Here is an 85,822-nt window from a genome sequence, read left to right on the forward strand (position 1 = left end):
GCGGAGGGACTTCGGGCCCTGGCGGTGCTGCTCAGCCCGTTCATGCCGCAGGCCACCGAGAAGCTCTGGGAGGCGCTGGGGGTCCCCGCGCGCCTCGACGATCAGCCGTTGCGCGACGCCGGCCGGTGGGGGCAGCTCACGGCCGGGACCGCCGTCAACGCGCTCGCGCCGCTGTTCCCGCGCGTCGAGCAGCCTGCGTGAACCGCGCGATGAGCGACCCGAGCCAGTACACGCGCCAGCGGGAGAAGAGCGCCCGCGACCTCACCTACCCGGCACCGCCGGAGCCGTTGCCGTTTCCGGTGTACGACAACCACGCGCACCTGGAGATCGAGGACGGCGAGCAGCCGCTGAACCTGGGCGAGCAGCTCAGCCGCGCCGCCGCCGTCGGCGTTGCCGGGGTCGTCCAAGCCGGTGGCGACATCGACTCCAGCCGCTGGTCGGCGTGGGCGGCGTCGCAGCACCCGCGGGTGCTGGCGGCGGTGGCCATCCACCCCAACGAGGCCCCCGCCTACCGCGCGGCCGGCCGGCTCGACGAGGCGATCGCCGTGATCGACGATCTGGCGACGCAGCCGCGGGTGCGCGCGATCGGTGAGACCGGATTGGACTTCTTCCGCACCGGCACTGAGGGCATCCCGGCCCAGGTGGAGAGCTTCGAGGCGCACATCGCGCTCGCGAAAAAGCACGGCATCGCGATGCAGATCCACGACCGCGACGCGCACGACGACGTGCTGGCGACCCTGCAGCGTGTCGGCGCCCCCGACCGCACCGTGTTCCATTGCTTCTCCGGCGACGCCGACATGGCGCGCATCGCCGCCGACCGCGGGTACTGGTTGAGCTTCGCAGGCAACGTCACGTTCAAAAACGCCCAGAACCTGCGTGATGCGCTCGCCGTGACCCCGCGCGAGCGCATCCTGGTCGAGACGGATGCCCCGTTCCTCACGCCGGTTCCGCACCGCGGCAGGCCGAACGCGCCGTACCTGGTGCCGGTGACGGTGCGATTCATGGCAGCCGAGCTCGGCGTCGATCTAGCGGAGATGTGCGCGCAGCTGGCCGCCAACACCGTCGAGGCCTACGGGCGGTTCGAGGACTGAGGCCATGCCCGTGACGCTGCTGGGTGCCGCCGAGATCCGCGCACTCGCCGCCGACCTCGATGTGACCCCGACCAAGAAGCTCGGTCAGAACTTCGTGGTCGATGCCAACACGGTCCGCAAGATCGTGCAGGCCGCGACGGTCACGGCATCCGACCGGGTCGTCGAAGTCGGGCCCGGGCTCGGGTCGCTCACGCTCGCGATCCTCGAGACCGGAGCGTCCGTGACGGCGGTGGAGATCGATCACCGGTTGGCGGCACGGCTGCCGGCCACGGCCGAGCTGCACGGCGTGCCGCCGGGCGCGCTGACCGTGGTGGATGCCGATGCGCTTCGGGTGCGGACGATCCCCGGCGACCCGAAAGTCCTGGTGGCGAATCTGCCCTACAACGTCAGCGTCCCGGTGCTGTTGCACTTTCTGGAGACGTTTCCGGGGATCGAACGCGGCGTCGTGATGGTGCAGGCCGAGGTGGGGGAGCGGCTCGCCGCCGCGCCGGGGTCGAAGACCTACGGCTCACCCAGCGCGAAGGCGGCCTGGTACGGGCCGTGGCGACTGACGGGGACGGTGTCGCGGCAGGTGTTCTGGCCGGTGCCGAACGTCGACAGCGTGCTGGTCGGGTTCAGCCGTGACCGGCAGCCGCGCGGGTCGGAGCAGGAGCGGCGCCGGACCTTCGCGGTGATCGATGCCGCGTTCGGTCAACGGCGCAAGATGCTGCGTCAGGCTTTGTCGGGGCTGCTGGGCGGCTCGGCGGCGTCGGCGTCGGTGGTGCTGGAGTCCGCGGGCGTGTCGCCGACCGCGCGCGGTGAACAGCTGTCGATCGACGACTTCCAGGGCATCGCGAAGGCTGCGCCGACTAGCCTGGGACGATGACCGACGACGATCGTTTCCCGCCCACGCGCGGTGGCGACCTGCACCAGCCGTACACCGCCTCCGAGAGCCGGTACCGGGGGATGTCCTTCCGCCAGGTCGGATCGTCCGGTCTCTATCTGCCGCCGATCTCGCTGGGGCTGTGGTGGAACTTCGGCGACAACATCCCCTTCGACAATCAGCGGGCTTTGCTGCGGCACGCGTTCGACCGCGGCATCTGTCACTTCGACCTCGCCAACAACTACGGTCCGCCGTTCGGGTCCGCCGAGACCAACTTCGGCCGCATGATGCGGGAGGACCTGCACCCGTATCGGGACGAGCTCATCGTCTCGTCGAAGGCGGGATGGGAGATGTGGCCCGGGCCATACGGGACGCAGGGGTCGCGCAAACACCTCATCGCCAGCGCGGAGCAGTCGCTGCGGCGGATGAACCTCGACTACGTCGACATCTTCTACTCTCATCGCGTCGACGACGTCACCCCGATCGAAGAGACCGTCGCCGCCCTCGACACCCTGGTGCGTCAGGGCAAGGCCCTCTACGTGGGAGTCTCGTCCTACAGCGCGTCGCGCACCGCCGCCGCCGCCGCCGCGGCGCGGTCGCTGGGCACGCCGCTGGTGATCCACCAGCCCGCGTACTCGATCCTGAATCGCTGGGTGGAGGATGGTCTGGCCGATGTGCTGCGCCAGACCGGTCTCGGTGCCATCGCGTTCACGCCGCTGGCGCAGGGACTGCTCACCGACAAGTACCTCGCCGACGGCACCGCGCAGCGTGCGCAGCAGCGCTCCTCGCTGGCCGGGCAGGTGATCGGCGAGTCGGGGCTCGCCGCGCTGCGGAGCCTGAACGCGATCGCGGCGGAGCGGGGCCAGTCGCTCGCGCAGCTGGCGCTGCAGTGGGTGCTGCGCGGCCCTCTCGTGGCCTCGGCGTTGGTCGGCGCGTCCCGCGTGAAACAGATCGACGAGAACCTCGGCGCGCTGGACGGCCCGGCGTTCGACGCCGACGAACTCGAGCGCATCGACGCGGTCTCCGGCAGCATCGACGTCGACATCTGGGCGGACTCGTCGACACTGTGAGCACACCGGCATCCGCGGACCGGGTCGTCGTGCAGGCTCCCGGCAAACTCAACCTGTTCTTCGCGGTCGGGGCGGCACAACCGGACGGCTACCACGATGTGGCCTCGGTGTATCAGGCCGTGTCGGTATTCGAGGAAGTGACGGCAACGCCCGCCGATGAGGTCACCATCTCGGTGAGCGGTTCGGTCGACGTGGACACGGTGCCGCTCGACGACCGGAACCTCGCGGTCCGTGCCGTGCGGCTGCTCGCTCGCGAGACCGGGTATCGCGGCGGGGCGCGTCTGCACGTCGACAAGCACGTTCCCGTCGCCGGCGGCATGGGGGGCGGTTCGGCGGATGCCGCCGCGGCGCTCGTGGCCTGCGATGCGCTGTGGGGTACCGGAGTGCCGTCCGCGCGACTGCACGAACTGGCGGCGCGGCTCGGAGCCGACGTTCCCTTTGCCCTGCACGGGGGAACCGCGATCGGCACGGGACGCGGCGACCGGCTCAGCCCGGCGCTGGCGCACGGGCGGTTCGACTGGGTGCTGGCGTTCGACGACGGAGGACTGTCGACACCGGTCGTGTATGCGGAGTTGGACCGATTGCGCGCCCAGAGTCAGCTCGACATCGCGCCGAAGCGGCACGCGCCCGAGGTGGATCACGGCGTGCTGCGCGCGTTGCGGCTCGGCGATGCCGAAGCGCTCGCCCGCGTCGTGGGCAACGACCTGCAACAGGCGGCCTGCGCGCTGCATCCCGCCCTGGCGACGCTCCTGGACGCCGGCGTCGCGTACGGGGCGCTGGCCGGGCTGGTGTCGGGGTCGGGCCCGACGGTCGCGTTCCTGGTGCCCGATGCGGACGCCGGCGCGGCGCTGGCGGGCCGGCTCACCGCCGACGGCCGTCAGGCGCGCCACGTGCACGGCCCGGTGCGCGGTGCGCGGGTGATCTCCGCGTAGGGTCGCCGCCGGCGCGGTGTGGACAACTCCGGCACTCTCCGCGCGAGGGCCGGTAGGGTGGCGGTGGGGACCAGGCGTCGAGGAGGGGGCGGATGACCGGGGAGATCAAGCTCACCGAAGAGGTGCGCGGAACGCTGGAGGCCCTGCTGAGGTACGAACCGACACCTCTGGCAGCGGAGCAGGCGATGGAGACGGTCGGTGTCGCGGTCGAATCCGCGCAAGATTATCACTACGCGATGAAACGCGTCGGAGAGAACTACGTCCTGGGCATCGCCGAGCTGCGCAACGGCCTGCTCGTGGGGTGCGAGGCGGCGCTCAAAGCCGTCGACGACTTCGAACAGCACGAGGACGAGATCATCGGCATGCTGTCCGCACTGGAGCAGAGCATCGGAGACGATCCGTACGCCGGGATGCGTGAGGCGCACACGCCGCAGGCGGGCGGCGACTCGAGCGGAGGTTAGCCAGGTTGTCGGCAGGGGGTCGGTGGCGTCGGCGGGCATGCGGCGTGGTGGCATCGGGCGCGATCGTGCTCGGCGGCGGGGTCCCCGCCGCGTCGGGCTTGGCCGCCGACGTGGTGCCGGCCGACGTGCGCGGGCAGCTGCTGTGGTACGCGGGCGACGGCTGGGGCCGGTTCGATGAGCTGCAGGCCCAGGGCGCCGACGGCGAGGGGATCACGATTGCGGTGATCGACACCGCCATCAACCTCGATGTCCCGGAACTGGCGGGTGCCGACATCGAGGTGATGGGCAACTATTGCGCCGACGAGGTGACGGGGAAGGCGCACGACGCGGTCAGCGACGACCTCGCGCTCGCCGAACACGGGACCAACGCCGTCTCGATGCTCGTGGGCAACGGTACGGCCGGTGACGGCGGGCTCGGGACGCGCGGCATCGCCCCGGCGGCGAAGGTGCTGTTCTACGCGATCGGCGGCGCACCCGACCAGGGCGGCGACTGCGGTGTTTTCGACCCCCGCACCGGGGAGGCGTACGCCGACGGGACGCTGATCGACGACGAGGGTGTTCCCGAGATCGTCTCGTCGCCGTTCCAGTTGGCGGCGATGCATGCGATCGAGGACGGCGCGGCCGTCATCAGCGCCTCCTTCAGCACCGGCGCCGTCGGCTGGGACGCGGTGATGATCCGCGCTCTGCGGGCAGGGGTGATCGTCGTCGGGGCCACCTCCAACCCCAGCGACGTGACGGACCTGAGCTCCGGCGATGCCCCGGCGAGCATGAACGGCGCCGTCGCGGTCGCGGGGCTGACACCGGAGGGGACCGAGTACTCGCACAGCGTCGAGATCCTCGACGACGAGTCCCGGACCGTGCTCGGCGGCGGCTCTCCGAACCTGGCGGGAGTGGCACCCGCGACGGAGATCCTTCTGCCGGCATCCGCACGCACCGGCACGTGGGGTCCCAGTGCCGGTGCCGGCACCTCGTGGGCGACTCCGTTGGTCGCGGGATCTCTCGCCCTGGTCCGGCAGAAGTTCCCCGAGGCGACGGCCAACCAGGCGCTGCAGGCGATGGTGCGCACGACGGGCGACTCGGAGGGTGAACTGGTGTGGTCATCGCGGCTGTGGGGGTACGGCGTGATCCGGCCGCACGCCATGCTCGCTACGGATCCGACCGGGTATCCCGACGAGAACCCGCTGTTCGTGTCAGATGTGGAGACCGATCCGCGATGTCTGCGCGACGGTGAGTTGATTCACAACCAATACGGGGTCGACTGTGCGTGGAGTCCGTACGGTCCGACACAGGAAGAGGTCACGCCGCCGCAAGGCACACCCGCCGCGGCGCCGCCGCAGGCGACCGGCACGATCGATCTGGCCGGTCCGTTGCTGATCGGCGGGGTCGTGATGCTGGTGGTGGTCGTCGTCGTGATCGTCGTGGTCGCGATCGTCGTCCGCACGAACCAGCGCAGAGAGAGGGAATCCGGATGAACGATGCCGAAGCAGAACTGACCGAGCTCGCCTCCCGTCACGACTGGGCGTTGGCCAACATGGGCACCATGCTGCAGGTGACTCATGACTACACCGACCGGCTCACCGCCGTGATCGGGGCACTGGAGAGCGAGTGGAGCGGCCGGACCGCCGATGCCGTCGTCACCTATTTCCGCCACATGCGTTCCCAATTCGAGGGTCTGCGCGGGTATCTCAACGACGTCAGCCTCGCCATCGGCGGGGTGAGCGAGTTGCTGTGCGTCGCCGGCGACGCGAACAGCGTTCGCGCGGCCGAGGCGCAGGCCCGCCTGGACGCCTTGCCGAGCAGCATCGTCCCCTCGGGTGTGACCGATGCCATCGACAACGGCCTGTCGATCTCGATCGGCGGGGTCACGATCGCGAGCAACGAGCAACTCGCCGAGTTCAGCGACATGCTCGGTTCGCAGCGGAAAGAGGCCGCCGAGAAAGCGCTCCACGAAGTGCGGGGGCTGATCGCGGGCGCCGCGCAGAGCCTCGCCTCCTTGCACTGGAGCGGAGATGTCGTGGACACCACCGGGCTCATGGCCGGCGCTGCCATCGGCGCCGCGCTGGGCAAGATCGCCCGAGTCCCGGGGCTGGACGAGGACGCTAGTACCGTGAGCCCGGCCGGACCCGCCGGGACGGCGGAGACATCCACCGCCGGGGCCTCGTTCGGTTCGGGTGCGCACCTGACGACGTCGCCGGTGGCGGCGGACGGTGTGCCCGCGGGGACGGACGCGACCGGTGGCGCGGGGTTCGCCGCACCCGAGCTGCCGCCGGCGACGGGCGTTGGCGGTGCGGACGACAGCGTCCTGCAGGTCGACAGCAGCCTCGACGGCGTCGCCGGCCGGGCTCCGGGATCGGGCGTGTTCGGCGGCGCCGCGCCGCTGGCGGGCCCCTCGGGGCCGAACGCGACGCTCAGCGGCATCGGCGGCGGCGGTCTCGGCGCGACCGGACTCGCCATCGGTTCGCGATTGGCTTCCGGCGGCGCCGGTTCCGCATTCGGCATCGGTGCGCGTGGTGCGGCGTCGGGTGTTGTGGGTGCGGGCGGTGTGGGTGGTTCGGGGTCGTCTCGTGCCGGTGTGTCGGGTGTTCGTGGTGCGGGGGGTCGTGCGTCGGCGTCGGGTGTGTCGGGGGCGTCTCGTGGTGTGGGCGGTGTCGGTGCGCGTGGTGCGGTGCCGGGTGTTGTGGGTGCGGGTGGTGTGGGTGGTTCGGGGTCGTCTCGTGCCGGTGTATCGGGTGTTCGTGGCGCGGGCGGCGCAGGTGGTGCCGGCTCGTCCACGCCGGGGGCCGCAGGTCGGTCGGGGTCGGGCCGTCCGGGAGCGACCGCGATGGGCGGAGCCGCGGGCGCGAGCGGCGATCGCAAACGGGCCGGTTCTCGCGGATTCGCTCACGCCGCCGTCCCGGAGTTCGACGATGATGACATGGGGCTGCCCGCCGCCGCCTCCCGGGCAGGGCGGCGCGAGGAGTCAGGCGCGGACTGAACGCCGCCGCAGGATCGCGATCAGCCCGAGCACCGTGACGACGCCCGCCGCGCCGACGGCGACAGCGGTCACGGCCGACCTGCCGTCGGCCTCAACCGTGGTCGCGGACACCGTCGTGACGGGCGGCTCGAACGCGGCTTCACTGGTGTCGGCGAACGGACTCGCGGGGCCACGGGTGCTGCGGTCCGGGCGGAGGTCGAGCGCGGCCGCGGGCCGGATGACACCCCATCCCAAAGTGTCGGTCCGCGCGTCGGGGTTGGATCGCTGCGCCGAGGCCTTCAGTCGGTACGCCCAGCCGGCCGGGCCCTCCGCGGGGAAGGCCTCCGCCAGCAGGGCGGCGGCACCGGCGACGTAGCCGGTTGCAAAACTCGAGGACGGGGCGTCCGCGGCGTACACGCAGTCACCGCCTCCGGTCGACGTGGTGAGCACGTCCTGCCCCGGTGCCGCGACATCGACGTGCGCGCCGTGGATCGAGTCGTCCGTCGCGACGCCGTTCACGTCCACCGCCGTCACCCCCAGCGCCGCCGGATAGCCGGCCGGAAAGCGCGGCGAGTCGGCCGCGTTCGAGGCCGTGCTGCGGTTGCCCGCGCTGGCGACCACGAGCGCTCCGTGCTCGGTCGCGTACGCGGTGGCGGCCCGCAGCGAGGGCGCATCGGTCTCGTCGCTGAGTGCGACCGCGATCACCTGCGCGCCCGCATCGGTGGCCAGCCTGATGCCCTGGGCGACGCGTCCGGCCTGCGGCCCCCACCCGGCGTCGACGCTCTGCTGATCCTCGCCGCGGAATACGCGCACCGACAGGATGTGCGCCCGCGGTGCGACACCGACCACGCCGGACCGGTCCGACGGGCGCGCCGCGATGATCCCGGCGATCGCCGTGCCGTGGCCGTGCGGGTCGCTGAGTCCGTCGCGGCGTTCGCCGTCATCGATCAGCGATGTGCTGCCCGGCGCGATCGTGTATCGCAACTGGGCGCGGGTGGCGTCGACTCCCGAGTCGACGACCGCGACGGTGACCGGGATCCGCGGACCGGTGTACCGTTCCCCGGCCGGCATTCCCATCGCCGCGAGCGCGGGCGGGGGGCCGGCCACCTCCGCGTACACTCCGGGCGCGCACACCGGTGGGGGCGCGGATGCTGCCGCGGGCGCGGTGGCCGTCAGGCCCGCGCCCAGCATCCCGAGCAACGCCGCGCCGACGACGGCACATCCGCGTCTCATAGCGTGCTGCCTGGGGTCGATCCGGCCGCGTCGGGGGTCAATTCGGGGCCCGCGGGCAGCAGCATCAACCACTCCGGCGGTACCACGGTGACGTCGTCGGGGGAGTACCCGAGGTGTGCGACGCCGGCATCTACCTCGCCGGGCACCGCGAACGCCGTCCCCGATCCGTCGATCAGGGTGAGGGTACCGGCCCTCCCGCCGCGCACCAGTGCGCCGCCGTCCTCGGGCATGGTGATCCGGATCGCCCCGTCGGTGTTCTCGACGTCCGGCTCGTCGCGCGCCGCGGCGAGCACGGTGGTCTGCTCGGACCGGTCGCCGGTGAGGCGAGCGCACGGGGACCGCAGATCCTCGAGCGGGGTGAGCGGCTCGCGCGGCCATGTCGTGCGCCCCAGGGCACTCCTCGTGGCCAGGTCCGCGATGTCGGCGGGACTCAACTCGACCGTCTCACCCAGTTCGCCCGCGCCGGTACCGAGCAGGTACAACCGGTGGGCCAGCGGCGACAGCGGCGCCAGCGCACCGTCGGCGGTCAGCACGTATCGCTCGTCCTCGGGGCTGCCGGCCACGTGCACGATCGTTCCGGTCGGCAGATCGAGGTCGGCGAGGGAGCTCTTCGTGTTCATCAGACGCAGCGGAACCAGGTCGTCACCACGACGGAACAGCGAGAGCCACTCACCTCGTACCGTGAAGCGCTCCGCGGCGTCGAGGCCGAGCGCGCGCAGCACCGCGGTGGGATTGTCGCCGGGGACGCGATAGCTGACGCCGCCGGAGATCACGAACGTCTCCCCGTCACGCACCACGACGACGCCGGTGCCCTCCGGCGCGCTGCGACCGGCCGCGCCCCCCAGCGTCACGTCGGTTCCTGTCGCCGAACTGCACGCGCGCCACCGCTCGCCGTCGAGGTTGGCCGGCGCCGGCAGGGTGTCGGGTGCCCCCAGGATGCCGATGGTGCCACCGACGGGCACGCCATCCAGCGACGACTGGTTCACGCTGATGATCTGGAACTCTCCCTCGGGGATCACCATGCGCGCGCTGGTCGCGTTGATGACCGGGTAGAGCGTTCCCTCGATGCTGACGTAGCGGGCGCCGGTGTCCTTCGCGACGATGAGGTGATTGTTCTCCCACCCGCCCGGCAGCCCCGGTTGCAGCAGCCCCGTGAACACTCCCGCCAGCACGACCATCGCCGTCAGCGCCACCCCCGCGATCACCGCGCGCAGCGGCCGCGCCGGCTGCAACTCCTTGCCCCCTGGGGCGCCGCCGAGAAACGCCGACAGCAGACGGCCACGGCTGAAGCCCTGCGCCTCGATGAGGTCCTTTTTCGTCGCCACGGGCTACGCGATCCCCGCGGTGAGCGCCGCCAACGGCAGCAGCAGCGCGAGGATCACCACTTCCAGGGTGTCGCCCGCGGCGCTCAGCCACATCCGGACGCGGTCGCTCAGCAGGGTGAGGCCGGTCACCAGCGCGGTGGCGATGACCAGCACCGTGAGCAGGACGGGGGCGTCGTGCGGACGGACAAGGATCGCTGTGAGCGTGCTCGCCGCGATGATGGCGGTGCCGCCGGCCAGGAGTACCACGACCGAGGCGCGGCGCGCCGACTGCCGGGACTGGAACATGAGCACGGTGCCGCACCCGAGGGTGAGGAGCGTCCCCGTCCAGCCCGCGGCGGCCACGACCGGGGTTGCCACGAGAACCGCCAGGGCGAACGCGACGCGCAGCGTCGCCAGCAGCCGGTGTGCGGCGTCGACGCGGGCGGCGACGTTCTCGGCATCCACCGGTGGTGGCGGATCGAACATCTCGGCTTCGCTGCTCGGCATGATCGCGCGAATACGCGTGCTGCCCAGGGTCAGCCAGGGGAGGGCGCCCGCGCCCAGGCCGCACACAGCGACCATGATGGCGTAGGGGACGACCGGATCCAGGCCCGTCATCCCCACGATGCCGGCGGACAACGCCAGCACCACACCGAGTGCCACCGGCAGCACCAGCACCTCCACCGGCCGGGTCGCCACCAGGAGGGCGGCGCCACCGGCGAGGGCGAGCCCGGTGCCGGTGGCCGCGAGAGCGAACCCCCACAGCGGCTGGTCACGGGCGAGAAGGTAGCCGGTCAGTCCGCCGAACCCGGCCGCGGCCATGCCGAACGCGATGCCGGCGTCGTGCTGCCGCAGCCGGCAGAGCGTCGCGGTGACGGCCAGGAGCACGAGCGCACCGATGCCGCTGACCACGAGGGGTACGGGGCCGGCGCCCGGTTGAGACGCGAGCAGGACCGCGCACAGCGCCAGCAGGGTGAGACTGACCGCGGTGGCGGTGCGGGTCGCTTCGGCGGCGCCCCACGAACCGGTTCCCGCGGAGGTGGCATCGATCACGGCCTCGACGACGTCGTCATAGCGCTTGGGCGCTGACACGAGATGCCCGCGGGTGAGGGTGAGCACCTGGCCGGGCTCGATCCCCTGAGCGGCCGCGCCCTGTGCCGGATCGAGCTCCGTGCCGTCGGCGCGGGTCAGCCGGTAGCCGCCGTGGACCAGGGAGGCATCGAGCACGCCCAGGCCGCGTGCCGCGCCCGGCAGCACTTCGACCAGAGGCAGCCGGTCGGGGATCGCGATATCGATCCGCCGGTCGGCGTGCACGAGCGACAGTCGCAGCAACGCGCTCGAATCCGTGACGCCCGAGGACACAGAGCTTCCTTCCCCATGGGTTGCGCGGAACCCCCTCAGGTCCGCGGGCCGTATCGGCCTCCCACCGCCGAGTCTAATGCGCTCGCCCGCGGGGCGCCCGGAGCGTGGCCCTAGGCTGTGGGGGTGGTCTCCTCTTCCACCGTGTTGCGCCGGATCGCGTTCGACATCGCCGGCCGCCGTCACGATGTCGTCGTGCCGACCGGCGATCGGCTGGGCAGCGCGCTGAGCGCGACGGGGGTGCGCCTCACGGCGGCCGACCGTGTGCTGACCCCCGACGGTCAGGTCGTCTCCCCGCAGACGCCGGCGGCCGACCTGCGCGAGGGCGGGCTCTACGTCATCGCGCGTGACGGCGACCGGCGGGCCATGCGGCGGGCCGCCACCGGACCACGAGCCGCGGCGCGCTCGCTGCACTGGGCACTGGGCGCTTTCGGGCTCGCCGCCGCGATGGTCGCCGTTGCTCAGGTCGCATCGCAGGCACCGACGCTCGCGGTCGCCGCCGCGGCGATCGCGGTCACCCTCGGCGGGGCGATTCTGGGCGTGGCGGCCCGGACACCGGCGACGCGCGCCGTCGCGCTGCCGGTCCAGGTGATCGCCGGCGGGGTTGCGCTGCTGGCGCTGCTGGCCGCCCCGCTGCAGTGGCAGGTCGGCGAGCTCGTCGTCGTCGTGGGGGCCATCGCCGTCGTCGGGCTGCGCGCCGCCCCCAGCATGATCGTCGCCGTCGACCCGGGCTACTACATCGACTACGCCAGGTTCATCGATCTGCGGTGGACCGTGCGCGGCCGGGTCCCCGAGGCCATCGTCGACGTCGACAACACCCGGGTGGCCCGCCGCATGTCGGCCGCCGCGACGACGCTGACGACATCGGTGGTCCTGCTCTCCCTGCTTGCGGCGGCGGGTATCGCGGCCGCTGCTCAGCCGCTGGCCACGGGCACGGTCGTGGAGCGCGTCTGCGCCGGAGCGACCGTCGTGTTCGGCGTTCTCGGTCTCGTCCTGACCTCGCGACGCACCGTTGCACCGGTACTGCGTCACCCGCCGCGCATCGCGGCGGCGGTCGGCCTGGTGCTGCTTGCCGCGCTGGTCGGCCCGGTCGCTCCGGGGGTGCTGGTGTCGGTGACGGCCTCGGTCCTGCTGATCGTCGCGCTCATCGTGGCGATCGCGCTGCCGGCGATCTCTCGGGGGGAGCGCTCGCTGGGCTGGTCGCGCGCCGCTGACATCGTCGACTCCCTCGCGATCGCCCTTGTCCTCCCGGCGGGCCTGATCGCCGCCGGAACCTGGGATCTGCTCCGGGGGGTGTGGGCGGGATGAGCCGGCGCGAACCACAGTCCGCCGCCGCCCCGGCGATCTCCGATGACCGTTCCTGGGCGCGCCCGGCGCCGACGACCGTGCGTCTGGCGGCCTACTCCATCGATGCGGTCGCGGTCGCCCTGGTGGCCATGACCGTGGCGCTGATCACGCGCAGCGGCACGCTCACCGGCATCGCGGTGATGGAGGTGGTCGTCATCCTCACGCTGCTGGAGGCGCGCACCGGGATCACCGTAGGCAACCTGGTTCTCCGGCTGCGCACCACCCGCGACGACGCGCCGGCCTCGCTGGGAGCGGCCCGCGGCGCGTTGCGTGGGCTCGTGCAGTTGGGCGGCAGTGCCGTGGGCCTCGTGGGTGGCTGGGCGGTTGTGGCCACCGGTGCCGCCGACCCGGCGGGGCTGAGTCGGAGCTGGGCCGATCGGGTCGGCCGGGCGCTCGTGGTGACGGTGCCGCCGTCGGACGCCGACCTCGGCCAGCACGCGCCTTCGGTCGCCCCCGTCGAGGACTGACCGTCCGATCCGGGCGCCGCGCGTGCCTGTGGATGACTTCGGCGCGATCGTGCGCGGGTGGGTTACCATGTGCGACGTGCCGGGAATTCGGACTCGGCATGAGCACGAGGGGGGCTCGTTGGGGGCTCACTTCCCATCGAAACGAGGGGATCATCGCACATGGCTAACACTATTTCCGCCGAGGAGGGTGCGCTCGCTCACGGGCAGAAGGCCGTCAGTGAGGCGAAAGCCGGTATCGACCAGCAGACCAAGAAGGTGCGTGTCGACATCGAGCAGCTGAGCAGTTTCTGGACGGGCGCCGCTGCGGCATCGTTCACGCAGCTGATGCAGCAGTGGGACAGCGAGACCACCAAGCTCAACAACGTCCTGGTGGAGTTGGAGTCCGCGCTGCACGGCACCGAGCAGGACCAGGCCGCCACGGAGCAGGAGCACCAGCAGTCCATCGTGGGCCTGAACTCCATGATGTCCGGCAACTGAGCGAACCGATCGACGACTAGGAATAGGTGCACACATGCAGTCAATGTCCGTCCAGACCTCGCAGGTCAGCGCTCTGTCCCAGCAGATCCGCCAGGGTGCGCAGGGCATCCGCGGTCAGCTCGAACAGCTGGAGAGCGAAGTGAAGACCCTCCGCGCCTCGTGGAACGGTGAAGCGCAGGCCTCGTACGACCTCGCTCAGAAGAAGTGGACGCAGTCGCTTGCCCAGATGCAGGCGCTGCTGGAGAACATCGCCGCCAAGACCGAGCAAATCGCACAGAACTACAACGCGAGCGACGCGCGCAACGCGGGTCGTTTCGGCTGAACCGCCGACGGATGCCGCCCTCGTCGTGAGGGTGGCATCCGTTGTTCGCGCTGCGGGGGCGCGCCGCAGACGTGGCCCCCCGCGGGCATGACGATGACGCCCGATGAGTAGTCGACTCTCACCTCCACGCGTGCCGTCCGGGACGATCGAGTTGCAGGCACCGCCTGAACTGGAAGCCTCCGACGGCGGCAGCAGTATGCTCACTTCCGCCTTGCCGATGCTCGGCAGCGTGGGGGCGATCATCATGGTGTCGGTGAGCAACGCGGGCCCGACCGGCTGGCTCACCGGCGGGATGTTCCTCATCTCCGCGCTCGGTTTCGTCTTCGTCAACGGCTGGCGCCAGCGTGCGCAGCGGCAGGCGTCGTTGTTGCGTTCCCGCCGGGAGTATCTCGCGTACCTCACCGAGTTGCGGGCCTCTGTGCGCACCGCGGCACAGGCGCAGCGGCGCGAACGAAACTGGCGCTACCCGGCACCGGAAACCCTCGCGTTCCTCGTCGAGGACGGCACCCGTGTGTGGGAGCGCGACGCGGACTCCTCTGACCATCTGACCATCCGTCTCGGGGTGAGCGACCAGCCGCTGTGCGTGTCCCTGCAGGCGCCTGACCTGCCGCCGTTGGCGGAGGTCGATCCGGTGTCGACGACGGCGGCGCACCGGTTCATCCTCACCCACGAGACCCAGTCGGCCATCCCCACCTACCTGCGACTGTCGCGGTTCGCCCGCGTGGAGGCGATCGGCGACGACGTCGACGACATCCGTGCGCTCGTGCGCAGCATGCTCACCCACTTGGCAGCGCTGCAGAGCCCCGACGACGTGCTCATCGTCGTGGCGGCAGGCGAGGACGTCCTGCCGCAATGGGAGTGGGCGAAGTGGCTGCCGCACGTGCAGTCGCCCCGGTTGCGCGACGACCTTGGTGCCGCGCGCATGATCGGCTCCGATCATGACACGCTCCTGCGGATGCTCCCGGGTGAGGTGCGGGAGCGCGGGCGGTTCACCGCCGATGCTCCGCTTCAGGCGCCTCACGTGGTGATCGTCGTCGACGGCGCGCGGGTGACGCCCTCCGATCCGGTGTTCGCCGGCGGACTTCAGGGCGTGACGGTCATCGACATCCCGCACAGCTGGGACGACAACAGCGACCCGTCGGTCGCGCGGATCTACGTCGACGACGCGGTCGCGGAGGTCGCCGAGGGGGCCACCGCGGCACTGGCGGTCACCCCTGACCGGCAGAGCATCGTCGAGGCGGAGGCCGTGGCGCGACGCCTCGCCCCCTTCGCCGTGGGAGGTGCCGACGGTGAATCCGCTGCCCGGACGGGCAGACGGCAACGCGACCTGCTCGACCTGCTCGACCTGTCGGATGTCCGGGAGCTGGACGTCGCTTCGTCCTGGCACTACCGGCCGGAGCGGGACCGGCTGCGCGTACCGATCGGCCAGGACGCCCAGGGTGCGCCGCTCGTGCTCGATCTGAAGGAGGCCGCCTCTCAAGGAATGGGACCGCACGGGCTGATCATCGGGGCAACCGGTTCCGGCAAGTCGGAGGTGCTGCGCACCCTCGTGCTGTCGCTGGCGCTCACGCACTCCCCGGAGCAACTGAACTTCGTGCTCGTCGATTTCAAGGGCGGGGCCACGTTTGCCGGCATGGCCGACATGCCGCACGTGTCGGCCATCATCACGAACCTGAGCGAGGAGGTCAGTCTCGTCGATCGCATGCGCGACGCTCTGCAGGGCGAGATGGTGCGTCGGCAGGAACTGCTCCGTCGCGCAGGCAACTTCGTCAACGTCGCCGAGTACGAGAAGGCACGAAGGGCCGGCCGCGACGACCTCGCGCCGCTGCCGGCGCTGCTGATCGTCGCCGACGAGTTCTCCGAGTTGTTGGCGGCCAAACCCGACTTCATCGAGTCGTTCGTCGCCATCGGTCGGCTGGGGCGGTCGCTGCACATCCACCTTCTGCTGTCCTCGCAACGCCTGGAGGAGTCGCGCCTGCGAGGACTGGACACGCACCTGTCGTATCGCATCGGCCTGCGCACGTTCTCGGCGGCCGAGTCGCGCGCGGTGATCGGTGTGCCCGACGCCTACTACCTCCCTCAGGAGCCCGGCGGTGCGCTGCTGAAGGTGGGCAGCGACGAGGTCCTCACTCAGTTCCGTGCGGCCTACGTGTCGGGGCCGCCGCCGCGCCGCGTGGCCGCGCCCGCCACCCGGACCGAGACCACGGCGCGCGTCGCCGTCTTCACAGCGGCGCCGCACGACCTGATCGATGCGGATGCCGTCGCTGAGACCGCCGACGACGAACGCCGGGAGGCGGATGCGGCCACCGCCGCGGCCGAGCGGCGAAGCTCGTTCGAGATCGCCGTCGCGGCCATGGCGGGCCTGGGCCCTGCGGCACATCAGGTGTGGCTGCCGCCGCTGGAGATCCCCGACACCTTGGACCGGCTGCTGGGAGAGCTCGTCACCACCGACGAGCGCGGGCTGCACGCTCCGTCGTGGCGCGAGCGGGGGCGCCTGACGGTGCCGATCGGAATCGTCGATGTGCCCCTGGAGCAGCGCCGCAAGACCTGGGTCCTCGACCTGGCCGGGGCGCAGGGCCACGTCGCGGTCGTCGGCGGGCCGCTGTCAGGCAAGAGCACCGTGGCGCGCGCGATCGTGGCGGCGTTGGCGCTGACGCACACTCCGCGGGAGGTTCAGTTCTTCGTCATCGACTTCGGGGGTTCGTTCACGAGTCTTCGTGACCTGCCTCACCTGGCGGGCGTGGCCACACGCGGCGAGCCCGAGGTGCTCCGGCGCACGGTCGCGGAGATCAACGCACTGCTCAACGCCCGCGAGGCGTTCTTCCGCCGTCACGGCATCGATTCGATCGACACCTACCGGGCGCGGCGGGAGCAGGGTGTGGCCGACGACGGCTACGGTGACATCTTCCTGGTCGTCGACGGCTGGGAGATCATCCGTGCCGATCACGAGGCACTGGAGGCGATCATCCAACAGGTCGCGGCGCGCGGGCTGAGCCTCGGGGTGCACGTCGTGCTGACCGCCAACCGCTGGCTCACCTTCCGCCCGGCGCTGAAGGACCTCCTCGGCGCGAAGGTGGAGCTGCGCCTCGGTGACCCGGCCGACTCCGAGATCGGGCGCAGGGCGGCCGCCAACGTCATCAGGGTCACCGGCCGCGGACTCGAGTCGACGGGGCTGCATGCCCTCACGGCGCTGCCGCGGATCGATGCGCAGCCGGAGGCGGCCACGCTGGCGGCCGGCACCGAGGACCTCGTCGCGCGCGTGAACGCCGCGTGGACGCACGAACCCGGACCGAAGCTGCGGCTGTTGCCCGACATGCTGCCGTTGGCGCAGCTGCAGGCGCATCCCGACGCCCGCCGGGAACAGCTCCTGCTGGGTCTGGACGAAGACGCGCTGGCGCCCGTCGGGATCGACCCGGCCACCGAACCCCACCTCTACCTGTACGGCGATTCCGGCGCGGGCAAGTCGTCTCTGCTCCGTGGGTTGATGCACGAGATCACGCGCCGCTACGAACCCGGGGCGGCGCGCATCTTCATGGTCGATTACCGTCGTGCTCACCTCGGCGAGATCCCCCAGGAGTACCTGGGGGCCTACCTGACGACCGCCGAACAGACCGTCGGGGCCGCGCAACAGCTGGCGGAGTTCTTCCGTGACCGGCTGCCCGGACCGGACGTGACGCCGGAACAGCTCCGACGGCGGAGCTGGTGGAGCGGGGCCGAGGGCTTCATCCTGATCGACGACTACGACCTGGTGGCGACCCCGCACGGCAACCCGGTCGCCGTCCTCGCGCCATTGCTCGCGCAGGCCGGAGACCTCGGCCTCCACGTCATCGTGACTCGTCGCCTCGGGGGCGCCTCACGCGCGGCGTACGACCCGATCCTGCAGGCCATGACAGATCTCGGCGTCACCGGCGTTCTGCTCAGCGGCAGTCCGGAAGAGGGACAGTTGATCGGCAAGGTGAAGGCGGTGCCGAGCCGGCCCGGTCGCGCTCAGGTCGTCTCCCGTGCGCGCGGCGCGCAGGTCGTGCAGCTCGCCTACGTCCCGCTGACAGACGGCGAGACCTGACCGGGCGGATCCCACCGAGACCCGGGGCGGCTGGGGCGGACTTTACTGCCGTTCGGATTTCGTGGTACCGAATCACCATGAGCCTTCTTCATCTATCCATCAGCGCCGACACGCCGGAAGAGGTGGCGGCCTTTCTCGCTCACGTGATGGGCGGCGTCGCCCTGCCCTTTCCGCCGTTTCCCGACTGCTGGATCGCCTTCGCGGAACAAGACGACGGCACCGCAATTGAGGTCTACCCGACAACACATGTGCTCGAAGCCGGGCCGGATCAACTGGCCTGTGAGATCAGGGACCGTGATGCAGGACCCCCCTTCGCTCATGTGGCCGTCTGCGCGAGACTGAAGCGCTCGAAGATTGTGGATCTTGCCGAAGAACGGGGTTGGCTGGCACGTATTTGCAATCGTGGTCCGTGTGAATGCGTCGAAGTCTGGCTCGAAAATCGACTGTTGGTCGAGTTCCTCGATGCGCAAATGCAGCGCGACTATCGTGCGGGAATGACGGCCGAGAATTGGGCCGCGATGTTCGGTCTCGCTCGGTAGGTCTGGGCTCGCAGCCGACCTTCGGGCCGGCTCCGGGTGACGGCCTAGACTGGATCGCATGACGCCGCGACGCCGTGTGACCCGCCCCTGATGGCGCACCTGCTCGGCGCGGAGGCGCTTCACCTCGAGTACCCGACCAAGGTCGTGTTCGACAGTGTCTCCCTCGGCATCGACGAGGGGGACCGCATCGGCGTGGTGGGCCGCAACGGTGACGGGAAGTCGAGCCTGTTGCGGATGCTCGCCGGGATCCAGCAGCCCGATGGCGGTCGTGTCACGGTGCGCGGCGGGGTCCGTGTGGGGGTGCTGGATCAGGCCGACGACCTCGACGATGACGTGACGATCCGTCACGCGGTGGTCGGCGACGAGCCGGAGCACGTGTGGGCGGGTGACGCGCGCATCCGCGACGTGATCGCCGGGCTGCTCGGCGATCTCGACTTCGACACCCCGGTGCGGGACCTGTCCGGCGGGCAGCGGCGGCGGGTGTCGCTAGCGGCGCTGCTGGTGGGGGAGGACGATGTCCTCTTCCTGGACGAGCCGACCAACCACCTGGACGTCGAGGCCATCGCGTGGTTGGCGGCGCACCTGAGAACGCGGTGGGCGCCCGGATCCGGGGGTCTGCTGGTCGTCACCCACGACCGCTGGTTCCTCGACGAGGTCTGCACCATGACCTGGGAGGTGCACGACCGAATCGTCGAGCCTTTCGAGGGCGGCTACGCGGCCTACATCCTGCAGCGGGTGGAGCGTGACCGTCAGGCGGCGGCGATCGAATCGCGGCGGCGAAACCTCGCCCGGAAGGAACTGGCGTGGCTGCGCCGCGGCGCCCCGGCCCGGACGTCCAAACCGAAGTTCCGCATCGACGCGGCCAACCAGTTGATCGAGGATGTGCCCGAGATCCGGGATGCGCTCGCCCTGCAGTCCCTGGCGATCTCCCGCCTCGGGAAGGACGTCGTCGACCTGCTCGATGCGGGGGTCGCCTACGACGGGTCACCCGTGCTGAGCGACGTGGAGTGGCGGCTGGCGCCCGGCGAACGCACCGGCATCCTCGGGGTCAACGGTGCCGGCAAGTCGACGCTCCTGGGCCTGGTCTCCGGGGAGGTGGCCCCCACAGCGGGCCGCGTCAGGCGCGGGAAGACGGTGCAGGTGGCCACGCTCACGCAGCGCCTGGACGAGCTCGAGGAGCACCTCGACGACCCGGTGCGGGTCGTGATCGGGCGGTTGCGGAGCACGTACACGTTCGGATCGGGGTCGAAGGCGCAGGAGCTGACACCGGGGCAGTTGCTGGAGCGGATGGGTTTCGCGAGCGCCCAGCTGTCCACGCCGGTCAAGGACCTCTCCGGCGGGCAGAAACGGCGGCTGCAGCTGCTGCTCATCCTGCTGCAGCAGCCCAACGTGCTGATCCTCGACGAGCCGACCAACGACCTCGACACCGACATGCTCGCGGCCATGGAGGATCTGCTCGATTCTTGGCCGGGGACGCTCGTGGTCGTCAGCCATGACCGTTACTTCCTGGAACGGGTGACCGACCAGCAGTACGCGATCTTCGACGGGCGCCTGCGGCACCTGCCCGGCGGAATCGATGAGTACCTGCGGCTGCGTGAGCAGCAGCGTGCGCACACTCCACCGGCGGCGGCGTCGGGCGGTTCGGCGCCCGGGTTGAGTGGCGCGGACCTGCGTGCCGCGCAGAAGGAACGGGCATCCGTGGAGCGGCGCCTGCAGAAGCTCCAGCAGGAGACGGCGGCGCGACGCGACAGCCTCGCCGAGCACGACCAGTCCGACTACGTGGGCCTGGGGCAGGAGATGGAGCGCATCACCGCTCTCGAGGCGGACACTCGTGACCTCGAGGACCGCTGGTACGAGCTCAGCGAGCTGATCGAGGCCGCCGGCACCGGGTGATCGGCCATCGACCCGCGCGGCGTCAGTCGGCGAGTGTCGCGACGGCGGCTGCGACGTCGTTCAGAACGAGCGGGTCGTGGGTGCTCGGTGCGCCGGGAACGTACTGCAGCCGGTCGATCCGCGCGTTCGAGAGCCGGTACGCTCCGTGTGCCCGGTGGAGGTCCCCGTCGACGGGGCCGCCGAAGTCGTAGCCGACGCTGATTCCGGTGAAGGGGGCCATCCCCAGCATCATCGGCACCGTGGCGTCCAGGCCGGCCACCCGCTCGCCGTCCACGGTGAGCTCGACCCGCCAGCGCAGCCCCTCGACCTCGTCGAAGCGAAGGATGATGCGGTGACTGCCCTCTGCGAGCCGCGGGCCTCGAGCCCGGTGCATGTCGCCATAGGCGTTGTAGGAGATCAGCGGCGCACCGTCGTCGATCGCGAGCAGGTACCCGCCGCCCTGGTCGCCGTGGGCCACGATGACGCCCTGTGCTCCCGCGTCCAGTGTGAGGTCCGCCTCGATCAGGAACGACTTCAGGTGCGTGTACATCGATGATCGCCAGCGCTCGAGGGCCGGGCGAAACGGGAGCAGCCGCATGGGCCGGGTGAACTGGAGATCGGTGTCGGGGCGGTTGAGGTGAAGCCTGCCGTTGTCGTCCAGGGGGAACACGGTGTTGTGCCACGCGGACGCGCGCCAGGCCCGGGCCATCGTCGCCACGCGCTCCGGGTGCTGTGCCGCCAGGTCGTTCACTTCGGTGGGGTCGGCGGTCAGCTCGTACAGTTCCCAGGTGCCGCCGGCCGCGCCCGCCGCGGGGGTGGGGGCGACCGGCGACACCAGCTTCCACCCGTCCGCCACGTATGCCCGTCGCCCGACGCACTCGAAGTACTGGGACTCCCGGCCGTCCGCGGCCGGATCCCGGAGGATGTCGGCGACGCTGCTGCCGTCGACCTCGGCGGACTCCCGGCCCGCACGCCGTGACAGCGGTGGGACGCCGGTGAGCTCCAGGATCGTCGGTGACAGGTCGGAGACGAAGACGAACTGGTCCCGCGGCCCCTTCTTCGCTGCGGGCATGCGCGGCCACGACACCACCAGGGGCGCGTGCACTCCGCCTTCGTAGGTCGTGGCCTTGAAGGACCGGAACGGCGTGTTCGAGACCCTCGCCCACCCGGCGGGGTACTGCGCGAACATCGTCGGCCCGCCGATGTCGGTCGGTTCGCGCGGCACGTCGCGGACCCAGTCGTCCGGGAGCGCCGTCAGCTGGGCGAACTGAGCGAAGTAGCTGCGCGTGCCGCTGGGCCCGCCTTCGGCCGTGCCGCCGTTGTCGCTCGCGACGACGAAGATCGTGTTGTCGGCCTCGCCGCGGGATGCTAGATCGGCGAGGATCGTCCCGACACTGCGGTCGATCTCCACGACGGCGGCGGCGTACGCCTCCATGTGGCAGGCGAACAGGCGGCGTTCGTCGTCGGTCAGCGTGTCCCAGTCCGGGATGCGGTCCGCGTCCGCCAGGTGCTCCGGCGGCAGCTGCGCGTGCGGCGGGACGACCCCCGTCCGCCGCTGCCGCGCGAACCGCTCGTCGCGCAGCCGGTTCCAGCCCGCCTCGTAGCGGCCGCGCTGCTTCTCGATGTCCTCGTGCTGGGCCTGGATGGGGCCGTGCACCGACGTGTGCGCGTAGTACAGGAAGAAGGGCTTGGCGGGGTCGTTCGCGCGGAGGTCGTGGATCATGCCCAGCGCTTCGCGGGTCATCTCGTCGGTGAGGAAATAGCCCTCGGGGTAGGACTCCACGGCCACCGGCGAGTTGTCCCGGATGAGCCGGTGCGGGTGGTGGAGCGAGGTGAACCCGTCCATCGCGCCGAAGTACCGATCGAATCCACGCTGCAGCGGCCACGACGACTTGTCGGCGCCGTCGTGCAGGTCCTGCTCGCGGGTCAGGTGCCACTTGCCCACCATGAACGTGGCATAGCCGCCCGCGCGCAGCGACTCCGCCAGGGTCGGCGCATTCTCTGGGATCTCGCACGCGTACCCCGGAAAACCGGGGTCGGTGTGGGAGACGAACCCGAATCCGGCGCGGTGCGGGTTCAACCCGGTCAGCAGCGCCGCGCGGGCCGGCGAGCACATCGGCGCGGTGCGGTAGTTGGTGAACGTCCAGCCGTCGCGGGCGAGCGCGTCGATGTGGGGCGTCGGGATCTCGCTCCCGTACGGACCGAGGTCGCTGAACCCGAGGTCATCGACCAGCATCACGACCACGTTGGGTGCACCCGGCGGTGCCGGCGTGCGTGCCCGCCACGCCGGCACCGACTCCGAGAAGAACTCGGACGCGGTGCCCGAGAACGTCTCGTAGCCGCGCGGCTCGATCGGGTCCACCGGTTAGCCCGCCTTGCGAATGAGCTCGAGGATCTCGGTCCGCCAGTGGGCGAACTGGGGGAGCGAGCGCGTCGTGATCTGGTCGCGTGCCTCGCCGAAGTCGATCGGGATGATCTCGGTGACCTTCGCCGGGCGCTCGCCCAGCACCACGACGCGGTCGGAGAGGTAGACCGCTTCATCGATGTCGTGCGTCACGATGACGATCGTCATGCCGAACTGGTCCCGGATCCGCAGGCACAGATCCTCCAGCTCGAACCGGGTCTGCGCATCCACCGAAGCGAACGGCTCATCCATGATCAGCACTTCCGGACGGTAGGCGATCGCACGCGCGATCGCGACCCGCTGCTGCATGCCGCCGGACAGCTGCCAGGGATACTTGTTCTCGTTTCCGCTCAGGCCCACCGCGGCGATCGCCGAGGCGACGCGTTCCTCGCGTTCGGCGGAGGGCAGGTGCAGGTGCTTCAGCGGCAGTCGCACGTTCTTCGCGACCGTGAGCCAGGCCATCAGCGACTTGGTGTACTCCTGGAACACCAGCGCCATCTCGCGCGGCGGCCCGTCGATCTCGACGCCGTCGAGCTCGGCCGAACCGGAGGAGATGCTCTGCAGGCCGGTGAGGCACTTCAGCAGGGTGGTCTTGCCGATCCCGGAGGGGCCGACGATGCATACGACCTCGCCCGCCGCGACGTCGAAGGTGAGGTCGGCGATGACGGGCACGCCGCCGCTCTTGGTCTCGTAGGTCTTCGCGAGGTGCCGCACGCTCAGGCGCGGGGTCGCTTCCATCGTGGAGGTCATGGTCATCCGTTCTTCTGTTGTTGCTGCGACGCGATGTACCAGCGGAGGGTGACGCGCCGGAACACGGTGAATACGGCCGTGGTGGCGTACCCGAGAACACCGAGGGTGAGCACACCGGCCCACATCCCGACGTTGTCGAACGAGTCCTTGGCGAGCAGGGTCCTCGCCCCGAGTCCGTTGGACGAGCCGAGCATCTCGCTCGCGATCATCACGACGAAGGCCGTGATCAGGCTCACCTGCATTCCGGACAGGATCCGCGGACTGGCGGCCGGGAGCACGATCGAGACGACCCGCGACAACCCGCTGATCCCATACACCCTGCTCACCATCCCCATCGTCGGCTCGATGCCGCGCACGCCGTCGATGGTCGAGATCAGAATCGGGAAGAACGCGGAGATCGTGATCGTGATGACGCGCGTCTCGTTGCCGAACCCGATCAGCGAGACGAAGATGGGCACGAGTGCCACCGGCGGGATCGCGCGGAAGAATTGCACCGTGGGCTCGATGAGCCACGCCAGCGGCCGAACCAGGCCGAAGGCGATGCCGATGACGATGCCGAGCACCGAGGCGAGCACGAACGACAGCGCCAAGTTGCCCATCGACGAGCCCACGTCGGTCCAGTACGCGGCGGTCTGTGCGTCCAGCCAGAGTCGCTCGACGATCTTCCGCAGGGGCGGGAAGAAGGCGTTCGTGGACGTGTCCGAGGCCACCCACCACAACGCGATGAGGAGGACGGGCACCACGATCTCCGCGCCGATGAGCACCCATTTCGGCAGGCCTGAGCGACGCTGTCTCCGGGCCAGCTTCACGCGGACCGGCAGGGACGAGGTCAGCGACATCACGCCGCCTCCTTCCGGTATTGGGGGTGCCAGTAGAGGAGCTTCTGCTCGCCGTACTGGCTCAACCACTGGAAGATCAGCCCGAGCACCCCGAGCACGATCACGTAGGCGAACAGCACGTCCTGCCGGCCGCTGACCTGCGCCAGGAAGATGCTCTTGCCGAGCCCTGGGCTGCCGCCGAGGAGGCCCGCCACCACGGCGATGACGAGGGACACCGGAGCGGACACGCGGATGGCGGTGCCGATGTAGGGGAGGGCGCTGGGCAGCACGATCCGCCCCAGCACCTCACCCCGCCGCATCCCGTAGGAGCGTCCGGTGTCGCGCAGCACCGGCTCGGTGTCGAACACGCCGGCCGAGGTCTGCACCGCGATGGCCACGAAGCTGCCGATGAAGATGAGGAAGATCCCCATGGCCATGGTCGGTCCCATCACCAGCACGGTGATCGGCAGGACCACGATCGGCGGGATCGGCTTCAAGAACTCCAGCGGTACACGGGTGGCGTGCATCGCGAGCGGCGACACGCCGATGCCGATACCGAGAACGATCCCGACGGCGGTCGCCAGTGCGAGGCCGATGATCGCCATGACCACGGTGTCGGCGGTCGCCTGCCACAGTTGGGCCGTCCCGATCAGCCCGCCCAGCGCGGCGAACGACTCCGTGACGGAGGGCAACGGTGCGGCGGCCATCGGCCCGACGGTCGCTGCGAGCTGCCATACCGACAGCGACAGCAGCACACCGACGACACCGATCGCGTACTTCAGTGTGGGTGAGTTCGTCATGGGGTTCTCCCTCGCGACGTCACTTCGTCCAGATCACGCCGTCGGTCGGGGCGGGGGCGTCGAGGTAGCCGAGCTGCACGAGGGACTCGTTCGGGCGGTCGAGGTCTTCCTGCGTCACCTCGGTCGGCCAGAACGGCACGTTCATGTCGGCGACGGTCAGGTTGGATTCGTTGAAGTCGAGTCCGGCCTGGATCGCCTCCTCGGGGTGTTCGTTGGCCCACTCGCTCGCCTTGTTCGCCGCGCGCTGGAAGCGCTCGTAGAGGTCGGGGTCGGCGGCGATCTGTTGCTTCCCCGCGACCCAGAGGCCGATTGCACCAGCGCCGAAGAACTCGATCGCCGGTGAGGCGATCCGGGCGGCCCCGGCCGCTTCGGCCTCGTCGGTGAACGGCGACACCAGTCCGGCGGCATCCACCGTCCCGCTTTCGAGGGCGGCGACGGCCGAGGTGAAGTCGAGGACGACCCAGTTCACGCCGCTCGTCGTGTCGATGCCCGCGTCGTCCAGCAGCGCCGCGATGGTGACTTCGAGCTGCGCGTTGCGGGCGGGTACCGACACCGTCTTGCCCGCGAGGTCGGTCACCTCGGTGATGTCGCTGCCGACGGCCGCGTAGAGTCCGGTGTCGTCGACGACCGTGACGCCCGGTTCGATCTCCATGTTGGGGGGGAACCCGTCGGCGGCGGCCACGACCTGGATCTCGACGCCCTGCGAGAGGGCGTTCAGCAACGGGATGCTGGGGGAGTACGACACGTCGAGCTGGCCGGACTGGGCGGCGGCCATCCCGGCGGGTGGGTTGGCGATGGTCGTCGTCTCCACCTCGAGGCCCTCGTCGGCGAAGAAGCCCTGTTCGATCCCGCCCAGGATGGATCCGTAGGAGATGATGCCGACCGTCCCGACGGTGATCTTCTGCAGGCCCTCGCCGCCCCCGGTGGGCGCGCCGCCGGCGTCGTCGGAGCCGGAGCATCCGGCCAGGATGAGTGCGGCTGCCGAGACCGCTGCGACGGCGCCGAATACACGGTTGGATCTGTTCACGTCTGACTCCTTCGTCTGATCACCCCGGTGAATCACCCGGCGCGGGGAGCGCCGTCGGTTTTTCTCCAACTGGTAAAAGTAGGTTACTCTCCAACCGGTCAAAATAAATATCGAGTCGGTAACAAACGTCGATCGACGGGCTTCGCGCGCCCCCTCGGGCCGCGGAGGGGACAAGCTGGGAGGGAAACCGTTGTTGGGAGCACCGTGCCGAAAATCGTCGACCACGACGCGCGCCGCGTTCACATCGTCGAAGCAGTGATGAGCGTCGTCGCCCGCGAGGGGTTCGAGCACGCGACGATGCGCAAGGTCGCCGCCGAGGCGGGCTTTGCCCATGGTGCGATCGCGTACTACTTCCCCGACAAGCGGAGCATGCTGACGGCCGCGTTCCAGACCGTCTTCGAAGAGTCCAACGACCGTGTCGCCGAGCGGACGCGCGGGCGTCGCGGGCTGGACGCCGTCGCGCACCTGTGCGCCGCGCTGCTGCCCCGCCACTCCGACGGCCCGACGGGCGAACGTATCGTGCTCGCCTTCTGGGCGCTCGCCGCCGAGGACACCGAGCTGCAGGAACTGCACCGCCGCTATCAGATCGGTCGCCGGGACCAGATCCAGCGTCACATCCAGGAGGCGGTCGACGACGGTGAGGTCGACGCGGCACTGGACATCCTCGCCGCGGTGAACCAGATCGCCGCCTTCAACGCAGGCTGGCAGATGATCGGCACGCTGCTGCCGGAGCGGGCCGGCACCGCTGAGATCCGCCGGAGCATCGCCGAGATGGTCGGACGATTCCGGCTGCCCCGGCCGCCGGAGCGCTGACGCCCACCCGCGCACAATGTGAAGTTTCTCGACAATGTAAGCGCAGAACTTCGCTCTTTATCGGTGTGTGGCGTCGTGTCAGTGTGGGAGCGTCGGGAACGTGGCGGGCGGTGGTGCCCAGCATCCTCCGAGATCTCGGGAGCGACCCCGCTCCGCGGCGATCGCGCGCGCCCGCGCGCCCCGACGGAGCGAAGGAGACTGCATGACCACGACGAGCGAGCTGACCACGATCCCGGTGTCCGAACTCACCGAGCGCATCGCGAAGATCCGTGAGCGGATGCGGGAACGCGGCATCGAGGTCATCCTGGTCGCCGGGCTCCAGGACATCTTCAACCGGGGTCACGTGCGCTACATCTCGAACATGGGTGCCGGTGGGATGATCGTGCTTCCGCTGGAGGGCAACCTTACCCACTTCATCCACCCGGCGCTGGCACGCTCGCCCAAGCTCGACAAGAACGGGCCGATCCGCGAGTTCATCGACGTGTACCCGTTCGGTGATGGCGCCTACGGGCTGAAGAACGACTCGGTGGGGCTGATCCGGAAGATGGGCGTCACCGGAAAAATCGGATACGCCGGCGGGAACGCCATCGGCGTCGCCGTCTTCCAGGAGATGCTCGACGCCTTCGGGCCCGAGCGCATCGAGGACACGAGTGACATCTTCTGGTCGCTGCGAGCGATCAAGAGCGACAACGAGATCGCGCTGATGCGTCGCTCGGCTGCGATCGCCGACGACTGCTACGACGTCTTGCGTGAGATCGTCCGGCCGGGAGTCACCGACTACACCGTGTACGCGGCGGCCAAACAGTACCTCTTCGAGCACCGCTCGCCATACTCGCTGGAAGTGATCGACGCCGACGGCTCGTTCATGAACTTCGATCGCTATCCCACCGGCGATGTGCTGGAGGCGGGCGGAACGCTGTTCATGGAGGTGACGCCGGCGTTCGGCGGCTACTACGCCCAACTGCCCTTCGCGATGCCGGTGACTGAACTCACCCCCGTCATGAAGCGGCTCGGGGCGGCGTGGGCGGAGGGATACGCGCTGGGCGAGTCCATGTTGAAGCCCGGAACGCTCGTCTCCGACGTGTCGAAGGCACTGCGCAAGCGCATCGCCGAGCACGGCGGCATGAACCCGTTCTCCCACGGTCACGCGATCGGTCTGGACGTCGCTGACGGCTGGGTGCTCGGGGACAACACCGACATCGCGCTCGAACCGGGGATGACGCTCGTGATGCACCCGGCCTCGCTCACCGAGATCGGCCGAGAGGGCTTCACCGCCGGATACACCTACGTCATCACCGAGGACGGCGCCGAGCGGCTCAGCCGCCACGACTTCTCCTACGGCTGGTAACCGACAAGGCGGCGGGGAGGGGCGAATGCCCCTCCCCGCCGCCTTGTCGGTCGTTCAGTCGTTCAGATTGACGGCGACCGCCTTGACCTCGGTGTAGGCCTCCAGGCCTTCGCGGCCGTTCTCCTTGCCCCAGCCGGACTGCTTGAAGCCGCCGAACGGCATGTTCGGGTCGATGCCGATCGCCGAGTTGACCCGCACGTTCCCCGCCTTGATGCGCCGCGTCATCCGCAGTGCCCGAGTGACGTCGCGCGTCCACACCGACGACGAGAGCCCGTACACGGTGTCGTTCGCCCGCGCGGCCAGCTCATCGACGGTCACGTCGTCGTCGAAGGTCTGGGTGACCAGGACCGTGCCGAAGATCTCCTCCCGAACCACCGTCATGTCGGGGCGGGTGTCCGTCAGGATCGTCGGCTCGATGAAGAAGCCGGATCGGGACAGCACCCCGCCACCGGCGACGAGGTCGGCTCCCTCCGACCGGCCGCTCTCGATATAGCCGAGCACGCGCTCGCGCTGGCGCTCGGAGATGAGCGGGCCGATGACGCTGCCGGGTTCGAGCCCGCCGCCGACCGGGATCGTGCGGGCCTTCTCGGCGATGCCGGCGATGACCTCGTCGGCCACGTCGGAGTGGACGAACAGACGCGACCCGGCGGCGCACACCTGCCCGGTGTTGCCGAAGATGCTCATCGCCGCCCCGTCGATCGCGCGGTCGAGGTCGGCATCTTTGAAGATGAACACCGGCGACTTACCGCCCAGCTCCAGGGTGACCCGTTTCAGGTTCCCCGCCGCGGAGGCGAGCAGCCGTTTGCCGACAGCCGTCGATCCGGTGAACGCGATCTTGTCGACGAGCGGATGGTCGGCCAGGGCCTGACCGGCGATGTTGCCCAGTCCCGGCACGATGTTGACGACGCCCGGTGGGAAGCCGGCTTCGGCGACGAGTTCGGCCAGCCGCAGGGCCGTCAGCGGCGTCAACTCGGCGGGTTTGAGTACGACGGTGCACCCGGCCGCGAGGGCCGGGGCCAGCTTCGAGGCCGCCATCACGAACGGGCTGTTCCACGGGATGATGAGTCCGGCCACGCCGATCGGCTCTCGCGCGGTGAAGGTGTGCCACTCGCCCGGGAGTGAGACGTTGCGTGTCTCTCCGTTGATCTTCGTGGCCCATCCGGCGTAGTACCGGAAGGTCTCGGCGGCCCCTCCCACCTCGAAGCCCCGCGCCATCGGGAGCGGCTTGCCGGTGTTGAGCGACTCGATCATCGCGATCTCATCGCCGTTGGCCTCGATGAGGTCTGCGAGTCGCCACAGCAGCTTGCCGCGCTGGTTCGCCGGCATCGTCGGCCACGGGCCTTCGTCGAAGGCGCGTCGGGCGGCGCGTACGGCGCGGTCGATGTCGCTCGCGTCCGCCGCGGCCGCCGCGGCGAGTGTTTCACCGCTGGATGGGTCGATGATGGTCAGCTCCTCGGCGGCGCCCGGGACGAACTCGCCGTCGATGAACAGGTGCAGCGGCTGGGCCAAAAAGCCCGGTCGCTCGGAAACCGTCTGGGACATCCGTGTCCTCTCTTGGGGTGTGGTGTGTGGTCAGTCGTCGAAGACGATGACGGAGCGGGCGACGGAGCCTCGCTGAAGGTCGGCGTACGCGTCGTTCACGTCGTCCAGCGAGATCGTTCGCCCGACGAGATCGTCGAGGTTGAACCGTCCTTGCAGGTACAGGTCGGCGTATCGGGGGAGGTCCACCTTCGGGTTGGTCGACCCCATTGCGACACCGCGCATGGCCTTCTGGTCGAAGAAGTACGTGAACGGCAGTTCGAAGACGGTGCCGGGCTTTTGCACCCCGATGATGAACGTCGTCCCGCCGACGGCCAGCATGTCCATGCACGTGATCGCGGCGTTCTTGGTGCCGGTGACCTCGAACGTGTATGTGACCCCGACACCGCCGGTGATCTCTGACACCGCCGCGACGGGGTCGACCTCGGCGGCATTGATGACGTCCGTGGCTCCGAACCGGCGGGCCAGTTCGAGCTTGTCGTCTGCGAGGTCGATGGCGATCACCCGCTGGGCCCCGGCGATGGCCGCGCCCTGGATCGTGTTGAGCCCGACGCCGCCGCACCCCATGACGGCGACGGAGTCGCCGCGGCGCACGTCCGCCGAGTTCAAGGCGGCGCCCGCCCCGGTCGCGACGCCGCACCCGAGCAGCGCGGCGCGGTCGAACGGCAGGTCGTCCGGGATGGGGATGAGGTTGTTCTGGTGGACGATCACCTGTTCGGCGAATCCGCCCACCCCGAGGAAGGCCTGCACCCGTTCGGTGCCGTCGGTCAGGCGCGAGGGCTGGTCCGGGGAGCGACGGATCGCCATCGGGTTGCTGCACCGGAATGTCTGACCGCGCCGACAGTTCGCACACTCGCCGCACCAGGTCTCCGAGCAGACGGCGATGCGATCGCCCACGGCGAAGCCGTCGACCGCGTCGCCGACGGCGTCGATTACCCCGGCGACCTCGTGTCCCATGACCATCGGCAGCGGAAACCCGAGGTCGTTGGTCGAGACCGTGAGGTCCGAGTGGCACAGGCCCGAGGCGCGAACCCGCACGCGAACTTCTTTTCCGGTCGGTTCGTCCACCGTCAGGTCGGTGAGCTGCAGAGGTTCGCCGATCGCCTTCAGGACGGCTGCGCGCATGGGTCCCCGGACCTTTCTGGGCGCGCGACGGTTGCGCTACCCGGTCGAGACTCCTCGCGAGTCGTTGTCGCTGGCCAGGAGCCGCGAGCCAGACTACTGTCAAGTCGAGCGTTCCGAAACCCATTCAATTGTCAGCATTTTTGACAATATAACGATCGCTCGCGGTGTCGTCGACGAAGGGAGCACAGGGTGGCAAGGGCAGCGGTAGTGAACCAGCTGGACGGGATATTCTCCGTGGAGGACCTCTCGCCCGGCGAACCTCGGGGTCGGGAGGTCCTAGTCGAGGTCAAGGCGGCCGGATTGTGTCACTCGGACATGAACGTCGCCACCATCGACCGCGGCCGGACCCTGCCGCTCATCGCCGGTCACGAGATGGCCGGGGTCGTGCGGGCCGTGGGCGCGGAGGTGCGCAATCTCCGGGTCGGTGACCACGTCGTCGGGACCGAAGTGCGGCTGTGCGGCGAGTGCGAGGAGTGTGTCGCGGGTGCGCCGTTCCGGTGTCTGGCGCCGGAATCGCTGGAGCGCGGTGCCGACGAGCCGCCGCGGTTCACCCGGGGCGGCGACCGCGTGGCGACGCTCGGGATCTCAGCGTTCGCCGAGGTGTCGATCGCGCACGAGAACCAGCTGGTGCGCATTCCCCGGGAGGTGCCGTTTCCGCAGGCGTCCATCATCAGTTGTGCCGTCAGCACCGGCGTGGGTGCGGTGCTCAACGCCGCGCGCGTGCGGCCCGGCGAGACCGTCGCGGTGATCGGGCTCGGTGGCGTCGGGCTGAACATCGTGCAGGGGGCGAGGCTGGCGGGCGCGGAGCGGATCATCGGTGTGGACGTCTCGGCGGACAAGCTCGACTTCGCGCGCCGCTTCGGCGCCACCGACGTCGTGGATGCGCAGAGCGAAGACGTCGTGGAGCGGGTGCGGGAACTCAGCGGTCGCGGTGTGCATCACGCCTTCGAGTGCAGCGGCGCGCGCGCCCCGTTGGACCAGGCGCTGCTGCTTCCCCGCAAGGGCGGGACGACGTACCTGATTGGCATCCCGCGGGACCCGAGACCGCTGGAGATCCAGCCGCTGCCGACGTTGATCGGGGCCCAACGCTCGGTGACCGGGGTGTACATGGGCTCAACCGACCCCCGCCGGGACATCCCGCTGCTGTGCGAGTTCTACCTGCAGGGGCGCCTGAACCTGGACGACTTGGTCGCGCGGGAGATCGACATCTGCCAGATCAACGAGGCCTACGCCGATCAGGCGGCGGGTGCCCTGGCCCGCACGGTCATCACATCGTTCGGATCGGACAGCTTATAGTCAAATTTGCTGAAACAATACGCGCAAAAGTAGATATTCTCTGATGTCTTGACGGATGCCAGGCTGGGGACGGCCGGCCGTCGCACCGCACGACCCGTCGCACCCACAGGGGAGGAACAGAGCCGTGAACATGAGCAGGCGTGTCGCCGAACACCTCGTCGCAACCGGATACGACGAGCTCCCGCCCGAGGCCGTGGCCCGCGCGAAGACGCGGTTGCTCGACGCCGTCGGCAACATCGTCGCCGGGCAGCGGGCGCGGGGCAACGACGCGTTTGCGACGCTCGTCACCGGATGGGGCGGCACCCCGGAGGCAACGGTGTTCTTGCGCGACGCCCGCATCCCCGCTCACAACGCCGCGATGGTCAACGCGCTGATGATGCGCTCGTACGACTTCGAGTCGGTGGGTGCGGAGGCCGCCGGCGAGCGCGCCAAGGCCGCCCACATCGGCGGGACGACGATCCCGGTGGCGCTCGCGGTAGGGGAACGTCAGGCAGCGACCGGGCGTGACGTGCTGGCCGCGCTCATCCTCGGTGATGACGTGGCGTCGCGGCTGGCGGTGGCATCCGGGTTCCACACGGCATCCGGCGGCGACAACACCGGGACCGTGAACGCCCTGGGCGCGGTCGCGATCAGCGGCAAGCTGCAGGGTTTCGGCGTCGACGAGTTCAGCAACGGCATGGGGATCGCGTTGAACCAGGTCTCCGGCACCGTCGCGAACCTCTTCGACCTCGCCGACTCGTTCAAGCTGCCGCAAGCCAACTCGGCGCGCAACGGGATCTTCTCCGCCGATCTGGCCAAGGCGGGTTTCACCGGTCCGATCGACCCGATCGCCGGCCGGTTCGGTTTCTTCGACCTCTACAGCCCCGCACCCGACGCCGAGAAGCTCGTGAGCGGGCTGGGCGCCGAGTACAACGCCGACATGATCATCAAGCCCTGGTCCTCGTGCCGCGCGGCGCACCCGTCCCTGGATGCCGCGGTGCGACTGGCCGACCTCCACGACCTCGACCCCGCGGCGGTCGCCGCCGTGCGGGTGCACGTCAACCCGGTCACCAAGGCGGGTTTCACCGGGCAGGACTTCGTCCCCGACCGCAACCCCGAGGTCGCCGGCATGTTCAGCATCCGGTACAACGTGGCGGTGGGCCTCGTGCATCGCGAACTGCGCCCCGAGCACCTGCAGCCCGACGTCATGGGGTCGGCACCGGTGCAGGCGCTCCTGGAGCGGATCGACATCGTCGACTCCCTGCCGCGGACCGAGTACCAGACCGCGGAGGTGGAGGTCGACTTCGCCGACGGGCGTACCGTGCGCGTGCGCACGGACGCGCCGCGCGGCGACATCTATCGGGCGCCGCTGACGGAGGCGGAAGTGCGCGAGAAGTTCGATCGCAACATGGCGTTCGGCGGCGGACTGGATGCGGCCCTGGCCGCCGACGTGGCCGATCTCATCGCGGATTTCGACGGCGTGGCCGACGTGCGCCAGCTCACCGCTCTGCTCGCGCAGCGGCGTGCGGGATAGAAGCAGGTAGAGTCGGGTCGCACCGTGAAGACGCGCCCGGCAGAACGGGGATCGATGGAACTCAAGCGCAACCCGCACATCACCCTCCGGCAGCTCTGGCATTTCGTCGCCGCCGCCGAGGCGGGGACGATGAGCGAGGCGGCTCGTCAACTGCACATGGCGCCGTCGGCGATCTCGATGTCCATCATGGAGTTGGAGCGCGTGGTCGGAGCCCAGCTCTGCGTGAAACGCAAGTCGAAGGGCATCACGCTCACGCCCGCCGGTCGCGCGGCCTTTCTGCAAGCCAGCCAGATTCTCGACATGGCCGGCGAGATGGTGTATGTCCCGCACGGCGACCGCGCCCAAGTGCGTGGGCCGCTCAGCGTCGGCTGCTATTCGCCGTTGGCGCCGCGCATCGTTCCGCAGATGTTCGCGATCTTCGAGGAGCGTTTCCCGCTCGTGGAGGTGCAGTTCGTCGAGGGGTATCACGACGACCTGCAGGCCAAGGTGCTGGAAGGATCGCTCGACCTGGCGTTCCTGTTCAACCTCGACGTTCTCCCCGGGCTGGAGTCCCTGCCCCTCCTGAAGGTCGAACCCCACGTGCTGCTGGCGGAGTCCAGCCCGCTGTTGGCCAAGGATGCCGTCACGGTCGCCGATCTGGCCGACCAGGCCATGTTGTTCTTCGACGCCGAGCCGCTGTACGGTCGGGTCCTCGAGCTGTTCCGCGATGGCGGGGTCACGCCGAAGGTGCGTCACCGCACCCGCAGCTACGCGACGTTGCGCTCGCTCATCGGGCGCGATCTGGGAGCGGCGGTCGTCTACGACAATCCCATGCTCGACCGCTCGTACGAGGGACGCAGGGTGTTGTCGCGTCCGGTGTCGACCGCGCATGACTTCAGCGCCCACATCGCGATCATGCGCTCGCGCAGCATCCGCCTGCACGCGCGGGCCCACGCGTGGATCGAGTCGGCCGTCGAAGTCTTCGCCGACCGACCCGCCACGCCGGTGCCCCCTGCGCCGTGAGTCCCGGTCAGACCGCCGGGCGGTCCAGCCCGAGGTTGTCGCGCAGGGTGGGTCCGAGGTAATCGGCGTGGAAGTAGCCGCGGTCCTGGAGCTCCGGCACCAGGGTCTGGCAGATGATCTGGAACCCGCCCGGGTAATACGGTGCGTTGACGTTGAAGCCGTCGCACGCGTACTGCTCGAACCAGTCCACCATGATGTCGGCCACGGATGACGGCGTCCCCGCGATCCACTGGTGTCCGGTGGAACGAGCCTGATCGATGATGAGTTCTTTGAGCGTCATTCCCTGGTCGACGCTCTTGAGTCGGTAGAGGTCGTATCGGCTGCCCATCGAGGGGTCGTCGGAGAACCACTCCGCCGGGATCGACTCGTCGATGTCGAGCTCCGAAAGATCCATCGACAACGACGCAGCCAGCTGTTCCCGGCCGTTCTCCAGGTGGACGAAGCCTGCCAGCTCGTCGGCGAGCTCATTGGCCTCGGCCTGAGTATTCCCCAGGATCGGCATGATGCCCGGCAGGATCTTCACTTCGTGCGCGGCGCGCCCCTTCTTGACGGCGAGGTCTTTGAAACGCGCGTAGAAGTCGATCGACCGATCCAGCAAGGGCTGCGCGGTGTAGATGATGTCGCCGAATGCGGTGCCCAGTTCGACGCCGGGTCCGGACGAACCGGCCTGCGCCATGACGGGGCGCCCCTGGGGGCTCCGTGGGAAGGTCATGGGACCTTCGATCTGGAAGTAGTCGCCGTGGTGGTCGATCCGGTGGATCTTGCTGGTGTCGGCCCACCATCCGCTCTCGCGGTCGACGATGACGGCGCCATCCTCCCAGCTGTCCCACAGGGCGACGACGGCCTCGACGAACTCTGTCGCGCGTCGGTAGCGCACGGTGGGGTTCGGGGTCGCTTCGGCACCGAAGTTCTTGTGGCCGTCGGAGCTGGTCACGATGTTCCAGCCCGCGCGTCCGTCCGAGAGATGGTCGACCGCGGCGATCTGGCGGGCCACGTTGTACGGGTGTCCGAACGAGGTCGACATCGTTCCGACCAGCCCGATGCGTGAGGTCAGGGCCGACAGCGCGCCAAGGGTGGCGATCGGCTCGTAGAGCCCGTTCATCTTGATGTCGCCGCGCAGAATGGTGTTCGCGTGCGAGATGTCGCCGAAGAACACGGCGTCGAACTTCGCGTCCTCCGCCATCTTCACGAGCTCGGCGAGAAAGCCGAGCTTCCCGAGCTCTTCAGCGCGGCTGTCGGGGCGACGCCAGCTGTCCTTGTGGTATCCGGCGGGCAGCATGAATGTGGTCAACGCCATGCGCTCGTTGCGTGCTCCCATTGCGGTGGCTTCCTTCCTTGGACGTTCCTCGCCGCCATCCTGACAGCCCCAGAAAGTCACTTCAATGGGAAGTTCTTGGCCACCTTCTTCAACGTTCTTGATGATATGTGACAGCATTCGCCTCTGTCGGCGTCGTGGTGCGCGCACCTATCGTGGGCGATCGGCAGACCACGACGGCTCGGAGGGCGAGAATGGATGAAGATGCGGATCAGTCAGCGGATGCGGTCACGTCGGAGCAGTACCGCGACGTCGCGGGGCACTTCGCGTCCGGGGTGACGGTCATCAGCACGCGCGAGGGTGCGGACCTGTACGGCACGACGGCCTCGGCCGTCTCGTCGCTGTCGCTGGATCCTCCCATGATGCTGATGTGCTTGAACGTCTCCTCGGTGACGCACGACGCGGTGATGCGCGCGGGCGTGTTCGGCATCAGCATCCTGGCGGCCGGACAGGACCACCTCGCCTACCACTTCGGCCGTCGCGGACCGGACAAGTTCGCTTCGGTGCCGCATCGCCTGGGCTCCGGGGCCGTGCCGGTGCTCGACGGGGCGTTGGCCACGGTCGTGTGCGAGGTCGAGAGCACGGCGCGCGGCGGAACGCACACGGTGTTCCTCGGCAGGGTGCGGGAGGCGGAGACGTCCGCGCGCGAGCCGCTCGCGTACTACCGCGGCAAGCTCGGGCGACTGGCCGACAGCGCCGAGCGCAACGCCTACGAGGAGGTCCGCTCGGCGATTCTGCACCGCAGAACGCCCCTCGGGGAGGCGATCGACGTCGACGCGCTCGCTGGCACCGTGGGCGCCGAACCCGCTCAGGTGCGCAACGCCCTGATCAGTTTGACCGGTGAGGATCTGGTGACCCGGTCGGATGACGGATCGCTGGAGCCGACGCCCATCACGGCGCAAGTGGTCGCCGACAACTACCAGGCGCGGTTGCGGATCGAGGTCGGGGTCCTGGAGTCGCAGCTGGCGACGATGTCCGGCGAGGTCAAGGACAAGCTCGTGGAGATCGGCGATGCCATCGCCCGCGTCCGGGCCGAGAACCCCGACGGCTTGGAGGAGTACCTTCAACTCAACGTCGACTACCACAGCGTGCTGGTCGGCTCATCGGGCAGTGAGCAGCTCGTGGCGAGCTTCCGAAAGCTCGGCATCGGCACCGTGTGGCGCCAGGGGCTGACCGGCGACGAATGGGCGGCCGAACTCGACAACCGGCACATCGCCGAGTTGACCGGCGCGGTGCTCAGCGGTGACCTGGCGCGGGCGGAGGGGGCACTGCGACGCCACAGCGACGTCGCCTCGGCGCTGGCCGCCCGCGTCATCGGCCGAGCGGGCGGCGTCGTGTGACTAAATCAGGTTTCCTGACAAATGTTGGCAGGTTTTCCCAGTTTTCTTACACGTTTGTACTTGCCACGATAGACGGACATACCCGTTCGGCACCGACGCCGGACTGCGCATCAGCGACGATGCGATCGATCGGACATAGCTTTTCCGGATCGCTCGCTCGGTGCGTCGCCACGATGCCCGACAACAGAGACAGCAACCCGGAGGTTCTCACATGAAAGCTCTTTCCCGCGGCGCACACCGCGTCTTGCTCGCGGCGACCCTGACGGCGGCCGCCGTGGCGCTTTCCGCGTGCAGCGCAGACGACGCGGCCCCGGCATCCAGCGGAGCCGCCGGCGGCGACGCGTTGACGCCGGTGCGGCTCGTGGTCGCGCCGATTCATTTCGAGGCCGCGCACATCGCCCAAGAGCAGGGGTACTTCGCCGATCACGGCCTCGAGGTCGAGATCATCTCGGGCGGTGCACCGCTGCAGAACATCGCGATGGCCGTCAGCGGCGAAGCGGATATCGTCACCGGATCGTGGGGGACGGCGGTCACCTCGATCGCCCAGGGCATGCCGCTGCAAGTCATCGGCGGAAACGGGTACACCAGCGCGGACTTCGCGACCTCCGGCGTCGTGGTGTCCGCCGACAGCCCGATCCAGGACGTCGCCGACCTGGAGGGCACGACGATCGGCATCCAGGGCCTGAACACCGGCAGCGAGGTGCCGCTGTTCTTCGCCGCCGAGGATGCCGGCATCGCACCGGATTCCTTCGAGCGGGTCGAACTGGCCTCGACGGCGATGGCGACCTCCCTCGAGGAGGGAACGGTCGATGCCGTTCTGGCGTCGGCGCCGTTCTTCAATCAGCTCGTTGCCGCCGGTGACCGCGTGATCTCCGAGCCCTCGATGGAGTTCCTGCCCCACGCGCCGGTGACGGTGTGGACGGTGACCGACGACTGGCTGGCGCAGAACGCCGACACCGCGGAAGCGTTCGATCTGGCGATGGCCGAGGCGGCGGAGTTCTACATGGACCCCGCGAACGGTGACGCCGTGCTCGACATCACCGCCCGCGTGAGCCAGGTCGACAAGTCGACGCTCAGCGCCGAGTCCCTCATCCCTATCAGCGTCGCGATCAACGTGGAAGCCGCCCAGAAGCAGCGCGACGGATTCGTGCAGTTCGGCATCGTCGAGTCCGCGCCGACGGTGGACGAGATCCTCTGGGAGGGTGCGCCGCGCAGCGAGTGATCTCCGGGCCGTCGCCTGACCGAGCATCGTCGAAAGAAGAACACGTCGTGGAGAGACCATGAACCACAGCGCACGCGCAGACGGCGCCGTCCTGCTGATACAGCGGATCCTGGCGGTGCTCGTTCTGCTCCTGATCTGGCAGGCGGGCGTCTGGACGGGACTGTTCCCGTCCGCCGTCCCCAGCGTCATGGACGTGCTCCAGTCGACCGTCGGGCTCCTGGTGTCACCGACGTTCTGGGTAGCACTGGGCCAGACGATCGGCTCCGCGGTGGTCGGTTGGGCGCTGGCGGCGGTAGCGGGAATCGTGCTCGGGCTGTTGATCGGAAGCACGCCGCTGCTGGAGCGGATGACATCGATCCCGGTCGAGTTCGGCAGGGCGTTCCCGATCATCGCGCTGCTGCCGGTCGTGGTTTTGATTCTCGGGGCGAACTCGAGGATGGAGATCTTCATGGTCGCGCTCAGCTGCCTGTGGCCGATCCTGGTCCAGACGATCTACGGCGCTCGCCGTCAGGACCTCGCCGTCGTCGACACCGTCCGGGTCTTCCGCATCCCCGCACTGCTGCGGTTCCGTCGCGTTCTGCTCCCGGCGGCGATGCCGTTCATCACGACCGGGCTGAGACTGGCCTCATCGATCGCCATTCTCGTCGCCGTCGGGATCGAGGTGCTCAGCCAGACTCCGGGGATCGGCCGGCAGATCACGCTCGCTCAGGAAGCGCAGCGGTGGGATCTCGCCTTCGCGTATCTCCTGTTCGCGGGTCTGGTGGGCTGGGCCATCGCCGCCGGGCTGCAGGCGGTCGAAGCGCGCACGATGCGTTGGAGCCGACGGAGGGAGGACTGAGATGAACCGTGCGACTCCTCTGGTGCGTACCGCCGAGCGGCTCGTCGTGGTCGTCCTCCTGATCGCGCTGTGGTGGTTCGCGTCGGCCGGCAGCACGTCCGTGTTCTTCCCGCCGCTGTCGACGATCCTCGACGTCCTATGGCGGGACCTGACCAACGGGGTGCTTCCCGCCGCGGCCGTCTTCTCGCTGACGAACCTGTTCCTGGGTCTGCTGATCGCGCTGGTGATCGGTGTCGTTCTCGGCGTGGTGATCGGCGAGACGGAACGGTTCCGTCTCATCGTCGATCCCATCATCCACTTCGCCCGCTCGGTGCCGCAGGCGGCCCTGGTGCCGCTGATCATCGGTGCGTTCGGGCTGGGCGCGGGACCGAAGGTGTACTCGATCGCCCTGGCGACGGTGTGGCCGATCCTGTTGAACACGATCGACGGGGTGCGGGGGCTCGACCCCTCGATCCGGCGGGTCTCGCGCTCGTTCCTGATCCCGTCGATGCTGCACTTCCGGCGCGTCGTGCTCCCTGCCGCCATGCCGCAGATCGCGGCCGGGTTCCGTGTCGCGCTGCCGATCGGGATCACCGTGATGGTGGTCAGTGAGTTGTTCGCCGCGAACAAGGGACTCGGCTTCTACATCCTCAACAGCGCGAGCACCTTCCGGCTCGCCGAGACCTGGGCCGGGGCCATCGTGGTGGGCATCATCGGCTATGTGCTCGCGCTCCTATTCGTCGTTTTCGAACGCCGGGCACTGGCCTGGTACTTCACCTCGGGCGCGAAGTAGCCCGGAATCTGAGGAGAACATGAATCAGCAGACTTCGCCCCACACGGGGACGGCGACCATCCCCGGCAACACCCTGCTCCAGGTGCGGGGCCTCACGATGAGCTACGGCACCGGCGACAGTGAGAACAAGATCCTCGAGGACCTGACCCTGGATGTGAAACCGGGGGAGTTCGTGTCGATCGTCGGTCCCTCGGGGGTCGGCAAGACCACGCTGCTGCGGTGCTTGTCCGGGCTCCTCACACCCAAAGCGGGCGAGATCCGCGTCGGAGACGAGCGCATCAGCGGCCCGCACCGCGACGTCGGGGTCGTCTTCCAGGACTACAGCCGCTCGCTCATGCCGTGGATGACGACGCTGGACAACGTCGCGTTCCCGCTGCAGGGGAGGGGGGCGCGCAAGGGCGAACGCAACTCGGTGGCCGAGGAGTACCTGGAGGCGGTCGGTCTCGCCGGCCAGGGGAACAAGTTCCCCTGGGAGATGTCGGGCGGGATGCAGCAGCGCGTGGCGATCGCGCGCGCGCTGGCGTACCAGGCGAAGATCCTGCTCATGGACGAGCCGTTCGCCTCGGTGGACGCGCAGACTCGGTTCGACCTGGAAGACCTCGTGATCGACCTGCACGCGAATCTGGGCGTCACGATCATCCTCGTCACCCATGACATCGACGAAGCGCTCTACCTCGCCGATCGCGTCGTCGTCATCGCGCAGAAGCCCGCAACGGTCGTCGACGTCATCGAGACCGGATTCGGAAGCCATCGCGACCAGGTCGCGACCAAAGCCGACCCGGGCTTCCAGAGCGCCCGCGCCCGAATCCTGGGCATCCTGCGCGATCACTGAGGCCGCGGGTCACTCCCGCTCGCGCAGATCGGCCAACAGTCCGCGCAGCATCCGATTGGTCTGCGCGATCTCGGATGGCGACAGGTGCGCCTGGATGATCTCGTAAGCCTCCATCGCCGACGGCTCCATCGCGGCGCGCATCCGCGCGCCCTCGGGGGTCAGGAAGAGGGGACGCGACCCGCGGGGGCCGTCGGAGAGGACGATCATCTCCTTCTCGGTCAGCGCGGTGACGCTGCGGGACACGAGCGCCTTGTCCACGTCGATCAGCTCGGCCAAGGCGGTCGCGGTCACCCCGGGCTGCAGCGCGACGAAGGAGAGCACGCGCCAGTCGTTGGAGGCCAGACCGAATCGGCTCCGGAACAGGCGCGCCTCCCGGCGCAGCAGGCCGTTGGCCACCAGCACCAGCAGACGCGGCGTGAAGTCCTCGGGCAGGATGGGACCGACGATGCTGTCGGGCACGGCACCCCGGGGCGGGCGCGCGGTCGGCTCGCGTTCGGGCTCATCGGCGTCGGTCACGCGCACCATCCTCCCATCCGGCCGCCGCGCGGCGGTGCTTCGGCGCGGGGGTCAGCCGAAGGCGGTGATGACGCTGCGGGCGCTGGCCCCCGAGGCCAGCTCGGCGCAGGCCGCGTCGATGTGATCGAGGGAGATCTCCGGGGCGATGAGGTCGCTGAGGTTGAGCCTGTCCTGCAGAAACAGGTCCGCGTAGAGCGGGACATCGCGCGCGACCACGGCACTGCCCATGAACACGCCCCGCACGGTGCGTTGCGCGCCGATGAGCTCCATCGGGTCAAGATCGAGCCGCGCGCCCGGTCGGTGGATGCCGATGAGGTTCGCCGCGCCGCCGATCGCGGTCATGCGGATCGCCTGCAGCGAGGTCGCCGGGAGCCCGATCACCTCGAAGGAGTGATCCACACCGCCGCCGGTGATCTCCTGCACGGCCGCGACCGGGTCCTGCGCGCCGGCATCCACCACATGGGTGGCGCCGAAGGCGCGGGCCAGGTCGAGTTTGGCCGGTTGCAGGTCGACCCCGATCACGGTCTCGGCGCCAGCGAGCCGGGCTCCGGACAGCACGTTCAAGCCGACGCCGCCTAGACCGATGACGGCGACCGAGTCGCCGACGCGCACCGTCGCCGAGCGCGTGGCCGCTCCGACGCCGGTGATCGTGGCGCAGCCGAGGATGGCCGCTTCGGGGAACGGGATCGCCTCCGGAACACGCGCCACCTGATGCTCGTGCACCAGCACGGCGGAGGCGAAACCGCCGACCCCGAACGCCGGCCACACCGGTGTGCCATCCGGGCGGGCCAGCCGCGGTGGCTGGTCGGGTGCGCGTTCGGTGGCGTGGGCGTTGCGGCACAAGGCCGTGCGTCCGGCGCTGCAGGAGGGACACTCGCCGCAGAACTGCACGAGTGAGGCGACGGCGCGGTCCCCGACGGCGAGACCGGTGACGGCGGTTCCGACCGCGCGCACGACCCCGGACACCTCGTGGCCGTAGACGGCGGGCAGCGGGAATCCCATGTCGGTGGTCACCGCGCTGAGGTCCGAGTGGCACAGCCCCGACGCGCGGGTGTCGATGAGCACCTCCCGGGGCTGCGGGTCGTCGAGGATCAGTTCTTCCCGTGTGAACGGCGCGCCGACGGCGGTCGTGACCGCGGCAATGACGGTGGTTGGCATGCTCTCACTCCGCGTGTTACAGGTAGACGGACTTGATCGTCTGGAACGCGCGCATCCCCTCGATGCCCAGCTCGCGGCCGAGGCCGGAGTCCTTGACTCCGCCGAACGGTGCGTTCATGTCCGGGGCGTAGTGATTGACCCCGATGGTGCCGGTCTCCACCCGGCGTGCGACCTCGAGCGCCCGGTGGGCGTCGGTGCTGAACACCGCCCCTCCCAGGCCGTACCGCGTGTCGTTGGCGATCCGCACGGCGTCGTCGACGTCCTCGTACGCGAGGACGGTGACCACTGGCCCGAAGACCTCATCCTGCGCGATCGGATCCCGGGGTGAGAGATCGTCGAGGATCGTGGGGGCGAAGTAGTTGCCGCCACGATCGCGCGGGGCGCCGCCGCCGGTGAGAACACGCGCCCCCGCGGTGCGCGCGGCGGTCACCATGTCGGTGACGCGGGTGCGGATCCGCTCGGAGGCGAGCGGACCGATCTCGGTGTCCTCGTCGCGCGGGTCGCCGATCCGAAGACTCTCCGCGGCGGCGACGAGGGCATCCGTGAGCTCGCGTTGACGCGCCCGCGGGACGAGGACACGGGAGAGCAGGAAGCAGGTCTGCCCCGTGTTGAAGAACGACGAGGTCCGCAAAGTTGCGACCGTCTCGTCGAGATCGGCGTCGTCGAGCACGATCGCCGCTGATTTCCCGCCGAGTTCGAGGGTGACCGGGATGAGCCGCTGCGCACAGGCGGTCGCGATCGTGCGGCCCGCGGCCGTCGACCCGGTGAAGCTCACCTTGTCGACCCCGTCATGCTCGACGAGGGCACGTCCTGCTGCGGTCGCGCCGGTGACGACGTTGATGACACCGGCGGGAAACCCGATCGCTTCGGCGGCACGGGCGATCAGGAGCGCGTCGAGCGGGGTCTCCGGTGCGGGCTTGATGACCGTCGTGCATCCGGCGGCCAAGGCCGGAGCCAGTTTCCCGAACAACTGCACCTGGGGGAAGTTCCACGGGATGATGAGGGCGGCGACGCCGACCGCTTCGTAGCGGATCACGGTCGTTCCCGGTCCGGATGCCTTGGGCCGTTCCTGTTCCACCGACGTCTCCCGCGCGAGCTGTGCGTAGTACCGCAGGTAGGCGGCCGGCAGGTGGGTGCTGGCCACGCGAGAGAACTGGATCGGCTGTCCCATCTCAGCGGTCACCACGGCAGCGTTGTCGCCGCCGCGCCGCGCGACCTCGTCGGCGAGCCGCTCGAGCCACTCGGCTCGTTCCTGGGGGCTCAGGCGGGGCCAGGGCCCCTCGTCGAACGCGCGTCGCGCGGCCCGCACCGCCCGGTCGACGTCGGCGGCATCGCTGTCGGGTGCGCTCCCGACGCGTGTCCCGTGCGCGGGATCGATCACGTCGAGCCGCGAGGCCGCAGAGCGGTCCCACGAGCCGCCGACGAAGTTGGCGTCGAACTCCAGGGTCGGGGTCGGAGAAGTGGCGGTCGAGTCCATGCGCGTGCTCCTGTCTGTCGTGTCGGCGGGTGCGTTCACGAGTCGGTTCGCGGCGCGTCGGCCCACAGCAGCTCATCGACGGGCGGCGCATCGTCGACGATCCCGAACTCGATGTAGCTGTCTCGCGCGAGCGTTGCCGGGACGATGTTGATGTCGACTCCCATCGGCGCGTAGCCGGCGGGGTCGAGGCTTGCCCGGTCGACGGCGCTGTACTCCGCGGTGACATCCATGACGGCGTCCATGTTCGCCGGGTCCATGTAGAACGCGTCCGCCTGCCGCATCGCCGCAACGAACTTCTCGGCGACGTCGGCGTGGGTGGTGAGCCAGTTGTCGGTCACCGTCCACACGGTGATGGGTCCACCCCCGATGAACTCCTCGGTCGGGTGCGAGATCGCGCGCTGTCCGGCCGCGACCATCTGCTGATAGAACGGGTTGGAGACGAGTACGGCATCGACGGTGTTCTCGTCGATGGCGGTCGGCATGGCGCTGGAGGCCAGTTCGATGAGCGTGACGTCGTCGGGAGCGATCCCCACCGACTGCAGGGCGAGGTACAGGCCGACCTCGCTGCCGGTGTTGAGCCCTTGCACGCCGATCGTGGCGCCCCGGAGCTCCTCGAGCGTCTGGATGTCGCTGCCGGCGTTGACCATGAGCGCACCGGCGGCCTGTGCCACGTCGGTACTGGAGCGTCCGTTTCCTGCGATGACCTTCAGCGGCAGCCCCTGTTGATTCGCCGTGATCGCCATCCCCCAGGATCCGGTGATGATGTCGGCCTCGCCGCTGACGGCCATGGCGGCGTTCTGCTGGGGCGCACCCCCGGGGATGATCTCGACGTCGAGGCCCTGCTCGGCGAAGTAGCCCTCGTCGCGTGCGATGTAGGCGGTCTCGAACTGAATCGGGGCGACGACCAGCCGGATCGACGTGACTTCCGCTGCCGAGCCCTCGCCGGAGGTCCCCGGGTCGGCGGAAGTGCCGCTGCACCCGCTGAGCGCGACGGCTCCGGCGACGGCCCCCGCCAGGGCGAGGCGTCCGAACGCGCGCGGGGTGCGGCGGGTGCGTGCGGCGTGTGGGCGAGATTTCATGATGACCTCCGTCGTTGCAGGACTGTCGCCCGCGAGATCCCGGGCCGACGGCTCGGTGCCGTCGGATGGTGCGGACGTGACCCGAGGCTAACCCGGTTTAGTTGAGGAATCAATTAGATGATTATCAGACTAAATGAGCAATCAACGAAGGCGGGCTGACAATGCGGGTGAGTGACGCCGCAGATTTCAATAATCACATTGCAATTCGTTTATATGTGTGCTGAAATGGAGGCATGGACGCGGAGCCGGGGCTCACCGAGGCGGCGCAACTGTTCAAGGTCCTCGGCAGTGAGTCGAGGCTGGGGCTGTTGCGGCTGATCGGCGACCGGCCGCGCACGGTGGGGATGCTGGTGGACGCGACGGGAATGTCGCAGCCGCTGGTGTCGCAGCACCTGCGCATGCTGCGGCAGGCCGGGCTGGTCTCAGCCGACCGCAACGGGAAGGAGATCACGTACACGCTGGCGGACAGACACGTCAGTCACGTGATCGAGGACGCGCTGGTCCACGTCCAGGAGAACGTCGGGGACGCGCTCGGCGAGGCGACGAACTCTGCGTGAGCCGTCGCCGACATCACCACATCACAACACGAATGAGGGGCATCATGACCATTACGGACGCACACACCGAACACCACACCGTTGCCGATCACGAGCACGGCGACGGCTGCGGACACGAAGCGGTCGCGCACGGCGACCACATCGACTACGTGCATGGCACGCACCGTCACGCGCTGCACGGCGACCACTACGACGAGCACGAGTCGGTCGCCGAACACACCCTCGCCGACCACAGCCACGGCGACGGCTGCGGGCACGAGGCGATCGCGCACGGCGACCACGTGGATTACCTCCACGACGGTCACAAGCACGCTGTGCACGGTGACCACTACGACGAGCACTGACCCGGTGAAGGCGGGGTGCGCGGCAACCGCCGGGCACCCCGCCTTCAGTCATGTCCCGGCTATGCCCGTTCGGCGACCCAGAACGTGTCGCGCAGCCCGGTGAGCAGCAGCCCGACACTCGCCGCCTCCATCGCGACGACCGCGGGCGCGGGGTGCCGATAGTCGAACTCGACCGTCTCCTCGGTGAGGACGCGCTCGCCTTCCAGGCTGAGGTAGGTCATCCGCCACCGCATGAGTTCGGTGTCGACCGGACGGGCTTCGGCGATCCCGCGGTAGGTGAGGTCTCCGACGGTCACCGCGGTGAACTCGTACGGCTCGACGCGCGTGGGGCGCTCGGGGTGCTGCAGGTCGAGGAGCGCCACCCCGTCCCGGGGCAACCGGGCGGCGAGCTCGGCGAGCACCGCGGCTCGCTCGCCCGGGTCGAAGTGCCCGAGCACGCCGATCGCGAGCGCGCCGCCGAGGCGCGCAGGCAGGGTGGCCGAGAAGAAGTCCTCCGGGCGCACCGTGATTCGTCGATGCCAGTCGGGGCGCGCCGCGACCCGCGACAGCATCAAGGACCGCATCGCCGGGCTCGGTTCCAGCGCCACCACGCGGGCATCGGGGAGCGCGTCGAGGACGTCCGCGCTGAGCGCACCCGAACCCGCGCCGATGTCGAGGATCGGTCCCGCCGGCGGCTGCAAGCGGGCCAGGACCGCCGCCAGTGCGGCCGATTGGCCGGGGCGCGCGGCGGCCGAGAACAGATCGTAGGCGCGGGCGGAGGCAGCGTAGGGATCGTTCGTCATGGTGACGATAGTAGTTATCGTCACCATGACGGACGCCGCGTCACGCGTCGAAATTGAGGCTGAGCTTGCGCAGCAGTGCGGCGAGCCGATCCCGGTCGACGCGCGGGAGCACGGCCAGCAGGTGCGCCTCGGCGTCCACCAGGCGCGTGATGGCAGCATCCACCCGCAGCCGACCGTCGTCGGTGAGGATCACGAGGATGCTGCGTCCGTCGGCCGGGTCGCCCGCGCGCCGCACCAGGCCGCGCGCCACGAGACGATCGATGCGGTTGGTCATCGTCCCGCTGGAGACGAGCGTCTGCTGCAGGAGCTGCTTCGGGGTGAGCTGGTAGGGGGCCCCGGCGCGGCGCAATGCCGACAGCACATCCCACTCCCACGCCTCCAGGTCGCTGCGCCGAAACGCCTCCCGTCGGGCCCGGTCCAGATGGCGGGACAGCCGGTCGACACGAGACAGCACTTCCAAGGGCGAGAAATCGAGGTCGGGGCGCTGACTCTCCCAGGCCTCGACGATGCGATCGACTTCGTCGTGCTCGGGCTCCATGGCCCCATTATCTCGCGCGGGCGCTGTCGGAACCGGTCGCGCCCGCATGGCAGACTTGTGAGGTGGGGCCCGTCCCGCGGGCGCTCCACGGTCCGCCGTAGTGTAACGGCAGCACGACAGCCTTTGGAGCTGTGAGGTCCAGGTTCGAATCCTGGCGGCGGAGCATGACGGAAACCACTCTCGACCCGTCCCTCACCGTCGTCATCCTCGCGGCCGGCCAGGGCACGCGGATGAAGTCGGCGCTGCCGAAGGTGCTGCACACGATCGGCGGCCGGCCGCTCGTGGGACACGTGCTCGACACGGCGCGCGACCTGGCACCCTCGCACGTGCTGGTGGTCGTCCGCCACGAGCGAGACCTCGTCGCTGAGGCCGTCCTGGGTGTGTCGCCGGAAGTGGTCGTGGTCGATCAGGATGACGTGCCCGGCACGGGGCGTGCAGTCGAGCTCGCGCTGGACTCGGTGCCCGCTTTCGACGGCGACGTGCTCGTGCTGAGCGCCGATGTCCCTCTGCTGGATGCCGACGCCCTCGGCGCCCTGGTGGCGGGGCACCGCCGGGCGGCGGCGGCGGCGACCCTCCTGAGCGCCGTGCTCGACGACCCCGCCGGATACGGCCGCGTGATCCGCGACGATTCCGGCGGCGTCGATCGCATCGTGGAGCACAAGGACGCCACCGCCGAAGAGGCGGCCGTCCGTGAGATCAACGCGGGGGTGTACGTCTTCCGCGCGCGCGAGCTGCGCGCCCGGCTCCCGCTGGTCGGGACCGAGAACGCGCAGCGGGAGAAGTACCTCCCCGACGTCATCGGGATGCTGCGCCGAGACCGGCTCCCCGTGGCCGCGCGCGTCGCCGACGACCCCTCCCTCACCCTCGGGGTGAACGACCGAGCGCAGCTGGCCGACGTCGGCAAGCTCCTCAACGCCCGCACGGTGCGGCGCTGGCAGCTGGCCGGCGTGACCGTGCAGGACCCCGCCACGACGTGGATCGATGTGACCGCCGAACTCGCCCCCGATGTCACCGTGCTTCCCAACAGCCATATCCTCCGGGCCTCGACGGTCGCCACCGGCGCCGTCATCGGGCCCGACACGCGCCTGGTCGACACGGAGGTCGGCGAGGGGGCCACCGTCACCCGTACCGACGCGACCCTCGCCGTCATCGGTGCGCGGGCGAACGTCGGGCCGTTCGCGTATCTGCGTCCGGGCACCCGGCTGGGCGCGGAGGGCAAGATCGGCACCTTCGTCGAGACCAAGAACGCCGCGATCGGCGACGGCAGCAAGGTACCCCACCTCTCCTACATCGGCGACACGACGATCGGGCGCGGTGTGAACCTCGGCGCGGGTGCGATCACCGCCAACTACGACGACCTCGCCAAGCACCGCACCGAGATCGGTGATCACGTGCACTCGGGGTCGCACAACGTGTTCGTCGCGCCCGTTAGGATCGGAGACGGCGCCAAGACCGGCGCCGGCGCCGTCATCCGCAAGGATGTTCCCGCCGGTGCGCTGGCCTTGAGCGTCGCTCCTCAGCGCAACGTCGAGGGGTGGGTCGAGAAGAACCGACCGGGTACCGGAGCCGCGGACGTGGCGGCCCGCTCCCGGTCCGCACAGAAAGCGGACGATGGCGCGCAAGAAGAAGGCTGAACCCGAACGCGACGACATCGCCCCTGGGCTGGTCGTCAAGACGAAGAAGCGCCTCGTCGTCGCCTCGGGCTCGTCCCACAGCATCCTCGCCCGGCAGGTCGCCGACGAACTCGGCACCGAGCTGGCGCCGACCGAGCACCGCGTGTTCGCCTCCGGCGAGGTCCTGACCCGCTTCCAGCGTTCCGTCCGCGGCTGCGACATCTTCCTCATCCAGTCCTTCGGCCCGCCCGTCAACGAGTGGATGATGGAACTGCTCATCATGCTGGATGCCGCCAAGCGCGCGTCCGCCAAGCGCATCACCGTCGTGGCCCCCTACTACCCCTACTCGCGTCAGGACAAGAAAGGCCGCGGACGCGAGCCGATCAGTGCGCGGCTGGTCGCCGACCTGTTCAAGACCGCCGGTGCCGACCGCGTGATGAGCGTGGATCTGCACGCCGCGCAGATCCAGGGCTTCTTCGACGGTCCCGTCGATCACCTCTTCGCCAAGCCGGTCCTGCTGGATCACTTCGAGCGCACGTTGTCGGTGGAGGACCGGGCGAATCTCACCGTCGTCTCGCCCGACACCGGCCGCGTCCGGGTCGCCGACACCTGGTCGGACAGCCTGGGCGCGCCGCTGGCGATCATCCACAAGCGTCGCGACCCGAACGTCGCCAACCAGGTCACCGTCAACGACATCGTCGGCCACGTGGAGGGCCGGGTCTGCCTGCTCGTCGACGACATGATCGACACCGGCGGCACGATCGTCAAGGCCGCGCAGGCGCTCAAGGCCAACGGCGCCGAGAAGGTGATCGTCGCGGCCACGCACGCGATCTTCAGCGATCCCGCCGTCGACCGGTTGCAGGACTTCTCCATCGACGAAGTGGTGGTCACCGACACGCTGCCGTTGCCGCCGCAGAAACACTTCCCGGGGCTGACGATCCTGCCGATCGCGCCGCTGCTAGCGCGGGCCATTCGCGAGGTGTTCGAAGACGGGTCCGTCACCAGCATGTTCGACGGTGCCGCCTGACCGGGCACGGATTCACCGCGAACACATAGCCAGGACGGTGTCGCTGGGGAGGTCGGCCCGCTAGCGTGGCACCGTCCCCGCATTCGGTGGGGCGCGACAGGAGGAACGTGATGATCCGTTTCCGCACACCACGCTCCGTTCGCGGGGGAATCGCCGTCGGCTCGGCCGTCGGCATCGCGTTTCTCGCTGGCTGCGCGGGCGGTACCGACAGCGCCGCGAGCGACACCACGCCGGCGCCCGACGCTCCGGCGTCGACGGAATCGACGACCGGCGGCGGTACCTACCGCGACGGCACCTACTCCGGCGAGGGCAGCTACGTCACCCCCGAGGGGAACATGGAGACCGTGCAGGTGACGGTCGCGCTCGCGGACGACGTCGTGACATCGGTCGAGGTCGCCGGCGACCCGCAGAAGCACGAATCCCAGGAGTACCAGGCGAAGTTCATCGGCGGCATCTCCGATGTCGTCGTCGGCGTCGACATCGACGAGCTCTCGGTCAGCCACGTCGCGGGATCGTCGCTGACCAGCGGCGGGTTCAACCAGGCCATCGAACAGATCAAGTCCGAAGCCGCCGCGTAGTGCCGGCGCAACGAGCTGCCGCGCGCCGCAGCGCGCTCACCGGGACCGCGTGGCGCTTCGACGCCATCGGGACGCGGTGGATCGTGCGCGCCGAGCCGATGCCGCCGGAGACCGTGCGCGCGGAGCTGATGGCGGCGATCGAGCGGTTCGACCGCGAGTGGTCGCGGTTCCGCGCCGACTCGCTGGTGTGCCGCCTGGCGCGCGAGGCGGGCCGGGTGCCCGCGCCGCCCGACGCGCAGGTCATGCTCGAGGCCTTTCGGCAGGTGTCCGACGCGACCGGCGAGGCGGTCAACCCGCTCGTGGGGGACAGTCTCGCCCGCCGTGGCTACGACGCCGGACTGTCGCTGAGCGACCGCGGCGCCCACCCCGCTCCGTCGCCGTGGCAGCGCGTGCTCACGTGGGACGACGGCGAGCTGGCGCTCACCCGCCCAGCCACGATCGACGTCGGCGCCCTCGGCAAGGGGCGCCTCGTCGACATCGTCGCCGGCATCGTCGCCGAGCACACGCCCGGCCGGGTCGTGGTCGATGCCGGCGGCGACATCGCGGTGCGGGGATCGGCCGAGCCGATCGGGTTGGAGCATCCCTTCGACACGTCGCGGGCGATCGGCGTGTGGCGGGTCGCCGATCGGGCGTTGTGCGCGTCGGCGGTCAACCGCCGGGCGTGGGGTGACGGGCTGCACCACGTGCTCGATGCGCGCACGGGCGAGCCGGTGCGCACGATCGCGGCGACCTGGGTGTGCGCGGACACCGCGATGCGCGCGGACGCGGTCGCGACGGCACTGTTCTTCGACGGCGGGCCGCGCCTCGCGCACGCGTGGGGTGCCGACTGGGTGCGGATGACCACCACCGGCACCGTGGAGTGGTCGCCCGGGTGCGATGCCGAACTGTTCCTGGGCCGATAGCGTGGCAGCGATGTTCGCCCCGGTGCTGACCTTCTGGAACCGCGTGCTGGCGGTGATCGGGCGCGTCTCGATGTACCGGCTGGCGGCGCTGGCGCTGACGCTGCTGTCGGTGATCGCGCTGGCGCTGGCGGCGGAGGGCATCCTCGCGTATTCCCCGCGGGAGATGCTGGCGAGCATCGCCGTGCTGGTCGGTGCCACGACGGTCACCGACCTCATCGCGCACCGGCTGGTCGGCCGGCCGTGGCGCCCGGAGTCGACGGTCACCACCGCGCTCATCCTGTTCTTCGTGCTGCGCCCGACGGTGGAGCCGCTCGCCCTGCTGGGTCTGCTGCTGGCGGCGGTCGCGGCCGCCGCGTCGAAGTACCTGCTCGTGTGGCGCGGTCGTCACGTCTTCAATCCGGCCGCCGTCGGGGTCACGGTGTTCACCCTCGCCGGCCTCGCCGCCCCGGGCCTCGGCGCGGCGGCGTGGTGGGTGGGAACACCCTTCCTCGCTGGCCCCGTGCTGGTGCTGGGACTGCTCGTGCTGGTCCGTACCGAGAAGGTGCGCGTTGTGGCGCTGTTCCTCGTCGTCGCCGTCGCCCTCTTCTTCGTGCGGGCCTGGTCCCAGTACGCCGCGAGCGGAATGAGCTTCGACGCCGGCGCCCTGTTCTGGCAACTGCTGTGGAGCTCGCCCTTCCTGTTTCTCGGGCTGTTCATGGTGTCCGAGCCGCTGACCCTCCCGCCGCGGCGATGGCAGCAGTACGTGGTCGCCCTCGTCATCGGAACCCTGGCCGGCTGGCCGATCCCCGTCGGCAGTATCACTCTGGGGCAGGAACGGGCGCTGCTGATCGGAAACCTGGCGGCGTTCTGCTTCGCTGCGCGCTCCGCGGTCCGGCTGACTCTCCTCGACCGCGTGCACGCTACTCCCACGGTGCGGGAGCTGACCTTCCGGGCGAACCACCGCTTCCGGTTCGAGCCCGGGCAGTACCTCGAGCTGGAGGTGCCCCATTCGCACCCGGACGCGCGGGGCACCCGACGCGAGTTCAGTATCGTGTCGGCACCGGAAGATCTGCCGCGCGTCACGATCGCTCTGCGCGAGGGCTCGAACTCCAGCTACAAGCGCGCTCTGGCCGCGGTCGCCCCCGGCGAGGCGCTGCCAGTGACGGGCGTGTGGGGCGACTTCGTGCTGCCGCCGAATCCGGCGACACCTGTCGTGATGGTCGCCGCCGGGATCGGTGTCACACCGTTCGTCTCGCAGCTGCGTCAGCTGCGCCACAGCGGCCGATACCGCGATGTCGTGCTCGTCTACGTCGCCTCGGTCGCCGCCGAACTCGCGTTCCGGGACGACCTGGCCGAGGCCGGCATCCCCGTGATCGTCGTGTGCGGCACCGAGCCGGAGGCGCTCCCTGCCCGGTGGCGCTGGACCGGGGGAGGGCGGCTGACCGCCGACGCGCTGCTGAGCGATGTCCCCGACATCGCCCGGCGCCACGCCTTCGTGTCGGGGCCGCCGCGGATCATCGCCGAGCTCACCCCCGCGCTGCGCGAAGCGCGCGCGATCACGACCGACGCCTTCGCCGGCTACTGATCCCCGCCTGCGGGTACCACCCCGCGCTCGGCGGGGAGGCGCACCTCGAACGTCGTCGAGCCGGGGCGGCTGTCGGCGGTGATCGTGCCGTGGTGGGCGTCGACGATGGCCTTCGCGATCGATAGCCCCAGCCCCGTGCCGCCGGTCCGGCGCGCGCGGGAGCTGTCGGCGCGGGCGAACCTCGCGAACAGCCCATCGGCGACGGCGGGATCGATCCCCGGTCCGGTGTCGTGCACGCGCAGCACACCCGCGTCACCGTCCGCGAACACGGATGCCGTCACGCGGGTCCCCGGCGGCGTGTGGGTCGCCGCGTTCGCCAGCAGATTCACGGCCACTTGCTGGATGCGGGCGCTGTCGGCGGCGATCACGACCGGGTCGGGCGCGACGTCGATGACCCAGGCGTGGTCGGGCCGGGCGACCTGCGCGTCGGCGACGGCATCGACGGCGAGGCGGGTCAGGTCGACCGCGCCGTAGACCAGTTCGGTCCCCTCGTCGAGCCGTGCCAGCAGCAGCAGGTCCTCCACGAGGGTCGTCATCCGCAGCGACTGCGCCTGGATGCGTTCGAGCGCCTGCTCGGTGTTCTGCGACCGGGGGTCGGCCGCGGCGGCGTCGTCTTCGGCGTGCTGCTGCCGGATACCGCGCAGGGAGAGCTCCGAGTAGCCGCGGATCGACGCGAGCGGTGTGCGCAGTTCGTGGCTCGCGTCGGCGACGAACGCGCGCATGCGTTCCTCGTTGCGTTGCCGGGCCGCCAGTGATGCGTCGACGTGGTCGAGCAGCGTGTTCAGCGCCGCGCCCACGCGCCCGATCTCGGTGCGCTCGTCGGCCTCCTCGGCCGGAACACGGTGGTGGATGGTCACCTCGCCCTCCGACAGCGGCTGGGATGCGACCCGGGTCGCGGTCTCGGCGACCGCGCGCAGCGGTCGCAGCGAATAGCGGATCACGATCGCGACGGTGACCGCCAGCAGGAGCAGCCCGCCCGCCGTCAGCATCCCGACGGTGAGCAGGATCCGCCCGATCGTGCCGGTGACCTCCGAGGTCGGCATGCCGACGATGACATACATCCCGGAGGGGTCATCCAGCGTGTGCACGCGGTACTCGCCGATCCCCGACACGGTCACGGTGGACCAGCCGCGCCGGTGGTCGTCGGTCGTGACGCCGGAGATCTGTGCCGTGTCGAGGGTGATCACCGTCCCCTCCGGGTCGACGTAGGCGCCCGTGGTGCCTGACAGACTCCGCCCGATCAGCAGCGTGCCGACCTCCTGTCTGCCGTCGGTCAGGGCTTCGGCGGCCGTACTGCTCGGGGTCCAGCGCACGCGCACCGAACTGACCTTGGCGTCGAGGTTGTCGCGCAGGATCGCCCCGAGCGCGGTCCCGGTGGCCAGGCCCACGGCGATCAGGATCAGGGAGACGAACGAGACGACGGTGATGATCAGCCGGGTCTGCAGACTCGACCGCCGCCGGGCGGTCATTGCGGCGCTTTGATCATGTAGCCGACGCCGCGCACGGTGTGGATGAGCGGTTCCCGGCCCGCGTCGATCTTCTTGCGGAGGTAGGAGATGTACAGCTCCACGACGCTGGAGCGCCCGCCGAAGTCGTAGTTCCACACCCGGTCGAGGATCTGCGCTTTGGATACGACGCGGCGAGGGTTTCGCATCAGGAAGCGCAGCAGCTCGAACTCGGTCGCGGTCAGCTCGATCTGGGTGTCGTCACGCTCGACCTCGTGCGAGTCTTCGTTGAGCGTCAGATCGCCCACGCGCAGGATCGGGTCGGCGCCGTCGGCCACGGTCGCGCCGGCCCGGCGCATGAGACCGCGCAGCCGTGCGACGACCTCCTCCAGGCTGAACGGCTTGGTGACGTAGTCGTCGCCGCCGGCGGTGAGCCCGGCGACCCGGTCGGCGACGGCGTCCTTCGCGGTGAGGAACAGCACCGGCACGTCGTTGCCGGCCTGGCGCAGCCGCTGCAGCACCGCCATGCCGTCGAGGTCGGGCATCATGATGTCGAGGACGAGCGCGTCCGGGTCGAACTCGCGCGCCGCGGTGAGCGCATCGAACCCGGACGCGGCGGTGCGCACGTCCCAGCCCTCCATCCGCAGGGCCATCGAAAGCAGATCGGTGAGCATCTGCTCGTCGTCGACGACCAGGACGCGCAGGGGCGACCCGTCGGGACGGTGTAGTGCGGTGGCGGCGGCGGGAGCGGTCATGACTCCCATTGTGGCCTCGCGGCTATGAGTTTCCTATGGCGAACCCTATGCGTGCGCTGTGAGTGTCACCGCGACCGCCGCGGCGGCCCCGGCCGGTCAGTGGGTGTCGACGGCCTCGACTTCGGAGCGGTCGCCGGACCACAGCGTGTGGAACGTGCCGTCCTTGTCGATGCGCCGGTACGTGTGCGCACCGAAGAAGTCGCGCTGCCCCTGGATGAGGGCGGCGGGGAGGCGCTCGGCGCGCAGCCCGTCGTAGTACGACAGTGATGAACTGAACGCCGGTGCCGGGATGCCCGCGCCGGCGGCGACCTGCACGATCCGGCGCCACGCCGTCTGGCTCCGCGCGAGCGCGTCGACGAAGTACGGTGCGGTCAGCAGCACCGGCAGCTCCGGTTCGGCCGCGTAGGCGTCCGCGATCCGGTTCAGGAACTGCGCGCGGATGATGCAGCCGGCACGCCAGATCTTCGCGACCGCACCGAGGTCGATCACCCAGCCGTACTGGGCCGCGCCGGCACGGATCTCGTCGAAGCCCTGCGAGTAGGCGACGATCTTCGAGGCGTAGAGGGCTTGGCGCACCTCCTCGACGAACGCATCGACGTCGTCGACGGTGAACGAGTCCTCGGCGGGGCCGGGGAGAGCGCCCGAGACGGCGCGCTGCTCGCGGTGGCTGGACAGCGAACGCGCGAAGGTGGCTTCCGCGATGCCCGACACGGGGACGCCCAGGTCGAGCGCCGTCTGCACGGTCCAGGCACCGGTGCCCTTGGCGCCGGCCGAGTCGAGGATCACGTCGACCAGCGGACGACCGGTGTCGGCGTCGACCTGGCGGAGAACCTCGGCGGTGATCTCGATCAGGTAGGACTCCAGTTCGCCGCGGTTCCACTCGGCGAAGATGTCGGCGATCTCGGCGGGCGACTTTCCGGTGCCGCGGCGGATGAGGTCGTATGCCTCGGCGATCAGCTGCATGTCGGCGTACTCGATGCCGTTGTGGACCATCTTGACGAAGTGGCCGGCCCCGTCATGGCCGATGTGGGTGACGCACGGCTCGCCCTCGGCGACCGCGGCGATCGACCGCAGGATCGGGCCGAGGGTCGTCCAGGCCTCATCGGGTCCGCCGGGCCTGAGCGACGGGCCCCGCAGCGCACCTTCCTCGCCGCCGGAGACTCCCATCCCGACGAAGTTGAAGCCGCGTTCGCGGACCGCCTTCTCGCGGCGGATGGTGTCGGTGAACAGCGCGTTGCCGCCGTCGATGATGATGTCGCCCGGCTCGAACACGGTCATCAGCTCGTCGATGACGGCGTCGGTGGGGCCGCCGGCTTTGACCATGATGATCGCGGTGCGCGGCGCGGTCAGCGAGGCGGCGAACTGTTCGTAGGTGAACGCGGGGACGAACTCGGCCTCGGGGTGCGCGGCGACCAGGTCGTCGGTCTTGGATCGCGAGCGGTTGAACACCGCGACGGTGTTGCCTTCCCGGGACGCGAGGTTGCGTGCGAGGTTCGACCCCATCACGGCAAGCCCCACAACTCCGATGTTCGCTGACTGGTCGCTCACGTATCCTCCTGGGGGTCGGGTTCGTCGTCCAGCCTAGGGCGTCGGTGCTGACGGCCACGCCACCGCCGCCACCGTGCGAGCATGTCTGCATGCGTATCGTCGTGACGGGTCCGCCCGGGTCTGGGAAGTCACTGGTCGGGGCCGCCCTGGCAGCCGCTTTGAAAGCGAGTTTCGTGGACGGCGAGGACGTACACGGATCCGGAGCGGCCGATGACGCGCAGCGGATGCCCTGGCTCGACGCCGTGGCGTCGGCGCTGGTGCGGTCCGCTCCGGCCGTCGCCGCCTGCCCGGCGCTGCTTCGGAGCGATCGAGACCGGATGCGCGCGACGTGCGCCGACGCCTGGTTCGTCGAGCTGGTCGTCGCCACCACGCCAGCGCCCCACGACGCCGGGGAATCGCTGACGACCGACGAGGCGGGGATGCGTGTCGACGCGGCGATGGACCTGGAGACGCTCGTGGCCCAAGTGGTCTCCGTGTGGAGCTCGCGGTGGGCCTGATCGGCTCAGGGCGTGCTGCGGGACTCAGAGCGTGCGGGGCTCAGGGCGTGCCGGGCTCAGTGCTTGCTGGGGGAGGAGGACCGCCCCAGCGCGAGCAGGGCGCCCAGCGCGCCGACACCGCCGCAGACGGTCATGACGCCGATGAGCCACATCAGAAGCTGAGACATGAGGTTGCTGTCCATGGGTTCCCTCCTCGAACGGGTGCATCCTCATCGTATCGGGCGGCTGGTAGACTGAGCGCGGACTTCGGCGAGGGGTGCGTGCGTCGGCACGACGACGCGCGCGACCCGTGATCGACGCGGTGATGCAGGCTTTGCGGCTTCCTCACGCGCACGCGTTCGAGTCGAACCACTCAGACCACCGATCTGGGCTGCGGCCCGCAAGGAGAACACACATGTCGACCGACACCGACACCAGGGTCGTCGCGGAACTGCGCGAGCGGTTCGGGAAGGGCTTTGCCCGCCGACTGCGCGCGGCCGGAAAGATCCCCGCCGTCATCTACGGGCACGGCACGGCGCCGGTGCACGTCGCGTTGCCCGGCCACCAGCTCTCGCTGCTGGTGCGCCGTGCCAACGCCGTGCTCGAAGTCCAGGTCGACGGGGGCGAGCACCTCGCGCTGGTGAAGGACGTGCAGCGCGATCCGGTGCGCCAGATCATCGAGCACATCGACCTGCTCGTGGTCCGCAAGGGCGAGAAGATCGAAGTCGATGTGCCGATCAGCGTCGTGGGCGAGTCGTTCGCCGGGACGATCGTCAACCTCGACGCCACGTCGGTTGCGCTCGAGGTCGAGGCCACGCACATCCCCGAGAGCATCGTGGTGGACGTCGAGGGCCTGGAGGAAGGCGCGCACATCACCGCCGGCGACCTCGTGCTGCCCAGCGGCGCGACCCTCGTCGCTGACCCTGAGACGCTGATCGTCGCCGTCTCGGTTCCGTCGGCCGCTGCCGCGGAAGAGGACGAGACGACCGAGGCGGGCGAAGCCGACGAGGCGGCGGATGCCGAGGACGCCGGCGCGCCCGACGCTTCGTCGGACGAGTAACCCCCGAGCCTGACGCCCGTCGCCGCCGCTTCCGGTGGCGGCGGGCGTCGTCGTCGAAAGGACAACCGCATGGTGGACGCGTGGGCGGTGGTGGGGCTCGGGAACCCGGGTCCGCGCTACGAGGCGACCCGGCACAACGTCGGTCAGATGGTGGTCGACGAACTCGCCGCGCGGCGCGGTGAGACACTGCGCGCGCACAGGAGCAACGCCCGCGTCGCCGAGACCTGGCTGCGCCCGGGGGGAGCAAAGCTCGTGATCGCCAAGCCGAACAGCTTCATGAACGTCTCCGGCGGCCCGGTCAGCGCACTGGCGGCGTTCTACGGCATCCCCCCGGAGCGTGTCGTGATCGTGCACGATGAACTCGACATCCCGTTCGACAGCGTCAAGCTGAAGATCGGCGGCGGTCACGGCGGACACAACGGGGTGCGAGACGTCGTCAAGGCGCTCGGGACGGCCGAGTTCCCGCGGGTGCGGGTGGGCGTGGGGCGTCCTCCCGGGCGAGCGGATCCCGCCGACTGGGTGTTGTCGCCGTTCTCACCGGCGCAGCGTGACACACTCGCGCACCTCGTCGGCGACGCCGCCGACGCGATCGAAGACCTCGTCGCGGACGGGCTGCTGGCCGCTCAGCAGCGCCACCACGCGCCGCGGGATTGAGCGCCGCTCAGCCGGCGAGCAGGAGCACGAGGACCACGGTCGTGAGGAACAGGACCGGTCCCAGTGCCGCCACGACGATCGCGGCGGTTCCGAACGCCCCGCCGCGGCGTGTGCGGATCGCGATGGCGCCCTGGACGATCGCCCAGATCCCCAGGGCCGTCCCGATCCAGAAGCTCGCTTCCACCATGACGGCCTGCGCCTTCACCGGGCTGAGTAGCCGCGGGTCGGGACCGCTCGCGCCCCAGATGGCCGCGCCGACCTCCGGGGCGATCGATATCGTGTTCACTCCCGCGGTGATCGTCGCGCCGACGACCGCGATGATCGCGATCAGCAACGCGACGACGCCGAGGACCGTCGACCCCTGCGGTCGTGACGGCTGTGCGTACACCGGCGGGACCGTTGGCGGCGCGGCGCGCGGGTAGTCGTACGGCGCCTGCGGGGCGGGCGGTGGGGACGCTCCCGGCGGTAGCTGGCTCATGCCGCCATCCTAGACGCATGCCGTCGCCGCGCGAGTGGGGAGCCAGAGGACCGTAGACTCTTGCGGTGACAGTTCCGGGTATCGTCCCTGCCCTCATGACCGACGCCGCGGTGGGTCCCGCGCTGGAGGCCGCGCGCGCGGATGCGGACTTCTCCCTCGTGGAGGGGCTGGACGCACCGTTGCTGGCGGCGATCCTGCGCCGCCGCCGTGAGGACGCGACCGGTTCGCTGCTGGTGGTCGCCCCCACTGGACGCCGCGCCGAGAGCATCGGGGCGGCACTGGCCGCGCTGTGCCCCGAAGTGCCGATCATCGACTTTCCCGCGTGGGAGACGTTGCCCCACGAGCGGCTCAGCCCGAGCGCGGAGATCGTCGGCCGGCGCTTGGATGCGCTGCGCCGGCTCGCCGACACCCGCACCCCGGTCGTCGTCACCGCGTCGGTGCGTGCGGCACTGCAGCCGGTCGCGGCCGGGCTCACCGACGTCGGCACCCTGACGTTGCGGGTCGGTGCGGACGGCGCCGCGCTCGAGGCCATCGTGCGCCGGCTCATCGAGCTGGCCTACGTCCGCGTCGACATGGTGTCGCGGCGCGGCGAGTTCGCGGTGCGGGGCGGCATCCTCGACGTCTTCCCGCCGGTGGCCGAACATCCCTACCGCGTCGAACTGTTCGGCGACGAGGTCGAGCAGATCCGGGCGTTCTCGGTCGCTGACCAGAGGTCGCTGCCGGGGGAGGTCGACCGCATCGACCTGCTGCCCAGCCGGGAACTGCTGCTCACCGACGCGGTGCGCGCGCGTGCGCGGGCACTCGCGGCGACGTCGCCGGGGCTGCGCGGCATGCTGGAGAAAGTCTCCGAGGGGATCGCCGTGGAGGGCATGGAGTCCTTGATGCCCGTGCTCGCCGACGGCGTCGTGCCGATCGTGGCGTATCTGCCCGAGGGGGCGGCCGTGGCGATCCTCGAGCCCGAACGGTCGGTGACGCGCGCCATGACGCTCGGCGAGACCAACCGGGAGTTCCTCGACGCGGCCTGGAACGCGGCCACCGCGGGCGCCGAGGCGCCGATCGACCTGGGAGCGGCCGACTTCCTGACGCTTCCCGCGCTCCGTGCGGCGGCGGCGGCGCGCGGTGGCGCGTGGTGGACCTTCAGTGGCTTCGACTCCGGTGCCGCCGACGCCGCCGCCGAGGGCCTCCTGGTCGACAACGACACGGTTCGGGTGACCGGGGTCGGCGTGCCCGCCTTCGGCGCAAGCGCGGACGGGGCGACGGGGCACGTGGGTGAGCTCGTCGCGAACGGCTGGCGCGTCGTGGTCGCCACGACCGGAGTCGGGTTGGCCGAACGCGCCACGGAAGTGCTCGCCGAGCGCGGCGTCGCCGCCCGCACGGTGTCCGACCTCGTGGACATTCCCGAGCCCGGTGTCGTCCACACGACCGTCGCGCGCCTGGAACGGGGTTTCCAGCTCGCCGAGGTACGGCTCGCCGTCGTCACCGAGGCGGAGTTCTTCGGGCGCACGATCGGCGGCGACACCCGCGTGGTGACCAAACTCGCCTCCCGGCGGCGCAACGTCGTCGATCCGCTGCAGCTGACGCCGGGTGACGTCGTCGTACACGCGACCCACGGCATCGGCCGGTTCGTCGAGCTCGTCCAACGGGAGGTCTCCAGCGGGGGCCGCAACCCCGTCAAGAGCACCCGGGAGTACCTCGTGCTGGAGTACGCCCCCTCCAAGCGGGGTTACCCGGGAGACAAGCTCTTCGTCCCCACCGACCAGCTCGACCAGCTCTCCCGGTACGTGGGCGGCGACGCCCCCGCACTGTCCAAGATGGGCGGCAGCGACTGGGCGGCCGCCAAAGGCAAAGCGCGCAAGGCCGTCCGCGACATCGCGGTCGAGCTCGTCAAACTGTATTCCGCCCGCATGGCCGCCACCGGCCACGCGTTCGGCGCCGACACACCGTGGCAGCGGGAACTCGAAGAGGCGTTCGCCTTCGCCGAGACCCCCGATCAGCTGCAGACCATCGACGAGGTCAAAGCCGATATGGAGCGCCCGGTGCCGATGGACCGGTTGCTGTCGGGCGATGTCGGGTTCGGCAAGACCGAGGTCGCCGTCCGGGCCGCGTTTAAGGCGATCCAGGACGGCAAGCAGGTGGCGATGCTGGTGCCGACGACGCTGCTGGTCAAGCAGCACCACGAGACGTTCACCGAGCGTTTCGCAGGGTTCCCCGTGCGGGTGCGCCCGCTGTCGCGCTTCCAGACCGATGCGCAGGCGCGCAGCACCGTGGCGGGCCTGGCCGACGGCACCGTCGACATGGTGATCGGAACCCACCGCATCCTCACCGAGAAGGTGGCCATCAGAGACCTCGGACTGCTGATCATCGACGAGGAGCAGCGGTTCGGCGTCGAGCACAAGGACGCCTTGAAGAAGCTCAAGACCGGTGTCGACATCCTTGCGATGAGCGCGACCCCGATCCCGCGCACCCTCGAGATGGCGGTCACCGGCATCCGCGAGATGTCGACGCTGCAGACCCCGCCCGAGGACCGGCATCCGATCCTCACCTACGTCGGGCCCCGCAACGACAAGCAGGTCGCCGCCGCGATCCGGCGGGAACTGCTCCGCGAGGGCCAGGTGTTCTACGTGCACAACCGAGTGCAGTCCATCCAGCGCGTCGCCGCCCAGCTGGCGGAACTGGTGCCGGAGGCGCGCGTCGTCGTCGCGCACGGCCAGATGGGGGAGCACCAGTTGGAGCACGTCGTCGACGAATTCTGGGAGCGCCGTGCCGACGTGCTGGTGTCGACCACCATCATCGAAACCGGCCTGGACATCTCCAACCCCAACACCATCATCAACGACCGGGCCGACAAAAACGGGCTCAGCCAGCTGCACCAGTTGCGCGGCCGGGTGGGTCGGGGCCGGGAGCGCGCCTACGCCTACTTCCTGTACGACGAACAGAAGCCGCTCAGCGAAACGGCTGCCGACCGGCTCGAGACGATCGCCGTCAACAACGACCTCGGCAGCGGGATGCAGGTGGCACTGAAGGACCTCGAGATCCGCGGCGCCGGCAACCTGCTGGGCGCCGAACAGGCCGGCCACATCGCCGGTGTCGGTTTCGACCTGTACCTGCGTATGATCGGCGAGGCGGTGGCGGCCTTCCGCGGCGAAGAGGCGACCGGCCCGGCCGAACTACGACTGGAGCTGCCCGTCCAGGCGCGCGTGCCGGAGTCGTACATCGACAGCGAACGACTCCGGCTCGAGGCATACCAGAAGCTCTCGGCGGCGGCATCGGTCACCGCCACCGACGACGCCATCGACCTGGTCGTCGACGAACTGCGCGACCGGTACGGCGAGCCGCCGGAAGCGGTCGCCGGGCTGTTCGACATGGCACGGCTGCGGCGTCGCGCCGCGCAGGCGCAACTGACCGACGTCGTCGCCATGGGACCCAACCTGCGGATCGCGCCGGCGCGGCTTCCCGATTCGCTGCAGGTGCGGCGACAGCGGCTGTACCCGACGTCGAAGGTGCTCGCCGGCGGCGACGCGATGATCGTCCCGCTGCCGGCCGCCGACGGGGCGGCACGCAGTGATGCCGAACTGATCGCGTGGGTGGGTACCCTGCTGGATCAGCTGTTCCCGCTGCCCGAGGCGCCGTGAGCGCTCAGATCACACCCTGCGCGAGCATGGCGTGCGCGACCCGCTCGAACCCGGCACAGTTGGCCCCCACGACGTAGTCGCCCGGGCTGCCGTACCGTTCGGCGGCGGAGTAGGCGGCTGCGTGCACGTTCTGCATGATCTCGCGCAGCCGGGCCTCGCTGTCGCCGAACGACCAGCGCTGTCGCGCCGCGTTCTGGCTCATCTCCAGCGCTGAGGTCGCCACACCGCCCGCGTTGGCCGCCTTCCCGGGGCCGAACAGTACTCCCGCCTTCTGGAAGGCGGAGACCGCCGCCGGGGTGCACGGCATGTTCGCACCCTCCGAGACCGCGCGTACGCCGCCGGCGATCAGGGCGCGGGCGTCGTCCTCGTCGAGTTCGTTCTGGGTCGCCGACGGCACCGCGATATCCACCGGCACCTCCCACGGTCGTGCCCCTTCCACGAAGCGTGCGGAGGGGCGGGCGGCAGCATAGGCCGAGATGCGCGCACGGTCGACCTCCTTCACCTGCCGCAGCAGGTCCACGTCGATGCCGTGATCGTCGACGACGTAGCCGGTGGAGTCGGACGCGGTCACCGGGATCGCGCCGAGCTGGTGTGCCTTGGCGATGGCGTAGATCGCGACGTTACCCGAGCCGGAGACCCCCATCCGCATCCCGGCGATGTCGCGGCCCGCCGTGCCGAGCATCTCCTCGGCGAAGAAGACCGCCCCGTATCCGGTCGCTTCGGTGCGGACCTCGGCGCCGCCCCACTGCACGCCCTTGCCGGTGAACATGCCCGATTCGTGACGGTTGGTGATCTTGCGGTACTGGCCGAACAGGTAGCCGACCTCCCGCGCGCCCACGCCGATGTCCCCGGCGGGGACGTCGGTGTGCTCGCCGAGGTGGCGGTACAACTCGTCCATGAACGCCTGACAAAAGCGCATGACCTCCGCGTCGCTGCGCCCGTGCGGGTCGAAGTCGCTGCCGCCCTTGCCGCCGCCGATCCCCTGACCAGTCAGGGCGTTCTTGAAGATCTGCTCGAAGCCGAGGAACTTGATGATCGACAGGTTCACGCTGGGGTGGAAGCGAAGACCACCCTTGTACGGACCCAGGACCGAGGAGAACTGCACCCGCATCCCGCGGTTGACGTGCAGGTCGCCGTTGTCGTCGGTCCACGGCACGCGGAAGATGATCTGCCGCTCGGGCTCGACGAGACGCTCGACGATGCCGGCCTCGACGAAGGTGGGGTGTTCTTCCAGCACCGGGACGATCGAGGCCAGCACCTCGTGCACGGCCTGGTGGAACTCCGGCTCGTGGGCGTTGCGGGCCACCACGGTGTCGAAGACGGGCCGTACGGCGGCGGACAGGGGCGCGAGAGTTTCGGTCATGGTGGTGCTTTCGGTTCCGGGCCCGCAGCAGTACGGGCCGAATCCTCACCTTAGCGACACTCGAGGGTTTCGCCGTGGTCGCGCCGCGGCATACGCTGGCGCACAGGACTCACGGGTGCACAGGGCTCACGGGTGTACAGGGAGGCGGCCATGCGATTCGACCATCTCGGGGCAACGCCCCGCATTCACCCCGATGCCGTGGTGGCGACCCCCGCGGTGGTCTCCGGTGAGGTCACGATCGGCGCCGGCTGTCAGGTGCTGCACGGGGCGGTGATCACCGCCGAAGGGGGGCCGATCACGCTCGGTGAGAACGTCGTGGTGATGGAGAACGCCGTCATCCGCGCGAGCGCCGTCAATCCCGTGCACATCGGATCGCACGTGCTGGTCGGGCCGATGGCGAGCGTGTCGGGAGCGGTCGTGGGCGACGAGGTGTTCCTGGCCACCGGAACCCGCGTCTTCAACGGGGCGCGCGTGGGCGACCGCACTGAGGTGCGCATCAATGCGGTGGTGCATCTGCGGACCGTGCTGCCCCCCGAGTCGGTGGTGCCGATCGGCTGGGTCGCCGTCGGCGATCCGGTGCAGGTGCTCGCCCCGGACCGGCACGAAGAGATCTGGGCGGCCCAGAAGGACCTCGACTTCCTCGGCTACGTGTTCGGTCTCGACCGCGACACGCCCGATCTCATGGTGCAGCTCACCGAGCGATACGGCGCGGCGCTGGCACGCCACCGCGACGACCGGCCCCTCGACTGACGCCGGGCGGACCGGCCTCAGCCGGTGTTCTGCAGCCCCGCGGACACCCCGCTCACCGACAGGAGCAGCAGCCGCTGCCACGGCGACGTGTCGGCGGCGGGCTCGTCGGCGCGCAGGATCCGCAGCGCGCGCAGCTGCAGCAGCGACAGCGCGTCCACGTACGGGCTGCGCAGCCGGACCGCCCGCTGCAGGACGGGCTTGCCGTCGAGGAGCGCGGTCCCCCCGGTGATCCGGATGATCCACTCGCGGGTGAGCATCATCTCCGCCATCACGAGGGCGGCAAGGTCGTCGCGGTCGCCCAGCGTCAGATAGTGACGGGCGATCCGCGAGTCGGCTTTGGCCAGGCTCATCGCGACGTTGTCGATCATGGTCTGCAGCAGCGGCCACCCCCGGTAGGCCTCTCGCAGCAGTTCCTGGTCGCCGACCGCTTCCAGCGCGGTGCCCAGCCCGAACCAGCCGGCGAGGTTGATGCGCGCCTGCGACCACGCGAACACCCACGGGATCGCCCGCAGGTCCTCCAGCGACTCCACCGTCAGCCCGCGGCGCGCCGGTCGCGAGCCCAGCGCGAGCAGTCCGATCTCCTCCAGGGGGGTGACGGTCGCGAACCACGGCGCGAAACCGTCGGCTGAGACGAGCTCGGCGAATCGCTCGCGCGAGGCACGGTCCATGGTCTCGGCGACGGCGGCGTAACGCTCGGCGGCCTGCCGGTTGCGATTCTCGATCGACGGCGCGGATGCCGTCAGCGCGGCGGCGGCGACCTGGTCGATGTGGCGCATGGCGATCGCCGGTTCCGCGTACCGCGCGAAGATCACCTCGCCTTGCTCGGTGAGTTTGAAGCGGCCGTCGACCGAGTGCGGCGGCTGGGCCAGGATCGCGGTGTTGGCCGGCCCACCGCCGCGGCCCAGGGCGCCGCCGCGACCGTGGAAGAGCGTCAGCTCGATTCCGTGCTCGTGCGCCCACCGCGCAATACGATCCTGCGCGTCGTAGAGCGCGAGGTTCGCGGCGACCGGTCCGACGTCCTTCGACGAGTCGGAGTAGCCGAGCATGACCTCGAGCCGGTTCTCGGTCTCCTGCAGACGTCGCGCGAACTCCGGGTGACCGACGACCTCGGCCAGGATGCCGGGCGCCGCCTGCAGGTCGGCGAACGTCTCGAACAGGGGGATGACGTCGAGCACGGGGGGAGCGCCGTGCGGCCCGACGGCGTGGCGGGCGAGGCGATGCACCGCGACCAGGTCGTCGGCGGACTGCGTGAACGAGACGATGTAGCGTCCCGCCGCGCGCGGCCCCAGGCGGCGCTGGATCTGCGCGATGGCGCGGAACACCTCGAGCACTTCGTGGGCACGCTCGCTGAGCTCTCCGCCGGCGTCGCACTCGGCGAGCACGGCGGCGTGCACCGCCGAGTGCTGGCGCACTTCCAGTTCGGCGAGGTGGAACCCGTAGGTCTCCACCTGCCAGAGCAGTTGCTGCAGGTGCCCGTACGCCTGGCGCCCGGCGCCGGCGGCCACCAGTGAGTCCTGCACGACCCGCAACTGCGCGAGCAGTTCGTTCGGCTCGCGGTAGGCGAGATCGGCGTCCCGGGTGCGTGTCGCGACGATGCGCCGGCAGATCAGCAGCATGACCCGCTTGTGCGCTTCGTCCGGCGCACGTACGACGGCTTCGGCGGCGGCCTCCTCGTCGGCCGCCGCGAGGTGTTCCCACAGCTGCGCCAGGGCCGGTGACGGGGGCGTGCTCGCCGCCGAGAGGGTGAGCCCGCGGGCGATGCGCGACGCGGTGCGCTCCAGTCCGCGCAGGATGTGCTCGGACGCGATCGCCGCCGCCTGCTTGGTCACGGCCGCGGTCACGAACGGGTTGCCGTCCCGGTCGCCGCCGACCCAGGTCCCCAGCCGGACGAAGGGGCGGATGACGGGTGCGCGGTCGCCCGCGGCGACGCCCTGGAGCGCGTCGTCGACGCGTCGGTACACGTGCGGAATGGCCGTGTAGAGCGTTTCGTCGAACACCGCCATGATGGAGCGCACTTCATCGACCGGCGACGGCTTCTCGGTGCGCAACGGAGCGGTCCGCCACAGGGTGTCGATCTCCTCGAGCATCCGCCGTTCCGCGCGGCGCTGGTCCGCGCCGCCGGCGATGGCCTCGTCCCGCTCGCGCAGGAGTGCCTCCAGACGCCGGATGCTGGTCGACACCGCGCGGCGCCGCGCCTCGGTGGGGTGGGCGGTGAACACGGGGTGGAACCGCATCGACTGCAGCCGACGCAGGGCGGTGTCGTCGCCGACCTCGGCCGCCAGGCGCACGAACGCCGCGGCGACCGACTCGGTCACCGCCTCCTTCTCCGGCCGGCCGTCGCGTTCGCGCAGCACCCGCACCCGCTGGCTCTCTTCGGCGAGGTTGACGAGATGGAAGTACACCGTGAAGGCGCGGGCGACCTCGTCGGCGCGCGCCGCTGAGAACGACTCGGCGATCGCGGCGGCGCGGGTGAACGCCTCGGGGGAGTCGTCCGCATAGGCGGCGATCGTCGCGGTGCGCAGCTTCTCGACGTCGTCGTAGAGCCCGGGTGAGCCGCTTTCGCGGAGCACCCGTCCCAGCAGCGAACCGAGTAGCCGCACGTCCGCGCGCAGCTGATCCGGCAGCTCGCGCTCGGTGTCCGCGCGTCCCACGAGGTCGAGGGTGTCTGTGGGGGTCTTCTCACGCATCCGTCCACCGTAGCCCGCCCCTGTTTCGTCCAGGTCACGCGTTACGATCGGAGGAGGTGAGCCGGGAAGTCTGGTCGGCATCCGCCCTCCGACGACCCCGAAAGGTGCCCATGAGCCTGCTGCGCTCTGCACGATTCCCCGCCGTCATCCTCCTCGCGGCTGCGGCGTTGGGGCTCATCCTGGCCAACTCTCCCGCCCATGAGACGGTGGATGCGATCAAGCACACCTCTGTCGGCATCCCCGGTGTCATCGAACTGGACATCGGCCACTGGATCGCCGACGGACTGCTGGCCATCTTCTTCTTCGTGGTGGCGGTGGAACTGCAGTACGAGCTGACCAGCGGTCAGCTCAATTCGACGCGGCGCGCGCTGCGGCCGGCGATCGCCGCCGCCGGCGGGGTGCTCGTGCCCATCGGCGTGTACCTCCTCTTCGCGGCCGGCAGCGACGCCGTGGCGGGCTGGCCGATCCCCACGGCCACCGACATCGCGTTCGCGTTGGGCGTGTTGGCCGTCTTCGGCACCGGGTTGCCGCCGGCCCTGCGCATCTTCCTGCTGGCCCTGGCGATCCTGGACGACATCGTAGGAATCGTGCTCATCGCGGTGCTGTTCACCGGGGACGTCGACTTCATGATGCTCGGGTTCGCGCTCATCGGTGTGGTGCTGTTCCGGGTGTTCAGCAGATACCTCGACACCAAGGTTCGGGCGCTGGCGGCGGTCGGCGTCGTCGTGGTCGCGGTGCTCACCTGGTACTTCGTGTACCGCTCCGGTGTGCACGCCACCATCGCCGGTGTCGCGCTGGGCTTGGTCATGATGCAGCAGCCGGCGTTGCGCGCCCGTCACGCTCTGGAACCGTGGGTCAACGCCGTCGTGCTGCCCCTGTTCGCGTTCTCGTCGGCGTCGGTGGCCATCCCCGCCGTGTCGATGGGGGAGATCTCGCCCGCGTTCTGGGGCATCGTGGTCGGTCTGCCGCTCGGCAAGATCGTGGGCATCGCCGTGGCCGGCTGGATCTCGCAACGGGTCGGGCCGCACGACGAGTCCGCGCCGCCGCTCCCGGCTGGTGACCTGCTCGCGGCCGGCGCGCTCGGCGGGATCGGGTTCACGGTGTCGCTGCTGCTGTCCGAGCTGGCCTTCGCCGGCACGCCCGAGATCCGTGACGAAGCCACGCTCGGGGTGCTGGCCGGATCGATGATCGCGCTGGTGCTGTCGGGCATCCTCGTCTCGTGGCGGGCCCGGCACTACCGCCGTCTGGCTCCCGAGCCGGGGGACGCGGCGGGATGAGCGAGGCGGACGCGCTGCGGGCGGCGGTCGACACGATGCGCGCGGTGCGCGACCGTTGCGTCTGGAGCCAGCAGATCACGCATCGCGACCTGGTGCCCTACCTGCAGGAAGAGGCGGCCGAGCTGATCGACGCCGTCGAGGTCGGCACTGGCGACGACCTGCGCGAGGAACTCGGCGACCTGCTCTGGCAGGTGCTCTTCCACGCCGAGATCGCCTCTCGCGACGGCACCGCGCCGTTCGACATCGACGACGTGGCGCTCGCGCTGACCGAGAAGATGGTGCGCCGCCACCCGCACGTGTTCGCCGACGCCGTCGCCACGACACCTGCCGAGGTGCTGGTGCACTGGAACGCGGCGAAGGCCGCCGAGAAGCGGGCGCGCACGAGTGTGCTCGACGGGGTGTCCCCGCACATGCCCTCCCTCGCCCTGGCCCAGAAGCTCCTCGGCAGGGCGGCGCCCCACCATCGCGTGGCCGAGTCCCCGCACCGGCCGGCGACGGAGGCCGAGCTGGGCGATGCGCTGCTGGCCCTGGTGGTCACAGCGCGTGCGCGCGGGTGGGATGCCGAACGTGCGCTGCGGGAGCGCCTGCGGGTGCTGACGGCCGAGGTGCGCGCCGCCGAGGCGACCGGGGGCGCCGGGACCGTCCCGCCCGACCTGGAACAATAGTGGTGTGCTCAGTGTGAACCCGCCGCGCGGCATGCGCGACTTCCTTCCCGCCGACAAGGCCCGCCGCGAGCGTGTACTCGCCGTCATCCGGGACCGCTATCGCGCGCACGGGTTCGACGAGATCGAGACCCCGGTGATGGAGGACCACGCGCGCCTGCACGCAGGCATCGGCGGTGACAACGAGAAGCTGGCCTTCAGCGTGCTCAAGCGGGGCCTCGACGCGGACCGGATCCGCGGCTGCGCGGACGATCCGACCGCGCTCAGCGACCTCGGTCTGCGCTACGACCTCACCGTGCCGCTCGCCCGGTTCTACGCCACCCACCGCGCCCAGCTTCCCGCCGTTTTCCGAGCCGTGCAGATCGGCCCGGTGTGGCGGGCCGAACGCCCGCAGAAGGGACGCTACCGTCAGTTCGTCCAGTGCGACATCGACATCATCGGCGACCCGACCGGCCGCGCCGAGGTCGAGTTGATCGCTGCGAGCCTCGACACGCTCGACGCGCTCGGGCTGACCGGCGGCAGCATCCGCATCAACGACCGCAGACTGCTGGACGGGATGCTGGCGGGTTTCGGCTTCACGCCCGACGAGCGACCGGGGGTGCTGATCACGATCGACAAGCTCGACAAGATCGGCCCCGCCGGGGTGGCCGCCGAACTGCGTGACCGCGGCACCTCGGCCAGCGCGGTGGCGGCGTTCGAAGAGTTCCTCGCCCGTGACCGATCCGCCGCGGCCTCCGTCGGCCAGGACGCGATCCGCGCGGCTCTGCCGGACGGCGTCGACGGCGCCGTGGTCGCCGAGCTGGCCGCGATCGCCGATGCGGTCGCAGCGACGCGCGGCGGTGACACGCCGTTGACGTTCGACCCGTTCCTCGTCCGCGGGATGGGCTACTACACCGGCTCGATCTTCGAGCTCGCCCACCCGTCGGCGGGGTATTCGCTCGGCGGCGGCGGCCGTTACGACGGCATGATCGGCAGGTTCCTCGGGGTGGAGGTCCCCGCGGTCGGGTTCTCGATCGGGTTCGAGCGCATCGTGGATCTGGTCGCGGCGATCGGCGACGGCGGGGGAGAGTCCATCGTGCTCGTCCACGACCGCGACGTGCCCGCCGCCGAGGTGGCCGCGCTGAAGGCCGGACTCATCGCCGACGGCGCCCGGGTGCGCCTGGAGCAACGCCCGAAGAACCTCAAGGCGCTGCTGGAGCGGGCATCCGCCGACGGGTACACGGCGTTCGCCACCGTCGCCGCCGGTGCGTCCCGCGCGGACCTAGACCTTCGCCCGCTGTCCTGATCCGGCGCGCCCCCGCGGGGTCGCGGACGGACGGGTGGGACTGGTAGCGTGCCGGTCTCGGCCGCGTACGCAGGGGGCGGCCGGAAGGGAGCTCCGTGAGCCAGACCGACGCCGTCACCGCGCGCCCGCGCGAGGAGTGGACCGGCCAGATCGGATTCATCCTGTCGGCGATCGGGTCCGCCGTCGGGCTCGGCAACATCTGGCGGTTCCCGAGTGTCGCCTACGAGAACGGAGGCGGCGCGTTCCTGATCCCGTACCTCGTGGCGCTGCTGACCGCGGGCATCCCGATCCTCTTCCTCGACTACGCTATCGGTCACCGCTTCCGCGGCGCGGCACCGACCGCGTTCCGCCGACTCGGCGGTCGCGTGGGCAGGTGGATGGAGTCGCTGGGCTGGTTCCAGGTGGCGATCGCGTTCGTCATCGGCTTGTACTACACGGCGGTGGTGGCCTGGGCGCTCAGCTTCTTCGTGTTCTCGTTCGACCTGCGGTGGGGCGACGATCCGCGCACCTTCTTCCTGGTGGACTACCTCGCCGTCAGCGACGCCGGTTTCAGCATGCAGTTCGTGCCGAGCGTTCTCATCCCCCTCGCGATCGTGTGGATCGCCGTGATCGTCGTCCTGGCGTTCGGCGTCGCCCGCGGCCTGCAGCGGGTGAACGTCATCGGGTTGCCGGTGCTGCTGATCGCCTTTGTCATCCTGGTGGTACGGGCGCTGTTGCTGGACGGTGCCGCCGACGGCCTGAACGCCCTGTTCACCCCGAATTTTGCGGCGCTGGCCGACCCGAACGTGTGGATCGCGGCGTACAGCCAGATCTTCTTCTCGCTGTCGATCGCGTTCGGCATCATGATCACCTACGCCTCCTACCGCAAGCGCCGGTCCAACCTCACGACCCCGGGACTGGTCGTGGCGTTCTCGAACTCCTCGTTCGAGATCTTCGCGGGTATCGGCGTTTTCGCCACCCTCGGCTACTTCGCGTTCGAGCAGGGCATCGCCGTGTCGGAACTGGAGGGCATCGCCGGCCCCATCCTGACGTTCGTGACCTTCCCCGCCATCGTCTCGGAGATGCCCGGCGGCGTGATCTTCGGCGTGCTCTTCTTCGGTGCGCTGGCGCTGGCCGGATTCACCTCGCTGGTGTCGGTGCTGCAGGTGGTGTCGGCCGCCGTGCAGGAGAAATTCGGGATCACCGCGCGCTCTGCGGCCCTCATCATCGGCGGGGGATCGGCGGTGCTGTCGATCATCGGGTTCGCCACGACCACGGGACTGATCGCGCTGGACACCGTCGATCAATGGACCAACAACATCGGTGTCGTGCTCTCGGCGATCCTGTCGTCCGTGCTGGTGATCTGGGTGCTGCGGCGCGGTGAGCAGCTGCGCGCGCACCTGAACGCACTGTCGACGTTCCGGGTCGGGCGGATCTGGGTGCTGCTGGTCGGATTGGTGGCACCGGTCGTGCTGGGGTACATGCTCGCGCAACGCGTGATCACCCTCATCGTCGCGGGCTATGAGGACCTTCCCGCCGCCTACCTCGCGGTGGCAGGCTGGGGGACCGTCGTGTTCCTCCTCGTCGCGGCGGTCGTGCTCAAGCTGCTGCCGTGGCGGCACTCGCCGGATGAGTTCACGCCGTGGCCCGCGTTCGAGAAGGAGGCCCGCCGATGACCGGCATCGCACTGACGTTCCTCATCCTCGCGCTCGTGGTCGTGTGGGGCGGGCTGCTGGTGAGCGCACTGTTCCTCGCGCGCCGTCCCGAGGTCGCCGCGTACCCGCCGGGGGGCGACGACGAGCCCCGCGAGAGCGTGGCGCCCATCGAGCACGACACGTGATGCAACCCGGTCTGTGTCTCACGGCGAGCGGTCACTAGACTCGGGTGGCGGACCGACGTCGCTCCCTTTCCACCCCCCTACGAGCAAGGAGTTCCCCTGTGGCATTGATCGAGGCTGTAGGCGCACGCGAGATTCTGGATTCCCGCGGCAACCCGACCGTCGAGGTGGAGGTGCTGCTCGATGACGGCATCGTCCAGCGCGCGGCCGTCCCCTCCGGGGCATCCACCGGCGCCTTCGAGGCGTACGAGCTTCGGGACGGCGACAAAGCCCGCTACGGCGGCAAGGGCGTCCTGAAGGCCGTTACCGCTGTCATCGACGAGCTGGGACCCGCCGTCGAGGGGGTCGAGGCGAGCGAACAGCGTGTCGTCGACGAGATCCTCCTCGCCACCGACGGCACCGACAACAAGGCCCGCTGCGGGGCGAACGCGATTCTCGGCGTCTCGCTCGCGGTGGCCAAGGCCGCCGCCGACAGCGCCGATCTGCCGCTGTTCCGGTACCTCGGCGGGCCGAACGCGCACCTCCTGCCGGTGCCGCTGTTCAACGTCATCAACGGTGGCGAGCACGCCGACAACGGCATCGACATGCAGGAGTTCTTCCTTGCGCCCATCGGGGCCGAGACCTTCTCCGAGTCGCTGCGCTGGGGCACCGAGGTGTACCACGTCCTCAGGGGCGAGCTGAAAGCGGCCGGCTACGCGACCGGGCTCGGCGACGAGGGCGGCTTCGCCCCCGATCTGCCGAGCAACCGCGAAGGCCTGGAGTTCCTGGTCAAGGCGATCGAGAAGGCCGGTTTCACGCCGGGCCGCGACATCGCGCTGGGGCTCGACGTGGCCGCGACGGAGTTCTTCTCCGACGGTGTCTACCGCCTCGACAACAAGGACTGGACCGCCGACGCGCTCACCGATTACTACATCGACCTGGTCGACAGCTTCCCGATCGTCACGATCGAGGATGCCCTGGCCGAGGACGACTGGGACAACTGGACCGCTCTCACCGAGAAGCTCGGCAGCAAGGTGCAGCTGGTCGGTGACGACCTGTTCGTGACCAACCCGCAGCGACTGGCGGACGGGATCGCTCGGCGGGCGGCGAACTCGCTGCTGGTGAAGGTCAATCAGATCGGCACGCTGTCGGAGACGCTCGACGCGATCGAACTCGCGCACCGCTCCGGCTACACCACCATGCTCTCGCACCGCTCCGGCGAGACCGAGGACACCACGATCGCCGATCTGGCGGTGGCGACCAACTCGGGTCAGATCAAAAGTGGCGCGCCGGCGCGCAGCGAACGCGTCGCCAAGTATAATCAGCTTCTGCGTATCGAAGAGGAACTGGGTGACGCGGCCGATTTCGCGGGCCGTTCCGCCTTCCCGCGCTACCAGGGCTGACCGACGACGAGAGGGGGAGCCGTGGCACGACGAACGGCTCCCCCTTCGTCTGCCCGCGCGTCGGCGCGTGAGCGCAGCCCTCGCAGACGGGTCGACGTGCGCGAGTGGGTCGGCGGCATCCGCTTCTCGGCCTTCTCGGCGATCATGCTGGGCCTGGTCGTCCTGGCCGCGTTCGTCCTGGTCCCCACCATCAGCACCTACCTGGATCAGCGGCAGCAGATCACGGCGCTGCAGGAGAGCGTGCGCGTGACCGAGGACCGGGTCGCGGCCCTGGAGGCGGAACGGCAGCGCTGGTCCGACCCGGCCTACATCACGGCGCAGGCGCGGGAACGCCTCTACTACGTGACCCCCGGCGAAGTGGTATACCTCGTCGACAACGACCTGTCCGCCTCCGAGCAGCCGCACGAGCAGGGCGCGGTGAGCGCGGAGGTCGCCGAGACCCGCTCCGACTGGATGTCGCAGCTCCTGCGCTCGGTGACGGGGGCGGGACTGGCGCGCACGGCGACCTCGTCGCCGTGACCGGGTGATCGCGTTCTCCCCGGGGCCGCCCCGGTAGCCTGTACGGGTGCCCGCATCGCTGACTCCCGCATCCGACGCCGACCTCGACGTCATGCGCGCGCAGCTGGGCCGGCCGGTCCGCGGGGTCGTCGGAGTCGCGGCGCGGTGCGCGTGCGGTAACCCGACCGTGGTCGCCACCGAGCCCCGGCTCCCCGATGGCACACCGTTTCCCACCTTCTACTACCTCACCCACCCCGGGGCGACGGCCGCGATGAGCGCGCTGGAGGCCACGCACATCATGCGCGAGCTGGCCCAGGAGCTGGCCGAGGATGAGGAACTGGCTCACGCGTACGGCCGCGCCCACGAGGCGTACCTGGCGGACCGTGGCGCCTACGGGGACGTCCCTGAGATCGCCGGCATCACCGCCGGCGGCATGCCGACGCGTGTCAAGTGCCTGCACGCCCTCGCGGCGCACGCCCTCGCCGCAGGGCCCGGCGTCAATCCGATCGGTGACCGTGCGCTCGCCCTGGCGGACTGGTCGCCGCAGCGGTGCACCTGCCCGAGCGCGGTGCCGTGAGCCGCGCGCTGCGCGTGGCGGCGGCGGTCGCCGTGGCGATCACGGTCCTGACCGGGTCGGCGACGCCCGAGGTCGAACCGGTCATCGCCGAAGACCCGGTGCGGGCCAGCGAGTACTGGCTCGACGACTACGGCATCCGGGCCGCATGGGAGACCACGCGCGGCGCCGGCGTCACGATCGCGGTCATCGACACGGGTGTCGGCCGGGGGCCGGTCGAGTTCTCCGGGGTCGTGGGCGGTGCCGACTTCTCCGGTGTGGGAGCCGAGGACGGGCGCGCGCCGGTGGGGGCGGTCGATGCTAACCACGGCAGCTGGGTAGCCTCGCTGGCCGGTGCACGCGGCACCGGCGCCGACGCCGGCATGATCGGGGTCGCGCCCGAGGCGGAGCTGCTCTCGGTGTCGATCGGGTTCGGCGCGACGTCGTCGATCCCGTTCATCGATCAGGTGGCCGACGCGATGCGCTGGGCGGTCGATCACGGCGCCGACGTCATCAACCTGTCCTTCACGACGAACCAGCTGGATTGGGATGAGCGCTGGGACGACGCGTTCGAGTACGCGTTCGACCACGATGTCGTGGTGGTCGTCGCGGCCGGCAACCGCGGCAGCGGCACCGACGCGGTCGGGGCCCCCGCCACGATCCCCGGCGTCCTGACGGTCGCGGGGGTCGACCGTAGCGCCCGCGCGAGCGTGGAAGCGTCCACGCAGGGCATCACGATCGGAATCTCGGCACCGAGCGAGCAGCTGCGCGGGGTGTCGGCGGACGGACGGGTGGTCGAATGGAACGGCACCAGCGGGGCCGCTCCCATCGTGGCGGGGGTCGCGGCGTTGGTGCGCGCCGCTCATCCTGACCTCGATGCCGACAACGTCATCAACCGGATCATCCGCACCGCCGATCCGGCTGCGGGAGCCACCGCCGTCCCGGATTACAGTTACGGGTACGGTCTGCTCAACGCCGCCGCGGCCGTCGCCGCCGATGTCGCGCTCGTGAACGCCAACCCGATGGGAAGTCTGCACGAGTGGATCCGGGTGTACCGCAGAGCGGAGGTCGTGCCCGGACCGACACCGACACCGACCGCGGTCGAGGTCGATCCGCTGCCGCCGGCCGCGGGGCCGTCGGGGCGGGAGTCGGCGCTGCTGCCCAGCCAGCAGTCACTGCTCTATGGCACAGTGCCGCTGATCGGTCTCACCGGCGCGGCTATACTGGTGGCGCTTGGCGTCACCGCAGCTGCCCGGCGTCTCAGATCCGCGCGTGTTTCCCGCGTGCCCCGTCAGCCGTTGAACCAAGGAGCACTCCCGAAGTGACCACCACCGTGCCAAAGATCCTCATTGTCGGCGGCGGCTACGCCGGCTTCTACACCGCGTGGAAGCTGGAGAAGCACCTGCGCAAGGGTGAAGCCGAGGTGACGATCGTCGACCCGCTGTCCTACATGACGTACCAGCCGTTCCTTCCCGAGGTCGCGGCCGGGCAGATCGAGGCGCGTCACGTGATCGTCGGGCACCGTCGCCACCTGCACAAGACCCGCGTCGTGACCGCGCATGTCACCGGCATCGACCACGCCAACCGGGTGGCGACGATCACGCCGGACGTGGGGGAGCCCTGGCAGGAGGAGTACGACCAGATCGTCGTCACGGCGGGGTCGGTCTCGCGCACCTTCCCGATTCCCGGTATCGCCGACAACGCGATCGGGCTGAAGACGATCGAGGAGGCCGTCGCGATCCGCGACCGCATCCTCACCAACTTCGACCGCGCGTCGAACCTCCCAGCCGGCCCCGAGCGGGACCGGCTGCTGACCGTCGTGGTCGTCGGCGGCGGGTTCGCCGGCATCGAGATCTTCGCGGAGACGCGTGCGCTGGCCTCGTCGCTCCTGCAGGAGTACCCGCAGCTACGTTTCGAGGACACCCACTTCCACCTCATCGAGGCGACCGGGCGCATCATGCCCGAGGTGCAGCCCGACACGGCGGACTGGGTCATGAAGGACCTCGGCAAGCGCGGCGCCGCCATCCACCTCGACACACAGGTGACCGGCGCCGTCGACGGCAACGTCGAACTGTCCACGGGCGAAGTCATCCCCACGGACCTCATCGTCTGGACGGCCGGTGTGATGGCCAACCCCACCGTCGTGCGCGGCGGCGACCTCCCCGTCGAGGAGCGCGGGCGCATCCAGACGCGCGCGGACCTTCGTGTCGGCACCGACGACGACATCGTCGACGGTGCGTGGGCAGCCGGTGACGTCGCGGCCGTCCCCGACCTCAGTGGCGGCGGCGTCGGCGGGTTCTGCGTGCCCAACGCCCAGCACGCCGTGCGTCAGGCCAAGCGGATGGCCAAGAACATCATCGCGGTCCTGCGCGGCGAACAGCCCCAGGACTACTTCCACAAGAATATGGGCGCCGTCGCGGGCCTCGGACTGTACCACGGTGTCTTCCAGTCCGGTGGTATCGCACTGAAGGGCTTCCTCGCATGGTGCGCGCACCGCGGCTACCACGGGCTTGCGATGCCGACGTGGGAACGCAAATGGCGCGTGATGGGCGACTGGTGGCAGAACTTCTGGCTGGGCCGCGACAACGCGACGCTGCAGTCGGTGCAGAGTCCGCGCTACGTTTTCGAAGAGTTCGCCGCGCGCCCGCGGCCGGCCGAGCCGAAGGCTTCCGAGGAGAAGAAGACCGCGGCCCCGGTCAGCTGAGCTCTCGCTGCGGCTAGGGTGGGGCCTGGGCCCCCGTAGCCCAATGGCAGAGGCAGGCGACTTAAAATCGCTTCAGTCTGGGTTCGAGTCCCAGCGGGGGCACTTTGAGGCACCTCGCCGTGCGCGGGGTGGGGAACGGCTGGGAGTGCGCCGGACCGTCACGACGCCTTCGTCCCGCCGGATAACATTGTGTGTCGGGTATTGGGAGGAGTGCTATGGACTGGTTGATCCCCGTCCTGATCATCGTCGTGCTTGCGGTGATCGTCGGAATCTACCTGTGGGCGACGTACAACTCGCTCGTCTCGCTCAACGTGCGCGTCGAGGAGTCCTGGCGCGACATCACGGTGCAGCTCAAGCGACGGGCCGACCTGCTGCCGAATCTGATCGAGACGGTCAAGGGGTACGCGGCGCACGAGAAGGCGGTGTTCGAGAACGTCACCAGGGCCCGCGCCGAAACACTCGCCGCCACGACACCCGGGGATGCCGGGGTGGCCGAAGGTCATCTGCAGCAAGCGCTGAAATCGCTGTTCGCAGTCGCCGAGGCCTACCCGCAACTGCAGGCCAGTCAGAACTTCCTGCAGTTGCAGCAGGCGGTCGTCGACACCGAGGACAAGATCCAGGCGTCCCGCCGCTTCTACAACGGCGGTGTGCGAGAGTTGAACACCAAGATCAAGGTTTTCCCGAACAACCTCTTCGCACGCCGTCTCGGGTTCGGTGAACGCGAGTTCTTCGAGGTCGTCGACGGCGCCGCGATCGCCGAACCGCCGCGCATCCAGTTCTGAGGGGTCCGCGGGCTCAACGCTCGCGGTCGTGGCGTGCCGTCGCGGTGCCGAGCGCCGCGGCGAGTTCGTCGGCCGCGTCGCCCCAGCGCCCCACCGAGACCTCCGCCAGTTGCTGCCACCGGCCCGCGTCGCGCAGGTGGGCAGCCAGCCGCTCACCGGCATCGGCGGGCCGGGCGCCCGGTTCCCACCACGCCGACTGCACCAAGAGGGTCGAGCGCCGGCGGTCGGCCTTCAGGTCGACGCGTCCGACCAGGGCATCGTCCATCAGCACCGGGAGCGAGTAGTACCCGAACCGGCGCTTGTGGGCGGGGGTGTAGATCTCGATGCGGTAATCGAAACCGAACACCCGCTCCGCGCGATCACGGAACCACACCACGGGGTCGAACGGGGTCAGGATCGTCGTGACCGACACGCGCCGGGGCCGGGTGGCGTCGCGGTGCCGCCACGCGGGCACCGGGCGGCCGGCGCGCGTCCATCCGGCCACCGTCACCGGCTCCAGGTCGCCCACGTCGACGAGCTCACCGATCGCGGCCGCGACCGCGGCGCGGTCCCGCAGGCGCCAGTAGTCGGAGATGTCGGCTGCCGTCGCGATCCCGTGGGCTGCGGCGGCCCGCCCGACGAGTTCGCGGACCGCTTCGGCGGCGGGAACCGGCGTCCGCTCGGCATCGCTGAGGACGTGCTCGGCGAGGGCATACATGCGTTCGAAGCCGCGTCGCCCCGCGATCGCGACCTCACCGATCAGCCACAGGTGCTCCAGGGATTGCTTGACGACGTCCCAGTCCCACCACGCCCCTTTCGCCCGCCGGCGCAGGTCGTGGTCGAACTGGGCCGGGCGCAGCGGGCCGCGGTCGGCGAGCTCGGCGCGCACCCAGTCGACGATGTCGCCGTGGCGGGCCACGAAGCCGTCCGGACGTGCGAACCGCTCGCGCCACTCCTGCATGCGGAAGGCGAACAGGCCCCAATCCTCCCGCGGGACGAACGCGGCCACGTGCGCCCAGTACTCGACCCACGGGGCCCCGCGGCGAAACAGCAGGCGATCGAGCGCCGCCGGGTCGTACCCTCCCACACGCGAGTACAGCGGCAGGTAGTGCGACCGGGCGAACACGTTCACCGAGTCGATCTGCAGTGTCTTCAGGCGCCCCAGTGCGCTGCGCAATCGCCGGGTCCCCGCGGGGGTGGCGGACGGGGTCTTACCGAACCCCTGCGCGGCCAGGGCGATGCGGCGCGCGTCGGCGGCGCTGAGGGTGGTGGGCACGGCCACCACGGTAGCGTCAGGCTCCGACACATGCCCGGCTCGGCACGTGCGCGCGCCTAGACTGGCGGGATGAGCGGCTCCGAAGAACACCCCCGCCGCGGGCTGTTCCAGACGGGGCGTGCACGCACCGACGGCGAGAGCGGGGACCTCGTTCCCCGCGGCCTGCGGGTCTCGGCATCCTATGCCTGGCGGTTCCTCGTGATCGCTGCCGCGATCGGGATCGGGGTGTGGCTGGTCATTCAGCTCAAGCTCCTGATCGTCCCGCTGCTGATCGCCATCCTGGTCACCGCCCTCGTCTGGCCGGCCTTCACGATGATGCTGCGACACCGCGTCCCGCGCTGGGCTGCGATCGTCATCGCCGTACTGGGGACGATCGCCGTGATCGTCGGGCTGCTGTGGCTGGCGATCTGGCAGATCACCCGCGAGGCCGCGTCGGTGCGCGAGCGCACGACCGGGGCGGTCGATCAGCTGCGGACCTACCTCATCGACGGACCGCTTCACCTCACCCCCGCCCAGATCGACGGGCTCCTCGGGCAGGGCTGGGCCTTCCTGCAGCAGCAGGCGGAACTGCTGTGGACGGGTGCCCTGGCCATCGGCAGCACGCTGGGCCACGTCGTCACCGGCACCCTGCTGGCGATCTTCATCCTGCTGTGCACCCTCGCCGACGGTGCCGGCATCTGGAAGTGGACGGTGCGACTGTTCCCCAAGCGGTCGCGGCGTGCCGTGGACGGTGCCGGCCGCGCGGGGTGGCGCACCGTCGTCAACTACGCGCGCACGCAGCTGCTGGTGGCCACGATCGATGCCATCGGCATCGGCATCGGTGCGTTCCTCCTGGGCGTGCCGCTGGCGATCCCGGTGGCCGTGCTCGTCTTCCTGGGCGCGTTCATCCCGTTCGTCGGGGCCGTCGTCACCGGCGCGCTCGCCGTGTTCCTCGCACTCGTGTACAACGGGCCGTGGATCGCGCTGTGGATGCTGGTTGTCGTCCTCGGCGTGCAACAGCTCGAAGGGCACATTCTGCAACCGCTGCTGATGGGGGCGGCCGTGAAGGTCCACCCGCTGGCGGTCGTGCTGGTCGTCGCCGGCGGCGCGATGGTCGCGGGCATCCCGGGCGCCCTTTTCGCCGTCCCGCTGGCCGCGTTCGTCAACGTCGTGTGGGTCTACCTCTCACGCCGGGAATGGGAGACCGGTGCGCCTCCCGACGCCGACGATCTGATCTGGAGCACCGTCCCACGCCGTAGGAGGAAACCCGCGTGACACACCCCACCCTGGCGGAGTTCGATGCGGCGGCAGCGTTCTTGAACGGCGTGATCGCCGCGACGCCGGTCGACCAGTCCGACCATCTCACCGCGCTGCTCGGTCATCCGGTCTACCTAAAGCTGGAGAACCTGCAGCGGACGGGGTCGTTCAAGATCCGCGGTGCGGCCTACCGGCTGTCGCGACTGACCGAGGAGGAGCGCGCGCGCGGTGTGGTCGCGGCATCCGCCGGGAACCACGCTCAGGGGGTCGCGCTGGCGGCCCAGAAGCTCGGCATTCCGGCGACCATCTTCATGCCGCTGGGCGTGCCCGTTCCGAAGCTGCTGGCCACCCGCGGCTACGGGGCGGACGTCGTGCTGGAGGGGGAGACCTTCGAGACGCCGATGCGGCTTGCGACGGAGTTCGCCGCGCGCACCGGCGCCGTGCTCATCCACCCGTTCGACCACCGCGACGTGATGATCGGGCAGGGCACGCTCGGTCTGGAACTGTTCGACGCGGTGCCCGACGTGGAGACCGTGGTGGTCGGTGTCGGCGGCGGTGGCCTGCTCGCCGGCGTCGCCGCCGCGGTGAAGGCGCGCGCGGCCGCGGCGGGCCGCACCGTGCGCGTGATCGGCGTGCAGGCCGAGAACTCGGCCGCCTACCCGCCATCCCTCGCCGCGGGGGAGCCGGTCACCGTCGACACGATCCCCACGATCGCGGACGGCATCGCCGTCGCCCGCCCCGGAGACGAGCCGTTCGCGGTGATCAAGGACCTCGTCGACGACATCGTCACCGTCACCGACGACGACATCGCCCGCGCACTGCTGGTGTTGCTGGAGCGCGCCAAGCAGGTGGTCGAGCCGGCCGGTGCGGTCGGGGTCGCCGCCATCCTCGCCGGAAAGGTCGCTGCGGCCGGTCCGACGGTCGCGATCCTCTCCGGCGGCAACATCGACCCGCTGTTGCTGCAGCGGGTCGTGGCGCACGGACTGGCCGCCTCCGGCCGCTACATGACGATCCAGATTCCGCTGCCGGACCGTCCCGGGCAGTTGGCGCGGGTATCGGAACTGCTCGCCGTCGCCGGTGCGAACGTCATCGAGGCGCTGCACACCCGTCACGGCCAGGGCATGCAGATCAGCGAGGTGATCCTGCAGCTGAGCGTGGAGACCCGCGGCGAGGAGCACCGCGCGCGGACCATCGAGATCCTCGAGGACGCCGGCTTCCACCCGCGAGTCATGCCGGACTGACCGGCGACCCGATCAGCCGGTGGAGGTGGCGACCTTCACGATCTTGACGGCGATCTCGCGTCCGTTGGGCGCGGTGTACGAGCCCTCGTCGCCTTCCTTGAGCCCGAGGATGGCCGCGCCCAGCGGCGAGGCCTCGCTGTAGACGTCGAGGTCGGTGCCCGCGGCGATCTCGCGGTTGCCGAGGAGGAAAACCTCCTCGTCGCCGGCGATGACGGCGGTGACGACGGTGCCGGGTTCGACGACCCCGGTCGAGGTGGGCGCTTCGCCGACCTTGGCGTTTTTCAGCAGGTGCTGCAGCGTGCGGATGCGCGCTTCCTGCTTGCCCTGCTCGTCCTTGGCGGCGTGGTACCCACCGTTCTCCTTGAGGTCGCCCTCCTCGCGAGCCGCCTCGATGCGTTTGGCGATCTCTTCGCGCCCCGTCGTCGAGAGCTGTTCGAGCTCGTCGACGAGCCGGTCGTAGGCGTCCTGCGTGAGGAACGTCACCTGTGTGTCGCTGGCCACGTCGTCTCCTTGTGGGTCGTGAGTGGTGGGTCGTGCATAAGCCGAACGCCCCGGCATCAGGCCGAGGCGTGCAAGTGGCCCCAGTTTAGAGCATCCAGCAGGAGGTGGCCAAACCGGTCGTGGCCTGCGCCGTGGTGGGAATCGTCTCGATGTAGCGGGCGGACGCGGTGTCGCGGCCCGGGTACTCGATGACCCGCCAGCCCACGATTCCGTGCTCCTCGTCCTGCGCTTCGATCGCGCACGCGACGGCCGTTCCGGGCGTCGTGGTGATCTGGAAGTCGACGGTCACGGTGTGTTCGTCGACCGTCTCGAAACCGAGCGTGTCGACGTCGACGGCGCGTAGCGCCGTGCTGACGGTCGACCACGACACGAACCCGAGCAGGGCGACGGCCACGACGCCGACGAGGACCCACCACAGCCGCTGCCGGATGCCGGAGCGCCGACGGCCGTAGCGATCGTCGAGGCGTTCGGCGGTGGTCTGGGTCGTGCTCATCGTGTCCTTCGCGCGCATTAGGCTGGTGGTTCCAGGCTAGGCGCTCGCGGAACGGATCGAACACACATGGCACCTTTGATCTGGTCGGCGGTCACTCCCACGCCGACTCCGACCATCGATCCCGAACAGGTCACCCCGGGCTTCGTCGGGTTCGCGGCCATCGCGATCTTGGCGGTCGCGGTCGTGTTCCTGCTGATCGACATGCTGCGGCGGGTGCGTCGGGGCCGGTACCGCCTGGAGATCGCGGAGCAGCTGGACGAGGAGCTCGCGCAGGGACGTGACGCCGGTGAGCAGGATGCCGGCGACGTCACCCCGGTTGACCCAGCGAAGGACTGAGCGGCGCCAGCCCGATCAGCAGGCATGCGGTCCAGTGGCAGAGGAACGCCAGCACCGTGCACACATGGAAGATCTCGTGGAAGCCGAAGTGTCCGGGCCACGGGTTGGGTCGCTTCATGCCGTAGACGACGGCTCCGGCGGTGTACAGCAGACCACCGACGATGACCAGGACCATCATCGCGATGTTCGCCTGGAGCAGATCGACGATGTACATGACCGCCGCCCACCCCAGCAGCAGGTACAGCGCGACGTAGAGCCACCGCGGCGCGTGGATCCAGAACACGCGGAAGGCGATGCCCAGGATCGCGCCGGACCACACCAGGACCAGCAGGAGCGACCCCTTCCCAGGAGGGAGCGCCAGCACCGCGATCGGCGTGTAGGTCCCGGCGATGAGCAGCAGGATGTTGGCGTGGTCGATACGTTTGAGGACCACCTTGGTGCGCGCGCTCCAGTCGAACCGGTGATACAGCGCCGAGTTCCCGAACAGCAGCATCGACGTCGCCATGAACACCGCGGCGGCCCACTTTCCCGGTGTCCCCATCGTCAGCGCGATCAGCACGATCCCCGCGGCGATCGACACCGGGAAGGTCGCGGCGTGGATCCACCCGCGCCATGAGGGACGCGCCTCGCGCTCCGCGCGGGTGGCTGCCGCCTCGATCAACGGGAGCTGAGGCATCTCGGCGCCGTCGTCGGCCAGGTGCTGTGTCACCTAGAACAGACTACGCGTCGAGGCATGCTTCGCGGTCCATATGCGCCGGCGGCGTCGGCTAGCGTAGAGGGGTGGCGCGAGAAGCTTCCGGAAGAGGACGGGGCTTGCTGTACCGGCTCTACGGATCGCGTCTGCGCCGCAGGCTGAAACCGCAGATGGTGCCGTACCACGTCGCGATGATGATCGATGGCAACCGCCGCTGGGCGCGCCTGGCTGGCTACCCCACGGCGGCGGACGGCCACCGCGCGGGTGCCGCGAAGATGCACGAGTTCTTGCGGTGGTGCGACGACCTGGGCATCCGGGTGGTGTCGCTGTACCTGCTGTCGACCGACAACCTCCGCAAACGCGATTCGAGAGAGCTCGCCGACCTGATCGAGATCATCGCCGAGCTCGCCGACGAGCTCGCCGACGAGCCGGGCTGGCGGGTGCAGCACGTGGGCCGCGCCGACCTGCTGCCCGCGGACCTCGCCGCCGCCCTGCGCCGCGCACAGGACAGCACCGCGGGCAACAGCGGACTGCACGTCAACCTCGCCGTCGGCTATGGCGGACGTGGCGAGATCGTGGACGCGGTGCGCAGCATCATCGCCCAGCACCACGAAGACGGCGGTTCGCTGGAGCAGCTCGCCGCGAGCCTGACCCCCGAGCAGATCGGCGAGCACCTCTACACCGGCGGACAGCCGGACCCCGACCTGGTCATCCGCACGTCGGGGGAGCAACGGCTGAGCGACTTCCTGCTGTGGCAGTCGGCTCACAGCGAGTTCTACTTCGTCGAAGCCCTCGGCCCCGACCTGCGCGAAGTCGACTTCCTGCGCGCCATTCGCGACTTCGCCAAGCGCGACCGCCGCTACGGCGGGTGACACCAGCCGTCCCCGGGAGTTAACGCCAATACCGTTGAATTAGGGGTTGGAGGTTTACGCTGGGGGTATGCCTCGTTCTGGGTGGCGGAAGCCAGTGTCGGATTCTCGGTTGTCGGATGCGGTGTCGGTGGGGGTGCTCACGCGGG

At 70.0% G+C, this 85,822-nt stretch carries 79 protein-coding genes, 2 tRNA genes and 1 pseudogene; 54 read left to right on the plus strand and 28 right to left on the minus strand.

The annotated features are described in order from the left end of the window. From ACK5KK_RS11490 to ACK5KK_RS11525, 8 genes and pseudogenes are all read left to right on the plus strand, one after another. Nucleotides 1-201 (plus strand): annotated as a pseudogene (locus tag ACK5KK_RS11490) (methionine--tRNA ligase); the annotation flags it as partial. An 8-nt stretch (nt 202-209) separates the two neighbouring features. Then, nucleotides 210-1,091 (plus strand): TatD family hydrolase, encoded by an 882-nt coding sequence (locus tag ACK5KK_RS11495; RefSeq protein WP_416890291.1) that lies wholly within the window; start codon nt 210-212, stop codon nt 1,089-1,091. Between the two features lie 4 nt (nt 1,092-1,095). Next, entirely contained in the window at nt 1,096-1,956 is an 861-nt protein-coding gene (gene rsmA, locus ACK5KK_RS11500; RefSeq protein WP_416890218.1) for a 16S rRNA (adenine(1518)-N(6)/adenine(1519)-N(6))-dimethyltransferase RsmA, read from the plus strand. After that, entirely contained in the window at nt 1,953-3,023 is a 1,071-nt protein-coding gene (locus tag ACK5KK_RS11505) for an aldo/keto reductase (RefSeq protein ID WP_416890219.1), read from the plus strand. Before rsmA ends, ACK5KK_RS11505 begins: the two co-directional genes overlap by 4 nt. After that, nucleotides 3,020-3,955, plus strand: coding sequence for a 4-(cytidine 5'-diphospho)-2-C-methyl-D-erythritol kinase (locus ACK5KK_RS11510; RefSeq protein WP_416890220.1), 936 nt, complete (start codon nt 3,020-3,022; stop codon nt 3,953-3,955). Before ACK5KK_RS11505 ends, ACK5KK_RS11510 begins: the two co-directional genes overlap by 4 nt. A 92-nt stretch (nt 3,956-4,047) precedes the next feature. Beyond that, entirely contained in the window at nt 4,048-4,416 is a 369-nt protein-coding gene (locus tag ACK5KK_RS11515) for a hypothetical protein (protein WP_416890221.1), read from the plus strand. A 44-nt stretch (nt 4,417-4,460) separates the two neighbouring features. Further along, a complete protein-coding gene (locus ACK5KK_RS11520) occupies nt 4,461-5,888 on the plus strand; it encodes a S8 family peptidase (RefSeq protein WP_416890222.1) in 1,428 nt (475 codons plus the stop codon). Further along, entirely contained in the window at nt 5,885-7,390 is a 1,506-nt protein-coding gene (locus tag ACK5KK_RS11525) for a hypothetical protein (protein ID WP_416890223.1), read from the plus strand. The genes ACK5KK_RS11520 and ACK5KK_RS11525 overlap by 4 nt, the downstream gene beginning before the upstream one ends. On the opposite strand, the gene ACK5KK_RS11530 is transcribed toward ACK5KK_RS11525, so the two are convergent. The 3 genes from ACK5KK_RS11530 to eccD are packed head-to-tail and all read right to left on the minus strand — an operon-like array spanning nt 7,376 to nt 11,268. Then, a complete protein-coding gene (locus ACK5KK_RS11530) occupies nt 7,376-8,602 on the minus strand; it encodes a S8 family serine peptidase (RefSeq protein ID WP_416890224.1) in 1,227 nt (408 codons plus the stop codon). The two genes, ACK5KK_RS11525 and ACK5KK_RS11530, sit on opposite strands and share 15 nt — an antisense overlap. Continuing rightward, complete coding sequence (gene eccB, locus ACK5KK_RS11535) at nt 8,599-9,927, minus strand: type VII secretion protein EccB (RefSeq protein ID WP_416890225.1); 1,329 nt, start codon at nt 9,925-9,927, stop codon at nt 8,599-8,601. The genes ACK5KK_RS11530 and eccB overlap by 4 nt, the downstream gene beginning before the upstream one ends. 3 nt (nt 9,928-9,930) lie before the next feature. Continuing rightward, the gene (gene eccD, locus ACK5KK_RS11540) at nt 9,931-11,268 is read right to left on the minus strand and encodes a type VII secretion integral membrane protein EccD (RefSeq protein ID WP_416890226.1); all 1,338 of its coding nucleotides are present in this window, start codon (nt 11,266-11,268) and stop codon (nt 9,931-9,933) included. 123 nt (nt 11,269-11,391) lie between these two features. Between eccD and ACK5KK_RS11545 the strand changes: the two genes are divergently transcribed. The 7 genes from ACK5KK_RS11545 (at nt 11,392) to ACK5KK_RS11575 (ending at nt 20,373) form a co-directional block, all read left to right on the plus strand. Continuing rightward, nucleotides 11,392-12,573, plus strand: coding sequence for a hypothetical protein (locus ACK5KK_RS11545; RefSeq protein ID WP_416890227.1), 1,182 nt, complete (start codon nt 11,392-11,394; stop codon nt 12,571-12,573). Further along, nucleotides 12,570-13,079, plus strand: a complete 510-nt coding sequence (locus ACK5KK_RS11550) for a hypothetical protein (protein ID WP_416890228.1) — start codon at nt 12,570-12,572, stop codon at nt 13,077-13,079. The genes ACK5KK_RS11545 and ACK5KK_RS11550 overlap by 4 nt, the downstream gene beginning before the upstream one ends. 159 nt (nt 13,080-13,238) lie before the next feature. After that, complete coding sequence (locus ACK5KK_RS11555) at nt 13,239-13,556, plus strand: WXG100 family type VII secretion target (RefSeq protein WP_416890229.1); 318 nt, start codon at nt 13,239-13,241, stop codon at nt 13,554-13,556. Nucleotides 13,557-13,590: 34 nt separating this feature from the next. Next, a complete protein-coding gene (locus ACK5KK_RS11560) occupies nt 13,591-13,878 on the plus strand; it encodes a WXG100 family type VII secretion target (protein ID WP_416890230.1) in 288 nt (95 codons plus the stop codon). Nucleotides 13,879-14,008: 130 nt separating this feature from the next. After that, on the plus strand, nt 14,009-17,941 hold the full coding sequence (gene eccCa / locus ACK5KK_RS11565; RefSeq protein WP_416890231.1) for a type VII secretion protein EccCa: 3,933 nt from the start codon (nt 14,009-14,011) through the stop codon (nt 17,939-17,941). A gap of 77 nt (nt 17,942-18,018) precedes the next feature. Further along, complete coding sequence (locus tag ACK5KK_RS11570) at nt 18,019-18,480, plus strand: hypothetical protein (protein ID WP_416890232.1); 462 nt, start codon at nt 18,019-18,021, stop codon at nt 18,478-18,480. A 90-nt stretch (nt 18,481-18,570) separates the two neighbouring features. After that, the gene (locus tag ACK5KK_RS11575) at nt 18,571-20,373 is read left to right on the plus strand and encodes an ABC-F family ATP-binding cassette domain-containing protein (RefSeq protein WP_416890233.1); all 1,803 of its coding nucleotides are present in this window, start codon (nt 18,571-18,573) and stop codon (nt 20,371-20,373) included. A 22-nt stretch (nt 20,374-20,395) separates the two neighbouring features. On the opposite strand, the gene ACK5KK_RS11580 is transcribed toward ACK5KK_RS11575, so the two are convergent. Genes ACK5KK_RS11580 through ACK5KK_RS11600 form a run of 5 tightly spaced genes read right to left on the minus strand, consistent with a single transcriptional unit; the run spans nt 20,396 to nt 26,151 of the window. Further along, nucleotides 20,396-22,714 (minus strand): arylsulfatase, encoded by a 2,319-nt coding sequence (locus ACK5KK_RS11580; RefSeq protein ID WP_416890234.1) that lies wholly within the window; start codon nt 22,712-22,714, stop codon nt 20,396-20,398. A 3-nt stretch (nt 22,715-22,717) separates the two neighbouring features. Continuing rightward, nucleotides 22,718-23,512, minus strand: coding sequence for an ABC transporter ATP-binding protein (locus ACK5KK_RS11585; protein ID WP_416890235.1), 795 nt, complete (start codon nt 23,510-23,512; stop codon nt 22,718-22,720). Beyond that, nucleotides 23,509-24,345: an ABC transporter permease gene (locus ACK5KK_RS11590; protein ID WP_416890292.1), complete on the minus strand. Its 837-nt coding sequence runs from the start codon at nt 24,343-24,345 to the stop codon at nt 23,509-23,511. Before ACK5KK_RS11590 ends, ACK5KK_RS11585 begins: the two co-directional genes overlap by 4 nt. Further along, a complete protein-coding gene (locus ACK5KK_RS11595) occupies nt 24,345-25,124 on the minus strand; it encodes an ABC transporter permease (protein ID WP_416890236.1) in 780 nt (259 codons plus the stop codon). Before ACK5KK_RS11595 ends, ACK5KK_RS11590 begins: the two co-directional genes overlap by 1 nt. A 19-nt stretch (nt 25,125-25,143) precedes the next feature. After that, the gene (locus tag ACK5KK_RS11600; RefSeq protein WP_416890237.1) at nt 25,144-26,151 is read right to left on the minus strand and encodes an ABC transporter substrate-binding protein; all 1,008 of its coding nucleotides are present in this window, start codon (nt 26,149-26,151) and stop codon (nt 25,144-25,146) included. Between the two features lie 204 nt (nt 26,152-26,355). Here ACK5KK_RS11600 and ACK5KK_RS11605 point away from each other — a divergent pair, with 204 nt between their 5' ends. Both ACK5KK_RS11605 and ACK5KK_RS11610 read left to right on the plus strand, forming a co-directional pair. Beyond that, on the plus strand, nt 26,356-26,964 hold the full coding sequence (locus ACK5KK_RS11605) for a TetR/AcrR family transcriptional regulator (protein ID WP_416890238.1): 609 nt from the start codon (nt 26,356-26,358) through the stop codon (nt 26,962-26,964). Between the two features lie 202 nt (nt 26,965-27,166). Next, nucleotides 27,167-28,312, plus strand: a complete 1,146-nt coding sequence (locus ACK5KK_RS11610; protein ID WP_416890239.1) for a M24 family metallopeptidase — start codon at nt 27,167-27,169, stop codon at nt 28,310-28,312. A 54-nt stretch (nt 28,313-28,366) separates the two neighbouring features. On the opposite strand, the gene ACK5KK_RS11615 is transcribed toward ACK5KK_RS11610, so the two are convergent. Both ACK5KK_RS11615 and ACK5KK_RS11620 read right to left on the minus strand, forming a co-directional pair. Further along, entirely contained in the window at nt 28,367-29,854 is a 1,488-nt protein-coding gene (locus ACK5KK_RS11615; RefSeq protein ID WP_416890240.1) for an aldehyde dehydrogenase family protein, read from the minus strand. 30 nt (nt 29,855-29,884) lie between these two features. Then, nucleotides 29,885-30,976 (minus strand): Zn-dependent alcohol dehydrogenase, encoded by a 1,092-nt coding sequence (locus ACK5KK_RS11620; protein WP_416890241.1) that lies wholly within the window; start codon nt 30,974-30,976, stop codon nt 29,885-29,887. A gap of 234 nt (nt 30,977-31,210) precedes the next feature. On the opposite strand from ACK5KK_RS11620, the gene ACK5KK_RS11625 reads away from it, so the two are divergent. From ACK5KK_RS11625 to ACK5KK_RS11635, 3 genes are all read left to right on the plus strand, one after another. Continuing rightward, nucleotides 31,211-32,272: a zinc-binding dehydrogenase gene (locus tag ACK5KK_RS11625; RefSeq protein ID WP_416890293.1), complete on the plus strand. Its 1,062-nt coding sequence runs from the start codon at nt 31,211-31,213 to the stop codon at nt 32,270-32,272. 130 nt (nt 32,273-32,402) lie between these two features. After that, a complete protein-coding gene (locus ACK5KK_RS11630) occupies nt 32,403-33,785 on the plus strand; it encodes an MmgE/PrpD family protein (protein WP_416890242.1) in 1,383 nt (460 codons plus the stop codon). A 54-nt stretch (nt 33,786-33,839) separates the two neighbouring features. Next, complete coding sequence (locus ACK5KK_RS11635) at nt 33,840-34,787, plus strand: LysR family transcriptional regulator (protein WP_416890243.1); 948 nt, start codon at nt 33,840-33,842, stop codon at nt 34,785-34,787. A 7-nt stretch (nt 34,788-34,794) separates the two neighbouring features. Here the strand turns inward: ACK5KK_RS11635 and ACK5KK_RS11640 are convergent, their stop codons facing one another. Continuing rightward, on the minus strand, nt 34,795-36,084 hold the full coding sequence (locus ACK5KK_RS11640) for an NtaA/DmoA family FMN-dependent monooxygenase (protein WP_416890244.1): 1,290 nt from the start codon (nt 36,082-36,084) through the stop codon (nt 34,795-34,797). Between the two features lie 212 nt (nt 36,085-36,296). Here ACK5KK_RS11640 and ACK5KK_RS11645 point away from each other — a divergent pair, with 212 nt between their 5' ends. From ACK5KK_RS11645 to ACK5KK_RS11665, 5 genes are all read left to right on the plus strand, one after another. Further along, nucleotides 36,297-37,442: a flavin reductase gene (locus ACK5KK_RS11645; protein ID WP_416890245.1), complete on the plus strand. Its 1,146-nt coding sequence runs from the start codon at nt 36,297-36,299 to the stop codon at nt 37,440-37,442. 211 nt (nt 37,443-37,653) lie between these two features. After that, complete coding sequence (locus ACK5KK_RS11650; protein ID WP_416890246.1) at nt 37,654-38,664, plus strand: ABC transporter substrate-binding protein; 1,011 nt, start codon at nt 37,654-37,656, stop codon at nt 38,662-38,664. Between the two features lie 58 nt (nt 38,665-38,722). Next, the gene (locus ACK5KK_RS11655; protein WP_416890247.1) at nt 38,723-39,502 is read left to right on the plus strand and encodes an ABC transporter permease; all 780 of its coding nucleotides are present in this window, start codon (nt 38,723-38,725) and stop codon (nt 39,500-39,502) included. A 1-nt stretch (nt 39,503) separates the two neighbouring features. Beyond that, complete coding sequence (locus tag ACK5KK_RS11660; RefSeq protein WP_416890248.1) at nt 39,504-40,274, plus strand: ABC transporter permease; 771 nt, start codon at nt 39,504-39,506, stop codon at nt 40,272-40,274. Nucleotides 40,275-40,293: 19 nt separating this feature from the next. Next, on the plus strand, nt 40,294-41,106 hold the full coding sequence (locus tag ACK5KK_RS11665; protein ID WP_416890249.1) for an ABC transporter ATP-binding protein: 813 nt from the start codon (nt 40,294-40,296) through the stop codon (nt 41,104-41,106). 9 nt (nt 41,107-41,115) lie between these two features. Here ACK5KK_RS11665 and ACK5KK_RS11670 read toward each other — a convergent pair whose 3' ends face one another. From ACK5KK_RS11670 to ACK5KK_RS11685, 4 genes are read right to left on the minus strand one after another with little or no spacing between them, the layout of a single operon-like run. Then, nucleotides 41,116-41,622 carry a MarR family winged helix-turn-helix transcriptional regulator gene (locus ACK5KK_RS11670; protein WP_416890250.1) on the minus strand — a complete coding sequence of 169 codons (507 nt, stop codon included), beginning with the start codon at nt 41,620-41,622 and terminating at the stop codon, nt 41,116-41,118. A gap of 51 nt (nt 41,623-41,673) precedes the next feature. After that, nucleotides 41,674-42,780, minus strand: coding sequence for a zinc-binding dehydrogenase (locus tag ACK5KK_RS11675; RefSeq protein WP_416890251.1), 1,107 nt, complete (start codon nt 42,778-42,780; stop codon nt 41,674-41,676). Nucleotides 42,781-42,796: 16 nt separating this feature from the next. Next, complete coding sequence (locus tag ACK5KK_RS11680) at nt 42,797-44,257, minus strand: aldehyde dehydrogenase (RefSeq protein ID WP_416890252.1); 1,461 nt, start codon at nt 44,255-44,257, stop codon at nt 42,797-42,799. Nucleotides 44,258-44,292: 35 nt separating this feature from the next. Continuing rightward, entirely contained in the window at nt 44,293-45,336 is a 1,044-nt protein-coding gene (locus ACK5KK_RS11685; protein ID WP_416890253.1) for an ABC transporter substrate-binding protein, read from the minus strand. A 233-nt stretch (nt 45,337-45,569) separates the two neighbouring features. Here ACK5KK_RS11685 and ACK5KK_RS11690 point away from each other — a divergent pair, with 233 nt between their 5' ends. Then, the gene (locus tag ACK5KK_RS11690) at nt 45,570-45,893 is read left to right on the plus strand and encodes an ArsR/SmtB family transcription factor (RefSeq protein ID WP_416890254.1); all 324 of its coding nucleotides are present in this window, start codon (nt 45,570-45,572) and stop codon (nt 45,891-45,893) included. A 44-nt stretch (nt 45,894-45,937) separates the two neighbouring features. Next, nucleotides 45,938-46,237 carry a hypothetical protein gene (locus ACK5KK_RS11695; RefSeq protein ID WP_416890255.1) on the plus strand — a complete coding sequence of 100 codons (300 nt, stop codon included), beginning with the start codon at nt 45,938-45,940 and terminating at the stop codon, nt 46,235-46,237. A gap of 59 nt (nt 46,238-46,296) precedes the next feature. Here the strand turns inward: ACK5KK_RS11695 and ACK5KK_RS11700 are convergent, their stop codons facing one another. Further along, complete coding sequence (locus ACK5KK_RS11700; protein WP_416890256.1) at nt 46,297-47,019, minus strand: class I SAM-dependent methyltransferase; 723 nt, start codon at nt 47,017-47,019, stop codon at nt 46,297-46,299. Nucleotides 47,020-47,059: 40 nt separating this feature from the next. Then, complete coding sequence (locus ACK5KK_RS11705) at nt 47,060-47,557, minus strand: MarR family winged helix-turn-helix transcriptional regulator (protein ID WP_416890257.1); 498 nt, start codon at nt 47,555-47,557, stop codon at nt 47,060-47,062. Nucleotides 47,558-47,648: 91 nt separating this feature from the next. Between ACK5KK_RS11705 and ACK5KK_RS11710 the strand changes: the two genes are divergently transcribed. From ACK5KK_RS11710 to ACK5KK_RS11735, 6 genes are all read left to right on the plus strand, one after another. Beyond that, nucleotides 47,649-47,720: transfer RNA gene (locus ACK5KK_RS11710), tRNA-Gln, on the plus strand. 1 nt (nt 47,721) lies between these two features. After that, nucleotides 47,722-49,191, plus strand: a complete 1,470-nt coding sequence (gene glmU, locus ACK5KK_RS11715; protein ID WP_416890258.1) for a bifunctional UDP-N-acetylglucosamine diphosphorylase/glucosamine-1-phosphate N-acetyltransferase GlmU — start codon at nt 47,722-47,724, stop codon at nt 49,189-49,191. Beyond that, nucleotides 49,169-50,197: a ribose-phosphate diphosphokinase gene (locus ACK5KK_RS11720; RefSeq protein WP_416890259.1), complete on the plus strand. Its 1,029-nt coding sequence runs from the start codon at nt 49,169-49,171 to the stop codon at nt 50,195-50,197. The genes glmU and ACK5KK_RS11720 overlap by 23 nt, the downstream gene beginning before the upstream one ends. A 110-nt stretch (nt 50,198-50,307) precedes the next feature. After that, nucleotides 50,308-50,775, plus strand: coding sequence for a hypothetical protein (locus tag ACK5KK_RS11725; RefSeq protein ID WP_416890260.1), 468 nt, complete (start codon nt 50,308-50,310; stop codon nt 50,773-50,775). After that, nucleotides 50,775-51,677 (plus strand): FAD:protein FMN transferase, encoded by a 903-nt coding sequence (locus tag ACK5KK_RS11730; protein WP_416890261.1) that lies wholly within the window; start codon nt 50,775-50,777, stop codon nt 51,675-51,677. The genes ACK5KK_RS11725 and ACK5KK_RS11730 overlap by 1 nt, the downstream gene beginning before the upstream one ends. A gap of 10 nt (nt 51,678-51,687) precedes the next feature. Continuing rightward, nucleotides 51,688-53,241 carry an FAD-dependent oxidoreductase gene (locus ACK5KK_RS11735; RefSeq protein ID WP_416890262.1) on the plus strand — a complete coding sequence of 518 codons (1,554 nt, stop codon included), beginning with the start codon at nt 51,688-51,690 and terminating at the stop codon, nt 53,239-53,241. On the opposite strand, the gene ACK5KK_RS11740 is transcribed toward ACK5KK_RS11735, so the two are convergent. From ACK5KK_RS11740 to gndA, 3 genes are all read right to left on the minus strand, one after another. Further along, nucleotides 53,235-54,710, minus strand: a complete 1,476-nt coding sequence (locus ACK5KK_RS11740; RefSeq protein WP_416890263.1) for a sensor histidine kinase — start codon at nt 54,708-54,710, stop codon at nt 53,235-53,237. The genes ACK5KK_RS11735 and ACK5KK_RS11740 overlap by 7 nt on opposite strands. Continuing rightward, a complete protein-coding gene (locus tag ACK5KK_RS11745; RefSeq protein WP_416890264.1) occupies nt 54,707-55,441 on the minus strand; it encodes a response regulator transcription factor in 735 nt (244 codons plus the stop codon). Before ACK5KK_RS11745 ends, ACK5KK_RS11740 begins: the two co-directional genes overlap by 4 nt. Nucleotides 55,442-55,537: 96 nt before the next feature. After that, nucleotides 55,538-56,989 (minus strand): NADP-dependent phosphogluconate dehydrogenase, encoded by a 1,452-nt coding sequence (gndA, locus tag ACK5KK_RS11750; RefSeq protein ID WP_416890265.1) that lies wholly within the window; start codon nt 56,987-56,989, stop codon nt 55,538-55,540. Nucleotides 56,990-57,078: 89 nt separating this feature from the next. On the opposite strand from gndA, the gene ACK5KK_RS11755 reads away from it, so the two are divergent. Then, the gene (locus ACK5KK_RS11755; RefSeq protein ID WP_416890266.1) at nt 57,079-57,486 is read left to right on the plus strand and encodes a gluconokinase; all 408 of its coding nucleotides are present in this window, start codon (nt 57,079-57,081) and stop codon (nt 57,484-57,486) included. Between the two features lie 56 nt (nt 57,487-57,542). On the opposite strand, the gene ACK5KK_RS11760 is transcribed toward ACK5KK_RS11755, so the two are convergent. Beyond that, nucleotides 57,543-57,668 (minus strand): hypothetical protein, encoded by a 126-nt coding sequence (locus ACK5KK_RS11760; protein ID WP_416890267.1) that lies wholly within the window; start codon nt 57,666-57,668, stop codon nt 57,543-57,545. A 212-nt stretch (nt 57,669-57,880) separates the two neighbouring features. Between ACK5KK_RS11760 and ACK5KK_RS11765 the strand changes: the two genes are divergently transcribed. Both ACK5KK_RS11765 and pth read left to right on the plus strand, forming a co-directional pair. Next, nucleotides 57,881-58,525: a 50S ribosomal protein L25/general stress protein Ctc gene (locus tag ACK5KK_RS11765; RefSeq protein ID WP_416890268.1), complete on the plus strand. Its 645-nt coding sequence runs from the start codon at nt 57,881-57,883 to the stop codon at nt 58,523-58,525. Nucleotides 58,526-58,594: 69 nt separating this feature from the next. Then, nucleotides 58,595-59,179, plus strand: a complete 585-nt coding sequence (gene pth, locus ACK5KK_RS11770; RefSeq protein WP_416890269.1) for an aminoacyl-tRNA hydrolase — start codon at nt 58,595-58,597, stop codon at nt 59,177-59,179. A 7-nt stretch (nt 59,180-59,186) separates the two neighbouring features. On the opposite strand, the gene ACK5KK_RS11775 is transcribed toward pth, so the two are convergent. Continuing rightward, complete coding sequence (locus ACK5KK_RS11775; RefSeq protein WP_416890270.1) at nt 59,187-59,657, minus strand: hypothetical protein; 471 nt, start codon at nt 59,655-59,657, stop codon at nt 59,187-59,189. Nucleotides 59,658-59,722: 65 nt separating this feature from the next. Here ACK5KK_RS11775 and mfd point away from each other — a divergent pair, with 65 nt between their 5' ends. After that, nucleotides 59,723-63,289 carry a transcription-repair coupling factor gene (mfd, locus tag ACK5KK_RS11780; RefSeq protein ID WP_416890271.1) on the plus strand — a complete coding sequence of 1,189 codons (3,567 nt, stop codon included), beginning with the start codon at nt 59,723-59,725 and terminating at the stop codon, nt 63,287-63,289. Nucleotides 63,290-63,293: 4 nt separating this feature from the next. Here the strand turns inward: mfd and gdhA are convergent, their stop codons facing one another. Further along, nucleotides 63,294-64,652, minus strand: coding sequence for an NADP-specific glutamate dehydrogenase (gdhA, locus tag ACK5KK_RS11785; protein ID WP_416890272.1), 1,359 nt, complete (start codon nt 64,650-64,652; stop codon nt 63,294-63,296). A 150-nt stretch (nt 64,653-64,802) separates the two neighbouring features. On the opposite strand from gdhA, the gene ACK5KK_RS11790 reads away from it, so the two are divergent. After that, entirely contained in the window at nt 64,803-65,402 is a 600-nt protein-coding gene (locus ACK5KK_RS11790) for a gamma carbonic anhydrase family protein (RefSeq protein ID WP_416890273.1), read from the plus strand. 17 nt (nt 65,403-65,419) lie between these two features. Here the strand turns inward: ACK5KK_RS11790 and ACK5KK_RS11795 are convergent, their stop codons facing one another. Continuing rightward, nucleotides 65,420-68,089, minus strand: coding sequence for a phosphoenolpyruvate carboxylase (locus ACK5KK_RS11795; RefSeq protein WP_416890274.1), 2,670 nt, complete (start codon nt 68,087-68,089; stop codon nt 65,420-65,422). Nucleotides 68,090-68,199: 110 nt separating this feature from the next. On the opposite strand from ACK5KK_RS11795, the gene nhaA reads away from it, so the two are divergent. The 12 genes from nhaA to ACK5KK_RS11855 all read left to right on the plus strand — a co-directional run bounded on the left by nhaA (nt 68,200) and on the right by ACK5KK_RS11855 (nt 79,048). Beyond that, the gene (nhaA, locus tag ACK5KK_RS11800) at nt 68,200-69,366 is read left to right on the plus strand and encodes a Na+/H+ antiporter NhaA (RefSeq protein ID WP_416890275.1); all 1,167 of its coding nucleotides are present in this window, start codon (nt 68,200-68,202) and stop codon (nt 69,364-69,366) included. Continuing rightward, nucleotides 69,363-70,031, plus strand: coding sequence for a MazG family protein (locus ACK5KK_RS11805; RefSeq protein WP_416890276.1), 669 nt, complete (start codon nt 69,363-69,365; stop codon nt 70,029-70,031). The genes nhaA and ACK5KK_RS11805 overlap by 4 nt, the downstream gene beginning before the upstream one ends. Before the next feature lie 31 nt (nt 70,032-70,062). After that, nucleotides 70,063-71,313 (plus strand): histidine--tRNA ligase, encoded by a 1,251-nt coding sequence (hisS, locus tag ACK5KK_RS11810; RefSeq protein ID WP_416890294.1) that lies wholly within the window; start codon nt 70,063-70,065, stop codon nt 71,311-71,313. Nucleotides 71,314-71,408: 95 nt separating this feature from the next. After that, nucleotides 71,409-72,968 carry a sodium-dependent transporter gene (locus ACK5KK_RS11815; RefSeq protein WP_416890277.1) on the plus strand — a complete coding sequence of 520 codons (1,560 nt, stop codon included), beginning with the start codon at nt 71,409-71,411 and terminating at the stop codon, nt 72,966-72,968. Continuing rightward, nucleotides 72,965-73,132 carry a methionine/alanine import family NSS transporter small subunit gene (locus ACK5KK_RS11820; RefSeq protein ID WP_416890278.1) on the plus strand — a complete coding sequence of 56 codons (168 nt, stop codon included), beginning with the start codon at nt 72,965-72,967 and terminating at the stop codon, nt 73,130-73,132. The genes ACK5KK_RS11815 and ACK5KK_RS11820 overlap by 4 nt, the downstream gene beginning before the upstream one ends. Before the next feature lie 98 nt (nt 73,133-73,230). Further along, nucleotides 73,231-74,511 (plus strand): phosphopyruvate hydratase, encoded by a 1,281-nt coding sequence (gene eno, locus ACK5KK_RS11825; protein ID WP_416890279.1) that lies wholly within the window; start codon nt 73,231-73,233, stop codon nt 74,509-74,511. Between the two features lie 96 nt (nt 74,512-74,607). After that, complete coding sequence (locus ACK5KK_RS11830; RefSeq protein WP_416890280.1) at nt 74,608-75,030, plus strand: FtsB family cell division protein; 423 nt, start codon at nt 74,608-74,610, stop codon at nt 75,028-75,030. Nucleotides 75,031-75,121: 91 nt separating this feature from the next. After that, entirely contained in the window at nt 75,122-75,586 is a 465-nt protein-coding gene (locus ACK5KK_RS11835; protein WP_416890295.1) for a DUF501 domain-containing protein, read from the plus strand. Further along, complete coding sequence (locus ACK5KK_RS11840) at nt 75,583-76,887, plus strand: S8 family peptidase (protein ID WP_416890281.1); 1,305 nt, start codon at nt 75,583-75,585, stop codon at nt 76,885-76,887. Before ACK5KK_RS11835 ends, ACK5KK_RS11840 begins: the two co-directional genes overlap by 4 nt. Further along, nucleotides 76,884-78,266 (plus strand): NAD(P)/FAD-dependent oxidoreductase, encoded by a 1,383-nt coding sequence (locus ACK5KK_RS11845; protein WP_416890282.1) that lies wholly within the window; start codon nt 76,884-76,886, stop codon nt 78,264-78,266. The genes ACK5KK_RS11840 and ACK5KK_RS11845 overlap by 4 nt, the downstream gene beginning before the upstream one ends. 29 nt (nt 78,267-78,295) lie before the next feature. Next, nucleotides 78,296-78,368, plus strand: a tRNA-Leu gene (locus ACK5KK_RS11850). A 113-nt stretch (nt 78,369-78,481) separates the two neighbouring features. Then, a complete protein-coding gene (locus ACK5KK_RS11855; protein ID WP_416890283.1) occupies nt 78,482-79,048 on the plus strand; it encodes a LemA family protein in 567 nt (188 codons plus the stop codon). A 13-nt stretch (nt 79,049-79,061) separates the two neighbouring features. Here the strand turns inward: ACK5KK_RS11855 and ACK5KK_RS11860 are convergent, their stop codons facing one another. Beyond that, the gene (locus tag ACK5KK_RS11860; protein WP_416890284.1) at nt 79,062-80,303 is read right to left on the minus strand and encodes a winged helix-turn-helix domain-containing protein; all 1,242 of its coding nucleotides are present in this window, start codon (nt 80,301-80,303) and stop codon (nt 79,062-79,064) included. A 69-nt stretch (nt 80,304-80,372) separates the two neighbouring features. Between ACK5KK_RS11860 and ACK5KK_RS11865 the strand changes: the two genes are divergently transcribed. Continuing rightward, nucleotides 80,373-81,557, plus strand: coding sequence for an AI-2E family transporter (locus ACK5KK_RS11865; protein ID WP_416890285.1), 1,185 nt, complete (start codon nt 80,373-80,375; stop codon nt 81,555-81,557). Next, nucleotides 81,554-82,780, plus strand: coding sequence for a threonine ammonia-lyase (gene ilvA / locus ACK5KK_RS11870; RefSeq protein WP_416890286.1), 1,227 nt, complete (start codon nt 81,554-81,556; stop codon nt 82,778-82,780). The genes ACK5KK_RS11865 and ilvA overlap by 4 nt, the downstream gene beginning before the upstream one ends. 12 nt (nt 82,781-82,792) lie before the next feature. Here the strand turns inward: ilvA and greA are convergent, their stop codons facing one another. Together greA and ACK5KK_RS11880 are read right to left on the minus strand one after the other, a co-directional pair. After that, nucleotides 82,793-83,281: a transcription elongation factor GreA gene (gene greA / locus ACK5KK_RS11875; protein ID WP_416890287.1), complete on the minus strand. Its 489-nt coding sequence runs from the start codon at nt 83,279-83,281 to the stop codon at nt 82,793-82,795. 85 nt (nt 83,282-83,366) lie between these two features. Next, nucleotides 83,367-83,774 (minus strand): DUF4307 domain-containing protein, encoded by a 408-nt coding sequence (locus tag ACK5KK_RS11880; RefSeq protein ID WP_416890288.1) that lies wholly within the window; start codon nt 83,772-83,774, stop codon nt 83,367-83,369. A gap of 66 nt (nt 83,775-83,840) precedes the next feature. Here ACK5KK_RS11880 and ACK5KK_RS11885 point away from each other — a divergent pair, with 66 nt between their 5' ends. Next, nucleotides 83,841-84,110 (plus strand): hypothetical protein, encoded by a 270-nt coding sequence (locus ACK5KK_RS11885; RefSeq protein ID WP_416890289.1) that lies wholly within the window; start codon nt 83,841-83,843, stop codon nt 84,108-84,110. On the opposite strand, the gene trhA is transcribed toward ACK5KK_RS11885, so the two are convergent. Next, nucleotides 84,082-84,786 (minus strand): PAQR family membrane homeostasis protein TrhA, encoded by a 705-nt coding sequence (gene trhA / locus ACK5KK_RS11890; RefSeq protein WP_416890296.1) that lies wholly within the window; start codon nt 84,784-84,786, stop codon nt 84,082-84,084. The two genes, ACK5KK_RS11885 and trhA, sit on opposite strands and share 29 nt — an antisense overlap. Nucleotides 84,787-84,890: 104 nt before the next feature. Between trhA and ACK5KK_RS11895 the strand changes: the two genes are divergently transcribed. Then, nucleotides 84,891-85,676 (plus strand): isoprenyl transferase, encoded by a 786-nt coding sequence (locus ACK5KK_RS11895; RefSeq protein ID WP_416890290.1) that lies wholly within the window; start codon nt 84,891-84,893, stop codon nt 85,674-85,676. The last annotated feature ends 146 nt before the right edge of the window (nt 85,677-85,822 follow it).

Source organism: Microbacterium sp., from assembly GCF_047972865.1.
Classification (GTDB): domain Bacteria; phylum Actinomycetota; class Actinomycetes; order Actinomycetales; family Microbacteriaceae; genus Microbacterium.

What these genes read in the sequence shown, in the direction of transcription:
- ACK5KK_RS11595 (WP_416890236.1), bottom strand. Translation starts at nt 25,124, where the DNA reads ATGACGAACTCACCCACACTGAAGTACGCGATCGGTGTCGTCGGTGTG.
- ACK5KK_RS11515 (WP_416890221.1), top strand. Translation starts at nt 4,048, where the DNA reads ATGACCGGGGAGATCAAGCTCACCGAAGAGGTGCGCGGAACGCTGGAG.
- ACK5KK_RS11820 (WP_416890278.1), top strand. Translation starts at nt 72,965, where the DNA reads ATGACCGGCATCGCACTGACGTTCCTCATCCTCGCGCTCGTGGTCGTG.
- ACK5KK_RS11705 (WP_416890257.1), bottom strand. Translation starts at nt 47,557, where the DNA reads ATGGAGCCCGAGCACGACGAAGTCGATCGCATCGTCGAGGCCTGGGAG.
- ACK5KK_RS11640 (WP_416890244.1), bottom strand. Translation starts at nt 36,084, where the DNA reads ATGGCGTTGACCACATTCATGCTGCCCGCCGGATACCACAAGGACAGC.
- ACK5KK_RS11585 (WP_416890235.1), bottom strand. Translation starts at nt 23,512, where the DNA reads ATGACCATGACCTCCACGATGGAAGCGACCCCGCGCCTGAGCGTGCGG.
- ACK5KK_RS11775 (WP_416890270.1), bottom strand. Translation starts at nt 59,657, where the DNA reads ATGAGCCAGCTACCGCCGGGAGCGTCCCCACCGCCCGCCCCGCAGGCG.
- ACK5KK_RS11630 (WP_416890242.1), top strand. Translation starts at nt 32,403, where the DNA reads ATGAGCAGGCGTGTCGCCGAACACCTCGTCGCAACCGGATACGACGAG.
- ACK5KK_RS11790 (WP_416890273.1), top strand. Translation starts at nt 64,803, where the DNA reads ATGCGATTCGACCATCTCGGGGCAACGCCCCGCATTCACCCCGATGCC.
- ACK5KK_RS11620 (WP_416890241.1), bottom strand. Translation starts at nt 30,976, where the DNA reads ATGCGCGCAGCCGTCCTGAAGGCGATCGGCGAACCTCTGCAGCTCACC.
- ACK5KK_RS11880 (WP_416890288.1), bottom strand. Translation starts at nt 83,774, where the DNA reads ATGAGCACGACCCAGACCACCGCCGAACGCCTCGACGATCGCTACGGC.
- ACK5KK_RS11560 (WP_416890230.1), top strand. Translation starts at nt 13,591, where the DNA reads ATGCAGTCAATGTCCGTCCAGACCTCGCAGGTCAGCGCTCTGTCCCAG.
- ACK5KK_RS11635 (WP_416890243.1), top strand. Translation starts at nt 33,840, where the DNA reads ATGGAACTCAAGCGCAACCCGCACATCACCCTCCGGCAGCTCTGGCAT.
- ACK5KK_RS11555 (WP_416890229.1), top strand. Translation starts at nt 13,239, where the DNA reads ATGGCTAACACTATTTCCGCCGAGGAGGGTGCGCTCGCTCACGGGCAG.
- ACK5KK_RS11765 (WP_416890268.1), top strand. Translation starts at nt 57,881, where the DNA reads ATGTCGACCGACACCGACACCAGGGTCGTCGCGGAACTGCGCGAGCGG.
- ACK5KK_RS11645 (WP_416890245.1), top strand. Translation starts at nt 36,297, where the DNA reads ATGGATGAAGATGCGGATCAGTCAGCGGATGCGGTCACGTCGGAGCAG.
- ACK5KK_RS11805 (WP_416890276.1), top strand. Translation starts at nt 69,363, where the DNA reads ATGAGCGAGGCGGACGCGCTGCGGGCGGCGGTCGACACGATGCGCGCG.
- ACK5KK_RS11690 (WP_416890254.1), top strand. Translation starts at nt 45,570, where the DNA reads ATGGACGCGGAGCCGGGGCTCACCGAGGCGGCGCAACTGTTCAAGGTC.
- ACK5KK_RS11505 (WP_416890219.1), top strand. Translation starts at nt 1,953, where the DNA reads ATGACCGACGACGATCGTTTCCCGCCCACGCGCGGTGGCGACCTGCAC.
- ACK5KK_RS11550 (WP_416890228.1), top strand. Translation starts at nt 12,570, where the DNA reads ATGAGCCGGCGCGAACCACAGTCCGCCGCCGCCCCGGCGATCTCCGAT.
- ACK5KK_RS11865 (WP_416890285.1), top strand. Translation starts at nt 80,373, where the DNA reads ATGAGCGGCTCCGAAGAACACCCCCGCCGCGGGCTGTTCCAGACGGGG.
- ACK5KK_RS11835 (WP_416890295.1), top strand. Translation starts at nt 75,122, where the DNA reads ATGCGCGCGCAGCTGGGCCGGCCGGTCCGCGGGGTCGTCGGAGTCGCG.
- ACK5KK_RS11745 (WP_416890264.1), bottom strand. Translation starts at nt 55,441, where the DNA reads ATGACCGCTCCCGCCGCCGCCACCGCACTACACCGTCCCGACGGGTCG.
- trhA (WP_416890296.1), bottom strand. Translation starts at nt 84,786, where the DNA reads ATGCCTCAGCTCCCGTTGATCGAGGCGGCAGCCACCCGCGCGGAGCGC.
- ACK5KK_RS11700 (WP_416890256.1), bottom strand. Translation starts at nt 47,019, where the DNA reads ATGACGAACGATCCCTACGCTGCCTCCGCCCGCGCCTACGATCTGTTC.
- ACK5KK_RS11720 (WP_416890259.1), top strand. Translation starts at nt 49,169, where the DNA reads ATGGCGCGCAAGAAGAAGGCTGAACCCGAACGCGACGACATCGCCCCT.
- ACK5KK_RS11855 (WP_416890283.1), top strand. Translation starts at nt 78,482, where the DNA reads ATGGACTGGTTGATCCCCGTCCTGATCATCGTCGTGCTTGCGGTGATC.
- ACK5KK_RS11530 (WP_416890224.1), bottom strand. Translation starts at nt 8,602, where the DNA reads ATGAGACGCGGATGTGCCGTCGTCGGCGCGGCGTTGCTCGGGATGCTG.
- ACK5KK_RS11610 (WP_416890239.1), top strand. Translation starts at nt 27,167, where the DNA reads ATGACCACGACGAGCGAGCTGACCACGATCCCGGTGTCCGAACTCACC.
- nhaA (WP_416890275.1), top strand. Translation starts at nt 68,200, where the DNA reads ATGAGCCTGCTGCGCTCTGCACGATTCCCCGCCGTCATCCTCCTCGCG.
- ACK5KK_RS11885 (WP_416890289.1), top strand. Translation starts at nt 83,841, where the DNA reads ATGGCACCTTTGATCTGGTCGGCGGTCACTCCCACGCCGACTCCGACC.
- ACK5KK_RS11675 (WP_416890251.1), bottom strand. Translation starts at nt 42,780, where the DNA reads ATGCCAACCACCGTCATTGCCGCGGTCACGACCGCCGTCGGCGCGCCG.
- rsmA (WP_416890218.1), top strand. Translation starts at nt 1,096, where the DNA reads ATGCCCGTGACGCTGCTGGGTGCCGCCGAGATCCGCGCACTCGCCGCC.
- ACK5KK_RS11680 (WP_416890252.1), bottom strand. Translation starts at nt 44,257, where the DNA reads ATGGACTCGACCGCCACTTCTCCGACCCCGACCCTGGAGTTCGACGCC.
- gdhA (WP_416890272.1), bottom strand. Translation starts at nt 64,652, where the DNA reads ATGACCGAAACTCTCGCGCCCCTGTCCGCCGCCGTACGGCCCGTCTTC.
- ACK5KK_RS11615 (WP_416890240.1), bottom strand. Translation starts at nt 29,854, where the DNA reads ATGTCCCAGACGGTTTCCGAGCGACCGGGCTTTTTGGCCCAGCCGCTG.
- ACK5KK_RS11725 (WP_416890260.1), top strand. Translation starts at nt 50,308, where the DNA reads ATGATCCGTTTCCGCACACCACGCTCCGTTCGCGGGGGAATCGCCGTC.
- ACK5KK_RS11495 (WP_416890291.1), top strand. Translation starts at nt 210, where the DNA reads ATGAGCGACCCGAGCCAGTACACGCGCCAGCGGGAGAAGAGCGCCCGC.
- ACK5KK_RS11685 (WP_416890253.1), bottom strand. Translation starts at nt 45,336, where the DNA reads ATGAAATCTCGCCCACACGCCGCACGCACCCGCCGCACCCCGCGCGCG.
- hisS (WP_416890294.1), top strand. Translation starts at nt 70,063, where the DNA reads ATGCGCGACTTCCTTCCCGCCGACAAGGCCCGCCGCGAGCGTGTACTC.
- pth (WP_416890269.1), top strand. Translation starts at nt 58,595, where the DNA reads ATGGTGGACGCGTGGGCGGTGGTGGGGCTCGGGAACCCGGGTCCGCGC.
- ACK5KK_RS11650 (WP_416890246.1), top strand. Translation starts at nt 37,654, where the DNA reads ATGAAAGCTCTTTCCCGCGGCGCACACCGCGTCTTGCTCGCGGCGACC.
- ACK5KK_RS11735 (WP_416890262.1), top strand. Translation starts at nt 51,688, where the DNA reads ATGTTCGCCCCGGTGCTGACCTTCTGGAACCGCGTGCTGGCGGTGATC.
- ACK5KK_RS11655 (WP_416890247.1), top strand. Translation starts at nt 38,723, where the DNA reads ATGAACCACAGCGCACGCGCAGACGGCGCCGTCCTGCTGATACAGCGG.
- ACK5KK_RS11525 (WP_416890223.1), top strand. Translation starts at nt 5,885, where the DNA reads ATGAACGATGCCGAAGCAGAACTGACCGAGCTCGCCTCCCGTCACGAC.
- ACK5KK_RS11590 (WP_416890292.1), bottom strand. Translation starts at nt 24,345, where the DNA reads ATGTCGCTGACCTCGTCCCTGCCGGTCCGCGTGAAGCTGGCCCGGAGA.
- ACK5KK_RS11755 (WP_416890266.1), top strand. Translation starts at nt 57,079, where the DNA reads ATGCGTATCGTCGTGACGGGTCCGCCCGGGTCTGGGAAGTCACTGGTC.
- ACK5KK_RS11575 (WP_416890233.1), top strand. Translation starts at nt 18,571, where the DNA reads ATGGCGCACCTGCTCGGCGCGGAGGCGCTTCACCTCGAGTACCCGACC.
- ACK5KK_RS11665 (WP_416890249.1), top strand. Translation starts at nt 40,294, where the DNA reads ATGAATCAGCAGACTTCGCCCCACACGGGGACGGCGACCATCCCCGGC.
- ACK5KK_RS11795 (WP_416890274.1), bottom strand. Translation starts at nt 68,089, where the DNA reads ATGCGTGAGAAGACCCCCACAGACACCCTCGACCTCGTGGGACGCGCG.
- ACK5KK_RS11660 (WP_416890248.1), top strand. Translation starts at nt 39,504, where the DNA reads ATGAACCGTGCGACTCCTCTGGTGCGTACCGCCGAGCGGCTCGTCGTG.
- glmU (WP_416890258.1), top strand. Translation starts at nt 47,722, where the DNA reads ATGACGGAAACCACTCTCGACCCGTCCCTCACCGTCGTCATCCTCGCG.
- ACK5KK_RS11695 (WP_416890255.1), top strand. Translation starts at nt 45,938, where the DNA reads ATGACCATTACGGACGCACACACCGAACACCACACCGTTGCCGATCAC.
- ACK5KK_RS11570 (WP_416890232.1), top strand. Translation starts at nt 18,019, where the DNA reads ATGAGCCTTCTTCATCTATCCATCAGCGCCGACACGCCGGAAGAGGTG.
- ACK5KK_RS11740 (WP_416890263.1), bottom strand. Translation starts at nt 54,710, where the DNA reads ATGACCGCCCGGCGGCGGTCGAGTCTGCAGACCCGGCTGATCATCACC.
- ACK5KK_RS11760 (WP_416890267.1), bottom strand. Translation starts at nt 57,668, where the DNA reads ATGGACAGCAACCTCATGTCTCAGCTTCTGATGTGGCTCATCGGCGTC.